Source organism: Baekduia sp. Peel2402 (genome assembly GCF_052567285.1).
In genome coordinates, this window is the sequence record NZ_CP199582.1 from 1,511,595 (window position 1) to 1,625,216 (window position 113,622).

The window sequence follows — 113,622 nt, forward strand, 5'->3', positions numbered from 1 at the left end:
CACCGATCCGGACGACGACTAGCCAGCGGCCACGGCCGCTGCACCGGCGGCGCGTCGGGCGCGACGCCGACGCGCAGGTCGTCGTCTACGTCCAGCAGCCCGAGATCGACCATCCGCGTCAGCTCGCGGGCCAGCTCGCGCGCGTCGTCAGGCTCCAGCTCGGAGGTCAGCTCCTCGATCAGCCGGTCGGCCAGCTCGTCGTCTGCGGGGCGATTCGGGACGGACATCTCGCTGCTCCAGTCAGGTGGCGTCATGTGAGTCGCCCGCTCTCGTCATAGCTTCTAGGGCGAGAACGGTTGATGGACGCTAAAGAGGGCGTCGGACGGAACCACGCAGCGAGGGCGAGGAGCGCGTGCCCGCCGCCGTCTCCGAGCCTTGTCGCCCTCGTCTTCGGACACCATTCGCCTCGCCCATGAGTCGCAGCGGCTTCCCGCTCCGCGCGGTGAAAACGTCATGAGTTCGTTGTGGACAAAGACGAACCTCCTGCAATTTGCGCAGAATTTCGCGGCGTGTGGATAGCGCTGTGGACAAGTCCGCTACCGGATAGGGCTAGGGAGGCCCGGTTGTCCACACCGATCCACAGGCGCGTGGCGCGCGCGACGGCGATCCAGCCGGGCGGATGGCTATTGATAGGGACCGATGGCAACCAGCACCCCACCCCATGCGTCCCTCGTCCGCGCCGCGGCGGCCGAGGAGGAGCGCGTCGACCGCGCGCTGGAGAAGCTCTCGCACCGGCGGGACACGCTCGCGGCGGAGCTGGCTGACCTCGAGTCGCAGATGGGTGAGCTGAACGAGCGCCGGCGGCTGCTGGCGATGCTCGTAGACGGGCCGGTGACGGAGGCGGAGGTCGCCGCGCCACGGACCGGTGTCACCGCGGTGCGCGGTCGCGACCTGCGCCGCGTCGCCGCGCAGCTGCTGTGGCAGACGTCCGGTGACCGTGAGATTCACTACCGCGAGTGGTTCGAACGCCTGCTGGCCGCGGGCTACGCCGTCGGCGGCCGCGACCCGCTGGCGAGCTTCCTCACCAACGTCCGCGACTCGCCCGCCGTCGTCCGCGGCGCCCAGCCCGGCTTCTATCGTCTCGACCCGTCCCGTCGCGCCGCGCTCTCTGCCGCGCTGGAGAAGAACGCCGCGTCGCTGGACGATCTCGAGAGGCTGCTCGCCGAGACCCGCGCGATCGGGGACGACGACCGCGTCGAGTCCCTACGCGCGGACCGCCGCGCGCTCACCGCCGAGCGCAAGCGCCTGGAGTCCCACGCGGAAGAGCTCGCCGTGGTGTTCGGCGAAGACGCGAGCAGCGTCGCCGCCTAGCTGCGCCGTGCAGCGCCGGGTCTCCCGCCGCCGCGCGAGGCGATGACACGTCGCGCCGCCTCTCCCTCTCACCCCAACCGCGCCGCGAGGCCCGAAGCGCGGGTGGCCGGGCGGGCGATCGCCGCTCGCAGCGAGGCCTCGGTGCCGGCGACGATGAGGCGGTCGCGAGCGCGGGTGACGGCGGTGTACAACAACTCGCGGGTGAGGATGCGCGAGGAAGGCGGTGGCAGGATGACCGCCGCAGTCTCGAACTGCGAGCCCTGAGCCTTGTGGACGGTCATCGCGTAGACGGTGTCGACCGCACCAAGTTGGTGAGGTCGGACGGCGCGGTCGGGGAAGGCGGCGACGAGGCGGTCGGAGTCGGAGACGATCACGCCGGTGTCGCCGTTGAAGAGGTTCAAGTCGTAGTCGTTGGCGGTGACTAACAGCGGCCGGCCCGGGTAGTCGCGCAGGCGGCCGCCCGCGGCGTCGATCTCCGGCGCGAGCCAGCTCTCGGTCATCTCGGTCCAGGCGGTCACGCCGTAGGGCCCGCGGCGGTGCGCGCAGAGGAGGCGGAAGGCGCCGAGGCCCTCCAGCGCGGTGGCGACGTCGCCCGCGCGGGCCGCCTCGATGACCGCGCGGCCGGTGGTCGTCGCGGCGGCGCGGATCGGCGCGAGGTCGGCGCCGTCAGCCGCGGCGTCGACCGGCAGCCAGGTCACGTGCTCGCCGCCCTCGCGCAGCGCGTGCACGGCTGCGTCGGCGTCGCCGCGGCGGATCGCGTCGGCCAGCGCGGCGATCGCGCCGCCGAAGCGGTGGACGCGCTCAAGGACGACAACTCGATCGGCCAGCGCCTCCGCGCCTACGACGTCACCCAGCACCGCGCCCGCCTCGATCGAGGAGAGCTGGTGCGGGTCGCCGACGAGCACGAGCCGCGCGTCCGGCCGGACCGCGTCGAGCAACCGCGACATCATGGTCAGCGAGACCATCGACGTCTCGTCAACCACGACAACATCGTGCGGAAGCCGGTTGCCCGCGTCGTGTCGGAAGCGGCTGCGGGTGCCGGGCCGTGCGCCGAGTAGCCGATGCAAGGTGGAGGCGTCGAGCGCGAGCAGCTGCGCGCGGATCGTCTCGTCGACGTCGAGCGCTGTCGCTTCCGCGTGCACCGCCTCGCGCAACCGCACCGCGGCCTTCGCGGTTGGCGCGGCGAGCGCGACGAGCTGCGCCTCGCCAAGCGTCGCCAGCAGCGCGACGACCCGCGCCACCATCGTGGTCTTGCCCGTGCCCGGCCCGCCCGCGATGACCGCCAAGCGCCCGCGTGCGGCCGGCTCGGCGGCGGCCGCGTCAAGGCGGGTCAGCGCGGCAGCGAGGGCGGGCTCGTCGAGCGTCGTCGGCGTCTGGGACGCCCGCGCGCCCAGGGCGGCCGCGACCGCCCGCTCCTCGCGCCAGTAGCGGTCGAGGTAGAGCGCGGTGCCCTCCAGGCGCAGCGGCCGATCGTCGGCGTCGCCGACCAGCGGGCAGGCCGCGACCGCGTCGCGCCAGGTTGCGGCGTCCGGCCACGGAAGCGCGTCGAGGTCGATCGGCTCCTCGGTGTCGACCGCGACCGTCTCACGGATCGTCGCGAGATCCACCAGCACATGCCCGAGCCGCGGCGCGCGAGCGGCCAGCGCGAGCGCGAGCAGGACCGCCTCGTCGCCCTCGCACCCGCCGATCCGCGCGAGCCGCCGCGCGACGTGGACGTCGGCTGACGAGAGCACGCCCGCGTCGTTGAACGCGCGCAGGGAGCCGGGCGCGTCGCGGGCGAGGCGGACGTCGAAGGGATCCCGGTCGCGGAGCGAGGTCATCGCGGAGTGGCGGCTTCGGGGGCGGAAGGGGCGCCGTCGAGGACGTCGCTCAGCGCGGCGAGCAGGCCCGACGGCGGGCGCCAGGCGAAGACGCCGCACGGGGCGCCGTCCTCGCGCGGCGTCTGCGCGCCCACCATGCCGCGCAGGAAGGTGTAGGCGATGGTGATCGTCGGCGTGGTCGAGGGCGCGCGCCAGCGGAGGTAACGATGCAACGCGACCCCGTACAACAACGCCTGGAGCGCGTAGTGGGAGCGGTGCATCTCCTCGGCCAGGAGCGACGGACGGTGGTGGAAGGCGGTCAACGGCTCGCCGGGCGCCGCGAGCTTGTTGGTCTTGTAGTCGACGATGGTGTAGGTGTCGTCGGGCCAGCGGGCGACGAGGTCGATCGTCCCGGTGAGGTAGCCGCGCAGATCGGCCTTCAACATGGGGTCGTCGAGGCGGTCGGCGTAGGCGAAGAGCGGGTCGTCGGCGGCGAGGTGCGCGCGCAGCGTGCTGGCGATGGCCGCGAGCGTGAGCGTGGCGGTGGGCTCATCACCTCCGGCCAGCGGGAGCTCGAAGGTCAGCTCGTCGAGGCGGTCGGCGGGCGCGAGGTCGCGCAGGCGGCGGTCGTCGAGCAACGGGCCGAGGGGCGTGGAGAGCGCGGCGTCGAGGCCGCCAGCCAAGATGATGGGGTCGCCGACGTCCAGCGGCCGGCGGCGGAGCTGCTCGGCGATGGCGAGCGAGAGCTCGCCCGGGAGGTCGGCGGCGCTGAAGTCCACCGCTTCGAGGATCGCGTGGACGAACGTGCCGAAGCGCGTCCCGGCGGGCGCGTCGGCGAGGGGGACCGGCGGGCCGGACGGAGCAGAGGCCTCGATCGGCGCGACGACGTCCGGGTCGTCCGAGCCCGCCGCCTCCTCGGTCTCGCTCGCCACACGCGCCTCGTAGGCGCCCGCCGTGATCGAGCTGTAGGACAACCGCCGCCAGCGCTCGTCGAAGCCCCGTGTGAACGACGCGGCGACCAAGTCCACCGCCTCGGTCCCCGGCCGCGACCAGCGCGCGCCCTTGTCGACCAGCGAGCGCTCCAGGCCGATCGCGCCGCCCGACGCCGCCACCAGCGCCGCCAACCGCTCGCGCGCCTCGGCCGCGGTCTCCTCGGCGCCAGGACCGCGGCCGCGCGACGACGACGGATCGATCGGATCCAGTACCAGCCGGCCGAAGGCCGAGGACCGCGCGTTGAACGACGACGCCCACCACACGACCGCCTGGTGCTTGGCCCGCGTCAGCGCCACGTACGCCAGCCGCAGCTCCTCGCCGCGCTGCTCCTCGCGGTCCTGCGCCAGGTGCGCGGCGAACGCGGCGTCGCGCGGGTCCAGCGACACGTCGATCGTGCGCGCGTCGCCCCGCGCGGCGTCGTGGTAGACCGCCGGCTCCGGCTCATCCGGGATCCAGAACGGGTCCCATAGGAACGGGCAGTAGACGACGCCGAACTCCAGGCCCTTGGAGCGGTGGATCGTCAGCACCTGCACGGCCTCGGCGTCGGACTCCAGGCGCCGCGCGCGGTCCTCGGCGCCCGCGTCGCGCTCGTCGGCCGCCATCCGCCGCCGCAGCCACCCGGCCAGCGCGGTGATCCCCAGGCGCCCGTCGACCGCCGCCGCGTGCAGCAGCTCGCCTACATGTCGCACATCGGTCAGCGACCGCTCGCCGCCCACCACCGACAGCAGGCGCTCGGGCAGGCCCTCGTCCTCGGTGATCGTCTCCACCAACGTGGCGACGCCCGCCCGCCGCAGCACCGCCGCCCACCCGTGGAGCGTCGCCTGCAGCGCCTCCCAGCGATCCTCGGACGCCCCCGCGATCGCCTCGGTCGACCAGCCCACGAACGCCGTCAGCGCTGCCGCGCGCGCCCGCGGCAGCGACTCCGGCCGCTCCAAAGCCTCCAACAACCGCAGCCAGTCGCGCGCCGACTCGGTCGCGAACACGCTGCCCGCGCCGTTGACGACCGCCGGGACGCCCGCCGCCTCCAGCGCCTCCTTGACCTTCCGCGCCTCGGCGTTCTTGCGCACGAGCACCGCGACGTCGCCCGGACCCAGCGCCCGCTCGCCGTCCACGCGCGCGCCGGACGCCAGCAGCCGCGCCACGTCGCCGGCCACGTCGCGCGCCACGTGCTCCCGCGCGCTGACCGCCGAAGACCAACCTGTAGGCGTCTTGCGGACGTCCGGGTCGTGCCGCGCGACGACCCGGATCCGTAGCGGCGTCGCGACCGGCGCGCCGTCCAGCCGCGCCGCCTCGTGCTCGGGCGCCGCGACGACCGTGCTGTAAGCGATCTCGGGATGGCCGAGCGTCTTGCCGCTGAACAGCGTGTCGAGGGCCCGGACCAACCCGCCGTCCGAGCGCCAGTTCACGCCGAGCGTCTCGCTTCGGCCCGCCTCGCGTCGCGCCTCCAGGTAGGCGTACACGTCGGCGCCGCGGAAGGCGTACACCGCCTGCTTGGGATCGCCGATCAACACCAACGTGGTCCCCGACCCTTCGCCGAACGCGACGTGCATGATCGCCCACTGGTCGGGATCGGTGTCCTGGAACTCGTCGACCAGCGCGACGCGGTAGCGCGCCCGCAGCCGCGCCGCCACGGCGTCGCCGCCGGGCCCCTCCAGCGTCTCGCGCAGCCGCGTGACGAGGTCGTCGTAGGTCATCAGCGCCAGCGCGCGCTTGCGGCGGTCCAGCTCGTCGCGCGCGTCGGTCGCCAGCTCGTGCCGGCGCCGCGGCGCCTCGTCGTGCGGCGGTGGCGCCAGCGGCGCGGTCGGGTTGGCGATCGCCGCCGCCGCGACCTGCCGCGCCTCGTCGCGCCCGAACACCGGCGCGCGGTCACGGAACGCGCGCACGTAAAGGTCGTCGACCACATCATCGACGAGGTCGCGCGCGTCGTCGCTGAAGTGGTGGCCGCGATCGACGTCGCCCGCGACGCCCAGGCCGCCGAGGACCTCCTGGCAGAAGCCGTGCGTGGTGGTGATCGTGGCCGCGTCGAAGTCGGCCAGCGCGACGGCGAGGTGGCCGCGGCGCTGGATGACCTCCGCGCGCGTGCCGTCGGCCAACAGCGCCTCGATCCAGTCGACGGGGTCTGGCCCGCCCTCCAGCACCGCGTCCAGCGCCGCGCGCGCCGCGGTCAGGCGCTGCCGAACGCGGTCGCGCAGCTCGCCGGTCGCCAGGCGCGTGAAGGTCACCAACAACAGTTGCTCCAACGGCACGCCATCCGCGACGTACCGCGTGGCCAAGGCCGCGATCGTGTAGGTCTTGCCCGTGCCCGCGCTGGCCTCCAGGACGGTCACGCCGGACGGCAGCGGCCCGCAGACGTCGAAGCTCACCGGTCCCGGACCTCCTCAGCGGCCGCGACCGCGTCCCACAGCCGGTGCGCGTAAACGCCGAAGCGCGTGGCGTCATCGGGAGCCCAGGCGGCCTCGTCGGCGTCGCGCGGGGGCGCCTCCAGCAGCGTGTCGAACGGCGCGTTCGGACCAAGGACAAGCACATGGTCGTCGTCGCGGTCCTCGAACGGCATCCCGCCGAACGGCGTCGTCCACGCCTTGCGCGCCAGCGTCTCCCCCGCGCGCCCGCCGCTCGCGTAGGCCGCCGAGGTCTCGGCGTAGAGCGGCAGCGGCTCGCGCATGCCGCGGTCGTAGAGATCCACTAGCACTTGCAGCAAGGCAATGGCCTGGTCTTGCCGGCCGGGCGCGTCGAGCGGCGGGACCGTCGCCACCGTCACGCTCCGCGTCTTCGGCGCGCCCCGCCGCGGGCGCCCAACCGTCACCGCCCGGAACGCGCGGTCCGGGTAGGTCGCGCTCAGCGCCAGCACCCGCGCCCACGCGCCGAGGCGGTGCTCAGCGGTGACGCGCGAGAACGTCACCAGCGCGACGACGTCGCCGACCACGCCGGACACCGTGCCGCCGAGCGTGCGGCCGTCGGGCAGCGTGACGCGGACGTCGAGGGACTCGGCATCGCCCTCCGGGATCTCCTGCCGGGCCTCTTCGAAGACCCGCCGCGCCCGCGCGTCCAGGCTCGCGAGCACGCCCTCGCCGATCGCGCCCGGCGGCAGGTCGCCGCGGGCGCGCTCAGCGGCCAGCGCATCGCGCCCATCGCGGTGCGCGGCGAGCAGCCGGTCGCCCACGCGCCACTGCTGGAGGAAGTCGAGCTCGACCGGCAACGCGTCGTCGACCTCGTCGGCCCGCGTCCCCGCACCGATCCCCAGGCGCTGGCGCAGGAACGCGCGCACTGGGTGGGCGAGGAACGCGAGCAGGTCCTCCAACTCGATCAGGTCGCCCTCCAGCGGCGGCAGCGCGCCCTCCAGGAACGGCGCGCGCGGCTCGCGCTCCCCCACGAGCGCACGGGCGCCGAGCAAGGTGATGGCGTCGAACGACCACGGCTCCGGTGCCTGGAAGTTGCCGGGGTCAAAGGGCTGCAGCTTGTGGCGCTTGACGACCGCGTCCCGTGAGCCGGTCATGCGCCCGACGACGTCGAGCAGCTCGCCGACCGGCACCGCGGGCGCGCGCTCGGCGTTGGTTCGCTCGTCGTTGCCGGTGTAGGTGATGATCAACCGGTCGGTCGCGGCCATCAGCGCGTCAAGCAGGATCTGGCGGTCCTCGGAGCGGCCGTCGCGGTCGCCGACGTGCGGCGCGGCGAGCAGAAGGTCGTCGCCATCGCGGGGCGCGCGGCGCGGGAAGACCGTGTCGTCGAGGCCGAGCAGCGCGATCACGCGGTGCGGGACCGAGCGCATCGGCTGCAGCGTGCAGACCGTCAGGTGGCCGGTGCGGAAGTTCGCGCGCGTGGGCCGGCCCGCCAGGCGCGTCTCCAGCAGCGCGGCGACGTCGGCGGCGTCCAGCGGCGCGGCGCTGCCGGCGGCCTCGTCGGCGACGTCGGACAGGAGATGCGCGAGCTCCGCGCGCTGCCACTGGTCGCGCGGCGCGGGCACGGTGAGCGCGTCGGCGGCGGCGCCGATCGCGTCAGCCCACTCGGCGGCGCTGCGCGGCGGGCCGGCGAAGTCCTTGAGCACCGCGCCGAGGCGGTCGACGTACTCGGCGAAGCGCCCCGCGAGGTCGATCGCGGCGCTGTCGACGTCGTCCAGCGGCAGGACGCCGTCGATCAGGCGCGGGCCGGTCTCGTCCATGGCGACGCCGGTCAGGAGGCGGTCGAGCGCGGCGTCCCAGGTGCCTTGTGCGACATCTTGGAGCCCGTACGGCGCGCGGTGTGGCGCGTCGAGCCCCCAGCGCGCGCCGGTCGCGCCGACCCACTCCTCCAGCCGCGACATGTCGTCGATGCCGATCCGGAAGCGCCGGCGGACGGGCTCGCGATCGGCAAGATCCAGCACTTCGGAGGCGGTGAGGCGAGCGGTCGTCAGCTCCAGCAGGCGGGCGACCACACCAAGAACGGGGTTGGTCTCGCGCAGTGCGCGGTCGGCGAGGCGGACGCGCAGGCGGTGGCGGTCAGGCTTGCGGTCGCCATCGGCGTCGCGGTCGACCTCGGCCTCCGCGTCGGCTCCCGCGCCGAAGGTCGCCTGGATCAGCGGCGCGAACGTCTCGATGTCGGGGCACATGACGACGACGTCGCGCGGCTCGAGCGTCGGGTCGTCCTGAAGCGCGTGGAGGATCGCGTCGTGGAGGACCTCGACCTGGCGGTTGGCGCCGTGGCAGGCGTGGATCTGGACGGAGGCGTCAGGGGTCGCGCCGGCGCCCGGCAGGCGGTCGGCGCGCACGTCGTCCTGGAGACGCTGGAGCAGCGACGCGGGCGCGCCGTCGTCGCCCTGGCCGTCGTGGTGCTCGTCGCGCGCCGCGTCGGCCACCGTCGCCAGCGCCATTTGCAGCTCGCGCGCGTCGCGCCCCCACGAGGCCAGCAGCGGATGGCGCGGCAGGAACGCCTGCGGCAACGCGGCGCGCGTGCGGGCGGGGCCGGTGCGCTCGATCTCCCCGGCCAGCGCGCGCCAGGCCGCGTCCGAGGGCTGGAGCAAGAGCAGGTGGACGTCGCGCGCCTCGGCTAGCGCGCGCAGGACCTCCAGATGGCGCGCAGGCAGCGACGTCAGCCCGAACAGCGCGATGCGCGCGGGCAGATCGCTCAGCTCCGGATCCGCGAGCAGGCGCGCGCACGCCGCGTCCTGGCGCTCGGCCGGGCCGGGCGCGCCTATCCGCGCGCGCAGGCGCCGCCACAGCTCGGCCTGCCACTGGTCGTGCGACGTCAGCGTGCCGGCCGGATCGCCGCCGTCGTGGTCGATCCCGGCACGCCACGCCTCCAACAGCGCCGGGCGGTAGAGCGCGTAGCGGTCGTAGAGGACCGCGAGGTGCTGGACGGTGCGCAGGCGTCGCGAGCGATCGCCGCGCCGGCCGTCAAGGTGGGCCGCAACGGACGCCATCCACGGCTCGTCCAAGCACGCGTCGACGACCTCCAGCAGCGGCCAAACCATCCGCGCGGGCTGCCACGGGTCGACCTCGGCGTCGAACCCGGACGCGGCGCCAACCGCCTCGTCGACCAGCCGACGCGGCGCAGGGAAGACCACGTTGGCGCAGATGCCGTCGCGACGAGCTTGGCCCTCTCCGGTGGTCCCCAGGCGCGCCGAGAGCTGTTGCGTCAGCCACCGCTCCACCCCGCGCGTCGGCACCGCGACCACCTCCGCGGCGAACGGATCCGGCCCGGGCACCGCGAGAACTCCGGCGAGCGCGCCGATCAGGCGATCTGCGCGGTCGGCGCGATGGAGGTGCAGCACGGCGCTGGGAGCATACGGCCTGGACAGATACCGCTTCGTTCCTGAAAACTACCGCTCTGTGAGCATCGAGGCGATCGTGATCGCGGCCATTCACGGCCAGGCACCGCTGCGGTTCAGCTATGAGGGGGACGAACGGCCCGAGCGCCTCGGGCATCCGCACGCGCTGTTCCTCGACGTCAACGGCGGCGTCGCGTGCGTGGACATCTGGCAGGTCGGCGGTTTCACGCGCTCGGGCACGCTCCCGACGTGGCGCACGTTCTTCCTGGACAAGATCGTCGCGGCGGAGCAGGTCGAGTCGAAGTTCGAGCTCGCGCCCGGCTGGGACCCGCTCGGCGACAAGTACGCCGGCGGGATGGTGGCGATGGTCTAGCTCGTCTTCTTCCCGGCCTTCAGCGTCGCGCTCGCGAGCGGGCCCTTGGCGTTGCCGGGCGTGAGGCCGCGGACGGTGACCTTCACGGCGGCGGTGGCTGCGATGCCCGTGAGGACCGTGGAGTGGCCCTTCGCCGGGATGATCCGCAGGAGCTGCGTGCCGTCGGGCAGCGCGATGTGGACGGCGTGGCGGAAGCCCGCGCGGGGCGCGCGCCAGGCGATCGTGACCTTGGTGGCCTTGCGCGTGAGCTTCAGCGCCTTTGGCTTGGCCGGCGTCACCGCCGACGCCGCCCGGAAGGAGGCGACGGTCAGCGTCGCGCGTGGGCGGCCGTTCTGCTGGACCGACGCCACCACCTTGCGCACGCCGGCCGACCCGCGGGTGGGCGTGAACGTCACGCGCCTGCTGGCGGCCGATGTCGTCTTGATCACGCGCCGCGCGTCCTTGCCGGACTCGACGAACGTGACCTTCTGGCCCGGGATCCGCGTCAGCTTCCACGACAGCACGCGCTTGGTCCCGCGCCGCGTGACCGTCGCGTGGACCTTCGGCTTGGGCAGGCCCTTGGCGTAGCGCACGACGGCCACCGGGACGCTGCCGTCGGAGCGCAGCCGCCACGTGCCGGCCGCGGGCTTGCGGACGGCAACGAGCGTCGTGCCGTCCTCTAGCAGCGCCGCCAGGATCCCGTCGCGCTTGATGTAGGGGTTGGCCTTGTTCACCGTGATGGTCCGGCCGCCGGGCGCGGTCAGCGTGACGCCGGGCGCGATCCCAGGCGCCGCTGCCCCGCGGCCGCGGACCTGCCAGGCCGCCAGCGGCACCCCGGGCGGGATCTCCACCGCGCCGAGCGAAGCCCCACCGCCGCCCGCCTGCGCCCCGCTCGCCGTCGGCTTCTGCGGGCGCCAAGGCGCGAGGTCGCAGCCGGTGAACGCGTCGAAGTCGCCGCTCCAGGTCGCCGCCGCGCCGACGCCGTACCCGTACACCTGGACGCAGCCGGCGATCCCGATGCTCGACACCAAGGCCTTGGCGCCCGCGCACGGATCCGGGAGCCAGTCAACGTGCAGGCAGCCCTCCAGCGAGCCCTCCACGTTGAACGCGCTCAGCCCCGCGACCCAGCCGTTGACGCCGCCCTTCAGCCCAAGCGGCCCGAAGGACCAGTCGACGCCGCCGCCGAACTCGAACAGCCCGAACGACGAGTACTTCAAGTACGCCGAGCCGATCGTCCACTTGCCGCCGAGCTTCGCGTTGCCGTTGACCTCGACCACGAACGGGTCGCCGAGCGCCGCCTTCAGCGTGCCGCCGACGCTGACCGCGACCTTGCCACCGACCGACGGCCCGCCGCTCAGCCCGATCGAGCCCGACAGCGACAGCGCCGGCGTCCGCTGCACGCCGAACCCGAGCGACTGCAGGTAGACGCCGGCGCCGATCGGGGTGTTCAGGTTCCCCACGCTGGCGTTGAGCCGGTCGAAGTCACCGTTCTTGATCCCGAACCCGGCGCCGACCGTCAGCTTCTTGGCGAAGTTCAGCGTGGCCTGAACGCTGCCGTTCCAGTTCCCGTTGTTCTCGTAGTGCAGCTGGACGCTGTCGAGCGTCAGCGCCAGCGCCTGGACCTTGGCGACCTTCAGGTCGAACCCGGCGAAGTCCGTGTTCCCGTTGTTGGAGGCCGTCAGCGTCGCCGACGTCGTGATCGCGCCGAGATAGTTGAAGGGCCAGAAGTCGAGCTTGAACGTCGGCGTGATCTGGGTCTTGGCCTCCTTGGTGAAGACCGTGGTCAGGCCCGTGATCGGCAGCCCGGCGACCGACAGGACCCGCCCGGCCGACGCGCCGATGCCGGTGACCTCGTGCGATCCCGACCCGCCCTTGGAGAAGTCGAAGTCGATCAGCCCGGCGTAGATCTGGATGTCGGGCGTGGCGTCGATCGCGACCGCCCAGGTCGAGTTGGGGCTCTTGATCGTCTTCTTGTCGTCGTCGATGACCAGCGTGCGCTGGCCGTCCAGCGGCGTGAAGACGAGCCCGTTGATCCGCAGGACCTGGTTGGTGATCTCATGCTGGTGCAGGCCCTCGCCGAACTTGTGGAAGCAGCCGTCAGCGCGAGCGTCGACGTACTCGAAGCCCACTTGGTGGTCGCAGTTCTGCTTGATCCGCGTGGAGAACGTGATCGACCGCGCAGCGGGGCCGACGGGCGCGCCGCCGGTGGGCGTCGCCGTGACGGTCGCGGTCGCGTAGTCGGTCGTCGACGCGCCGGCGGGCGCGGTCAGCGTCAGCACCGTGTGCGTGTCGGTGCCGCCGAGCGGGTTGGGCGCAAACGACGCGGTCATCCCCGGCGGCAGGCCGGAGATCGCGAACGTCACGTCGCCGTTGGAGCTGTTCAGGCGCGACAGGTCGAGGCCGACCGGCGTCGAGGTCCCCTCCAGCACCTCGGCGACGCCCGGGTTGCCGCTGATCGCGAAGTCCGCCGGCGCGGGTGCGTCCGGGTAGGTGATCGACAGGTCGTCCATCGCCACGTTGGAGGCGTACTGCGTGTAGAGCACGAACGACGCGATCGCGGCGCCGTGGACCGTCATGGTGGTGGTGAACGGGGCGTTCTCGGTGACCGTCGCGTTGGCGGTGTCGATCAGCGCGCCGCTCGCGTCGTAGGCACGCAGCTCCAGCGGCGCGGTGTTCGCGTTGCCGGTGTCGAGGTAGCCGACTTGAACGCTGACCTGCGTGGCCGACGCGCTCAGCCGCCCGCGCGTGATCGCGGGGCGGAACTCGCCGCAGTCGTCGGTCCCGCCAATGCACGTGTTGAAGTCGGCGACCTGCGTGCCCGAGCTGGCTTTGCCCGGCGCGCTGCGGACGACCGGTGCGATCCCGTTGTCGTCGGGATGCCCGGGCACCTGGCCCGGGAACGTCACGCCCGCCGAGGCCGCGTACTGTCCCTTGACCGTCGTCCCGGCCGCCAGGTCATCAAACGACACCGTCTTGACCGCCGCCCCCGCGCCCGGCGCCGCGATTAGCAGCACCGCGGCCACGAAGGCCCCCACCCACCAGCGTCCGCCCATGCCTCGCACCCCACCAGAGGACCCCGGACCGCTCAATACGTCGAACCCCTACGTTTCTCGGATCCGTGTGCACCCTCGTCTAGGGTCCGCGACCTATGAGGCCCCGTCCGCTCGCCGCCGCACTTGCCGTCCTCGCATTGTTGGCCGGTGCGACCGCCGCGCCGGCGAGCGCCGCCGCGCCACCCAACGACGCACGCGCAGACGCGGCGCAGCTGCCCGCGCCGCCGTCGAGCGTGTCCGGCACGACCGTGGGCGCGAAGGTCGACGCCACGGTCGAGCCGTACGGGAACTGCGGTTCGACGGGTGCATCGGTCTGGTACAAGCTCGACGCCGCGGCCGACGGGCGGCTGATCGTCTCGCTGAAGGCCTCCGGCGACCTCGACGCGATCGTCGACGTCTTCCGCCGCGTCCGCTCGCAGGCGACCGCCGTCGCGTGCGACGCCACCGACAAGTCCGGCGACGCGTCCGCCACGTTCAAGGTCAAGAAGGGCGAGAGCTACCTGGTCCGCGTGGCCGCGCTGCCCAACTCTGCGGCCGGGACGTTCAAGCTCGACCTCGGGACCGCCGTGCCCGAGCCGTCGGCCCCGGGCGCGCAGCTGCCGGCGCGCGGCGTCACGCGGACGCTGGACCGCGTCGGGCACGTCGCCGACGGCTTCTCGGCGCGGCTGCGCAGCGGCGTCGCGTACCGCATCAACTTGGCGTCGCTGTCGGAGGACGGCTGCGTGACGCTGTCGGTCTACGGGCCGGGAACGTCGTCGTTCGACGATGACGACCCGGAGCGGACGCTGACCTGCGGCGGCTACGTCCTGCTCACGCCCGGTCCCGGCGAAGGCGGTCGCTACAGCTTCCTGGCGCGGGCGGCGTCGTCGATCCGCGGCGCGCAGCGCTACCACCTACAGGTCGCGCGGGCGGGCGGCGACGACACCGCGCCCGGCATCTTCATCCACAACTTCGCGCGCGTGCGCGGCGCGGTGAAGGGCGCGGGCGTCGACGTGGTCGATCTGTACCGGTTCGACGTCAAGACGCGCTCGACGCTGTTTGCGTCGCTGGCGACGGGCGGATCGCTCGACTTGGTGTTGTTGCGCGACGACGGCCGTCGCCTGGCCTGCGCGTGCGACGAGGACGGCGGCGCCGAGCTGCACCGCGGGCTGCGGCCCGGCCGCTACTTCCTGGCGGTCCGGGCGCGCGACGGCAGCAACGCGCGCTACACGCTGCGGCGCGCGTCGCGGACGATCACCAAGTCCAAGATCCAGGTCAACGGCAAGCGCGTGGCGCAGGTGTCGCCGGGGACGACCGTGCGCGTCGCGGTCGTGACGTCGCCGAACGTGTCCGGGCCGGTGACGATCACGATCGAGCGCTTCGATCCGTTGAGCGGCTGGCAGTTCGTGCGCCGCGTGCACTCTGGCGGCTCGATCGCGTTCACGCCGCCCGCGGTCGGCAAGTACCGGTTCCGCGGGTCCTTCGACGGGACGCGGGGCGCGGCGCCGTCGAACACCGGCACCGCGCGGCTTACCGTGGCCGGTCCGCTGGTGGAGTGAGCGCGGCGGCGTTGGCGCCGGCGTCGACCTCAGCCATGCGGCGCCCGAGCTGCGCGCGCGAGCTGATCTCCAGCTTGCGATAGACGCGGGCGAGCGTCGCCTCGACCGTGCGTGGGGAGACGAACAGCGTCGCGGCGACCTCGCGGTTGGTGCCGCCTTCGGCGATCAGCGCGGCGATGCGGCGCTCGGAGTCGGTCAGGCCTTCGGATGTCGTGCGGCGCGGGCGGACGCGCTCCAGCTCATCGCGCGCCTGCTGGGCCCAGAGCGGCGCGTGCAGCGCGGTGAACGCCGCCAGCGCGGGCTCCAGCGCCTCGCGGGCCGCGCGGCGCTGCCGACGGCGGCGCCGCAGGCCGCCGAGGACCAGCAGCGTGCGGGCGCGCTCAAGCGGCATCGCGGGCAGGCGCTCGTGGTGGGCGAGCGCTTGGGCGCAGGCGTCCTCCGCAGCGTCGAGGTCGCCCTGGGCGGCGTGCAGGAGCGCGCGGGCGCGAGCCCCGGCGGCCTGGGCCCAAGCGCGGTCCAGCGTCGCGCCGCGCTCCTGGAGCCAGGCGACGATCGGCTCGGCCTCCTCGGCGCGGCCAGTGGCGATCAGCGCCTCGGCGGCGTCGGCGACGAGCAGGACGGCGGCGGGCTCGGCGTTTGGCGTTGCCACGACCATGGCGGCGAGCGCGCCGACGCGGGCGGCGGCGGCCTCGGCGTCGCCGAGCGCCAGGTCAAGCTGGGCGAGCGTCGTGAGCGGCATCAGCGCGCCGAGCATCGAGCCATCCTCGGAGAACGTGGTCAGCGCCTGCTCGGCGGCGGCGCGAGCGGTCGCGGCGTCGCCGGTCCAAGCCGCGACCTGCGCGCGCGTGGAGGCCGCGATCGCGCGGGCGGTGCGGGTGCCGAGCTGCTCGGCGTGGTCGTCGGCCTCGTCGGCGATCGCGCGGGCGCCGTCGGCGTCACCGCGCCATAGGCGCAGCGTGATCGCGTGGATCGCGGTGTAGATCAGCTCGACGTCCTCCCCACGCTCGCGACACCGCGCCCGCACCGCGTCGACCGCGTGCTGTGCCGCGTCCACGTCGCCTACGTAGGTGTACAACAAGGCGGCGAGCAGCGACGGGCGGTGGAACACGAAGCAGCGCCGGTCGGGATCCTCCAGCGCGAGCGCTTGTTGAAGGCCTTGCTCGTCGAGGCCGTGGCCGAGCAGCGTCGCGACCGTGATCTGCACGGTCTTGGCCTGGGCGAGCAGGCCGTCGTCTCCGAGCGCCGCGGCGTCGCGCGCGGCCTGCTCGACCAGCGGCTCGGCCGCGGCGACGAGGCCCTGGTTGGTGAGGACGAAGCTCAGCTCCAGGGCGGTGGTGACGGCGAGCGCGCCGCCGGACGGGGCTTCTTGTAGGGCTTGGGTCAGGACCTGCGCCGCCTCGGCGTAGCTGCCGTCGCGATGGCGGATCGTGCCGAGCAGGCTGCGGGCGGCGGCGGGCGCGTCGAGGTCCGGGATCGCGCTCTCAAGCAGGGCGCGGGCGCGGTCGGTGTCGCCCGCGTCGAAGTGGTGGGTGGCGGCGCGTGCGCGACGCTCGGGTGTATCGGCGCCCAGCGCGCGGGCGAGGTCCAGCAGCTCGGCGGCCGCGGCCGGCGCGCCGCGGGTGGTGGCCAGCGCGGCGGCCTCGTCGAGCGCGGCGATCGTCGCGGCGTCCGGCTGGACGCTCGCGCGGGCGAGATGGCGGGCGCGCTGCTCGGGGTCGGTGACGAGCTCGGCGAGGCGGGCGTGGATTGCGCGCCGCTGGGCGGCCGCGACGTGCTCGGCCGCGCCCGCGGCCAGGAGCGGGTGGGCGAAGGCGACGGCGCCTTGGGTGAAGGTGATGATGTCGGCGGCCTCGGCCTCGGTGAGCGCGGCGACGACGTCGAGGTCCGGCAGCGCGGCGGCGATCAACGCGATCTCTGGCCTTTCCAGCGCGGCCGCGGTGGCGAGGGCGAGGCGGACGTCGGGCGGCAAGCCGTCGAGGCGGTCGGAGACCAGGTCGTTGAGCGTGTCGGGCAGGCGCGTGGCGTCCGGCGCGCGGGCGATCTCCAGCGCGAAAAGCGGGTTGCCGCCGGAGAGCGCCTCCACGCGCTGGGCGGCGGCGGGGCTGAGCGGCGCGCGGAGGCGGCGGCGGATGAGACGGCCGATGCTGACGGACGGGAGCGGGCCGACGGGCAGGCGGTGGGCGTCGAGGCGGTCGGCGGGCGGGTGGCTGGCGGCCAGGAGGCCGACGCGGCCGGTGACGCGGCGCAGCGCGAAGCCCAGCGCGGAGGTGGTCGAGGCGTCCAGCCATTGGAGGTCGTCGACGAGGATCAGGACGGGCGCGGTTGTCGCGAGCGCCTCGATGGTCGTGAGCAGCGCGGCGGCGACAGCGCGGTGGTCCGGCGCGCGGGCGGTGGCGGCGTTCCCGCGCAGGAGCGCAGCGTCCAGGGCGGCGCGCTGGGCGGGCGGGAGCGCGTCGAGCGGCACGTCGCGCAAGAGGTCGGCCAGGCCGGCGTGGGCCATCCGGACCTCGGTCGGCACGGGCCGCGCGGCGAGGATCCGGAAGCGACGGGTGACGGCGAGGTCGCGGGCGGCGTCCAGCAGCGTGGTCTTCCCGATCCCGGGCTCGCCTTCGAGGATCAGCGCCGCGGGCCCCGCGGACGTCGCCTCGAGAAGGCCCTCCACCGCCGCGAGCTCATCGTCGCGGCCGACGATCGCACTCCGCACAAGGCGGAGCCTAGGCGAAGGCTGCTCGATGTGGAAACACCCGATGCGGAAAAGACCACCCATTCCTAGGGTTCGGCGGCGATGCGCACGCGATCGAGGCCGGGTCGCTCGACGACTTCAAGAACATGAAGTTGGACGCCGACCAGAAGACCTCGTCGCCGTTCTACGTGCACGTCGACGTCAAGAACGTCGGCGATGAGGACCTCTCGGACTCCTCGCCCGGGCGTGCGGTGGATCGTGTTTGACGAGAAGAGCGGGAAGTCCAACCTGGACTGGAAGGAGGTCCGGGCCTCAGCTGAGCCCGTCGAGCGCGGCGGCGACGGCGAAGCCCAGGACGGTCACCAGCCCTGCCCAGTCGCCGCCCTTGCGGACGGCCTCGGGGATCATCGTGTCGATCAACATCACCAACAACGCGCCGGCCGCGAAGCCGTCGACCGCAGCGTGGAGGTTGCCGGAGACCGTGTCGGCGATGCCGTAGCCCACAACGGTCGACGCGGCGCAGACGAGCGCGACACCAACCCATAGGCGTTGGATCGCGCCGTTGCGCCGGCCCGCCTGGCGCATGTCGGCCGAGGAGCCGATGGCCTCGGGCAGGTTGGACACGAAGATCGCGACGAGCAAGCCGATCGAGACGCCGCCGCCCGTGGCGATCCCGATGCCGAGCACGAGCTGCTCGGGGATGCCGTCGAGGAACGCGCCGAGCGCGAGCGAGGTGCCGCCGCCGCGGGAGCTCTTCCTGCCGACGACGCGATCGAGCGTGAAGTACGTCAACGCGCCCGCGGCCAGGCCGATGGCGGTGATGCCGTGATCGCCGAGCTTCGCACCCTCCGCCGCGAGGTCGAAGCTGACCGCGCTGATCAGCGCACCCGCGCCGAACGCCAGCACGAGCCCGACCGCACGATCGGGCCAGCGCCGCGCGCCGCCCAGCAGCGCGCCGAGGACCAGCGACGACGCCGCCAGCGCACCCCACCCGATCGCGGTTCCCATGTTCGAATGACGATACGGGAGCCGCGGGCGGGCGGGGCGGGTCGCAGCCGTGCGGTCCTACGCCGCGGGGACCTCGACAACCGCGATGTTGTTGCCGTCGAGGTCGCGCATCATGAACAACTTGGGCGCACCAGGGGCGTCCATCGGGGCGTCGACGTCGATGCCCTCGATCGCGCTGAGGCGCTCGTACTCGGCCTGCAGGTTCGTGGTCTCGACGCCGATCCCGCCGCCGCCGGGCTGGTACGGGCCCATCGGCGGGTTGAGTGCCAGGCGGGCGCCCGAGCCGGGCGGCGCGACCTCCAGCCAGCGGTTCTCACCGTTCTCGCCGAACGTGACGTCGGCGCGGACCTCCCAGCCCAGCTTGTCCGTGTACCAGGCCAGCGCCTGGTCCTGGTCGGCGATGGTGAACATCGCGACGCCGAGGTTCGTGACCGTCGTAGGGGTGTTGGTGGTTTCGCTCATGCCCGGTAAGACTGACGGCCTGCCGGGAACTCATCGGGTCATGAGCGATCTCTCCGACTTCGACGCCCTCATCGGCACCTGGACGACCACGGCGACGCACCCGCAGATGGATGCGACCGTCGCCGGTCGCACGACCTTCGAGTGGCTGGACGGTGGGAAGTTCCTCATCCAGCGCTCGCACAACGAGCACGAGCTCTTCCCCGACGCGATCGCGGTGATCGGGCCGCCCGAGGACGGCGACGGGTTGTTGATGGAGTACTTCGACTCCCGCGGCGTCCGGCGCACCTACGTGATCGCCCTGGAGGACGGCGTCCTGCGCGTGTGGCGCGACCACCCCACGTTCGCTCAGCGCTACAGCGCGACCCTCGCCGACGACGAGTTCCGCGGGCTGTGGCAAGCCGCGGAGACGCCGGGCGATTGGCGCGACGACCTCGCGGTGACGTACCGCCGCGTCCTCGAGACGCCGTCGTAGCTCAGCGCTGCCGGCGCTGCACGAACTCGATGCCGGTGACCTTGTCGAGGTCGACCCGCCCGAGCACCATCGCGGTCGAGAACCCTTCGCTCCCGATCTCGCCACTCCGCGCGCCGGTGACGACCGCCCGCAGCGCCTCGAAGCGCTCGTCGTCGCCGACGGCCTTGCGGCCGGAGTCCAGCACGACCAGGTGCGAGCCCGCGCGCCGATCGGCGAGCTTGGCCAGCGCGGTGCGCAGCTCAGCCGAGAGGTCCCCGGTCTCGATCACCGTCGCCTGCCCTTCGGCCTGACGCTCAGCGACGCGCTTGCCCACCAGCTGCAACGTGACCTCCGTGACCCGCTCCGGCCCCACCTTCTCGGCCACCGCGCGCGCCAGCACGTCGTAAGAGATCAGCGCCGGCCGCGGCAGCATGCGCGCGACGAGCCGATGAACCGTCACCGCATCCGCGCCCGTGAAGACCACCAAGCTGCCCGCCGGAAAGCTCAGCGTGTCGGACGCCGCGACCGGCAGCGCCTTCCCGGGAGGCCGGGGCGGGCGTCCGGGGCCGGAGCTCGCACGCTGCGGACGCTCGGACGACCAACCGGTCCGCTCATCAGCACCGATCTTGACCGACCGCACGCCGCCATCACTTGAAGCCATGCCCAAGACGGTAGTGGCGCGAGGGCCTTGCCCGCTTTGTGGCCGGCCAGGGAGAATTCTGGTCATGCCCGAGATGCTGCCGCTCTCATCCGTCAAGACCCGCCTCTCCGAGCTCGTCGGTCGGGTCGAGGGCGAGCATGACCGCGTCGTCGTCACGCGCAACGGCAGGCCCGCCGCGGTCCTCATCAGTTACGAGGATCTCGAAGGCCTCGAAGAGACGCTCGCCGCGCTCTCCGACCCGAAGCTCATGCAGCAGATCCGCGACAGCGAAGCTGCCGCCACGAGGACGGCGTTGTCTCCCTCGATGACCTTTGCGCGAAGCTGCGCGGCGATACGCCTCCGGCGTGAGCGCGAGCCCTGGCAGATCGTAGTCACCGGATCGTCGCCCGGATCGTCACAGCGCTTGCCGTCGCTCACAGCGCCGACGTGTAACGAGTCCCATGAGCCGAACTGGCAAGATCCGCGCAACAACGCGAACAGTTGAACAAGACGCTGCAATCACGCGTTTCGACGCCGTGAGGCAGCGACACTTCGAAAGGACAGCGAATGGGTGTTGGCGACCAGGCGAGAAAGACCCTCACAGTTGCCCTGGACAAGGGAATATCGGTTCAGCAGCCGACGGTCGAGAAGTACATCGCGCGTGCGAAGCAGCGCAACCCCGCTGCCAACCCGTCGGAGGTGATCGTCTCTCTCGAGAGGCAGTACCTGTCGGCCGTCATCGCGCTCGGAGGGGCATCAGGTGCTTCAGCCGCTGCGCCCGGCGTCGGCACCGGGGTGGGCCTCGTCGTCAACATCTGAGGTCGGAGCCTTCATCGAGGCCAGCGCGTTGTTCAGCATGGCCGTCTCCGAGGTCCACGGAGTCCAGATCAACGATCTTGAGCGACGTCGCACCCTGCTCATGGGTGTACTCATGGGGAACAGCGGGAGCCGGATCGTCGAGAAGGTGGCGGGACGGACAGGAGCCCACTGGGCGAAGACGGTCGTCAAGGCTGTGCCGATGGCGAGGATCGATGCCGTGAACAAGGTCCTCGGACCACGGTTCATCACGAAGTACGGAACCAAGCAGGGGGTCCTCGTCCTTGGACGCGACCTGCCGCTTGGCATCGGCGCAGCAATCGGCGCCGGAGGAAACGCTGCGTTTGGCCGGATGGCTGTTAGCGGAGCTCGACGTGCCTTTGGCCCAGCGCCCGAAGTCTGGCCGTCGAAGCTCGCCTCGCTTGATCCGTGATTTGAACGTCCTGGGAGGCCCGAACTACGCCGGCGGCTAGCTCAGGCCGGACTGAATCCGACTATCTGGGGTCCAAAACGCAGCTGGGCGACGCAAATGCGCCGCCCAGCCGGACGCCCGGGGCTATATTGGCGACCAAGCCAACCCCGAGCGCACTGTGAAGGATACCCTTCTCAGTCTTGTAGCGGAAGGGCGATTGGCGCCGCCGCCCGCCCGCGCTCGCTGCACTAGACCTGCGCGAGGAGGCGGTCCAGCGTGATGGCGGCCTCGCGGTCGCGGTCGACCAGGTCGCGGTCCCAAGTTTCCTGTTGGACGCGGTCGATGTTGGTGTGGCCGAGGTCGAAGCGCCGACGGTGAAGCTGTTCGATGAAGCCGGCGGTGAACGGGACGTCGACGGTCGCGGGCGGGTCGTCGGGGCGGCGCCAGCCGATCGCGTCGAGGACGGCGAAGGCATCGCGGTAGATGACCGAGAGCGCGTGCTGGGCCTCGGGGCCGAATTCGAGGATCTCCTCGAAGTAATAGTGGTTGGCCTCCAAGACCACGAGGGTCCGGAGACGGAGGGTGTCGGCCGTGGACGGGTCGACGGAAACGACGCAAGCGTCGTTACGCTGCGCGGTGCTCATGGAGGTCACTCTCCGGGGCCATGCCCCCGGCCGGTCGCACGGCGCGGGGGCGCTTTTTTAGTGGCGATCGACAGTACTTGTCGACGGGGCCGGAACGACGAAAGCCCCGCAAACGGCGGGGCTTTCGGAACAGAGCGGGCGACGGGGGTCGAACCCGCGACCTTTGGCTTGGGAAGCCAACGCTCTACCAACTGAGCTACACCCGCGCGGGAGAGGGCAGTCTACCGGACCCCGTGCGCTGGGACGGTTCGCATCGAACCCGCGTATATGGCGGGTTGGGTGCGAAGCGTGGTGCGCAGGCGCGGAATACCCTGTTGTGCGTGACCGAGAAGCGTCAGCGGGGTGTTGTGCCGATCGTCGTCGGGGTTCTGGCGCTGGCGCTGGTCGGGTTGCTGGTCTACGGCGTCGTGCACGGCGGCGATGACACGACGCTGGATGATGCGGTGAAGAAGGGCGAGTTGCCGACCGCGCCGGGGCGGGATGTCGCAAGGCCGCTGCTGAACGGCAGCGGGACGGCCAAGATCTCCGACTACAGCGGCAAGGTCGTGGTCCTCAACTTCTGGGCGTCGTGGTGTGAGCCGTGCATCGACGAGGCGCCGGTGCTCGAGAAGGCGCAGAAGGCGCTGACGGCGTCAGGCGCTGGCACCGTCCTTGGCGCGACCTACCAGGACGTCAGCGACAAGTCGGCGGAGTTCGAGAAGGAGCACGGGATCACGTATCCGTCGGTGCGCGATCTCGATACGAAGCTCGCGCAGAAGTACGGGACGTCGAAGCTGCCGGAGACGTTCGTGCTGGATCGCAAGGGACGGGTCGTCGCGATCTCGCGCGGGCAGATCTCCCAGTCGTTCCTGGACGCGGCGATCAAGAAGGCGGAGGCGTCGTGAGGCGCGCGCTGCTGTTGATGATGGCGATGCTCCTGGCGCTCACCGCGGTCGCCGGAGCGGCCACCCCGAAGACCTCCGTCACCGACATCGAGGACGAGGTCATGTGCGTCGCGTGCGGCGTGCCGCTCGATATCGCCGAGTCCCCGCAGGCGACACAGGAGCGCCAGTACATCCGCTCGCTGGTTGCGCAGGGCAAGACCAAGCAGGAGGTCAAGGACCAGCTCGTCGCCGAGTACGGCGACCGCGTCCTGGCGACGCCGAAGGACAGCGGGTTCGGCCTGGCCGCGTACTTGGTGCCGATCGCGATCGTGCTGATCGCCATCATCGCGGGGCTCTTCTTCGTCCCGAAGTGGCGCGCGAAGAAGGGCGGGGACGACCCAAGCGACCAAGGCCCGAGGCTGAGTGACGCAGACTCGCGCCGCCTGGAGGAAGATCTCGCCCGCTACGAGGTCTAGCTACTCACGATGTCCGCCGCCCTGATCGCCCAGTCCCACGTCGACACCACCGTCTTCGCCGCCTTCGCGGTCGGCTTCGTGTCGTTCATCTCCCCCTGCGTCCTGCCGCTCGTGCCGGGCTACCTGTCCGCCATCTCCGGCGTCTCCCTCGAGGAGATCCGCGGCGAGGAGCGCCCGCTGGGCAAGATCCTCGGCCCCGCGCTGATCTTCTGCCTCTCCTTCACCGTCATGTTCGTCGCGCTCGGCATGAGCGCCACCGGCATCGGCTCGACGCTGCACGACCACCAGACCACGCTGAACCGCATCGCCGGCTGGCTGATCGTCGTCCTCGGCGTCTTCTTCGTCCTGACCCTCTTCGTCCCGCGCTTCAACCGCGAGTGGCGCCCCGAGGCGCTCATCACGCGCGCCGGCGCGGGCGGCCCGGTCATCGCCGGCCTCGCGTTCGCCGTGGCCTGGACGCCCTGCGTCGGGCCGACGCTCGCCTCCATCCTCGCCGCGGCAAGCACGAGCGACACCGTCGGCAAGGGCGGCCTGCTGCTCGCCTGCTACTCGCTCGGCCTGGCCATACCCTTCCTCGTCACCGCCGTCGCCTTCGACCGCGCCACCGGCGCCTTCCGCTGGCTGCGCGACCGCCACGTCTGGGTCACCGCCATCTCCGGCGGGATCCTGATCGCGATGGGGCTGCTGATCCTCAGCGGCGAGCTGACGGTGCTGAACTCCAAGGCCCAGGAGTGGCTCTCCAACGTGGGCCTGGACTTTATCTACAACTTGTAGCGACCCCTACATCTCGGTCGGCGCCGAGACGCCGAGGAGATCCAGCGCGCGACCGATCGTCCGCTGCGTGGCGACGCTCAGGGCGATCCGGAAGGACTCCAGCTCGACCGGCTCCACGCCGACGACCTGGCAGTCGCGGTAGAACGCCGAGAAGGCCTGCGACAGCTCCAACGCGTAGGACGCGATGCGGTGCACGGAGCGCCGCTCGGCGGCTTCGGTGGCCTCGGCGGGCCACGCCAACAGCTTGGCGATCAACGCGCGCTCGGACGCGTGCAGCGACAACCCCGTTGCCGGGAAGCCCTCGGCCAAAGCGTCAGCGACCCGCACATCGCCGGCCTTGCGCAGCACCGCCGAGATCCGCGCGTGCGCGTACTGCACGTAGTACACGGGGTTCTCGCTCGTCTCCGACGTCGCGAGCTCCAGGTCGACCTCGATCGTCGTGTCGTGCGAGCGGTTCAGCAGGAACCACCGCGCCGCGTCAACGCCGATCTCCTCGACCAGCTCGTCGAGCGTCACGAACTCGCCGGCGCGCTTGGACATCGAGACCTTCTCGCCCGCCCGGACGAGGTGCACGAACTGCATGATCAACAGGTCGAGCCGGTCGGGCTCCCCGCCGAGCGCCTCGTAGGCGGCGCGCATCCGCGCGATGTAGCCGTGGTGGTCGGCGCCCAACACGTACACCATGCGATCGAAGCCGCGCTCGCGCTTGTTCTGCGCGTAGGCGATGTCCGACGCGAAGTACGTGTGCTCGCCCGTCGACCGCTCGATGACGCGGTCCTTGTCGTCGCCGAAGTCGGTCGTCCGCAGCCACAGCGCGCCGTCGTTCTCGTAGGTGTGGCCCTGCGCGGCGAGGACGTCGAAGCCGTGCCGGACGCCCTCAGGGTGCAGCGACTCCTCGCTAAACCACACGTCGAACTCCACGCCGAACGCGTGCAGAGAATCCCGCGCCCGCGCGACCATCATCGCTACCGCCTCGCGGCCGACCTCGTCCACGGGACGCGTCGCGGCATCGGAGATTTCCAGCGCCAGCGTCGCCACGTAGTCGCCCACGTAGCCGTCCTCCGGGACCTCCTCGCCCCGCGCGCGCGCCTGCACCGACCGCCCGAAGTTCGCCACCTGCGACCCGAAGTCGTTGATGTAGAACTCGCGCGTCACGTCGTGGCCGACGAACGAGAACAGCCGCGCCAGAGCATCGCCGTAGGCGGCGTTGCGCGCGTGGCCGACGTGCAGCGGCCCGGTCGGGTTGGCGGAGACGAACTCGACGTCGACCTTCTCGAAGACCGAGGCGCCCCCGGCGCCGTAGGTGTCGCCGGCGGTCAGCACATGGGCCAACGCGTCGACGTACCAGACGTCGCTCAAGAACAGGTTCAAGAACCCCGGCCCCGCGACCTCGACGCGCTCCAACGAAGCGCCGAGCCGATCCGTCAGCCCCGCGACCAGCTGGTCCGCCACATCCCGCGGCTTGGCCTTCATCACCGGCGCCAGCAGCATCGCCGCGTTCGTCGCGTAGTCCCCGTGGTCGGCCTGGCGCGGGCGCTCCAGCGACGGGCGCGACTTCGGAAACGGCGCGTCGGTCGCCGCCGCGTCGGTCGCGACGGCCTCGACGGCTTCACGGAGCTGGTCGACGGGAGAAGGCATCTCCCTCCATCCTACGACCGGCGGTCAGTAGTGGTAGGGCTCGTTCCCCAGGATCTTGTGCGCGCGGTAGACCTGCTCCAGCAGCATGACCCGCGCGAGCTGGTGGGGCAGCGTCATCGGCCCGAACGACAGCCGGTGGTCGACGTGGTCCAGCTCGACGCCGCCGAACGCGCCGCCGATGACGAACCAGACGTCGCGCCCCTCGTGCCGGCGCTTCTCGATCCAGCGCGAGAACGCGACCGAGTCCATCGCCTCGCCGCCGCTGTCCAGCAGCGACACGAAGGCCCGCTCCGGGATCCGCTTGGCCACCTGCTCGTCGTCGCGGACCTCGATCACCTCGACCCGCGCCTGGCCGCCGAGGAGCTTGCGGTAGTGGGCGACGTCGTCCGCATACGGCGGCTTGATCCGGCCCACGGCCAGCACGACGAGTTTCATCGCCTCGATCCTGCCAGGCCGCTCGATAGCCTGGAAGAGGGTCTGGGCGCCGACGGGCGTCCTTTTCGCATGCGCATCGCTGTCCTCTCCGACATCCACGGAAACATCCACGCCCTCGACGCGGTCTTAGCCGACGTGGAGCGCGAGGACGTGCACGACATCTGGTGCCTAGGCGACGTGGTCGGCTACGGCGCCGATCCCAACGACTGCTGCGAGCGGATCCGCGCCGAGGCGGACGTCGTCCTGTGCGGCAACCACGACATGGCCGTCACCGGCGAGCTGTCGCTGGAGGAGTTCTCGCGCGGCGCCGCGATCGCCGCGCGCTGGACGCAGGAGGTCCTGCACCCGGACAATGCCGCGTGGCTGCGGGCGCGATCCCCGGCCGGTGAGATCCGCGACGTCGGCCTCTTCCACGGCTCGCCGCGCGATCCGGTCTGGGAGTACGTGCTCTCCAGCCTGCTCGCCGAGCTCTGCTTCGACGCGATGAGCCAACGGATCGGGCTCGTCGGCCACTCGCACGTCGCGCTGAGCTTCGTGCGCCCCGAGGGCGAGCCGGCGACCGGCGAGCCGCGCAAGGGCGGCGACGCCGTCGATCTCTCGACCGGCGAGTGGATCCTCAACCCTGGCTCCGTCGGCCAGCCGCGCGACGGCGACCACCGCGCCGCCTGGCTGCTGCTCGACCTCGACCTGATGCGCGCCCAGTGGCGGCGCACCGAGTACGACGTCTCCGCCGCCCAGGCCGCGATCCGGGCCGCCCGCCTGCCCGCCTCGCTGGCCGAGCGCCTGGAGTACGGTCAATGAGCGTGCCTCGCGCGCCCCTCCCCCACCTCGTCGCGCTGATCCTCGGCGTGGCCGCCGCCCTCGCGGTCGGCTGCGGCGACCGCTCGAACCTGATCCCGGCCAGCAAGGCCAACGCGATGGAGCAGCAGCTCGCCGACATTAAGGCGCGCATCGACCAGGGCGACTGCAACGGGATCACGGCCGACGTCCGCAAGTTCCGCCTGGCCGTCACCGACGACCTGAGCGGCAAGGTCGACCGCGAGCTGCGCCAGCGCCTGCGCGAGGGCGCCGACTCGCTGGCCGCGCACGCGGCGACCGACTGCGCCGAGGTCCGCGACGGGCTGACGCAGCCGACCGAGACGACCGACACGCAGACCACCGAGACCGAGACGACGCCGACGGAGACCGAGACCACGGTCACGACGACGACGCAGCCGACCGACACGACGGCCCAGCCGACGACCTCGACGCCCAGCACGACGGAGCCGTCGACCGCGACGCCCGGCGGCGTCACGGGCACGACGCCCGACAACGGCAACGGCGGCGTCGTCCCGCCCGAGGACGACGGGACGGACACCCCGTGAGCGCCAAGGGCACCATCGCCGGCCGCTACGAGTTGGGCGACCGCCTCGGCCTCGGCGGCATGTCCACCGTGTTGGTCGCGTTCGACACGCGGTTGGAGCGCTACGTCGCGATCAAGCTGCTGGCCGAGCACCTCGCCGACGACGCGCAGTTCGTCACGCGCTTCCGCCGCGAGGCGATGGCCGCGGCGCGGCTCGTCCACCCCAACATCGTCCAGGTGTACGACTACGGCCTCGACGAGCCGAGCGGTCGCTACTACATCGTGATGGAGCGGATCGTCGGCCCGTCCGGCGCGCAGGTCCTGCGCGACCGCGGCAAGCTGCCGATCGACGAGGCCGTCGACTGGATCGCCCAGGCCTGCCGCGGGCTGGAGTACGCGCACCGCAACGGGCTGGTCCACCGCGACGTCAAGCCCGGCAACCTGCTGCTCTCCGAGAGCGACGGCACGATCAAGCTCGCGGACTTCGGGATCGCCAAGACCGCGTCTGAGGAGTCCTCGATCACGCAGGTCGGCTCCGTGCTCGGCACCGCGGCGTACCTCGCGCCCGAGCAGGCCGCCGGCGAGGAGGCCGGCCCGGCCGCCGACCTGTACGGGTTGGGCGTCGTCGCCTACCAGCTGCTGGCCGGCCGGCTGCCCTACGAGGCGGCGTCGCTGACCGAGCTCGCGTTGAAGCAGCAGCGCGAGGTCCCGCCGCCGCTGCACCACGTTGACCCATCGATTCCGCCGCAGCTCGCGGTGGCGGTCGAGCGCGCGCTGGCGCTGACGCCCCAGGCGCGTTACGCGTCGGCCGACGAGATGCGCCAGGCGATCATCGACGGCGCGCGCGGGATCGGTCCGGAAGCGGATGCCACGCGGGTGGTCGACGGGGCACGCGGCGACGACCCCACCGCCGCGACCTCGGTCTTCGCGGGCGATGCCGGCGCGCCGGTCGTCCTGCCGCGCGAGCCGCGCCAACCCCGCACCGCCGCGCCGCCCGCGCAGCCGCGCCGCGTCGCCCAAGACGCCCCGCCCCCGCGCGCCGCCGCCACGCGTCGCGACGCGCGCAAGAAGAAGCGCGGCGGCTTCCGGCGCTTCGTCACGTTCCTCTTCCTCCTCGCGCTGCTGGTCGCCGCGGGCGCCGCCGCCTACGTCGCGACCTCGCAGGACAAGGCCTCGGTGCAGCTGCGCCAGGTCGTCGGAGACGACGCGCGGCAGGTCGTCGACGACCTGATGCAGCTCATTCAGGACAACACGCAGTAGCGTCCGGGCCATATGGCCCGCTCGCGAGAGACCTACGACGTACGCGGCAAGGTCGCGCTCATCACCGGTGCCGCCCGTGGCATCGGCCTGGAGACCGCGCGGCGGCTGCACGCCCAGGGCGCTTCGGTCGCGCTCGTCGGCCTGGAGCCCGAGCTGCTGGCCGCCAACGCCAAGGAGCTCGGGGACGACCGCGCCGCGGCGTTCACCGCCGACGTCACGGACCCGGAGCAGCTCTCCGCCGCGGTCGACGGCGCGGTCGCGCGCTTTGGCGGGATCGACGTCGTCGTCGCCAACGCGGGCGTCGCGAACGTCGGGACGATCGGCGGGATGGCCGTCGCCGACTTCGAGCGCGTGATCGAGGTCAACCTGCTCGGCGTCTGGCGCACGGTCCGCGCGACCTACGCCCACGTCGTCGAGCGCAAGGGCTACATTTTGGTCATCTCCTCCATGTCGGCGGTCGTGCACCTGCCGCTGATGGGGCCGTACACGATGTCCAAGGCCGGCGTGGAGGCGTTTGCCGACTCGCTGCGGATGGAGGTCGCGCACACCGGCACGAAGGTCGGCGTCGCCTACTTCAGCTTCATCGACACCGACATGGTCCGCGACTCGTTCGCCCACCCGGCCGCCGCGGCGTCGCGGCGCGGCCAGCCGAAGTTCATGACCCAGCCGATCCCGCTCTCGGCGGCGGGCGACGCGATCGACCGCGCGATCTCCGGGCGTCTGCGGATCGCCTACGCACCGCGCTGGTCAGGCGTGCTGATCAAGCTGCGCGGGATCGTGCAGCCGCTGGTCGAGGCCGGGAACCGGCGACGGCCCAAGGACACCATCAAGGCGATCGAGGCCGCGCAGGCGGCCGAGCGCGGCGAAGGCGGCGGCGACGCGCCGACCGGCACGCACGTCGACGCCAAGTACGCCAAGCCGGAGCCGCCCAAGGGCACGTTGCCCCGCGTCGGCAGCGGCGACTAGCTACGGGGCGAGGCCCCCGCGCAGCGCCGCCGCCTCCTCCGCGAGGCGGCCGTCGATGATCGCCTGGCGTAGGCGGGTCATGGTGCGGCGGACGAATGCGAGGTTGTGGACGACCAGCAGGCGCAGGCCGGTCAGCTCGCGTGCCGCGACGAGGTAGCGCAGGTAGCCGCGGGTGAAGCCGGCCTCGCAGGTCGGGCACGGGCAGCCCTCGTAGATCGGGTCGTCGGAGTCCTTGAAGCGGCCGGCGGTGAGGTCGACGCGCCAGCGCTTGTCGGGGTCCGGAACCAGCGCCACGCCGTGGCGGCCCAAGCGTGTGGGCATCGCGCAGTCGAAGGTATCGATGCCCAGCTCGGTGCCGCGGATCAGGTCGTCGATGTCCCCGATGCCCAGCAGGTGACGCGGCGGCGCCTCCGGCAGGATCGACGTCGCCATCTCGACGACCTCGTACATCTGCGGCTTGTCGGCGCCGAGCGAGCCGCCGATCGCGACGCCGTCGGCGCGGGACTCGGCGATCACGCGCGTGGACTCCTGGCGCAGGTCCTCGTAGACGCCGCCCTGGACGATCCCGTACACCAACTGCCCGTCCGGCCCGTTGGCGTCGTGCCAGTCCAGGCAGCGCTCCAGCCAGCGGTGGGTGCGCTCGGTCGAGCGCGCGGTGTAGTCCTTGGACACGTTGAACGGCGTGCACTCGTCGAAGACCAGCGCGATGTCGGAGCCCAGCGCGGCCTGGATCGCCATCGAGTCCTCAGGCGCCAAGAACTTCTCGCTGCCGTCGATGTGGCTGCGGAACGCGACGCCCTCCTCGGTGATCTTCAGCGTCTTGCCATGGCGCTCGCCGCCGTGCGCGGCGCGGCCCTTGATCTCGTCGGCGACCGTGCCGTGGCCCATAGAGAAGACCTGGAAGCCGCCCGAGTCGGTGATGATCGGATGGTCCCAGCGCATGAACTCGTGGAGGCCGCCGAGCCCCTGGATCCGCTCGTGGCCGGGCGTGAGGAACAGGTGGTAGGTGTTGCCCAAGACCATGTCGAAGCCGAGGTCGCGGACCTCGGCCGGCGTCAGGCCCTTCACGGTGGCCTTGGTCGCCAGCGGGACGAACGCGGGTGTGCGGATCTCGCCGTGGGCGGTGCGCAGGATCCCGGCGCGGGCCAGCGTCTTCGGGTCGCGGGCGAGGATCTCCAAGGGGGAAGCCATCGCGCTGAAACCTAGCGGGCGTCCGCGGTTCGCTAGCGTCGGGCCATGACCCAGCTCGGATCCAGCGGCCTCGACGTCAGCACGCTCTGCCTCGGTACCAACGTCTTCGGCTGGACGGCCGACGAGGCCGCGTCGCACGCGGTGCTCGACGCCTACGTCGCGGGCGGGGGCAACTTCATCGACACGGCCGACGTCTACTCGGCTTGGGTCGACGGCAACAGCGGCGGCGAGTCGGAGGCGATCATCGGCTCGTGGCTGGCCAAGAACCCGGAGAAGCGCGACTCGCTGGTCGTCGCCACGAAGGTCTCGCAGCTCGCGCCGAACAAGGGCCTGGGCCGCGACGCGATCCTCGGCGCGGCCGACGCCTCGCTGAAGCGCCTACAGACCGATCACATCGACCTCTACTGGGCGCACTACGACGACGCCGACACGCCGCTGGAGGAGACGCTCGCGGCGTTCGGCGAGCTCATCGCCGCTGGGAAGGTCCGCGCCATCGGCGCCTCCAACTACTCCGCCTCGCGCCTGGCCGAGGCGCTGGCGCTCTCCGACCGCGAGGGACTGCCGAAGTACGTCGCGCTCCAGCCCGAGTACAACCTGGTCGCACGCGAGGACTACGAGACGCACCTGGCGCCCGTCGTCGCCGAGCACGAGCTGTCGGCGGTCCCCTACTACGGGCTGGCGATGGGCTTTTTGACCGGCAAGTACCGGCCGGGCGGCGACGCCGTGCAGAGCGCCCGCGCCCGTAGCGCCGCGGCCTACCTGGAACAGCCGGGCGCGGTCGCCGCGCTGGAGGCGCTCGACGTGATCGCCGCCGCGCACGACACGACGGTCGCCGCGGTCGCGCTGGCCTGGCTGGCCGCGCAGCCGCACGTCGCCGCGCCGATCGCTTCGGCGCGCACGGTCGAGCAGCTCAACGACCTCCTCCCCGTCAACGAGCTGGTGCTGAGCGCCGACGAGGTCGACCGCCTCACGTCGGCGACGGTCGCATGACGCCGTCGCGCATTGGGGTGGTGGTGCACCCGCATCGCCGCCTCGACCGCGCGCTGAACACGCTGCGCGAGTGGGCCGCCACGCGCGACGGCGAGGTCGTCCAGATCAAGGTCGAAGGCCAGGACCGCGAGGTCGCACCCTACGGCGAGGCGGCGGAGTGCGACCTGGTCGCCGCGTTGGGCGGCGACGGCACCACGCTGGCCGCGCTTCACGCCGCCGCCCCGCACGGCCTGCCGGTGCTCGGCATCGCCTGCGGAAGCCTCGGCGCGCTGACCGCGACCTCCGCGGAGGACCTCTCAGACGCGCTGGACCGCTTCGCCGCCGACGACTGGCAGCGGCGCGCGCTGCCGGCCGTCGCGGTCACGGTCGACGGGCATGGCCCGAAGAACGCGCTCAACGACCTCGTCGTCGTGCGCAAGGGCGCCAACCAGGTCGTCGTCGGCGTCGAGATCGACGGCGAGCCCTACGTGCGCTTCGCGGGCGACGGCGTCGTCATCGCCACGCCGCTGGGCAGCAGCGCCTACACGATGGCCGCGGGCGGGCCCGTGCTGGGCGGCAACGCGCCCGCGATCGTCGTCACGCCGGTCGCCTCCCATGGCGGCTCGACGCCGCCGCTGGTCGTCGGCGCGCAGAGCGCGGTGCGCGTCACGATCGAGGGCGGCTGGGGCGGCGCGCGGATCGAGCTCGACGGCCAGATCCACGACTACGAGCCCCACGAGCTGCTCGTCGCGTGGCAGGCCGACTACGCGACGCTCGTGCGCTTCGCGGGCGCCGAGACGCTGCTGGCCGGGCTGCGACGCCGCCGGATCCTGCAGGACAGCCCGCGGGTGGTGGCCCGCGACGAGCGCGAGGCCGGCGCGGGCGACGCCTGCGACTGACGCGGGGCTGCGCGACTAGCGGATCGACCGCGCGCTCAGCTCCATCGCCTGCTCGGCGTTGGCCTTGGTGACGAAGTTCGGCCCGGTCGGGATCACGTCCCCCTGGGCCGGGAACAGCCCGTAGCGCGCCCGCTCGGCCAGGAACACGACCGGCAGGTAGCCCTGGAGGTAGGCCTGCTGGTCGACCGCGAAGGCGATCGTCCCGGCCTTGACCGCCTTCAGCACGTCGGGCCCGAGGTCGAACGTCCCGAGCGTCACGCCTTTGCCCGCCAGCCCTTTACTCGCGGCCAGGCCCGACGTCGCGTTCATCGCCAGCGCGCCGTCGGCGTTCGCGGCCTTCACCGCGGCGGCGATTTTCTTCGGCGCGTTCGCGTCCTGGTCGTCGATCCGCACAATCTTCGACGTCCCGCCCGCCGCACGCATCGCCCGCGCCAACCCCGCGCAGCGCGCGTCCAGGCCCTGGTTGGCGATCAGCAGGTTCACGCACACCGCACGCTCCACGCCCGCGCGCGCGAGGCGCTGGCCGGCCTTGAAGCCCGCGTCGCCCTCCGGCTGGCCGACGTGCGCGAGCACGCCGAGCTTCTTGTACATGTCGCTGCCCGAGTTGATGCTGACGGTCGGGATGCCCGCCTTGACCGCACGCTCGATCGCGGCGGCGAGACCGGGCTCGGGCAAGGACACCACCAACCCGTCGGGCCGCGACGCGACCGCCTGGTCGATCAAGTTGGTCATGTCGCTCAAGGAGTACACGTCGGGCGCCTTGTAGTCGATGACCACGTCCATCTGACGGCCCGCGGCCTCCACCCCGTTGCGCACGATCGCCCAGAACGCCGACGACGCCTGGCCGTGGGTGACGACCGCGATCCGGATGGCCCGGGCGCCGTCAGGCGTCTCGGGCACGTCAGGGTCGGCGACGGTGCGCGCGCCGGGGTTGCCGGCGCCGGTGCCGCTCTCGGCGACCGTGACCGGGCCCTCGTCGACCGTCGTCGTGTCGCCGCAGCCCGTCGCCAGCAGCGCGAACGCGCCGGCCAAGGCCATCACCATCACAACCAACAGGCGTCTCATCCGCCCTCCTCCGTGATCTCGGCCGCCGGGATCCGCGCCCGCAGGCGCGTGCCCTCGCCCGCCGGGCTGTCGATGTCCAGCACGCCGTCCACCGCGGCGAGCCGGTCCTGCAGGCCGCGCAGGCCGCTGCCCGCGCTGATGTCCACCCCGCCGACGCCGTCGTCGGCGACGTCCACCAGGACCGCGCCGTCCTCGCGCCGGATCCGCACGTCCACGAACGACGCCTTGGCGTACTTCACCACGTTGGTCAGCGCCTCGGCGACGACGAAGTACGCCGCGGCCTCGACCGGCTCCGCGAGCCGCCCTTCCACCGCGACGTCGGCTTCGACCGGCAACGGCGCGCGCGTCGCCAGCGCCTCGATCGCGGGCGCCAGGCCCTGGTCGGTGAGGATCGTCGGGTGGATGCCGCGCGCCAGCTCGCGCAGCTCGGCCAGGGCGCTGGAGAGGCGGTTGCTGAGCGAGTCGACCAGCGGCGTGATCTCCTCCTGCTCGACGACCTTGGCGCGCAGCAGCCGCAGCTCCAGGGCCAAGGCCACCAACTGCTGCTGGGCGCCGTCGTGCAGGTCGCGCTCGATCCGGCGGCGCGCGGCGTCGGTCGCCTCGACGATCCGCAACCGCGACACGCGCAGCTCCTCCAGCCGCGCGCGCAGGTCGGCCTTCAACCGCTCGTTGTCGATCGCCAGCGACGACGCGGAGGCCGCCGCCTGCACCAGCTCATCGGTGGTCTCCAGCGCAGCGTCGTGGACGATCGCCGCGACCGGTCGCCCGTCGCGCTCGACCGTGGTCCACGTCCGGCCCGACGCTGGGTGCGGCAGCTCGACGCGGCGGCCGACGTCGTCCACGAACATCTCGCGGTCCGGCAGCCAGTAGGCGATCGACACGGAGTGGTCGCCCAGTGACTCGGCCAGCAGCTCGCGCACCGGGCCGGTCGTGGTCGCGTGGCGCGGGAGCAGTAGCGCGCGGCAGACGGTGCACATGACGGTCACCAGCGCGTCCAGCGCGGCGAGCGCGAGCACCGCGACCGGCAGCGCGAGGGCCAGCAGGACGAGGCCCGTGCCGAGCCCGAACGACCACGGGCCGAAGTAGTCGACGTCGCCGACGTCCATGACCGCCTCGACGCCGAGCTTCGCCAGCCACGCGAACAGGACCACGGGTGCGATCCCGACGGCGACCTGCGCGGCGGTCAGCACCGGCTTGAGGCCGAGCAGACCGACGGTGCGCCACAACGCGCGGTCCTGCAGCACGGCCAGCGAGCGGCGCCACGGGCTGCCGGTCGACGGCCGCGCCGGGATCGCCAGCGGCGGGATCTGCGCGCCGAGGAAGTGGTTGGCGGCGCGGCGGTCCAGCCGGACCAGGGCGCGGCAGGCGGCGGCGCCGGCCAACAGCACCGGCAGGCCGATCCCCGCGACGCTCAGCGCGGCGCCGACCGCCAGGACGACGACCGCCAGCACGCCGAGCACGGCGATGGGGACGCTGACGGCCAGGTAGGCGGTCGCCTCGGCCGCGCGCGCCACGCGCCGGCGCAGGTTCAGGGCGCTCACGGCGCGCCCATCTCCAGCCGCTCGACGGTGACCGCGCCGGAGCCGGACAGCGCCTGGATCGCGAACGGCGCGCCCGCGTCGGCCGTGACGCCGCTGACCCGCGGGCGCGGGCCGGAGGTCGAGGCGTCGACGCGGTAGCGCGCGGCGGGCACGTGCACGTGGACCGAGCCGGTCGTGGTGCGCAGCGAGAGCTGCGGCGGCGGGCAGGCGGTCGAGGCGTCGATGTCGCCGCCGTCGTCGGCGCGCGCCTGCAGCGCGAAGCCGCAGAAGCCGTCGATGTCGATGCCCCCGGCGCCGGTCGTGATCCGCGCCGATCCGCGGTAGCCGTCGAGGTGCACCGACCCGCCGTCGGTGCGGACCGCCAGCGGCAGGTTGTCGGGGACGGTGACGCGGTAGCGGACCGAGCACCCGTGCAGGACGGTCCGCGGGCAGCGCGACCGCACGCGGAAGACGCCGCCGGCGACGGACCGCTGGGTGGCCGGCGCGTGGCCGAACCCGTAGCGGTCGACGTGCTGAACAGCTACAGACGTCGCGCGGCCGCCGCCGCGGATCTCGACGTCCGCGTCGCCGAGGTCCAGCGAGACGCCGGTCAGCGCGCCCTGGACGCCGTAGGTGACCCGCCGCTCGTGCGACGACGCCAGGCTCCACGCGCCGAGCACGATCGCGACAATGACGACGACCGCGCCGCAGGCCGCCACCAGCCGTCCCCATGGTGAGAGTGCTGCGGCGCCGGGCACGCCGGCAACTCTAAACTGGTGAAGCGGCGGTCAGGGTGCGGCTAACGCCCAGGCGTCAACAGCCGCAGTCGTCGCCCGCGGCGCCCTTGGCGCCGGGCAGCACGCGCTCCCAGATCCCGCCGAGAACGTCCTGCTCCTCGGGCGAGAGGTGATCCAGGAACAGCGAGCGGACGCCGGCCAGGTGCGTCGCGCGGGCCGCGGTCAGCTTCTCGGTGCCGGCGGGCGTCAGCTTGGCGAACGCGCCGCGCGCGTCGCTGGCACACGACTCGCGGACGAGCAGGCCATCGCGCTCCAGCCGGTCGACGAGCCGCGTCAGCCCGCTGCGGCTGAGGATCACCGACTCGGCGAGATCGCACATCCGCATCTTCTTCTGCTCGGCATCCGCGAGGTACAGCAGGACCTCGTAGGAGGTCAGCGGCAGCCCGTGCTCACGCTCGAGCTGCTGGTCAAGGGCCTTCGACAGCGACGCATGAACCCGCAGAAGCCCGCGCCACGCGCGCAGCTCCCGGTCGTCCAGGGCGCCGGTCTCGGCGGAGGAGAAGGTCGTGGTGGTGGACACGAGGCGGCCATGGTTGCACGAACAACCGCTACGGGGAAGGTTCTGCAGGCGTACTGTCAGCCTGAATGCCGCTCGAAGGCCTGCACCACATCACCGCGATCTGCGCCGATGCGCCGCGCAACGTCGAGTTCTACGGGCGGGTGATGGGGTTGCGAATGGTCAAGAAGACGGTCAACTTCGACCAGCCGGACGTGTACCACCTGTACTACGGCGACGAGGCGGGGACGCCCGGGTCGATCCTGACGTTCTTCGAGTTCCCGGGTGCGGCGAAGGGCGTCGCGGGCGTGGGGATGGTGCACGCGATCGTGTGGCGAACTGCCGGGCCGGAGGCGCTGGCGTTCTGGGCGACGCGGCTGGCCGACGAGGGCGCGGCGGTCACGTGGGTCGAGGGCGGCGCGCTGCGGTTCGCGGACCCCGAAGGCCTGGTCCACGAGCTGGTGGCGTCAGACGCGGGCGATCCGCCGCTGAGCGCGGTCGCGCTCGACGTCCCGGCCGAGCACCGGCTGCTCGGCTTCCACGGCGTGCGCGCCTACAGCGCGGCGCCGGAGCGCAGCGCGCCGCTGCTCTGCGCCCTGGGCTTCGAGCAGCGCAACGCGGGCGGCGCGTGGGTCGCCCAAGGTGCGCAGCGCCACGGCGTCATCCACTACGACCGGCCGCCGACCGGCCCCCGCCACGGGATGCCCGGCGCCGGCACGGTCCACCACGTCGCGTGGTCGGCCGCCGACGACGCCGAGCTGACCGCGCTGCGCGACGTCGTGCGCCAGGCAGGAGGCCACCCGACGCCGATCATCGACCGCCAGTACTTCCACTCGGTCTACTTCCGCGAGCCGTCAGGCGTCCTCTTCGAGCTGGCCAGCCGCGACATCGGCTTCGCCGTCGACGAGGACGCCGCCGAGCTCGGCAGCCACCTCAAGCTGCCGCCCCAGTACGAGGACCGCCGCGCGACGATCGAGGCGTCGCTGACGCCGCTCCCGAACCCGCGCTACTGACTAGGACGCGGGTTCGAGGACCACGACCGGGATCGGCCGGTCGGTCTTCTTCTGGTACTCGTCGTAGGCCGGCCACTCGGCGGTCATGATCGGCCACAGCACGGCCTTCTCCTCGTCGGTGGCGTCGCGCGCCTGAACGGCGAGCTTCTTGCCCCAGACCTGGATCGTCGCCGACGGATCGGCCTTCAGGTTGACGTACCAGGCCGGCGGCTCGTCGGCCCCGCCCTTGGAGGCGACGATCAGGTAGTCGCCGTCGTGCTCGCCGTAAATCAGCGGCGCCTTGCGCGGCTCGCCCGACTTGCGGCCCGTCGTGGTGAGGATCAGCGTCTTGGTGCCCTCCCAGTCGTGACCCTCCTCCCCGTCGGTCGCCTCGTAGCGGTCGATGTGCTCCTGTCCGAAAAGCATGAGCGTGTTCTACCCGACGCGCTCGCGCAGTGCGAGGCGCGTCGCCGCCCAGGCGCGTTCGAGCTGCTCGGCGGTCACGCGCAGGTCGTCGCCCGGCGCGTTGGAGCGCCCCAGCTCCTCCAGCTCGTTGGCGAGGTCGTTGAGCCGGCCCGCGCCCACCGCCAGGCAGCCGCCCTTGAGGCGGTGCGCACCCTGGGCGATCTCGGTGTGGTCCTCGCCCTCGGCGGCCAGGACGATCCGCTCGATGATCGGCGGCGTGGAGTCGATGAATGCGTTGACGACCTCGCGGACGACGTCGGGCGTGAAGTCGCGGCCGAGGTCGTTGAAGCGCACGTCGTCGATCGGGTCGGCGTCGGGGTCGGCGGCCGTCGGGACCGGCGCGGCGCCGTTCCCATGCCCGTTGCCGCTGACGCCGACCGGCACCGCCGCCGGCAGCCACCGCGCGAGCATCGTGTCGACCTCCTCAGGCCGCAGCGGCTTGGCGACGTAGTCGTCCATCCCCGCCGCGATGCACTTCTCGCGGTCGCCGGCCATCGCGTGCGCGGTCATCGCCACGATCGGCAGCCGCCGCCCGCCGTTCTCGCGCTCGCGGATCCGCCGCGTCGCCGCGTACCCGTCCAGCTCGGGCATCTGGCAGTCCATGAACACCAGGTCGACCCCGGCTTCAGCCGCCAACCGGACCGCCTCCAGCCCGGTCGCCGCCGCGATCGTCCGGTGCCCGCGCTTGTCGAGCAGCTTCTCCATCAGGATGCGGTTGACGTCGTGATCCTCCGCGATGAGGATCAGCGCGCCGTCCTGCGATGCCGCCATGGTCCCGACCTCCCTGTCGTCATCCGCCGCGCGGATGCTTGCGTGCTGCGCCGCCGGCGCCTGGTACATCGCCGACGCGATCGCGTCGTAAAGCCTTGACTGCCGCACCGGCTTGGTGAGGAACTCGGTCACGCCCGCGTCGCGCGCGGCGGCGTGGCCGGTGCCCGACGAGGTCAGCATGACCATCCGCACCGAGCGCAGCGCGGGCGTGGCGCCGATCCGCCGCGCCAGCTCTACGCCGTCCATCCGCGGCATGTTGAAGTCCAGGATCGCGACGTCGAACGGCTCGCCGCGGTCGGCGGCGCGGTGCAGCTCGTCCAGCGCCGCGTGGCCGTCCGGGCAGCTCGTGACGCGCATGCCCCACGAGCCGAGGTAGGCCTCCAGCACGCGCCGGTTGGTCGCGGTGTCGTCGACCGCGATCACCTTCAGGCCGCGCAGCTCGATCTGCGGACGGACGTCGATCGGCTCGGCCTCGGCAGGCGGGAACCGGACCATGAACCTGAACGTCGAGCCCTGGCCGAGCGTGCTGGAGACCGTCAGGTCGCCGCCCATCATCCGCGCCAGCTCGCGGCTGATCGCCAGGCCGAGGCCGGTCCCGCCGAAGCGGCGGGTGGTCGAGGCGTCGGCCTGCTGGAAGGACTCAAACAGCCGCTCGAGGTCCTTCTCGGCGATCCCGATGCCGGTGTCGCGGACCGCGAAGGTGACCGGCGTGCGGCCGTCCTCGTCGGGTTCGCCCGCCGCCGCGACCGTCACCTCGACCGCCACCTCGCCCTCGGGCGTGAACTTGACGGCGTTGGACAGCAGATTGGTCAGGACCTGCGCGAGCCGGCCGCGGTCGCCGCGCACCGCGCGCGGCACGTCGTCGCTGATCAGCACCGACAGCTCCAGGCCCTTGTGGTGCGCGGTGGCGGCGACCACGTCGGAGGTCGTCTCGACGACCTCGCGCAGGTCGAAGTCGCGCTCCTCCAGCTCCAGGTGGCCGGCCTCGATCTTGGAGATGTCCAAGATGTCGTTGATGACCGCCAGGAGCTGCTCGCCGGAGTTGCGTGCGGTCGTGGCGTACTCGCGCTGCTCGGTGTCCAAGTTGGTGTCCAGCAGCAGGTCCGACATCCCGATCACGCCGTTCAGCGGCGTGCGGATCTCGTGGCTCATGTTGGCCAAGAACGTGGACTTGGTCCGCGACGCCTCCTCGGCCTGGGCGCGGGCGATCGCAGCACGCGCCTCGCGGCGGATCCAACGCACGGTGAACGACCCGAGCGCGACCAGGCCGCCAAGGATCAGCACGAGGCCGATGATCGCGAAGATCGTCGTGCGGTCCGAAGCGGCGTTGGCGTCGTCGGCGGCCTTCTCGGACAGCGCCAGCTCGGCGGTGCGCAGCCCGTCGAAGCGAACCCGGAGGTCGTCGAGCTGGTCCTTGCCGTTGGTGACCTGGCTGATGAGCTCCGCGCGCGGGGTGTCGAGCGGGAGCGTGGCGCCCAGGCTCGCCCAGCCCGTGCGGTAGCCCTCCAGGCGGCGCTTGACGTCCTCAAAGCGCGCCTGCTGCTCGGGATCGGAGAGCAGCGCGTCGAGCTGAGCCTCGGCCGTCGGGATGTCCCGCTGAGCCTCCCGATACGGTCTCAGAAATTCATCGTTGCCTGTAAGCAAGCGTCCGCGGACGCCGGTCTCGAGGTCGACCGCCAGCCGGTTCAGGCGCGATGACAACAGGACCACGCGCTCGGCCCGTCGAGCGCTCTCGGCGTTCGACTTCATGGACGACGATCCGTCGACCAGGAGTGCGAAGACGATCACCACCAGCACTCCGACCGCCACGAATGCGGCGATCGTCGGGCCGATGATGCCTCCGCGATAAGCAGCCCCCTTGCCCATCGGGAGCGAGTGTATTACGACGCAGAATTCCTGAGCGTCAGCCCTAGGACACGAGCGAGACGCCCGTCATGGCCGCCGGCTGAGCAATGCCTAGAAGTTGGAGCAACGTTGGTGCGACATCAGCAAGGATGCCACCGTCTCGAAGCGTCAAACCGTCCACGGTGACGATCACCGGGACCGGATTGAGCGAGTGCGCGGTGTCCGGCGAACCGTCCTCTTCGAGCATCTCGTCCGCGTTTCCGTGGTCGGCGGTGATCAACAGGGCGCCGCCGGACTCCTGTACGGCGGCGACCAGATCGCCCAGGCAGGCGTCGACCGTCTCGACCGCCTTGACCGCCGCGGGGATGACGCCGGTGTGCCCGACCATGTCGGCGTTGGCGAAGTTGATGATCCCGAACTGCGGCTCATCCTCGCGCCACGCGGCGATGAACTTGTCCGCGGCCTCGCGGGCGCTCATCTCGGGCTTCTTGTCGTAGGTCGGGACGTCGCGCGGCGACGGCGCCAGCTCGCGGCGCTCGCCGGGCTCCGGCTCCTCCTCCCCACCGCCGAAGAAGTACGTCACGTGCGGGTACTTCTCGGTCTCGGCGACGTGCAGCTGCTTGTGCCCCGCCTGCGCGATGACCTTGGTCATCGTGATCTCCGGCCGCTGCGGCGGGAAGGCGACCGGCCACGGCCAGCCCTCCTCGTACTCGGTCAGCGTCGTGTAGCGGGCGACCTGCGGGCCGAGGGCCTCGGTGAGCTGGCGCATCCGGTCCGGGCGGAAGTTGAAGGCGATGACCGAGTCCTGCGGGCGGATGCCGGCCTCGGTGCCGATGGTGGTGGCCGCGACGAACTCGTCACCGCGGTCGTCGCGCTCGTAGGAGGCGCGGACGGCGTCGACGGCGGACGAGGCGTGGTGCGGCGAGACGCCGTCGACCAACAGGTCCACGGCGGCCTTGGTCCGCTCCTCGCGCTTGTCGCGGTCCATCGCGAAGTAGCGGCCGATGACCGAGCCCACGCGCACGTTGCCGGCGGCGTCGGCCCACTCCTGAACTTGGGCGAGGTACTTCTCGCCGCCGGTCGGGGACGTGTCACGGCCGTCGGTGAAGGCGTGGATGACGACATCCGGGACGCCCTTCTCCCCCGCCAGCTTGATCAGGGCCTCGATGTGCTTCCAGCCCGAGTGCACGCCGCCGTCGGAGACGAGGCCGATCAGGTGAACGCGCTCGAAGCCGTCCATCGCCGCACCCAGCGCGGCGTTCTCGCCCAGCGTGCCGTCCTCGACCGCTTCGTCGATGCGCGTGAGGTCCTGCTTGACGACCGCGCCCGCCCCGAGGTTGAGGTGGCCGACCTCGCTGTTGCCCATCTGACCTTCGGGCAAGCCGACGGCCTTGCCGCCCGCCGTCAGCTGCGTGTGCGGGTACTTGGCCCAGAGCGCGTCGAAGACCGGCGTGTCGGCGAGCTCGACCGCGTTGCCGGGTCCCGGCGGCGCGAGCCCCCAGCCGTCGAGGACGACGAGGACCGCGCGCGGGACCGGCAACGACGACATCAGCCCTTGGCCGCTTCCACGATCGCGACGAAGTCCTCGATGTCCAGCGACGCGCCGCCGATGAGGCCGCCGTCGCAGTCCGGCAGCGCCAGCAGCTCAGCCGCGTTGCCGGGCTTCATCGAGCCGCCGTAGAGGATCCGCGACTTCTCGGCCTCCTCCTTGGAGCGGTCGGCGACGAGCGCGCGCACGAACGCGAGCGCGTCCTGTGCCTGCTCGGGCGTCGCGACCTGGCCGGTGCCGATCGCCCAGATCGGCTCGTAGGCCAGGACGACCTCGCCGAGGCGCTCGGCGGGCACCTTCTCCAGGCCCTCCTGGACCTGATGGCGCAGGCGGCGCTCGGTGTCGCCGTTCTCGCGCTCGTCCTCGGTCTCGCCGACGCACAGGATCGGGATCAGCCCCGCCTCCAGCGCGGCCGGGACCTTGAGCTGCAGGGCCTTGTCGGTCTCGCCGAAGAACTGGCGGCGCTCGCTGTGGCCGAGGACGACGCCGTGGACGTCGATCTCGGTCAGCATCGGCGCCGACACCTCGCCGGTGAACGCACCCGACGGCTCGTGGTGCATGTTCTGCGCGTAGACGCCGAGCTGCGACCCGCGGGTCGAGTCGACGACCGCCTGCAGTGCGGTGAACGGCACGCAGACGGCGACGTCGGCGTGCTCGACGGTGGCGATCCGGGGCAGCAGGGACGCGACGCGCTCCTCGGCCTCCTCGATCGTCCCGTTCATCTTCCAGTTGCCCGCGATCAGCGGTGTACGGCTCATCGAACGTGCCTCCCGGCCGGTCTACCACTCACGACTGCAACGTTCGACCTCATCCCAAAACCTCCACGCCCGGAAGCGTCTTGCCCTCGATCAGCTCCAGGGAGGCGCCGCCTCCCGTGGACAGGTGCGTCACCTGATCCTCGAGCCCGAACTGACGGAGCGCCGCCGCGCTGTCGCCGCCGCCGACCACCGTGGTGCCCGACGCCTTCGCCACCGCTTCAGCCACGGACCTCGTTCCGGCCGCGAACGGCTCCAGCTCGAAGGCGCCCATGGGACCGTTCCAGAAGATCGTCCCCGCGCTGGCGATGACCTCGGCGTAGGCCGCCGCGGTCTTCGGCCCCACGTCGAGGCCCATCAGGCCCTCGGGGACGTCCACGCCGTCGATCTCGGTGACCGGCGTGGAGGCGTCGAACGCCTCGCCGGCCACGATGTCGACGGGAAGCCTGACCTGGCCGTCCTGCGCCTCGGCCAGCACGCGCTCGGCCGGGGCGATGCCCTCGGCCTCACACAGCGACGCACCAACCTGATGGCCTTGCGCCTTGAAGAACGGGAACTGCATCGCGCCGCCGATCAGGATCGTGTCGGCCTTGCTCAGGAAGGCCTCCAGGACGCCGATCTTGTCGGTGACCTTGGCGCCCCCGACGATCGCGACCAGCGGTCGCTCTGGGTCGGCGAGGATGCCGGTGAGCGTCTCGACCTCGCGCTGCAACAGCAGCCCGGCGGCGCTCGGCAGCAGCTTGGCGATCGCGTGCGTCGAGGCGTGCGCGCGGTGCGCGGCCCCGAAGGCGTCGTTGACGTAGGCGTCGGCGAGCGAGGCGTACTTCTTGGCCAGCTCCTCGTCGTCCTTGGTCTCACCCGGCTCGAAGCGGACGTTCTCCAGCATCACGACGGCGTCGTCGTTGGGGACCTGGTCCAGGTCGGCGGCCAGCGTGACGTCGGTCTTCAGCAGCTCCGTGAGCCGCGCGGCGATTGGCGCCAGCGAGAAGTCCAGGTCCCGGCCCTTCGGCCGCCCGAGGTGGGCGGCCAAGAGGAGCCGCGCGCCGCGGCGGCGCAGCTCCTCCAGGGTCGGCAAGGCGGCCCGGATCCGCGCGTCGTCGCCGATCACGCCGTCCTTCAACGGGACGTTGAAGTCGACGCGGACGAAGACGCGCTTGCCCGTGAGGTCGCCGAGGTCGTCGAGGGTTCTCAAAGGACCTTCTGGATGAGGTCGGCGACGCGGTTGGAGTAGCCGTACTCGTTGTCGTACCAGGCCACCAGCTTGACCAGCGTGCCGTCGATGACCGAGGTCAGGCCGGAGTCGAAGATCGAGCTGTAGGGGTTGGTCACGATGTCGGACGAGACCAGCGGGTCCTCGGTGTACTGGAGGATCCCGGCGAGGTCGCCGGTGTCGGCCTTCTCCTTGAACAGCGCGTTGATCTCCTCGACGGAGGTCTCGCGCTTGGCCTCGAAGGTGAGGTCGACCAGCGAGCCCGTCGGGATCGGCGCGCGCACGGAGAAGCCGTGCAGCAGGCCGTTGAGCTCGGGCAGCACGAGGCCGACGGCCTTGGCGGCGCCGGTGGACGTCGGCACGAGGTTGATCGCGGCGGCGCGAGCGCGGCGCGGGTCCTTGTGCGGCGCGTCCTGCAGGTTCTGGTCCTGCGTGTACGCGTGGATCGTCGTCATCAGGCCGTGCTTGATGCCGATCGCGTCGTTGGCGACCTTCGCGACGGGCGCGAGGCAGTTGGTCGTGCACGACGCGTTGGAGATGACGTCGTGGGCGTCCTTGTCGTACTTGTCGAAGTTGACGCCGAGCACGACCGTGATGTCCTCGTCAGACGCCGGGGCCGAGATGATGACCTTCTTGGCGCCCGCGTCCAGGTGCTTGGCCGCGTCGGCGCGCTTGGTGAAGAAGCCGGTGGACTCGACGACGACGTCGACGCCGAGGTCGCCCCACGGCAGGTTCGCCGGGTCGCGCTCGGCGAGGACCTTCAGCGGCTTGCCGTCCACGACGAGCTCGTCGTCGCCGACCTCGATCGTGCCCGGGTACGGGCCGAGGATCGAGTCGTACTTCAAGAGGTTGCCGAGCGTCTTGGTGTCCGTCAGGTCGTTGACGGCGACCCACTCGATGTCGGCGCCGGAGGCCTGGGCGGCGCGGAAGAGGTTGCGGCCGATGCGGCCGAAGCCGTTGATCCCGACACGTACGGGCATGGTCGTGTTCAGTCCTTCCTGAGGGGAGGCAAAGTTCGATCTGGGAGACGGCGGACCCTATCGGTCCACTACGGGTCGATGTCCGCCCGTTCAGTGCCCGCCCGCCACGACCTCGACGCGCAGGCCGTCGGGGTCGAGCACGTACGCCGCGTAATAGCGCGGGCCGTACTGCGGGCGCAAGCCTGGAGGGCCGTCATCTCGCCCACCCGAGTTAAGCGCAGCCTCGTAGGCGGCGTCCACGGCCACCCGGCCTGCTGCCTGGATCGCGACGTGCCCGTAGCCAGGCGCCGGCGTCCGTCCGCGCTGGACGATCCAGAACCGCGGCTCGTGCTTGCCGTAGGCGACCGCCGCCTCGCCGGTGTGCACGCGGCGGATCCCGAGGCGGGAGAAGAGCGCGTCGTAGAAGCGCGCGGAGGTGGCGAGGTCTGAGACCTCGAAGCCGACGTGGTCCAGCATGGCGAAGCCTCGCCCTAAGGGCTCGTTTCGCGGCGCGAGCTCGCCTGGCGGCTCGTTCGCGCTGTGGTGGACACCTTCACAGTCGGCGGAGCCTACGTCTTGCGGCCGATGTCGCGGTGCTCGATCTCCACGACGACGTCATCGCGGGCGGCGAAGCGGTGACCGAGGTGCTCGGTGATCGCGACCGAGCGGTGGCGGCCGCCGGTGCAGCCGATCGCGACCGACAGGTGCGCCTTGCCCTCCTCCTCGTACTGCGGCACGAGGTAGTCCAGCAGCGGCTCCAGCAGCGAGTAGAAGGCCGTCAGCTTGCCTTCGCGACCGACGTACTCGACGACCTCGGCGTCCAGGCCGGTCTTGGGGCGCAGGTCCGTGATGTAGTGCGGGTTGGGCAGGAAGCGCACGTCGAAGACGAGGTCGGCGTCGCGCGGCGGACCGTGCTTGAAGCCGAAGGACTGGAACGTGAGCGCGAGGCGGCCGCGGCGGTGGCGCGGCAGGAACTCATCAGCGATCCGGCGGCGCAGGTGCGACGCCTTCAGCCCGGAGGAGTCGATCACGAAGTCCGATCGCTGCTTGATCGGCGCGAGCATCACGCGCTCGGCGGCGATGCCGTGGGCGATCGAGCCCTCGGGCGACAGCGGATGGCGGCGCCGCGTCTCCTTGTAACGGTCCATCAGCGCGTTGTCGTCGGCGTCCAGGAACAGGACGCGCGCCGGCAGCTCACGCGCGTGCAGCTCGTCGATGACGCCCTCTAGCGGCGTGAAGAACTCGCCGCCGCGAACATCGGAGACCACCGCCGCGCGCTCGACCTTGGAGCCCTCGTGGGTGAACAGCTCCACCAGCGACCGGATCATCTCCGGCGGCAGGTTGTCCACGCAGAAGTAGCCCGCGTCCTCGAACACGTTCATGGCGGTGGACTTGCCCGCGCCCGAGAACCCGGAGATGACCACGAGGTCCTCCAGGCGCGACTCGGTGGTCGACGGCGCCGCCGGCGTGCTGCTCACGGCCATGCGGACATCATGACGCGCCGCGCGGCGGTCGCGTCAAAGGCCTGTGTCGAATGGCTCGTTTGCGACCTTGTCGGTCTTGGTGAGCTTGAAGCTGGAGAGGCGCACGAGCGTCATCGGGGCGGACTTGGCGTTGAAGTCGACGTGTGCCGGGCCGAGGACGGCGTACATCGTGCCGTCGGCGGCGTCGCGCAGGACGCGGTAGGCGACGCCGCCGCCGACGTTGGTCGTCTGCGAGAGCAGGCCGCCGGCGCCGAACGAGGTCGCGGTGACGGTGCCCTGGGCAGCCTCGCAGAAGAACTGGAGGCTGACGAACAGGACGCCGCCGGGCGTGGCCTGCGGCGCGAGGTTCGAGCGGCCGCCGCAGGCGCCCGAGACGTAGCCGCTGCCGGCCAGCAGCGAACGGCCCGTCGCGGTCGCGACGACGCGCAGCTCCGTGCCGAACCCGACGCCGGTCACCGCGGGCGCGGAGAGGTGCCACGAGTAGGCGACATCGCGAGCGCCGAGGTCCAGCTCGCCGAACTCGCCCATGTAGCGCGGGTTCTTGCAGCCGGTGCGGTACGGGCAGTGGTGCGGGAGCGCGCCGTGCGGCAGCTTCTTGATCCGGTTGTGCTGCATGTCGTAGAGCATGAGCTGCGAGACGTCTGAGTTGCGCGCGCGGCGCTGGAACGCGACGCGGTAGCCCCAGCGCGACGGGACGCTGTCGCTCGCCGAGCCGCGGCCGGGGGTCGGAAGGCCGCTCTCGGCGGCGCCGTCCAGCGTCGCCTGGCGCAGGCGGCAGCCGCGCGCGGTCGCCCACGCCGACATCGCGTGGACGTCGCGCTCGGTCGTGCAGCGCGAGAAGACGATCGCGGGTCGATCGCGCGAGTCCGGCCCGGCGTCGAGGTCGAACGGCACCGTCCGGGGCGCGATCTGGTTCAGCGTCCGCTTGACGCCGTCGTGGTAGGCGACGACGCGGTAGAGGCCGTCGGCGCCCGGCTCGCTCCAGACGACCCAGCCGCCGTAGACGGCGATCGGCGTCTCGCCGACCGCGGTCAGCGGCGTGGCGGTGACGGCCGCCGCCGCGCGGGCGGCGGGGACGACGGCCACCGCGGCGAGCAGCGCGATGGCGAGAAGGACGAAGCGTCGGCGCATGACCGATGCAACGCGCTCCACTGGTGAAAGGTTGCGCTTTCTCGCTAGAACGCGCCGAGCAGCGGCGGCGCGACCTGCTTCTTGCGGCTCATCACGCCCGGCAGCTCCAGCACGCCGTTCTCGGCCTGCGCGTTGAAGGCGCGCTCGGCCGCGGCGATGTCGCCCGCGATCAGCAGCGACGTGTGCTTCTCCAGGATGTCGGTGACCATCAGCGCGCTGAGCACGTGGCCGTTCTTGTCGTGCTGGGCCTGAAGCGCCTCGCGCAGCTCGCCGAGGCGGCCGGCCAGGACCTTGCCGGCGGTCTCGACCTGCGCGATGCACATCGGGCCGTCGGCGGTCTCGTACTCCTTGGAGTCGCGCGCGAGCAGCGACTCGACGGACGCGTCGGCGGCGTCGGAGCCCGACTCGAACATCTCCTTGCCGAACGCCTGGGCGTCAACGTCCAGGAAGCTTGAGAGCGCTTCGACGGCCGCACGGTCGCGGTCGGTCGTCGTCGGCGAGTTGAGGATCACCGTGTCGGACAGGATCGCGCCGAGCAGCACGGTCGCCGTCGGGACCGTCGGCTGCTGGTTGGCCTGCTGGAAGCGCTCGATCACCAGCGTCGACGTCGAGCCGACCGGGTCGAACGTCGCCCGCACCGGCAGGCGCGTCTCGATCGAGCCGATGTGATGGTGGTCGAGGATCTCGACGATGTGCGCCTGCTCGATGCCGATCACCGACTGGCCCTGCTCGGCGTGGTCGACGAGGATCACGTCGCGCGGCGTCGGGTTGACGAGGTCGCTGCGCGTCACGAGGCCGATCGGGTGCCCGCGCCGGTCGACCGCCACGGCCGCCCGGTAGTGCACGTTCTTGATCTCCTCGGTGACGTCCTCGAGCAGGTCGTTGCCGCGAACGGTCAACGGCTCGGCGTCCATCAGCGCGCGGCACGGCGCGGCCAGCGTCGTCATACGACCGCAGACGTAGGAGTCCAGCGGCGAGACGACGACCGCGGTCCCAGCCTCGTTGGCAAGCTTGAGCACCTCGTCAGAGGGCGTGGCGCCGTTGGACACCAACATCAGCGCGACGCCGCGCTCGATCATCCGGCGCTGGGCGTCCTCGCGGTTGCCGATGACGACGACGTCGCCCTCGCCGATCCCGGACTCCGGGAAGTCGACCTCCATCGCGAAGACCCAGACGCGGCCGGCGACCGCGTGGTCGTCGCCGACGACCTGCTCGCCGCTGACGGCGGAGGCGATCGCGCTGATGCGCGTGGGCGTGTCGACCAGCGACGAGGCCTCGCGCGACTCGCGGATGTAGCGGCGGGCCAGCGCGCGCTCGGTCATGACGCCGACGAGCTTGCCGTCGTGGTCGACGATCGGGACGACGTCGAGCTTGTCGGCCGCCATCGTCAGGCCGACCTCGCGCACCGCGTCGTCCACCCCGGCCGCGTAGAAGTCCTGCTGCATCACGTCGCGGACGCGCAGCATGATGTGCGGCAGGAGGTCCGGCTCGGCCGCGCTGGCGCGCTCCAGGACCCAGCGGGTCTGGGCGTTCAGCTCGCCGAGGCGGACGGGAAGGTACGTGGTGTCCGGATCCAGGCGTGACCGCAGCTCGGCGTACCCGATCGCGGCGGCGATCGAGTCGGTGTCCGGGTTGCGATGACCGGTGACGTAGGTAAGCGGCACTCCCTGCATTGTGTCGCGGACAGGGCTCCGCGCGCGGTCTGGTTGCCTGCGCAGCTATTCGTGCGGTTAGCCCTGCGGGGGTGCGAAGCCTTGGGGAACGCCGGAGTCCGCGCCGCCGCTCGGGGTGGCGCCGCTGGTGCCGCCGCCCTGCTGCGTCGTGCCGCTGCCGGTGGTGCCTCCGGCCCCCGAGAACCCGCCAAGGCCGCCGAACGCGCTGACGCCCTTGGCGGTCGCGGTGATCGAGGTCGCGGTGACCGTGCCGTTGTCGTTCTTGGCGCCCTGGATCACGACGCTGTCGCCGGGATGCACGGAGCCGACGGAGGCGTCGGCGTTGCGGGTGACGGTCGAGTTGTCGTCCGTGCGGATCTTCACGGTCGTGCCGTCGGTGCCGGTCACGTAGAGCGTGCTGCCCTTGACGTTGGCAACGGTGCCGACGGTGGCGTTGGAGGCGCCGCTGGCGGCGCCTCCGCCCGTCGTCGCACCGCCACCGCCCGCTGCGGCCTGGCGCCCGGGGAAGCCTCCGGCGCGCGCCGCTGCGCCGCCAGCGCCGTTGCCGTCCTCCTGCCCCTTCTGGACTTGGACGCCCGCGATGAAGCCGCCGGCGAGCAGGACGATCGCGGCCAATCCGCCGCTGACGGGCGTCAGCAGCTTGCGGCGCGGGCGGGCAGGCGCCGTGTCGTCGTCAGCCGGCTCGTCCTCGTACTCGTGGTCCCACTCGAGGTCGGGGTCGTCGTAGGAAGCCGAGGTCTGGGAAGGGTGTTCGCTCATTCAAATCGGAGGGCGTCGATGGGACGCAGGCGCGCAGCGCGGCCCGCCGGGTAGGTGCCGAAGAACAGCCCGGCCAGGACGGCCGCGCCGAAGGACAAGGGGATCGAGTAGAAGGCGATGACGGGGTCGACGCCGGCGATCTCGAACTTCGAGCCGACGACCCCGACGATCACGCCGACGATGCCGCCGAGCATCGAGACCAGGACGGCCTCGGTCAGGAACTGGAGCAGGATGTCGGAGCGGCGGGCGCCGATCGCCTTGCGGATGCCGATCTCGCGCGTGCGCTCGGTGACCGACACCAACATGATGTTCATCACGCCGATGCCGCCGACGAGCAGCGAGATCGCGGCGACCGCGCCGAGCAAGGTGGTGAACACGGAGGTCGTCTCGTCCGACGTTTCGAGGATCGACCCCTGGTTGATGACCTGGAAGCTGCTGCTGCTCGTGCCCGTGGTCGACGACGACGCGCTCGCGTCGATGTCGTGACGCTCGTTGAGGATCGCGGTGACCTCGGCCTGCGCGGCGTTGAGCGACTTCTCGCTCTTGGCCTGCACGACGATCTGGTTGATCGAGCCGTAGCCGCTCAGCGCGTCCTGCACGGCGGTCAGCGGCGCGAAGACGACGTCGTCCTGGTCGGTCGTGCCGTTCGACCCCTTCGCCTTGGTCACGCCGACGACGGTGAAGCTCGACCCGCCCATCTTGACCGTCTGGCCGACGGGGTTGGCGCCGTTGAAGAGGTTGGTGACGACGGTCGGGCCGAGGACGACGACGCGGCTGTGCTTCTTGACGTCGTTGGTGGTGAACATCTCGCCATCGGCGACCTCGTAGTTGCGCGCGGTCGCATAGCTCGGGGTGGTGCCGGTGACCGACGAGCTGTAGGACAACGAGCCGGCGACGAGCGACGTGCTGCTTGCCGTCACGACGGGCGACGCCGACTTCACGTCAGGCACGTTGAACGTGTCCTGCAACGCGGTCGCGTCGTCCTGGGTCAGCGTGATCGACGAGCCGCCACCAAAGAGGCCGGGGCCGCCGCGCGCGCCGCCCGCCTGGACGAGCAGGACGTTGGAGCCCAGGGCGCGGACGCTCGCCTGAACCTGCTCCTTGGAGCCGTTGCCGACGGCGACCAGGACGATCACCGAGGCGACGCCGATCGTCATGCCGAGGATCGTCAGGCCGGAGCGCAGCTTGTTGGCCATGATCCCGCCGAGCGCGATGCGCAGGGTCTCGGCGAGCGTCATGCCGCGGCCTCCGCGCTTCTGCGCACGTCGGACTGCACGCGGCCGTCCGCGAGGCGGATCACGCGCCGCGCGCGCTCGGCGACGTCGTCTTCGTGCGTGATCAGGACGACCGTGCGGCCCTCGTTGTTGAGGTCCTCGAAGATGCGCAGCACGTCGTCGGTGGAGCGCGAGTCGAGGTTGCCCGTCGGCTCGTCGGCGAGGATCAAGGAGGGGTTGGTGACGATCGCGCGAGCAACCGCTACACGTTGCTGCTGGCCGCCGGACAGCTCGGACGGCAGGTGGTCGATCCGCTCAGCCATGCCGACGGCGTCCAGCGCGGCCTTCGCGCGGGCGCGGCGCTGCGCGCGCGAGACGCCCGCGTAGCTGAGCGGCAGCTCGACGTTGGCCAGCGCGCTCGTGCGCGGGACCAAGTTGAAGGCCTGGAAGACGAAGCCGATCTTGCGGTTGCGCAGGTCGGACTGCTCGTCCTCGTCCATGTCCCTGACGTCCACGCCGTCCAGCAGGTAGCGGCCGGAGGTCGGCAAGTCGAGGCAACCGAGCATGTTCATCAACGTGGACTTGCCCGAGCCCGAGGAGCCCATGATCGCCACGAACTCACCGGCGGCGATCGTCAGCGACACGCCGTCGAGCGCGTGGACGGCCAGGTCCTCGGTGACCTGGTAGGTCCGGCGGACGTCCTCGACGACGATGACCGGGCGGCGGCGACGGCCCCGCGGCGGGCTCACCGGCCTCCCCCTCCGGGGAAGCCGCCGCTCGGCGGCCCGCCGCTGAAGCCGCCGCCGCCAAAGCCTCCGGCGCCGGTGCCGGTGCCGCCGAAGCCGCTGCGGCCGGTGCCGTTCTGCGTGGAGTTGGACGTGCCGCCGCTGCGGGAGGCGGCGGCGCCCGCGGCCGCGCTCGACGAGGTGACGACGACCTGGTCGCCGGCGCTGAGGCCGCTGGTGACTTGCGTGGAGCTGTCGCCCGCGACGCCGGTCTGGACGCGCTGGGTCGTGCGCTCGCCGCTCTTGACGACGGTGACGCTGCTGCCCTGGAGCGCCTGGCTCGGGACGACGACGCCCTCGGCCTGCGCGGTGACGATCTCGGCGGTCGCGGACATGCCCGCGCGCAGGCCCTTGGTCGTCTGGGTCAGCGCGATCGTGACGGGATAGGAGACGGCGCTCGACGTGCCGGTGGAGCTGGACGAGCTCGAGAGCACGTCGATGTCCACCACCTTGCCTGCGACCTCCTCGCCGGACGCGGCGTTGACGGTCACCGTCGCCTGCTGGCCGACCTTGACGTCGTTGATGTCGGACTCGCTGAGCGAGACCTCCAAGTGCATGCGGCTGAGCTGGGTGAGGGTGATGAAGGACGAGGAGTCGGTCGATGAGGAGCTGGTCGTCCCGGTCCCGCCACCGCTCGCGCCCGCGCCGCCGCCCGCCGCGACGCTGCTGCTGGACGAGGACGCGGAGGACGAGCCGCCGCTGCTGACCTGGTCGCCGACCGCGCCGTTGACCGCGGCGACGGTCGCCGCACCAGGCGCGCGCAGAGCGGTGGCCGTCAGCGCGTCCTCGGCGTTGTCGACGGCGAGCTGCGCGGACTTCACGGCGGCCGCGGCGGCCGCTTCGGACATGGTCGAGCCGCCGCTCGAGGAGCCGCTCCCGGAGCCGCTGCTTCCGCCGGAGCCTCCGCTGCTCGACCCGCCGCCGCTCGCGCCCGACCCGGAGCCGCCGCTCGGCGCCGAGCCGCTGCCGGTCGTCCCGGTCCCGCTGCCCTTCGTCCCCGAGCCGCTCTGGCTCGGCGTCGTCGTCGTGCTCGGCGTCGTCGTGCTCGGCGTCGTCGTGCTCGAAGGCGTGGTGGTCGACGCGGGCGCGGTCGTGGAGGACGGCGTCGAGGAGGTGGCCTGCGCGGCGGTCGCCTTCACGCTCGCGGTCGTCGCCTTGACGGAGGCGGCAGTCGCGGTGGTCGCGCTCGTGGACGACGACGTGGACGCGGTCGACGCCGTGGTGGTCGTCGTCGTGCCCGACTGGATGTCGTCCAGCGTGTCCTGCGCGCTCTGAAGCGTCGCCTTCGCCTCGGCCAGGTCGACCTCGGCCGACGTCGGGTCGATGCGTGCGAGCAGCTGGCCCTCGGTGACGTGCTCGCCGGCCTTGACGTACACCTTGGTCACTTTGCCCGAGGCGCCGAAGCTCAAGTTCATCGTGTTGGCCGGCGAGAGGTTTCCGCTGCCGGACACCGTCGACTGCACGACACCCTTCGAGACGGTGACGACCCGCTCGCTCGTGGTGGACGAGGCGCTCTCCGGGCCGACCACGACGATCGCGGCGACCACGCCGCCAACGGCGACGGCGCCAAGCGCGACGTTGATCGGGGACAGCAGCTGGCGAGCACGGGACGTCCGGGGCATACGACACTCAGCATCCGTGCGTCCCGTGAGCGGTCTTTAAGCGCAGCGTGAGGAAATGCGAAGAAACGGCGACTTACAGACTTCTTCGCCCTCGCTTGCCCGACGTTTCGATTCGTGCGGCTGACTGCGAGGCCATGTCTCGCCTTGCCACGCCCATTTCCGTGCTCGCCATCGCCGGCGCCTCGATCGCGCTCGTCGCGTGCGGCTCCTCCGGCGACGACTCCTCGGGTGGTTCGGCGTCCACCAACGCCAGCGGCGGCAACGCCACCCAGAACGCCGCCTTCGAGAAGTACCGCCAGTGCCTGAAGGACAACGGCGTCACCTTGCCCGACCGCGGCAACGGCAACGGCGGGCCCGGCGGCCAGGGCGGCTACGGTCCCCCGCCCGGCGCCTCGACCAACGGCACCCCGCCCACGGGCACCAACGGCACCCCGCCCGCCGGCGGCTTTCCGGGCGGCGGCCAGATGGACGCCAAGACCCAGAAGGCCATGCAGGCCTGCGCCAAGCTCCGCCCCCAGGGCAACTTCCGCGGCGGCTACGGCCAGGGCGGCAGCAACGGCGGCCAACGCCCCCAACAGGACATCAAGGCCTTCACGCCCTACCTGACCTGCCTCAAGTCCGCCGGCCTCGACGTCAAGGTCTCCGACGGCTTCAACGCCCTGCGCAACCTCAAGCAGGACGACCCCAAGGTCCAGGCCGCCTTCAAGTCCTGCCAGTCCAAGCTCCCCCAGCGCCCGAGCAGCACCCAGCCGCCGACGACGACGTCCGGCTCGACCACCTGAGCGAGACGCCTAACGCCCCGTCCGCAGCCGGTGCAGGAACGTGTACAGCTCCCGCGCCGTCTTGCCCGGCAGGACCGCCTCAAGCTCTTCGCGCGAGGCCGCTAAGACCGCGTCCGGCGAGCCGAAGTGGTTCAGCAGCTTGCGCTTGCGGGCTTCGCCGATGCCCGGGAGGTCGTCGAGGACCGACACGGTCATCGCGCGGTCGCGGCGGGTGCGATGGTGGGTGATCGCGAAGCGGTGGGCCTCGTCCCGGACGCGCTGGAGGAGCTGGAGGGCGGGCGTGTCGTGGGGCAGGATGATCGGCTCGGCTCGCCCGGGAACGAAGACCTCTTCGATCCTCTTCGCGAGCGAGACCACGGCCACGCCGCGATCTAGGAAGCCGCGCAGCGCCTCGACGCCGGCGGACAGCTGCCCCTTGCCGCCGTCGATGACGATCAGGTTCGGCAGCGTCGCGAAGGACTCGTTGCGGTCCGGGTCGTGCGGTGAGAGGTCCTGCTGCTTCTCCCACTGCGCCAGCCGCCGCGAGAGCACCTCGCTCATCGACGCGAAGTCGTCGGGCACGCCCTCCTCGCCGCCGCGGATGTTGAAGCGGCGGTAGTCGGCCTTCTTCGGCGCGCCGCCTTCGAAGACGACCATCGACGCGACCGTGTGCGTCCCCATCAGGTTGGAGATGTCGAAGCACTCGACCCGCAGCGGCAGCGCGTCGAGCGACAGCTCACGCTGGAGGTCGTCCAGCGCCTCGACCCGCTGCTGCCGCGAGCGCTCGGCCTTCAGTCGCTCCTGGTCCAGCGCCAACCGCGCGTTGCGCTCGGCCAAGTCCAACAACCTGGCCTTGTCGCCGCGCTCCGCCGCGCGCACCTCCACCTTCGCGCCGCGCCGCTCGGTCAGCAGCTCGGCCAAGGGCTCAAGATCCTCAACTTCCCCTTGGACGATGACTTGCGGCGGGATCACGGTCGCCTCGCCGTAGTACTGCAACAAGAACTCCTGGGCGACCTCCCCCACGCCGCCCTCCTGGATGTTGTCCAGGTAGAACGACTGCCGGTCGCTCAGGACGCCGTCACGCAGCTGGAAGACCTGGGCGTTGGCGTCGGTGCCGTCGGCGGCGACCGCGACGACGTCAATCGTCCCGTGCGCCTCGTTGGCCACCCGCTGCTTCTGTAGGAGCGACCGCACCGCGGCCAGCCGGTTGCGCTCCAGCGCGGCCTGCTCGAACTCTTGCTCGGCGGCGGCGGCCTTCATGCGCGCTTCCAGGTCGCGCTCGATGTCGCGGTAGCGGCCGCTCAAGAACGCTCGGACGCCGTCGATCGACTCCATGTACTGCTCGCGGTTGACGCCGTAGTCCACGCATGGCGCGCCGCAGCGCTTGATGTAGAAGTCGAGGCACGGGGAGCCGCTGCGCCGTCCCGGCTCCGCCCCGTTGCACGACCGGTACTGGAAGACCTTGCCGAGCGTCTCGAGCGTCGACCGCGTCCGCTTGGCGCTCGAGTACGGCCCGAAGTACAGCCGCGTCTTGCGGTGCTTCTCGCGCGTGAAGTACACCCGCGGGAACGGCTCGTCCATCGAGATCGCGATGTAGGGATAGGACTTGTCGTCCCGCAACCTGATGTTGAACTGCGGCTGGTACTGCTTGATGAAGTTCTGCTCGACCAGCAGCGCCTCGGTCTCGCTGCCGACGAGGATGAACTCCACGCTGTCGATGACCTCGGTCATCTGCACCGCGCCGCGCGTCACGGGGTTGGCGAAGTGCGAGGCCACCCGCTTCTTGATGGACTTGGCCTTGCCGACGTAGATGACCTTCTGCTTCTCGTCGCGGAACAGGTAGACGCCTGGCCCGTCGGGCAGCTTGCGGCGCTGCGCGGCGAGACGGTCCTTGCGGTCTTGGTCTTGGGGGACAGAGGCCATGCCTCTTCGAGGATAGGGTCGGGTACGGACCAGCCGATGACAGGACTGCCGGACGAGGACGAGATCGAAGCGGCGGCCCGCGAGGAGCTGGGCCACGAGCACCTGCGCCCCGGGCAGTTAGAGGGAATCGAAGCCGCGCTAGAGGGCCGTGACGCGCTCGTCGTGATGGCGACCGGCAGCGGCAAGTCGGCGATCTACCAGCTCGCCGGGTTCTTCCGCGACGGGCCGACGGTCGTGGTCTCGCCGCTGATCGCGCTGCAAAGGGATCAGGTGGCGCAGGCCGAGGGCGGCGCGGCGGCCGAGCTGAACTCGACGCTCTCGCACGCCGCCCGCGAGGCCGTGTTCGCGGGCCTGGAATCGGGCGCGACGGAGTTCGTCCTGCTCGCCCCCGAGCAGCTCGCCAACGCCGCGACGCTGGAGCGGCTGCGCGCCGCCAAGCCGTCGCTGTTCGTGGTCGACGAGGCGCACTGCGTCTCCCAATGGGGCCACGACTTCCGCCCCGAGTACCTGGAGCTCGGCGCGGCCGCAGAGGCGCTCGGGCGTCCGCCGATCCTCGCACTCACCGCGACCGCCGCCGCGCCCGTGCGCGAGGAGATCGTCGCGGTGCTGCGGCTGAAGGACCCCGAGATCGTCGTCAAGGGCTTCGACCGCCCCAACATCTGGCTCGGTGTCGAGCGCTTCCGCGAGGAGGACGCCAAGGAGCGCGCGCTGCTGGAGGCGGTGGCCGCGCAGGAGCGCGGGACGCCCGGGATCGTCTACGTCGCCACCCAGAAGGGCGCCGAGCAGACCGCCGCCGCGCTGGTCCAGCGCGGCGTGCGCGCGACCGCCTACCACGGCGGCATGTCGCCCAAAGCCCGCGACGTCGCGCAGGAGGCGTTCATGGGGCGGGCGGGCCGGTCTCCCGTCGACGTGATGGTCGCCACGATCGCCTTCGGCATGGGCGTCGACAAGCCGAACGTCCGCTTCGTCTTCCACCTCGACGTCAGCGAGTCCCTCGACGCCTACTTCCAAGAGCTCGGCCGCGCCGGACGCGACGGCGCGCCCGCGATCGCCAAGCTCTTCTACCGCCCTGAGGACCTCGGCCGCCGCCGCTTCTTCGCCTCCGGCAAGCTCGACCGCGCGACGCTGGAGCGCGTCGCGCGCGTGGTCGAGGCCGTCGGCGAGCCGATCGACGCGGGCGCGCTGCGCGAGGAGCTCGGCATGGGCCGCTCGCGGCTGGCCACCGTGTTGCATCGGCTCCAGGACGCGCACGTCGTGGACGTCAGCGACGCCGGCGAGGTCACCGCGATCCCCGACGCCAACCTACGTGAGGGCCTCGCGGACGCCGCCGAGGACGAGATCGACCGCGAGCGCTTCGAACGCTCCCGCGTCGAGATGATGCGCGGCTACGCCGAGCACTTCACCTGCCGCCGCGCCTTCTTGTTGGGGTACTTCGGCGAGGCCTTCACCCCACCCTGCGGCAACTGCGACAACTGCAACGCCGGCCACGGCGTCGCCGACGACCTCATCGACGAAGACGCGCCCTACACCACCGGCGAGCGCGTCCACCACCCCGAGTTCGGCGACGGCACGATCCAGTCCATCGAGTCCGGCATCGTCACCGTCGTCTTCGACCGCGTCGGCTACAAGACGCTGTCGGAGGAGATCATTGTGCGTCGCGGCCTGCTCTGAGCGCCATTCCCTGTCACAACTGACGACGAGCAGCCTCTTAGTCGGTGGCCGGCGATTCGGCCTCACCATCGATGAAGAACTTCACGCTTCCGCGAGCACGCACGCTCGTCGCCCTGATCCTGACGGCGTTTCCGGTCGCCGGCACCCTCTCGTACTTCGTACTGTCCGTGCTGCACCAGCACGTGTACGGCTCTCTCGACGTCACGACGGCAGAGGTCGGGATCAATCGGGCCAAGATGATCGACGACACGGTCGCAGGCGTGAGCTTCCTGCTCGTCGCCCTTCCCGCCCTGGTCCTGATCGGCTGGCTCGTGGCCGAGGTGCTGGTTCGTGTGCTCCCGTGGATCGTTCAGCGGGTTCTCCGGTCGATCCCACGATCTGCCAACGGTCGGCTCGCGCGGTGGCTTCGACGCCGCACTACGTCGACGCGACCGTCGCAGCGGTTCATGCTGGCCTGGATATCGGCCTTCGTGGCAGCATCGACGATCCTCGCCCTGGGCGTCCTCTGGACCGCAGCCGGAACCGCGGCGCGATACACCCAAGACGGTTATTCGTACAGCGGGCGACTCTTCTGGGGGTTCCGAGCGCTCGATTTCGAAGGCGTTCCCTTCCGGTTCACCAAGATCCCGCCCGATCACCACTTCGATCGATCCTGCGTGCTGTATCTGGGACGTGCGAATGGTCAGCTCGTCCTTTACGACACCTACGCGGACGCGCCGCTCCGGCTCCAAGAGAGCCGTTACCAAGGAGAGGCGCTCGACCCTGACCAGCACCTCCTTCCGCGGCATTGCCTCAATGACCGGCCAGAGCAGGGGGTCCTGATCACCGCCACCCAGATTGACGACCTGGACAGCGTGCCGGGGACCTTGGTCTGGACGATGCGACCGCACCCCAGCGCCGCGTGGGAGCTGTTGGCGCAGACCGACGTGGGACCGAAGCTCCTCGCGCGCAGCGACCGCCCCATGGAGGCCGATCTCGGCCGTACGCACGGCGGCCGCCTGGTCGTCACTTATCGCTCGTGCCGGCAACGGCGGTGCGCGTCCATGGAACGAGATCTCGTCCGCGGACCCGCGCATCGGCTCCAGGGCCCCGCTCGCCCGGGGTGCGAGGTCGCGCAGATGGTCACCCACCGCGAGATCGTCGCCGCACGTCTCGCCGGCCCTGAGTGCCCGGCCGCGGATCGCGGGGTCTGGGCGCGCGCTCGTCGCGCGAGCTGGCGTCGCGTGACCGCCACGGATGCAGCGATCGTCGACATGGAGGCCTACGGCCGTAGGGTGGCGTGGATCGAGCGGCGCGATCCGTTCATCACGGTCAGAGCCGCCGTCATCGGCCCCAGTCGATCGACGATGCAACGGGAGACGCTGTTCGAGGACACCACCATGCTGCACGGCGGAAGTCCTTTGCTTCGCTCGCTCCACCTGACGCGCGATGGCACCTGGTGGCTTCGTGCCATCGAACACGGTCGCTATCCGGCGATCATCAGCCGCGGCCTCAACAGCGACGATTGCCAGGAGGCGTGGGACCCGCTCGTGGAGGTCGACAACCTCCGAGAGATCAGCATCTCCGGGCGAGCCATGTTTGTCGCTACGGGACACACCATTCGGCGACTGGCCGTCGAGGACGAGCCACTCGGCGGCGACCGCGTTCCGGTGCCGTCCGCCGACGAGATCGCGGGAACGCGCTGCCCAGCGCGCTAGCTCAGGGTCATGCGTCGCGGCCTGCTCTGAAGAACGCGACCAGCTCATCCACGTCGTTGGTCCACGGCCGCTCGGCGCCGGTGAAGCCGACGGCGTTCCAGAACGAGTCGTGGCCGGTGCGCAGGTCGGCGGGCGGGTTCCAGAGCGAGATGTAGGCGTAGGGCTCGGGGTGGTTGGCGTCGCCGGGTGAGAGGCCGTAGGTGGCCTCATCGTGCTCGATGGCGATGTCGAAGTGCTCGGGCCAGAGGATCGGGGTTGAGTCCGGGACGAAGGCGAGCAGGGCCTCCTCCCCGGTCGCCCAGGCCTCGGCGAGGATCTCGGCGGCGCCGGCGTGGATCTCCAAAGGCGCGTCGGTCAACGCGGACGCTGCGGCATCCAACCCCACGAAGCTCGCGGCATCCAACAGCGAGGTGATGCGCGTGATCTCGCGGGCGCCGTCGGCGTCGACGCGGACCAAGTCCGTCCCGTCGGTGCCGACCCAGCCGCCCTCGGGCAGCTCCGGCGTCCCGAACCCGCCCGGGCGCGGGCGCAGCGCGATCTCGTTGCCGGTCGCCTGGACGCGCAGCGGCGCGATCACCTGCTCGGCGAGCGCGTGGAGCGAGCGGCGGGTGGCGACGAGCGTGGGATCGGAAGGCATGACCATCATCTTCTACCGAACAGGCGGGCGAAGAGCCCGCCGCGGGACCGCCGCCGCGCCTGCCGCTGCGTGCGCAGCCACTCCTCGCGCGACGGCAGCCGGCCCTGCTCGCGCGCCCGCGCCACGCAGGCCATGTGCGCGTGGCGGCGGCCGTCGCCGCGGCCGAGCGGCCGGATCAGCACGTGCTCGGAGAACGCCGGCAGCTTGCGCGGGCAGAACGGGCACGTGTAGGTCGCGGGCTTCCCAGACTGCGCCCGCCGGACGTCGTACCACTCCGCTTCGACCAAGCCGCCCACGCCGTGCGAGCGTACGCCAACGACGAAACGCATCTAACCCGCGCATATCGCGGGTTAGATGCGAACCGTGGCGTTTCGGGGCCGAACGGCGCGCGCCGAGCCTGGCGGCTCAGGCCGCCAGGTCGTCCCGCAGCTCGGTCCCGGCGATCATCGCCCGCGACCGGCCTGCGCGCTTGGCGTCGAGCAGCGCCACGTCGGCGGCTTCGAGCAGATCCGCCAGCTCGTCGCCGTGCGTCGGCGCCGCGGCGCAGCCCAGCGAGAGATCGACCTTCGGGCCGCTCCCCGCCTCGAAGACCTCGCCCACCTGGGCCATGATCCGCTGTGCGGCCTGCACGGCCTCTTCCAGATTCCCGGGAACCAGCACGGCGAACTCGTCGCCGCCCAGGCGCCCGGCGTGCCCGTGCACGCTCAGGATCCGGCCGATCTCGGCCAGCACCAGATCGCCGGCGGCCATGCCGTGACGCTCGTTGACCGCCTTGAAGTTGTCCACGTCGCAGATCAGGATCGCGCCGCCGCCGTTCTCGATCAGCGCCATCCGCGTGGTCTGCAGCCAGTGCCGGCGGTTCGCCAGCCCCGTCAGGTCGTCGGTCTGCGACAGCCGCTCCAGCTCGGCGACGCGCTCCGCCAGGCGCCCGCTCTCGCCGCTGCCACCGCGCTGCTCCGGGTTGGCGATCTGCTCGGCAAGCACGTCCAACACGTCACTGGTCAGGTCGAGCCGGTCGAGCGACACCTCCAACAACGCGTGGTCGGCCTCGGTCCCGGACAGCATGCCCGCGACGTTGTCGGCCAGCTGCACCGCCGCGATCTCCGCGTTCGGCGCGCCGACGCCGGTCGGGCCGCCGTGGTGCCAGGCGATGATCGACGCGACCTCGTCCGGCAGGCCCCAGCGCTCGGCCAGCAGCGCGCCGCACTGGGCGTGGTCGATGCCGAAGCGCTCGCGCTCGGCCAGGACGCGCTCGGCGCCGGCCGGGAACTCGCGTGCCAGCGAATCGCACGCCTCTTCCCCGAAGACCTCGGGCAGGACGAGCTTGCCGACGTCGTGCAGCAGGCCCGCGAGGTGGACCGTGTCGCCCGGGACGCGCGCCTCCTCGGCAGCGGCCGCAGCGCCGATCGCGACCGTGATCGCGTGCAGGTGCATCTGGCCGCACGACGCGCGGCCGTTGCCCTTGGAGCGCTCCAGGAAGCGGAAGGTCGCGGCCTCCAGCGCCAGGCGCCGCAAGGCACGCCGGCCCACCAGCATGACCGCCTGGCGGATCGTTTTGGCGCGGATCGGGTGCGCCCGCGCGGCGGAGTTCGAGAACCGGAGCAGGTTCGCGGCGAACGTCGCGTCCTGTTCCAGAGCGTCCACCAGATCGGCGGCCGTCGACTCCTGGTCGTCGCAGAGCGCGATGATCCGGAGCACGGTGGCGTCCAGAACCGGGAACTCCGCGAGTTCGTCAATGGCGCCGGCCACGGCTCGGGCAGCGACTGGGTCGATGCCTTCCCGCCAGGGCGCGCAGTCCGTTGCGTGCTTTGCCTCCATGGCCCTCACAGGCATCGGTCGCCGGTGAGCGGCGTTGAGCTGGGGATGTGGTGGTTGGACGAGTGTCCGATGTCGGAGTACGGTCACCCGATGACCGTCGCCTTCCGCACCTGTCCCCTCTGCGAAGCGACCTGCGGCCTCATGCTCGAGGTCGACGAGGCCGCCCACACGGTCACCAAGGTCCGTGGCGACGCCGACGACGTCCTCAGCCACGGCTTCATCTGCCCGAAGGGCGTCTCGATCAAGGAGCTGCACGAGGACCCGGATCGCGTGCGCACGCCGCTGGTCAAGCAGCCCGACGGCTCGTTCGCGCCCGCGACGTGGGACGAGGCGTTCGCGCTGATCGCCGAGAAGCTCCCGCCGATCGCCGCTGAGCACGGCCGCGACGCGATCGGCGCCTACATCGGCAACCCCGCCGCGCACTCGCTCGCGTTCTTGTTGTACGGGAAGGTCTTGTTGAAGGCGTTGGGGACGAAGCAGATCTTCAGCGCGTCGACCGTCGACCAGTACCCCAAGCAGGCGGCCTCGGCGCTGATGTTCGGCAGCGGCACGACGATTGCGATCCCGGACCTCGATCGCACCGACTACTTGCTCTGCCTCGGCGCCAACCCGCTGGCGTCCAACGGCTCGCTGATGACCGCGCCGGACGTGCGCGGGCGGCTGCGCGCGATCCGCAAGCGCGGCGGCCAGATCGTCGTGGTCGACCCGCGCCGCTCGCGCACCGTCCAGGAGGCCGACGAGCACCTGGCGATCATCCCCGGCACCGACGCGCTGTTGTTGATGGCCTTGCTGAACGTGATCTTCGCCGAGCGCCTCGAGGCGCTGCCGTCGCCGCACGTCTCCGACGAGGACCTCGCGACCGTCCGCGCGCTCGCAGAAGACTTCACGCCCGAGGCCGTCGCGCCCGCCACCGGCCTGGACGCGGAGCGCATCCGCGCCGTCGCCCGCGCCTTCGCGACCGCGCCGTCCGCGGTCGCCTATGGCCGCATCGGCACCACGACCCAGGCGTTCGGCACGACGACGAGCTGGCTGATCGACGTCCTCAACATCGTCACCGGCAACCTCGACACGCCCGGCGGCGCGATGTTCCCGCTGCCTGCATCCGGTCTGCCCAACACCAAGGGCGCGCCCGGCCGCGGGCGCGGCGCGATCTTCGGCCGCTGGGCCTCGCGGGTGCGCGGGCTGCCCGAGGTCTTCGGCGAGCTGCCCGCCGCCGCGCTGGCCGAAGAGGTCGACACGCCCGGCGACGGCCAGATCCGCGCGCTGCTGACGATCGCGGGCAACCCGGTGGTCTCGACGCCGAACTCCACGCGCCTGGCCACGGCGCTCGACGGCCTGGACTTCATGGTCTCGATCGACATCTACGTCAACGAGACCACGCGCCACGCCGACGTCATCCTGCCCGCGCCCTCGCCGCTGGAGAAGTCGCACTTCGACCTGGTGTTCATGGGTTTCGCGGTCCGCAACTACGCCAACTACTCGCCGCCGGTGCTCGCGCGGCCGGAGGGCATGCCGGACGAGTGGGAGACCGTGCTGCGGCTGGTCGGGATCGCCACCGGCCAGGGGCCGGACGCGGACGTCGACGCCATCGACGAGTTCGTCGTGCGCGCCGCGATCGGCAAGGAGGTCGCCGACGAGCACTCGCCGTGGCACGGCCGTGACGTCGAGGACTGCGTCGCCGAGCTCGCACCGCGCACCGGGACCGCGCGGATGATCGACCTGCTGCTGCGCACCGGCCCGTACGACCTGACGCTCGCGGACCTGGAAGCCCAGCCCCACGGCGTCGACCTCGGCGCGCTCGAGCCCCGCCTGCCCGAGGTCCTGCGCACCCAGAGCGGCCAGATCGAGCTGGCGCCCGACGCGCTCGTCGCCGACAGCTCGCGCCTGCACGACCTGCTCCAGGACGCCGCTGACCCCGAGCAGCTCGTGCTGATCGGCCGCCGCCACCTGCGCTCTAACAACTCGTGGATGCACAACCTGCCGCTGCTGGTGCGCGGGCCGGAGCGCTGCACGCTGCACGTCCACCCCGACGACGCCGCGCGCCTGGCGCTGACCGACGGCGCGCCCGCGACCGTGCGCTCACGCGTCGGCGAGCTGCGCGCGACGGTCGAGGTCACCGAGGACATCCGGCCCGGCGTCGTCTCGCTGCCCCACGGCTGGGGCCACGACATGGACGGCGTCGAGATGGACGTCGCGCGCGCCCACGCCGGGATCAACTCCAACGTGCTGACCGACGAGGCCGTGATCGAGCCGTTCACCGGCACCGCGGTGCTCAACGGCATCCCGGTGACGCTGGCGCCGGTGGCTGCACCCGTGGCCGTCACCGGCTAGCCCCACACGGGCGGGTGCGGGCACCCGACCCGAACCTCAGGACTAGGGAACTCCCCCATTTCGCAGGCGCGTGGGGGCCGTCACGGTGGGACCACGATGACCTCCCCCGCTCCTTCCCCTTCCGCGGTCCAGCGCTGGACGCTGGCCGTCGTGTGCATCGCGACCGCGATGCTCATGCTCGACATCGCCGTGGTCAACACGGCGCTCTCGAAGATCGCTGACGACCTCTCGACGGGCCTCTCCGGCCTGCAGTGGGTCGTCGACGCCTACACGCTCGCGCTCGCCTCCGTCGTCCTGACCGCGGGCTCGCTGGCTGATCGCTTCGGCCGCCGCCGCCTGTTCACCGTCGGCCTCGGGCTCTTCACCGTCGCCTCTCTGCTCTGCGGCGTCGCGAACGACATCGCCGTGCTGAACGCCTTCCGCGCCCTGCAAGGCGTCGGCGGAGCGATCATGTTCGCGGTCTCGCTCGCGCTGCTGGCCAACGCGTTCCCGGACGCCAAGGAGCGCGCCGGCGCGCTGGCCGCCTACGGCGCGACGATCGGCGCCTCGTTCGCCGTCGGTCCGCTCGTCGGCGGCGCGCTGACCTCCGGCCTCGGCTGGCGCTGGATCTTCTTCGTGAACATCCCGCTCGGCCTGTTGTGCGTGTGGATCACGCGCCGCTACGTCGCCGAGTCCAAGGACTCCCACGCGCGCCGCGTCGACGTCGGCGGCCTGCTGACGCTCACCGGCGGCCTGTTCCTGCTGATCCTCGCGCTGCTGCGCGGCAACGAGGCCGGCTGGGGCTCGGCGGAGATCGTCGCCCAGTTCTCGGGCGCCGCCGTCCTGCTCGGAGCGTTCCTGGCGATCGAGGCGCGCGTCGCCGAGCCGATGCTGCCGCTGAAGCTGTTCCACAACGGCTCGTTCAGCGGCGCCCAGATCGGCGCGTTCGCGATCTCCGCCACGTGGTTCGCGGTGTTCTTCTACATCACGCTCTACATGCAGCAGATCCTCGGTCTGAGCGCGATCGAGGCCGGCCTGGTCTACCTGCCGTCGACGATCATCATGTTCTTCGTCGCGGGCGCCACGAGCGCCATGCAGGAGAAGCTCTCCAGCAAGTTGATGGTCGTGGCCGGGCTGCTCCTGGTCGCGATCGGGCTCGCGCTGATGACCTTCGCGCAGGTCGACTCGGCGTGGACCGTCGCGCTGCCGGGCTCGATCGTCGCGATGATCGGCACGGGCCTGTTCAACCCGTCGATCACCGCGTTCGCGCTGGGCTCGGTGCCCGAGTCCCAGAGCGGCCTCGCGGCCGGCGTCAACGACACGTTCCGCCAGGCCGGCATCGCAGTTGGCGTCGCGGCGCTCGGCGCGCTGATCCCGGCGGGTGCGGCCTTCGGTGGTGGCGATCCGCAGACCTACGTCAGCGGCATGCACGACGCGCTTTGGGTCTGCGCGGCGGTCTGCCTGGCCGGTGCCATCGCGTGCTTCGTGGTCCTGCGCGATCTCGCGGCACCCGCCGGCGAGGTCGCCGACGTCGCGGCTGAGACGCCCGAAGCGGTCGCCGTCACCGCCTAGATCAGACGTCCGGATCCCCCGTCAGCGGTCTTACCTACCGCGATCGGGGGATCCAGCCCGCCCCCGAGGCTGCCGAATCCTGCGCATGTGGGGACAACCGCCGCCGTCACCCCGTTGGTTCGCCGGATCGAGCTGATCATCGGGCTGCTGGCCGGCGGCTACGTCGTCTCGACGCTTCCCATGGTCCGCGGCGACGCGCGCTACATCGCCTGGCTCGACGCGCCCGCCCCAACCGCGGTCCTGCTGCTCTCGATCGCGCTCGTCCTGCTCCGCGCGGTCCGCGTCCCTGAAGAGCGCGCGTTCTGCCTCGCGCTCGCAGCGGCGATCGGCGCCTGGACGTTCGGTGACATCACCTGGTTCTTCCAGGTCGGGCCGGGTGGCAGCGCGCCGGTCCCGTCGATCTCCGACCTCGGCTTCCTCGGCTTCTACCTCCCGGCCTACCTGGCGATCGGCCTGCTGCTGCGCGTGCGCGGCGCCCGGATCCACGCGTCGATGTGGCTGGACGGGCTCGTCGCCGGCCTGACGGTCGCGGCGATCGCCGCCGCCGTGCTGTTCGACTGGGTCTCGCGCTCGACCGGCGGTGACGTCGCGACCGTCGCGGTCACGCTCGCCTACCCGATCGCCGACCTGCTCGTCCTGGCGCTGATCGCCGGGACGCTCGTGCTGCACGGCGGGCGGCCGATGCGCTCGCTGATCGTGCTCGGCGCCGGGCTGGTCGTGTTCGCGATCGGCGACTCGCTGTTCCTGTTCCTGAACGCCAGCGGCGACTACACGACGGGCACGCCGATCAGCGCGGCGTGGCCGGTCGGCTGCGCGATCATGGCCTTCGCGCCCTGGACCCGCGCGCGCCGCTTCGAGATGGAGTGGGCGGGCAGCGGGATCGTGCTGCTGCCCGCGCTGTGCACGCTGATCGCGCTGGCGATCGTGGTCGCCTCACGGTTCGCGGAGGTCCCGACGCTGGGCTTCGCCCTGGCCTGCGCGGCGATCACGGCCGCGGTCGGCCGCACCGTCCTGACGTTCCGCGAGGTCCGCGAGCTGGCCGACCGGCGGACCGAGGCGCGCACCGACGAGCTGACCGGGCTGGCCAACCGTCGGTCGCTGACCTGGCACCTGGAGCAGGTCGTGCGCAGCGGCGACGACGCGTCGCTGTTGTTGTTGGACTTGGACCACTTCAAGGAGCTCAACGACACGCTCGGGCACGCTGCCGGCGACGAGCTGCTGCGCCGGATCGGGCCGCGGCTGTCGACCGTGCTCGGGCCGGACGACGTGCTCGCCCGCCTGGGCGGCGACGAGTTCGGCGTGATCGTCGCGGCCGACGACGACCAGCCCAACCGCGCGCTGCTCGTCGCGCATCGGCTGCTGGCCGTCCTCGAGGAGCCGTTCGACCTGCGCGGGATCGCGCTGCGCGTCGACGGGTCGATCGGCGTCGCGCACTACCCGCTGCACGCCGACGACGCGTCCGGTCTGCTGCAACGCGCCGACATCGCGATGTACTCGGCCAAGGACCGCCGCAGCGGTGTCGAGGTCTACGACGCGGCCGGCGACCGCCACACGCCCGACCAGTTGGCGTTGGCCGGGCAGCTGCGCGGCGCGATCGCGCGCGGCGAGCTGATCGTCGCCCACCAGCCGAAGGTCGACCTGGCGACCGGCGCGGTCGTCTCGACCGAGGCGCTGGTGCGCTGGCAGCACCCGACCGAGGGCCTGCTGATGCCCTGCGCGTTCCTGCCGCTGGCCGAGCAGACCAACGCGATGGGCCCGCTGGCGCTGGAGGTCCTGGAGCTGGCGCTGCGCGACGTCGCGCGCTGGCGCGCCGAGGGCCGGGTCGTGGAGGTCGCCGTGAACCTCGCGACCGCCAACCTGCTCGATGTCGAGCTGCCCGGGATCGTCAGCGCCGCGCTGGCGCGCCACGGCGTTCCGGCGAGCGCGCTGCGCTTCGAGGTCACCGAGACCTCGGTCCTGGCCGACGCCGCCCGCTGCGTCGCGGTCCTGGAAGGCCTGCGCGCGCTGGGCGTCGGGCTGTCGCTGGACGACTTCGGCACCGGCCACGCGTCGTTGTCGCGTCTGGCCACGCTGCCAGTCGACGAGCTGAAGGTCGACCGCTCGTTCATCACGGACGTCGCGACCAACGCCGCGCACCGCGCGATCGCCCGCACGATCGTCGACCTCGGCCGCTCGCTCGGCCTGCGCGTGGTCGCCGAGGGGATCGAGGACGACGAGTGCCTGACGGTCGTCCGCGCGTTGGGCTGCGACGTCGCGCAGGGCTTCGGGCTCGGGCGCCCGGTCCCCGCGGCCGACGTCGTGTTCGGCACGGGCACGACGCCCTCGCGCGAACCTCGCGTTCACAGCATCTAGGCGCCGTCTCCCGCTTGCCCAGAAGCCGGGCCGGTGCGCTTGCGTGATCGCAAAGCATCTGCTTACGCTCATCGTCGCTCACCTTGAGTCCGGCCACGGAAAGGGCCCCGCGATGACCGCCGTCCGCCTCGCCACGTTCAACGTCGAGAACCTGTTCGCGCGCTGGAAGTTCAAAGACGGCTTGGACCCGCAAGAGGCCGTCAAGGACGGCTGGGCCGTCGACGAGACCAAGTTCGACGAGTACAGCGACGTCGACAAGGAGATCACCGGCGAGGCGATCCGCGAACTGAAGGCCGACGTTCTCGCGCTCCAGGAGGTCGAGAACGTCGACACGCTGAAACACTTCCGCGGCAGCTACCTCGGCGGCCCCAGCAAGTACCCGTACGTGGCGGGCATCGACGGCAACGACCCGCGCCTCATCGACGTCGTGGTGATCAGCAAGCTGCCGATCGTCGCGGTGCGTTCCAACCAGCACCTCAAGACGCCTGGCAACGCGCGCAGCGAGCTGTTCTCCCGCGACTGCCTGGAGGTGACGATCGAGACGCCCGGCGGCGGCCAGCTGCTGCTGTTCGTCCAGCACTTCAAGTCGATGGTCGGCGGGCGCGCGCAGACGCATCAGCGGCGTCTGGTTCAAGCCACGGCGGTGAAGCAGATCGTGACCCAGCGGCTCGGACCGCAGCCCGGCGACCAGCCGTTCGCCGTCCTGGGCGACTTCAACGACTACCTCGACGCCGACGACGACGGCACGACGACCGCGATCGACGACCTCGTCGGGTGGGACCAGGTCGAGAACGTCGTCACGCGCCGCCCTGCCGGCGATCAGTGGACGCACTACTACAACAAGGGCGCCGGCGAGTACCGCCAGCTCGACTACCTGCTGCTGTCGTCTTCGCTGGCGAAGGCCAGCCCCGCGGTGCCCGACATCATGCGCAAGGGCATGCCGCTGCGGGCCGCGAAGTACACGGGCCCGCGCTTCGACAGCATCGGGCAGGACCGGCCCAAGGCCTCCGACCACTGCCCGGTGGTCATGGACGTCGAGATGCCGAAGGGCGGCTAGCCCGCGCGCGCGGCGAAGTGGCCGTCGAGGTGCGGCAGCCCCTTCTTCGCGTCGTGGACCGCGAAGGCGCGGCCGCCCTCGGCCGCCTGGCTGGAGAAGCCGACGGTCGCGGGCAGCAGGACCGGGAGCTTGAAGCGGACCTCGACGCTCAGCGTCGGCGGCAGCTCGGCCTCCAGCTGAGCGAGCGCGCGGGCCTTCAGCCACATGCCGTGGGCGATCGCGCGCGGCATCCCGAAGGCCTTGGCCGACAGGTTGTGCAGGTGGATCGGGTTGCGGTCGCCGGAGACCGCGCCATAGCGGCGGCCGATGTCGCCGGGGATCTTCCAAATGGACTCGGCCACGGGCGGCGCGGACTTCTTGTCGTCCTTCTTCGCGGCGTCGCCGGGGTGGTTGGGATCGGTTCCCCCGCCGCGGCGCAGGTACGTCGAGCGGCCTTCCCAGACGCGCTCGTCGCCGACCGTCGCGATCGAGACCATGTCGAACTGCTTGCCGCGCGGGTGGTCGCGCAGGTCCTCGGCGTGGACGCGGAAGGAGACCTTCTCCCCCGTCGTCACGGGCCGCAGGACGTCGATCCGGTTCTCGACGTGCACGAGGCCGAGCACGCCGAACGGGAACGCGCCGTCGGTCATCAGCCGCATCTGCAACGGGAAGGCGAGGATGTGCAGGTAGGTCGGCGGGAGCGCGTCGCGCAGCGTGAAGCCGCAGACGCGCGCGTAGTCGGCGACGTGGCCGGCATCAAGGGCTACGTCTTGCAGCGCGAACGCGAGGTCGGGCAACCCCTTCACCTTGCCCGGGCCGACCACCGGCACCTTGCGCAGGAACGGCAGCGCGTAGGAGCCGGCGACCGCGCGCGGGTAGAGCGACGCGGCGCCGGGCGGGCCGTCGAGGGTCCGGGTCTTGACGTCGCTCATGCGCCGATCAGCGACTGGCCGCAGACGCGCACGACGTTGCCGTTGACGCCGCCGCTGGCCGGCGAGGCGAACCAGGCGATCGTCTCGGCGACGTCGATCGGCAGGCCGCCCTGGGTCAGCGAGTTCATGCGCCGGCCGCCCTCGCGGACGAACAGCGGCATGGAGGCGGTCATCTGCGTCTCGATGAAGCCCGGCGCGACCGCGTTGATCGTCGCGCCGCGCTGCGCCAGTTCAGGCGCCAGCGTCTCGACGATCCCGATCACGCCGGCCTTCGACGCGCCGTAGTTGGTCTGGCCGCGGTTGCCGGCGATGCCGCCGATCGAGGAGACCGTGACGACGCGACCGCCGTCGCCGATCAGGTCGCCGAGCAGCAGCGCGTCGTTGAGCCGCTCCTGCGCGGAGAGGTTGACCTCCAGGACCGCCTCCCAGCGCTCGGGCTTCATCCGCGCGACCGTGCGGTCGCGGGTGATGCCGGCGTTGTGGACGACGACGTCGACGCCGCCGTGGCGCTCCTGCAGGTAGGCGGCCAGCGCGGCGGGCGCGTCGTCGGCGGTGATGTCGAGCGCGAGCGCGGCGCCGCCGATCGCGTTGGCGACGCGGCTGAGGTCCTCGCCCTGCTGCGGGATGTCGATGACGATGACATGGGCGCCATCGCGCGCGAGCGTGCGGGCGATCGCCTCGCCGATGCCGCGCGACGCGCCGGTGACCGCGGCGATCCGGCCGGCCTGCGGCTTCTCCCAGTCCTTGGGCGAGGACGACTCGCCGGTGCCAACACGGACAACTTGGCCGCTGACATAGGCCGACTTCGAGCTCAGCAGGAAGCGCAGCGTCGACTCGAGGTCGTCCTCGGCGCCGGGCGCCACGTACACCAGGTTGCCCGTTGCGCCGTGGCGCAGCTCCTTGGCGGCGGAGCGGACGAAGCCCTCCAGCGCGCGCTGAGCGACGTGATGGCGGCGGTCGGCGGCGTGCTCGGGCGGCGTGCCGAGAACGATCAGGCGGCCGGAGGCGGCGATCTTGTTGATCGACGGCGAGAAGAAGTCGCGCAGCGCGATCAGGTCCTCGCTGGCCGTGATGCCCGAGGCGTCGAACACGACGGCGCCGAGCTTGCCGGAGCCGGAGCCCTCCGCGGGCAGGTCGCTCAGCGCCGTGGCGCCGGCGCTCTGGAGCACGCGCTCGACCGTGGAGAGGAGGCGACGCTCGGCGAAGCCGCCGATCAGCGCGGGGCTTTCGAGCAGCGATTGACCCGGCTCGTAGCGCCGCAAGGGCGTCGACTCGGGGAGGCCGAGGCGGCTGGAAAGGAAGCGACCCGGCGGCGTGGAGGTCAGGCGTTGATAGCGATCTTCGGTCGGCGACACGGTTCGATGTTACATTCTTCGATGTCACATGGCTGCCAAGACGAAGAACTCCCTCCCCCGCCCGGCCGCGATCCTCGGCGGTAACCGCATCCCGTTCGCACGCTCGAACGGTCCATACGCGCAGGCGTCCAACCAGGACATGCTCACCAGCGCCGTCGACGGGCTCGTCGCTCGCTTCGGCCTGGCGGGCGAGACCGTCGACGAGGTCGTCGCGGGCGCGGTCCTCAAGCACGCGCGCGACTTCAACCTCGTGCGCGAGGTCGTGATGGGCTCCGCCCTGGACGACGCGACCGCCGCGTTCGACATCCAGCAGGCGTGCGACACCGGCATCCAGGCCGCGATCCTCGCCTCCAACAAGATCAAGCTCGGCCAGGCCGAGGTCGCGATCGCCGGTGGCGTCGACACGACCTCCGACGCGCCGCTGGGCCTCAACGACGACCTCCGTCGTCTGCTGGTCAAGGTCAACGCCTCCAAGTCGACGGGCGACAAGGTCAAGCTGCTCGCGCATGTGCGGCCCTCGCACATCGCGCCCGACATCCCGCGCAACGAGGAGCCCCGCACGGGCCTGTCGATGGGCGAGCACGCGGCGGTCACGGCGCGTAAGTGGAACATCTCGCGCGAGGCGCAGGACGAGCTGGCGGCGACGTCGCACCAGCGCCTGGCCGCAGCCTACGACCGTGGGTTCTTCGATGACCTGGTCACGCCCTACCTGGGGCTGTCGCGCGACCAGAACCTGCGTCCGGACTCCACGGTCGAGAAGCTCGCCAAGCTCAAGCCGGTCTTCGGCGTGCGCGACGAGAGCCCGACGATGACGGCGGCGAACTCGACGCCCTTGTCCGACGGCGCGTCTGCGGTCCTGCTGTCGACCGACGAGTGGGCCGAGGAGCGCCGCCTGCCGGTGCTCGCGCACCTGACGCACTCGCAGACGAGCGCCGTGCCCTACGTCCACGGCGAGGAGGGGTTGTTGATGGCCCCGGTCTACGCGGTGCCGAAGATGCTCGAGCGCGCCGGGCTGACGTTCGCCGACTTCGACTTCTTCGAGATCCACGAGGCGTTCGCGTCGCAGGTGCTGGCGACGCTGGCCGCCTGGGAGGACGCGGAGTTCTGCAAGACGCACCTCGGCCTGAAGGGCGCGCTGGGGTCGATCGACCGCGCCAAGTTGAACGTCAACGGCTCCTCGCTGGCGGCGGGCCACCCGTTCGCGGCGACCGGCGGCCGGATCCTGGCGACGTCGGCCAAGCTGCTGGCCGAGAAGGGCTCGGGCCGCGCGCTGATCTCGGTCTGCGCGGCCGGCGGCCAGGGCGTCGTGGCGATCGTCGAGCGCGACTAGCGCTCGGCGGGTTGCGGCCGCAGCGCCGGCATCTCGCCCGTGCGCTGCCGCCGCGCCGCCGGCTCGCGGGCGGCCGCGGGCGCTGCCGCCGCGCGAGCCGTCCGCCCCTTCGTCGTCACGCGCTGCGCCCAGCGGATCGCCGGGCGCTCGACGCACAGCCACGAGAAGGTCGCGAGCGGGATCGTGATCGCCATCACCTTGAGGAGCTCCTGCGTCAGCGAGTCCTCGGGCCAGCGCTCGGTCATGCGCAGGAAGACGATGACCGGGAAGTGGATCAGGTAGACGCCGTAGGAGATCGAGCCCAGCCACTTCGCCGGGCCGCGAGCGAGCAGCCGCGCGGGCCACGGGCCGGCAACCAGGACGGCGATGACCAGCGCGAGGCCGAGGATGCCCGGCACGTCGCCGACCAGCGAGCGCGCGTCCTGCCAGCCGTAGCCGGTCGCGTGCCACCACGAGTTGCCGACGAAGAGCGCGACGCCGACCGCTGCCATCGCGCCGGCCAGCGGCTTGGCCAGCGTGTTTCGGCCGTGGAGGAGGACCGCCACCGTCATGCCCGCGCCGAACTCGGTGAGGTGCGGGAGCAGCGAGGTCGAGAGCGTCTGCGGCCAGTGGTGGGTGTAGGCGAGGATCGTCGAGACGACGCCACCCGCGACGACCAGCAGCGTCAGCGCGGTGAGCGCCGCCCGGCCCCGGCCGCGGACGAGCTTCAGCGCGAGCAGGCCGAAGATCGGCAGCGTCGCGTAGAACGAGGCCTCGATCGCCAGCGTCCACATCGGCGGGTCGAGGTGCTTGATCGTCTCCAGGAAGTGGTTCTGGGCGAAGACGACGAAGATCGGCAGCTCGGCCGGATCGACCTGCATCGGATGGTCGAGGTGGCGCAGCAGCAGGAAGCTCGCGCCGACCGCCAACCAGTAGGCCGGCAGGATCCGCGCCGCGCGACGCACGACGTAGCGCGCCATGCTCGGCCCCTTGCGCGCGCCGTCGAGGATCGCCGCCGCAAACGGACGGAAGATTAAGAACCCCGACAACACGAAGAACAGCTGCACGCCCATCCGCAGCTCGCCAAGCGCGAAGTCCAGGAAGCCCTTCGGCGGTTGGTGGTCGTCGCCGTAGCTGAACATCCACACGTGCAGCACGAGCACGCCGAGCGCCGCGAGCCCGCGCAGCCCGTCGAGCGAGTCGAGCCGACCGCGCCGGGGCGTGCCGCCGCCATCGCCTCCGCCTGAGTTCCCACCACCGGCGTCGCCGCCGCGGGAGCCTCCGGGCGGCGGGGCGTCCCCGCGCCGCTCGGCCTTCTCGCCTGCGTGCGTCCCTTCGCGCGCGAAGCGGCCACGCTTCGCCACCCTCTCCCCTGCGGGGGCGTGGGCGACGGGCGGCGCGGCCGTGGGCGTGTGCGGACGGTCGGTCACAGGGTGTGAGGGCGGCTGAGAACGCTCTGCTGGGGACGCCGAGCGTCGTCTGGCGTTCGCGCCGCTGGTCATTTCCGTACCCAGCGGCGCGCTCCCTACACCCTAGAGGCCTGCCTCAAGGCCCGATCAAGGGCGGCGAAGAGGTCCTGTTCAGCGGAAGGTCCATGTGATCGTGCCGATGTCCTCCACGCCGTCCTTCGCGGTCGCGACCACGACGATCCCCGCGCCGACCGAGCCGCCGGCGCGCACCGCGCTGCGCATCGCCTCCACGGTCGCCGCCGCGGCCTTCACCGTGATCACCGAGCCGTCGCGGATCGCGGTCAGCTTGTAGGACTTGGCGGTGCCACGGCCCAGGACGCCAACGCTCGCCTCCTGCACCGCCAGCGTGCAGGTGCGCGCGCAGGTCGCCTTGATCGTGCCGAGCGTGGTCGCGGGCGCGTCGCTGCGTCGCTCGGTCTTGACCTTCAGGCCGACCGGCTTGGGCGTCTGGCCCTTGGCGGTCGGCGTGCCGGCTGGGGCGCAGCCGGTGGCGGCGCCCGCGTCCGCGAACCGCACGATCCGGTTGTTGCCGCTGTCGGCGACGAGCAGGCCGCCGGCGCAGTCGAGGTCCAGGCCGCGCGGCTCGGCGAGCTGGCCGTCGCCGGTCCCGGGCGCGCCGAGCGTCTCGGCGATCGTGCCGTCGGCGGTGAAGCGCAGGAGGCGGTCGTTGGCCGCGTCGGAGACCCAGGCGCCGCCGCCGGGGATCGCGACGAGGCCGGCGGGGCGCGACGGATGGGCGCCGGCGCTGACTGGGCGCGGGACGGTCCAAGCGCTCAGCCGCTTCCCGGTGTGGTCGTAGCGGATGATCGTGCCGTCCTTGGGCTTGACCTGGTGGGGCGAGGTGCCTTCGGTGACGGCGATCGTGCCATCGGCCAGCGCGGCGATCGCGGCGGTCGAGCGGCCGGTCAGGTTGCGCTCGCCGAGCCACGTCGGCTTGGTGTCCTTGACGATCCGCGCGAACGTGCCGGTCCCTTGGACCGCCCACTGTGCGCCGTCGGGGCCGATGTCGAAGCTCGTCGCCCCCGCCTGGCCGAAGCCCGGGGTGAAGATGCGGTCGACCGCGCCGTCGCGGTACTCACGCACGTCGCCGACGTCCACGACCTGCACCGCGCGATCGCTAGCGAAGTCAATCGCATTGGGTTGGACGACGATCGCGGTCGAGTTCTGGAACGACCGGCTCTGCGCCCAAGCCCCGGCAAAGCGACCGTCGAGCGAGAACCACGAGATGCGCCCGTTGCCGTCGGCGACCGCGACCTCGCCGAGGCCGTTGGCGGCGACGTCGGCGGGCGAGCTGACGTAGGGCTGCTTGCGCCCGTTGATCCCGATCGTGCGCACGTAGCCGCCGGTGGCGGTGAACTGCTGGACGCGGTCGTTGCCCGCGTCGGCGACAACGAGGTTGCCGTTGCCGAGGACCGCGACCGCGCGCGGGTAGACGAACTTGCCGTGGCCGCCGCCCTGCGAGCCCCACGCGCGCTTGCGCTGGAGCTTGCGATCGAGCTGGATGATGCGGTGGTAGCTGTTGTCGGCGACGTACGCGCCGCCGTTGGCGTCGAAGGCGACGTCGTAGGGGAAGCTCATGTCGACGCCCTTGCTGTCGCGCACGTAGCGGCCGGAGGTCGTGAGCTCGACGACGCGGTGGTGGCCGTCGTCGGCGACCAGCAGCCGCGAGCCCTTGACCGCCAGCCCCTGCGGCGTGTCGAGCTTGCCCTTCCCGATGACCTTGGGGTTCTGGCCGGTCAGCGTGAAGCGCTGGACGCGGTTGTTGCCGGTGTCGGCGACGTAGACGGCATCGCCGGAGACCGCGATCCCGCCGCTGGCCGACGACGCCGCGTACCCGCCGCTGCCGGTGCGGAACTGGCCGCGCCCACTGCCGTTGCCGCCGAAGCAGCGCACAGAGGCGCCGTTGGCGTCGAAGACCTGCACAAGCTGCTGGTCGGAGTCCAACACATAGGTGTTGCCCTGGCCGTCGACGGCGAGCCCGCCAATCGCACCCAGCCGCCCACAGCCCTCGCCGCGCAGCCCGAACGAGCCGACGTAGCGGCCGTCGCGGAAGCGCTGGACCCGACCGGAGAAGTGGTCTCCGACGAGCAGGTCACCGCCGGGCGCGACCGCCACGGCCTCCGGCAGCCGCACGACGCCGGGCGCGTCGCCGAAGGAGGTCACACCGCCGGCCTGGGCAGCGTCGGCCTGCGCGTTCGCCTGCGCGGGGATCGCCGCGACACCGCTCGCAAGCACGAGGACGGCCACACCCGCGGTCGTCCCGGCGCGCGCGACGCGGCCGAGCGTGGCCGTGGCGATCAAGGAGGTCAACGCAATTCGCCCGATCATGGCGCGGCACGCTAACCGGGAGCCGGGCGTCCTACATCAGGGGAGTCCCTAAAACGCCCGTGAGCCGCATCGCCGCCGATCCTTGAGCGGCGAGCCAATGACCAGACGGCGTTCACGCCACCAACCGGACGGTGAGGGTCGCGGAGGATGTGGACGGGTCTCCGGCGCCCGACAGAAGCCCGAGGATCGCCGCGACGTACGCCGTCGTCTCCGGAATCGCAGGGATGCAGCCGCACGCGGCGACGGCCTTCGGACCCGCGTTGTAGGCCGCGAGCGCGAGCGGGACCGAGCCGAACTGGGCCAGGAGATCGTGCATGAGATGCGCCTGGGCGAGGATCGCCGCTTCGCCGTCGAAGGGGTTGCTCAAGTTGTAGTCCTTCGCCGTGCCCGGCATGAACTGCGCGATGCCCTGCGCGCCCGCGGAGGAGACGGCGTAGGGGTTGAAGTGCGACTCCTGGTAGAGCTGCGCGGCCAGCAGGGCGGCGCCGACGTTCCACCGCTGTGCCGCGCGCGAGATCGGCTGGGCCCAGCGCTCGGGGACGAACGACGGGACGCCGGAGCGGCCATCGCCGGGGCCGTAGCCGACGCTGCGGGTGCCCGTCGATCGCGTGTAGCCGAAATGCCAGTCCTCCCAGTCGTAGCGCTTCTTAAAGCCAAACCGCGACGCGTTGCGCGCCAGCCAGCCGTAGGCCGACGCAGGCCCGAGGTCGAGCTCGGTGCCGAGGCGGTGCAGCGACGTGCCCGGCCGCGCGACCCATTTGGGATCCGGGTGAGCTGCGAACAGCGCCGCCTGTTCGGCGTCGGTGCGGAACGCGCTCGTGATGACCAGCGCGATCCCGTCGCGGCGTGCCGCCGCTTCCATCCGGTCGAACGCCAGCGCGACGTCGGGGCGCATCCGCTTGCCTTGACGTTCGGCGAACGGCCCGGGGTACTCGCCCGACAGCGACGCGCCCGCCCCTGGCGTCGCGACTACCGCGATCTCGGCGACCGCTCGCGCAGGCCGCTTCACCTCCCGGCCCGCCACCTCCATCGGATCCTCGACCGTCACCGCGATCCGCGTCGGCGCCAGCTGCTCCTCCCCATCCGGGAACGTCACGGCCACCCGCTCCGCCCCGTTGCGCTGCGCCGTCTGGAACGCGATCCGCCGCGCGATCGCGAGGTACTGGGCACGCTCCAGATGCCTCGGGTTCGGGACACCCCGATCCAACTCGACCGGCTCGAACACCCGCGGCTGCGCCGCCACCATCGCCTCCGCCCCGGCCAAAGCCGCGATGTCGGCCACGCCCCGCCGCTCCTGGTGCACCCCAATTCCCATGGCCAGCGCCGCAAGCAATGCCCCGCCAAGCACGAGCGAGAGCAGCAGCGCGAGCAACAGCACCATCGCCTGACCGGACTCGCCATCCCGCCACGTCCGCCGCTCACCCATCGCGATCCCCTCCGAGCGCCGCCGTCGCCGCGGCGCGCAGGCCGGGCGAGAACGGACGGCCGGTGCTCGCCACGAGCGAGCCGAGCGGCGTGTCGGGTAGGTCGATACGAGCCACGCTGCGCCCGAGCGCCGCCGCCTCGTCGAGCGCGAGGTCGCCGAGGCCGGGCGGCGCATCGAGGGCGGTGACGACGACCAGGCGGTCCAGCGTGGCCAGGAGCGGATCCAGCGCGGGCGGGCGCGGACCCGCGACGAGGACAACCAGCGGCGTCTCCTCCACCGCGACGAGGAGGCGCTCAACAGCGGCACGGGCCTCCGCAGGCTCCGCCGCCAGCCCGACCGTCACGAGACGTCCGCGCGCCGCCGCCTGCACACCACGCCGCTCCAAGCGGTCCGCCAACCGCCGCGCCGATATCGACGCCAACCCCGGCCGCGGCGCCGCCTCACGTCCATCCCACCGACAGATCACCGCGCATCGCGCCCGCCGCGCGCCCATCGTTGCCAGGGCGACCGACGCCGCCGCGATCGCGCCCTCGCGCGGCGGGCCGAGCACGCCGACCGTCGCCGGCACGACTCGCTCGGCGACACGCCGCGCAGGTGCGCCGTCCGCCGGAGCCAGGAAGAGATCGCGGAGCCGAACCGACACGTGCGCGGTCATGCGGCGAGCGCCGCTCGGTCGACCGGTGAGGAGGCGCCAGGCTTCGCGGACCCGTTACGCGCGGGCGAAGCGACGAGCGCGCGGTGCCCCGCTCGCACCGCGTGGCGTGGGAGAGCGCGCGATGCGGCGGTCGGCCCCGGTCCCGCGTCTGCCTCGGCGGTCACAACGAGCAGACGAGCGGTGCCCGGCACGAACGTGCGGGGCCGTAGGCGGACGCGGATGTGGCGACCCGTAATCCTCACCGTCAGGCCGTCGCGAGACCAGGACGGCGCGGCGGCGTGAGCGGCGGCGGCCGGATCGCCGGTGTGCTGTAACACGGCTTCAGCAGCGGCTTCAGCAGCGGAGGTCGCCGCGGTATGTGCCGCGCCGGTGGCGAGGAGCTGGGCAAGGCAGAGGGCCACGAGCGCGATCAGCGGCAGAAGGCCGAGCAGCTCCACGGAGGACTGGCCGGCGTCGTCGTCGGCGGCAGCGCGGATCATCGCTGCGGCTCCATGCGCGCGTGGCCGGTCGCGGAGCCAAGACCCACCCCACCGACGACAGCCGGAATCGGCAAGCGGACCGTCGCCACGCCTTCCCGCGTGACGCGTACCCGCACGCCATCGGCAAAGGGCGACGGCAACGCGGCCGAGGCAGCACGAGCAGCCCGGGCCGGGTCACCGTCGATCGCCGCCGCCCGCGCCGCCTCACGCGCCGCGACGGTCGCCAGCCACCACGTCTCCCCCGCTACCAGCGCCTGCCAGGCCAGCGCGATCGCCAGCCCCAGCGCGGGCAGCAGCGCGAGCAGCTCGACTGAGGCTTGACCGGAGTCCGTGCGTGCGATCCGCATGCCCGCAACGTCGCGGGCCAGGCGTCACGGATCTACACGCGAAGGTGACGAAACTCAGTAGCCGTAGGCGCGATGGTGGCGCCAGACGGCGTAGGCGCCGCCAATGGCCCCGGCGAAGAGCAGGATCAGCACGAAGCTGCCTGCGCCGCTGTCGGTCAGCTTGTCCCGGCCCGCGAAGGCGACGACCAGCGCGCCGAGCGACGCGTAGGCGATCGCGCGGTACTTGTCGCCCAGAGAGAAGACCGCCACGCGGTTCTCGCGGTAGAAGCGGATCCCGAGCAGGACGAAGATGACCGAGATCCCGATCGACAGCACCCGCCCGATGAGGCCGGCGGCGTCGCCGCCACCCGGCAGGAACGCGACCACCGCGGCGATCGCGACGAGGATCAGGACGTTGCGGACCGTCTTGCTCACGGTCTCAGAGGATACGCCCTCGCGGAGCAGCGCCCGGCCCGCGTTGCCGCCCGCGCCGTGCGCGAGCGGCTACCGAGCGCGTGACCTAGGAGGTCAGCGCGCGCAGCTCGGCCTCGACGTCGCCGGCGTCCAGCGCCAGCGTCGCCGGCGCGGGACCGTCGGCCGGCTCGGCCGTGGCGGCCTCGAACTCGCGATCGGCGGCCTCAGAGCCGTCGACCGGCTCGGCCGCGAAGCGGTAGCCGACGCCGAAGTGGGTGTGGATGTAGCGCCACTCCGGCGACGCCTTCTCCAGCTTCTGGCGCAGCTTGCGGACGAACACGTCCACCGAGCGATCGCCGCGCGCCATGGCGTAGCCCCACACGCGCTGGTAGATCTCCTCGCGCTCCAGAACGCGCCCCTCGGACCCGGCCAGCAGCTCGATCAGCTCGAACTCGCGGCGCGTCAGGTCCACAGAACGCCCATCCACGAACGCCTGGAAGCGATCCGACCGGATCTCCAGCTCGCCCGCGGCGACCGGGCCCCGCTCGGCGCGCGCATCGGCGCGGCGGCGACGGCGGACGACCGCTTCGACGCGAGCGATCAGCTCCTCCGGGTGGCACGGCTTCGACAGCCAGTCGTCGGCACCGAGACGCAACCCACGGACGCGCTGAGCGACCGTCGACTGCCCCGTGCAGACAACCACCCCGAGGCCCGGCAGCTCCGAGCACAGGCGGTGCAGGTACTCCCAGCCGCTCGGGCCGAGCACGGCCAGGTCCACCACCAGCGCGCTGAGGCGCATGGCGACGATGGTCTCGACGGGCACCGCCGAGGCGAGCGTCCGGTGCTCCCACCCCAAGCGCTCCAAGCGCTTGTCCAGCACCTGCAGGAAGCCCGAGTCGGTGTCGATCACGGCCAAGCGCAAAGGCTGGGCCGACGTGCCACGTTCGGTCGTCATCTCGACCATCAGTCTAAACAGCCGCCCCGCCAACTGGCCCAGAAAACCATGCGAGGATCACAACAAAATCACAACTGAATTTCCGGTCGTAGCGGGCGTTACAAGGCACCACCCGCCTTGACGACCGGATCAGACCAACGGACGCGGCTGGGACGAGTCGGAAAACTCGCGGAACAGCCCCGTGACGATGAACGCCGTCTGCTCGCCGATATCGACCGCGTTGTCGCCAACGCGCTCCAGCGCCCGGGCGACCATCACCATGTGCATGCCCCACTCGCGCGTGTCGGGATCGGTCCCGATGTCGATCGCGAGCTGGAAGATCTCGCGGTTGAGCAGGTTGATCTCACGGTCCTGGCGCACCAGGTCCTCCGCCAGCTCGACGTCGCGCGTCGCGAACGCCACCTTGGACTGCTGAACCTCGGACCGCGCCGCGCGGCCCATGCGCAGGATCCGCTCCAGGACCTCCTCGCGCACCGGCGGCTCGTGGCCGGTCAGCGGGATCGTCTTGGCGATGTTCACGCACTGGTCGCCCATGCGCTCGATGTTCTTCATGATGTGCAGGAGCGCGGCGACGACCCGCAGGTCGGTCGCGACCGGCGCCTGCAGCGCGAACAGCGACAGCAGCTCCTGGTGGACCTCGAGGTAGCGGCCGTCGATGAGGTCGTCGTTGCCGATGACCATCGCGGCCAGCTCGACGTCCTGGTGCTCCAGCGCCTCCAGGACCTTGTCGAGCTGCCCGACCACGAGGTCGAGCCCGCCCAGCCCTTGTGCCTCGACGCGCGCCAGCTCGTCAGCGAAGTGCTGGCGCGTCCCCCCGCCGCCGGCCATCAGCCGAACTTCCCGGTGACGTACTCCTCGGTCCGCGAGTCCGATGGGTTGGTGAAGACCCCGTTGGTCGGCGCGTGCTCGATCAGCTCGCCGGCCAGGAAGAACGCCGTCGTGTCCGCCACGCGCGCGGCCTGCTGCATGTTGTGCGTGACGATGACGATCGTGAAGCGCGTCTTGAGGTCGTCGATGAGCTCCTCGATCTTCAGCGTCGCGATCGGGTCCAGCGCGGAGCACGGCTCGTCCATCAGAATGACCTGCGGCTCAACCGCGATCGTGCGGGCGATGCACAGGCGCTGCTGCTGACCGCCGCTCAAGCCGATGCCCGGCTCACTCAGGCGGTCCTTGACCTCTTCCCACAGCGACGCACCGCGCAGTGACTTCTCGACGCGCTCCTTGAGGTCGATGCCCTTGATCCCGTTGAGCTTGAGCCCCGCCGCCACGTTGTCGAAGATCGACATGGTGGGGAACGGGTTCGGCTTCTGGAAGACCATGCCGATCGCGCGGCGCACAGCCACGACGTCGACCGACGACCCGTAGATGTCGGCGTTGTCGAGCAGGACCTTGCCCTCAGCGCGCGCGCCCGGGATCTCCTCGTGCATGCGGTTCAGACACCGCAACACGGTGGACTTGCCCGAGCCCGACGGCCCGATCATCGCCGTGACCTTGTTGGGGGCGTACTCGATGGACACGTCCTTGATCGCGTGCCCGGAGCCGTAGTAGGCCTGAAGGCCGGTGACCGAGATGCCCGGCGCGGCGTTGGTGACAGGCGCCGTGGGGCCGTCGTGGTGGGCGAGCTCGCCCAGCGAGGCGCCGCGGGAGGGCAGCGACGCGCGCGGCGCCCCTGCGCCGGTCTCGCCAGAGGTGATGTCGTCGGTCATGGTGATGGTCTTGGTGTCCGTCGGGTCGGTCACGAGAGTCGGCTCCTGCGCGACGCGAGCCGCGCGATGAGGGTGGTGAGCAGGATCAGGCAGACCAGCGCGAGCGCCGAGCCCCAGGCGCGCTGCACGAGCTGGTCGTTCGGCGATCCCACGTCGGTGAAGATCTGCACCGGCAGCGAGTTCATGCGGTCGCCGAGGTTGAACGTGGTGCCGTTGACGATCGTCGCCGTGAACAGCAGCGGCGCGGTCTCTCCGGCGGCGCGGGCCACGGCGAGCAAAGACCCCGTGATGAGGCCCGGCAGCGCGGTCGGCAGGACGACCTTCATCGTCACCCGCCAGCGCGGCGTGCCGAGGGCGAGCGCGGCCTCGCGCAGCCCGTCGGGCACGAGCAACAGGACGACCTCCGCCGAGCGCGTGACGACCGGGAGCATCAGCAGCGCCAGCGCGACCGAGCCCTTCCAGCCTGCGAACGACGAGCCGCCCCAACCGCCCAGCACGAGCGTCACGTACACGAACAGGCCGAAGACGATCGACGGCACGCCGGTCATCACGTCCACGAAGTAGCGGACGGTGGCGGCGAAGCGACCCTTGCGGCCGTACTCCACCAGGTAGAGGGCGACGCCCCAGCCGAGCGGGATCGCGATCACCGAGGCCAAGAGCACCATCTCGATCGTGCCGAGCAGCGCGCTCTTCACGCCGCCCTGGTCGCCGAGGAAGTTGCCGGTCGGGTCCTTGGTGAAGAAGTCGATCGACCAGGCGCCGAGGCCCTTACTCAACAGGTAGTAGATGACCAGTACGAGCGGGATCAGCGCGATGACCGTCGCCGCGGCGAGCACGCCGCGCATGACCTTGTCGGTGGTCTTGCGCCGCCCGTTGAGCGGGGCCAGCGCAGAAGACGGGAGCGCGCTCATGCGGCACCCCCGGGAACGGCCTTCACTTTCGTGCCCTTCTGCTCAGCCCGTCGCACCAGCCCGCGTGCGGCGAAGTTGATCAACAACGTCAACACGAACAACACGAGGCCCGCGGCGAACAGCGCGCCCGCGTGGACCTTGTCGTTGGCGGCCTCGCCGAACTCATTGGCGATGACCGCGGCCAAGGTGTAGCCCTGGTCGAAGATCGCCTTGCCGATCGTCGGCGAGTTGCCGATCACCAGCGTCACGGCGATCGTCTCGCCGATCGCACGGCCGAGGCCGAGCATCGCGGCGCCGGTGATGCCCGCGCGCGAGTACGGCAGCACGGCCATCCGGATCATCTCCCAGCGCGTCGCGCCGAGGGCCAGCGAGGCCTCCTTGAGGTCCGGTGGCACCGTCGAGATCACCTCGCGCGAGATCGCGGAGACGATCGGCAGGATCATGATCGCCAGGATCAGGCCGGCGATGAAGTAGTTGGGGCCCGCGACGTTCCCGCCCACGAACGGCAGGAAGCTGAAGCTGTCGCTGAACCACTGCTCGGCGGGCTTCAACTTGGGGATCAACACGAAGATCCCCCACAACCCGTAGACCACCGACGGCACGGCGGCGAGCAGCTCCACCAGGATGACCAGCGGGGAGCGGACGCGGCGCGGCGCGAGCTCGGTGATGAAGAGCGCGGTGGCGACCGCGATCGGCACGCCGATGACCAGCGCGATCGCGGCGGTGACGAGCGTCCCGACGACCAACGGCCAGGCGCCGAAGATCTCCTTCGACGGGTTCCAGTCGTTGGTGAACAGGAACGAGAAGAAGCCCTGGTGGCTAAGCGCCGGCCACGCCTTGTTGATGAGGTAGACGAAGAAGAACGCGATCAGCGCGAGGATCAGCCCCGCGAGGGTCGCGAGGATCGCCTTGAACAGCGGGTCTGCGCGCCGCGCCGACGGCGACCGCTCCAAGATGGAGCGGCCGCCGCGGCGGACGTCAGGGGTGGTGGTGGCCATCAGGCTCCCGATCAGGCGATCTCGCTAGGAGATCGCGGTCCCGTTGCAGGTGAGCGCGTCGACGGCGGCCTGGTCCTTGGTCTTCAGGCTGTCCGGGATCGGCGCGTAGGACAGCTTCTGGATCGTGTCCTGGCCCTCGTTGAGGAGGTAGTTGAAGAAGAACTTCAAGCCCTTGGCCTTGGCCTCGTCGAGACCGGCCTTGCAGGCGTCCTTGTAGGAGATCGCGAACGTCTGGGAGACGATCGGGTAGGCCTGATCGCCGGGCGCGTCGATCGTGGAGACGCCGAGGTCCGCGGGGACCTCGATGCCCTCGGCCGCGGCCGAGGTCGACTCCAGCGTCGGGGCGACGAAGTTACCGGCCTTGTTCTTGACGTCGGCGAACGTGAAGCCGTTCTGCAAGGCGTAGGCCTGCTCGACGTAGCCAATGGCGCCGTCGGTCTGCTTCACCGAAGCAGCGACGCCGTCATTGCCCTTGGCGCCCGTGCCGGTCGGCCACTTGACCTCCTTGTCGACGCCCGGGCCGTCCTTCCACTCCGAGGAGTAGTTGGCCAGGAACTGCGTGAAGCCCTTGGTCGTGCCCGAGGAGTCCGAGCGGTGGACGACCGTGATCTTGGTCGACGGCAGGTCGGCGTCGGGGTTCGCGGCCTTGATCGCGGCGTCGTCCCATGACGTGATCTTGCCGAGGTAGATCTTGGCCAGCGTGTCACCGTCGAGCTTCAAGCCCGACTTGACGCCGCTCAAGTTGTAGGAGGCGGTGATGGCGCCGAGCGCGAACGGGATCTGGACGGCCTCGCCCTTCTTGATGGCGGTGCGGTCCTCATCGGCCAGGGCCGGGTCCGAGCCCGCGAAGTCGACCGTGCCGGCCGCGAACTGCGAGACGCCAGCGCCGGAGCCGACGCCCTGGTAGTTGATCGTCAGGCCCTTGTCCTTCAGGTCCGCGCCGAGCTGCTGGTAGATCGGGGCGGCGAACGTCGAGCCGGCGCCGTTGAGCGTGGCGCTGACCTTCTCGCTGCTGGACGCGCCGGCGGCAGAGCTGCCCGTCGAGGCGGACGAGCTGTCGTCGTCGCTACCGCAGGCGGCGACGCCGGTGGCGAGGGCGAGGGCCGCAAAGGCGGCCGGGACGATACGGGGGTTCACGTGCTGCACTCCTTGTCTTGTTGTCGCGCGGCAGGCTGACGCGGCAACGACCCCATCCTGTTATCGCGATGTGGTCGAGTTGTGAAAGACGTGTGAACCCTCGGGGGAGAAGCGATATCCGAACCCCACGTGGGTGTGAATAAACGCCCACGCGGGGAGCGCGGTCTCGAGCTTCACCCGCAGCTTGTGCACGTACACGTCGATCGAGCGATCGCCATCGCGCAGGTCGCTCCCCCACACCAAGCGGTACAGCTCGGCGCGGGACACGATGCGGCCGGTCCGCTGGACCAGCGCGACCAGAAGTCCGAACTCCCGGACCGAGAGCGTCAGCGCCCGGCCGGCAGCCAGGACCAAGCCGTCGTTGGGCCGGACCTCCAGCTCCCCCGCGTACAGCACGTCGTCCGTCTGCGCAGCCTCCATCACCGCGGGAGCCTCCCGCGCGGCGGCGCTGCTGCCGTGACCGTCCGGTGAACCGGGTGTGAACGACCTGTGAAGGCCGCGGGCCGGGCGGCCAGACGCGGTTAGGGTCGTGGAGGGATGGCCCTGTTCCGATCGACCGACACGGGCGTCCTCGACCTGATCGAGGAGTCCGGACGCAACGTGCAAAAGGCGACGTTGCTGCTCCGCGACCTGTTCGCGGACTACCCCGAGCGGGCCGACCTGGCCCGCGATCTCCTGCTCAGCGAGCAGGAGGGCGACCGGATCACGCACGACATCATCCACCGCCTCAACGGCGGCGGGAACGGCAAGCCGCCGATGGACCCGGCCGACGGGCACCTGCTGGCGACCGCACTGGACGACATCGTCGACTTCGCCGAGCAGGCAGCCGACGAGCTGTCGCTGTACGCGGTCGAGGCGCCGATGGAGCAGGCGACGCTGATCGCCGACGTTTTGGTCGGCGCCGGCGAGCAGGTCGCGCAGGCGCTGCGGTGTCTGCGTTCCGGCGCCGAGATCGCGCCGCACCTGGTGGAGATCCACCGGCTGGAGAACGAGGGCGACCGGCTATCACGCGACGCCGTCGCTTCGTTGTTCGCCAACGGCATCGACCCGATGGTCGTGATCCGCTGGAAGGACATCTTCGAGACGCTCGAGCAAAGCGTCGACGCGTGCGAAAAGGTCGCCCACGTGCTTGAGGGGATCTCGCTCAAGCGCCGAGGCAAGCGGCACTGAGCGCGGCGCGGTGGCCTGGCACTCTCGGGGAGAGGGGGTCATGCTCGTCCAACGGACGAGCATGACCCGGCGAAAGCGAAACGCCTTCTAAGCTCTCCCCCGCTCAGGCGCGGCGGTCGTCGAGAATCACCGCTGCCTGGTGGTCTTCTTGGCCTTCGCCGTCTTCTTGCATCCATCGATCGTCGGCTTGGCCCTCTGGGTCTGCACCAGCCCGTTCTGGCCGGTGATCCGCAGGGCGAACGTCATGTCCCGCTTGCAGGTGGACTTGCCCGAGACCACGAGGATCCCGTGCTTGCCGCCGTTGATCTTCAACTTGAAGCTCTTGATCGGAGCGTCAGGGATCGCGCTGAACGTGGTCACCAGCCGGTCGATTGAGTCGACCTCGGACTTGGCGTTCAGGTCGATCGTCACGCCGTCTCCGGACAGCGGGATCCACAAGTTCGGCAGGGTCGCGACGGTCCTGCCGGTCTTGGTCTTGCGGCGGCCTTCGACGAAGTAGACCGGCCCGCTGAGCTCGTGTGGCAGCACCGACTTCGCCGACGCGGTGCCGACGATCGATGACTTCGGGCAGCTGAACTTGGCCGCCTGCTCAGGCTTGCAAAGCGCCTGGGCGTTCTTGGGCTCGAGGACCAGGGCCAGCGGCAGCTTGGCCTCCACCTTGGCGATGTTCGTGCCACCCGACTTCTGGGTCACCGAGGTCTCGAGGCTGGGCGACGTGCCGTCCTTGGTGGACTTGCTGCCGCGCAACTTGAACTTGAACGTCTCCTTGAGGTCCAAGCCCTTGCACCCGCCGGACCGGAAGGCGACCTTCTGGTCGCTGCTCGCACCACCCAGCGCGCCGAAGCTGCCGAAGATCGACTGCGTCGCGCAACCGGTCGGGTTGAACATGAACTTGTCGCGATCGATCGTCAGGCGAACCTGCCGCAACCGCAGCGGGATGCCCTGGATGATCGTCGGCAACGGATCGGACTTCACCGTGACGTGCGCGTCCTTGCGGTCGACGTAGAGGCCGGCACGAACGGTGACCACGCCGAGGTCGAACGGCCCCGCCTGGCCCGCGGTCGGCACGGCGATCGAGAGCCCGAACGGCGCGTCCTTGTACGGGCCGGTCAGGTAGACGCCGCCCGTGAGGGCCAGCGGCTGCCCGCCGGGACCAGACTGCGCGGCGACCGTGCCGATCCGGCTCGCCGCCGGGCAGGAGCCAGCGTTGGCCGGGGCCGGCGCGCACTGCGAGACCGAGCTGATGTCGGCCAGGAGGCCCTTGGGGAGCGTCGCGTCGATGCGCTGGAGGAACGGCATGCCGTCCGAGCGCGTGAGCGCGAAGACGAAGCGCGTGAACTGCCCAGCCTGGGTGTTCGACGAGCCGGCCGTGAACGACGGCGCGAAGGGCTTTGCGTCGCAGTTTTCATTGATCGTCATTGGCGAGTCGAGCGCGACCGGCGTCGACGATGCCCACGACGTGATCTCGATGTGGGTGTTGTATTTCCCGCACGTGGTTGGCGTCGCCAGCGCCGCCTGCGAGCCGCCCGGGAACTCGATGCGCATGTGCGAGAAGGGCACCTGCGGCGTGTTGTCGAACGTCGCCGTCAACTGGCCGGTGTCCTGGTCTAGGTCGATCTTGCCCGGCAGCTTGACGTAGAAGCCGGGACCCTTGACGGCGAGGTAGAGCGCGACCAGCGAGCGGAACGGGTTGTCGTTCTGGGTGGCGAGGATGATGTCGCCGGTCAACGGGCCCTCGATCGGCGGAGACTCGATGGTGACCTTGCCGAGCTTGGAGGAGTCTGGGCAGGTGGGCGCGTCGTTGGTGCCGAGCCCGATTTGGGCGGGCGAGCACGCGCCGAGGCCGGCGGCCGAGGAGGGTGAGACCGACATTCCTTGCGGAAATTTCATGACTACGTTGCGAACATGAGCCGTGGCGAGACCGTCGGGATCGTCGCCCTGCGGCACATCGACGTCGACGGTCAGGCCCGTGGGTGCATCGGCCACCTTCGACGACGGAAGGACGTCGACCGTCGGCGCGAACGCGAGGCGCTCGCAGCCCTCGAAGGCCAGCGGCGTCCCGTCGATGTCGGTGGTCAACACCCGCGTGTCAAAGACGCCAAGATGCTCCCACGTGTCACCACGTGCGGTAAAGGACACCGGGGTGGTGGAGCAGGAGGTGGGCGAAGACAGGAAGGGGACGCGCGGAGCTTTGGTGGATTCAGGCGGCTGCTCGCTGCGCAGCGCGTCATGGATCGGATCGGCCGGAACGCCCCAGAAGGTGATGTCCGCGCCGAGAACCGCCAGGGCCTGCGACACCGCGAAGCTGCCGGAGGAGATGCCATAGTCGCCGGGCCTGACCCGCGCGTCGATCACGTTGACCACGCCCAGCACGTTGAACCCGAAACGCGCCGGCACGTCAGGCCCATGGGCGATGTTGTAGATGCCCACCGTGTAAGGACCGGTCGTGACGACACGGGCGGTCCCGACCTGTGAGGCGACCGGACAGGCTGCCTTCCCGACCCCCGCGTTGGCTAAAGCGACGGGGTCGCACGTCTCAAGGCCCGTCGGGTTGCCGACCAATCCGGGCGGCAAGTCCAAATCGACCGAGTGGATCGACTCGAGCGGGCCGGCCGGAGCCGGCTCGCCGCCGATGACCGGGCTGGGATCGGACGGCAATTCGATCGAGAACGTGAGATCGGGATGGGCTCCCGCCTGCCGCGAGAACTGCCCATCCGCACCGGTCAGCGAGACGCCGACGCGCTCGAAGTGGAAGTCCGCCTGGGCGGTCGCGGCCAGCGCGAGCACCAGGCCGACCAGCGACACCACCATGGTGATCCTGCGAATCATGGCCATCACCTACTTGCCGAGGGTCCGGGAGAACTTGGCCGACGAAGAGCCCCAATCACCGGTGAGCGTGACCTTCACCGACACCTTGAATCTCCGATGCGCCGCATGCAACTGACGCGCCTTGCGGGTGAGTGGGACCGTCATTGAGTAGATCCCTGCCTTGGCCACGTTGCGCACGCTCTTGACGACACGCGTGCCGCTGACCTGCACTCGCCCGAGCTGAGAAGCACGGAAGCTGATGCGCACGGACCGCGAGCCGACCCTTACCTTCGTCACCTTGATCCCGACGGAGGACTTGGGCGGCTTGGGACCCTCTTCCTGATTTGGGAGCTGAGGTGGCGCGCTTCCCGGCGATGGGCTCTCGACTGGTCCGGTGTTCGGCTCGCGGCAGTCGTTCCGCGCGCACCCGCCCCTCGAAGGCGGCGACTGGTTGAACGAGTTGGCCCGGAGGTCGTACACGTCGATCGACTCGTCGGTGTCCTGCCCGACCAACGGCTGATCGGTCGTGAAGAACACGTCGCTGCCGTCCGGTGTGGCATCGGCGAACCGCGCGGTGAAGCTGCCGTCGCCTGGGCTGATCAGCGACAGCTTGCCGTCCTGGTAGGAGTAGACGTCCCGCGACCCGTTGTGATCGGCCGAGACCAGCCGCGCAGCGGTGTCGAAGAACATCAGCCCGTTGTCATTGACGACCTGCGGTACCCGGTTGCTAACCGTCCTCGTCCCTCCAGGGAGGCCGAAGTCGCGCGCACCAAGACTGCCGTCGGGTGGGCACGAGACGCACACGTCGGTCTGGGTCGCAGCGTCGTAGAGGTGAACGGTCGAATTCTGCGAGTCGACATAGGCCAGATACCGGCCGTTGGGACTTGCGAAACGCTGGACGCCGAAACCGCCGGAGAGGTCCAGTGTCGACGACGTGAACGCGTGCGTTACACCGTCACGCCAGGAGTGCGAGCCACTGCCCGCTGCGTGGAAGAACACTGTCTGGGCGTCATCGCCTCCGACCGCGTAGACGGAGCCTGCGGACAGATCGGAGGGTTGGCCGATGTACACGAGGTCTCCGGTCTGGGTGTCGAGGCGGTACATCCAGAATGGGTCGAACGAAGACGAGTTGTCGGCCGTCAGCCGTGTGGCCGTGCGGAAGACGACATACCGTCCGTTACGACTGACTCCGTCGAGCCTGCCGCTCACCACCGTGTCGGGAGCTACCGCGCCGCCGGCCTTCGCTACAGAAACCGGGGTCGGCGCGCCGCCAAGGACACGGCGGTAGACCGCACCATCGCCGTCGCTCAGGTCGTAGTACATGGTGTTGCCATCGTCAGAGACGAACCGCGACAACAGCTCGTTCCCCGAGTCCGGTCGCTGGACGGAGTCGGCGGGTGAGCTCTGCAGCGTCAAGCCTCCGGCGCGCGACCAGCGGTACATCGCCGTCGGTGGCGCACTCGGCAGGAGGCTCCTCGGTGAGATGATCGTGATCCAGCTGAAGTCCGAAGCCCCGGCGAGGAACATGTTCTCGGTCTGCAGGCCAGCCATCGCCAAATATGCGCTGTGTCCTGGTGCCGAGCCGACCAGGGTGTAGTCCCGGGTGCGTAGATCGACGACGTAGATGTTGGCACCACCGTCGATCGCTCCTGCGGTTAGCGCGCGGTTGCTAACCACCAGAGCATGATTGAAGTCCGGCGAGATGGCCTGCGTGGTCACCTCGATAACGCCGCGCGGCACGTTGAGCGGCGGGTCGGTCGGGGTCCAGCGCAGCCAATCATCGTTGCCCCTGCGGCTCAAGTACCGCGTGAAGATCACCGCGCTCGGCGCGTCGGTCGGCGGCGCCGCCAAGGTGTAGCTCACGGCCGACCCGTCCGCGGCGGCCTGGAAGCCCAACCGGCTGTTGATCACGCCGCCCTTCTTGTCGACCGGGGTCACCTGCTCATAGCCTCGCGCTGGCGGAGGTGTGGCGGCCGTGACGAACGTGCGATCGGGCCCATTGGTTGTCCCGGCCACATTGGTGGCTACCAGCCGGAAGTGATAGGTCGTACCGGGCGCCAGCCCGCTGGTCGGACGGCTGACGACTCGCGGCGTGCGGCTCATCCCTGCCGGAGACTCATCACCAGCAGGGACGCGGCTGCCATAGGCCGTGGTCGGCCCGTACTCGAAGTGGTAGGTGGTCTGCCCGCCGTAGGTGTCGATCGTGCCGGTCAACTCCGCCGAGCTGGTGGTAATCGACGCCGCGGCACCGGTCTGAACGTTCGGCGGCGCGAGCGCGCTGTCAAACGACACCGTCGACGACGTGCTGTCGGTCACCACCCCGTTGGCGTACGTGGAATCGGCCGAAACACGGACCCGCCAGGAGTTGCTGGGCGTCACCGGCAGGTCATCCTCGATGGTCGCCGTGCCGGTGACGCTGTGATCGGCCAGGCGGACCCACGGGTTCCCTGAAGGGTTCGGATCCGAGACGGGATAGTCCCCGCAGGCAGCCGTTGCCGGGCAGTATTCAAAGCGCGCCACGGTCGACTGGCCGGCTCCTGCCACCTCGGCCGCGAGGTGGGCGCTGGTGCCGGTGACGGCGGACACGACGGGCGCGTCGACGCCGGGCTGGTCAGCCGGCACGAAGGTGTCCGCGGCCCCGCCCCCGTTGGTAGCGACATAGATGCGATCACTACCACCGTCCCACGCCAGACCACGGACCTCCTTCAAGGTCGGGAAGCGCGTCATGAACAGCTCCGTCCCTCCGGACGTAAAGCCCTTCAGGTAGGTCTGGTTTTGCCGGTTGATCGCCACCACGACGTCCCCGCTCAGCGGATTGACCGCCACACCCGTCACGTCACTTCCACTCCCAACCGACAACGCTCCTAGCGACGTGCCCCCCGAAGCGAACCGCTCCACCCGAGAACCGTTGTCGACCACATAGATCGTGCCGGTCGGCCCCACCGCCACGGCACCCGGATTCTGGAACACACCACCGGCGCTGTCGGCACCGTCAAACGAAGAGATCAACGAACCATCCGCCGCCGACACCCGCGCAACGCGCACCGTGCCCGCATCGGCCATCAACAGATCGTGTGAGACCGGATCGACCGCCAACCCATTCGGCACCGGAGGAGACAGCAACGACGGCACAAACGCCGGATCGACCGTATAAGCCGGCGTCGGAGCACCATCAGAGACATACTTCTCAAGCGCCGTCCCAAAGAACGAGTTCGCACCGACGTAGAGCGAACCGTTTGCAGGGTCGACCGCCACCTCCTGAGGGAAGTTCTGAGGCGACGTGTGGACCGTGGTGAGGAATGTCCCGCCCGCAGACCCGTCCGGCGCATAGACCGACACCGCTTGGCTTACCTGCTCCGCAAGAAAGATGTTGCCGGTCGACTGCTCTACAGCGACACCCGTGTGCTGGGCGCTGGCGCCTGTGCCCCCCGAGCCGAAAGTCGCCCCAGGCAGATACCCATAGGAGTCAATCGTGATCGCTCCTCTGGCGACCGGCACGACCAAGCACGACACCGACAGCACGACACCCACCACCAACATCAGGCGAGCACGCACCGATACGACCGCGGCACTGCGCATCATTCCGACCCATTTCCTCGTAAAAGCCAACGCCGCGTCACACTATGAGCTAACGCGAGAGAGCGACACTACACGGGAAGAATTTCCAGAGTCAACCCTGTTTCCGTTACGGACCGGTCCAACTTCTCAGATCAATGCACCGGCAATCCATCTTTTAGCGGCCGAAGACTCGATTACCGTTAGGTCCGCGATCACTGTTAGGCCGACGGCCCACCCCCGCAAGGGTGGGCCGTCAGATGGACTAGACCCTCCGAGAACTGCAGTTACGACCCTGCGCGATCAGTGATCACGCAGTGCGAACGATGTTCGGACCGTTGCCTCCGTTCGACGTGAGCGTGAACGTCGTCTCGTTCAGGTGCCCAGTGTCGTTCGGACCGAAGACACAAGCGGGGGAGGGACCGGTGACTCGCAGCGTCGACGTAGTAGTGAGAGTCAACGTGTCCGCACCGGCAGCCCGGTTGTGGTAAATCGCGTGGATCGCACCCGCGATGTGACAGAGCTTCGTCGTCGATGAGGGATGCCCGCCGAGAGTCACGCCGCAAGTCACGTCAGCGTCCCCAGTCGTGATAGTAGTCACGGTCGGCTGAGCGGCTGCAGTCAGGTTGTAGCCGCAGGCGACTGACGTTGCCTGACCGGCGAGGAGGCAGTTAGTAAAGGTGACCGTACCCGTAATACTGTAAATTGCGGTGCCGAACGAACCGGTGGCGTACGTGCCCGTGGCGCTCGTGGCCGGGCACGCCAGGTTGTTGCCAGTCGCAGACAGCGTCCCGGCGGGCGCCGTGGCCGTGAACGATCCGGTCCCCGCAACGTGCCACGTCACCGCGCTAGCCGTCCCAGCCATGGCGCTGACCACTGCCGCCACCGACGCCACGAGGACGACGAGACGAGAAATTCTACTCATGTGAATAATCACCTGATCTTGATATATGAGAGTTGCGGTGCAATTTGACACCGCAGGGCAACGGGCGCGCCGTGACGCTAGGACCCTCGCTACGAGATCAGCCGTTCAGTCTCCACCGTCGACCACTCAGCCTCATCGCTCACACGCCCTTCCGGTCTTGAGATCCGGCGGCTTGCAAGCCGGTGATCATGACACCGCACGCCCCCAGCCCCAGCCAGAGCCAGACGACACGACCTGCCATCCGGCCGTTGAAAGGGCCCGATCTAACGCCGTTCTTCTGCTACTCGGCGTCTAGACATGTAACACCCGTTAGGCATAGGCCACTATGCGCACCATATCTGGATATATCTCCCATTCTGGGCGCTGAACCTGACTTACTGTCTAAGTACGACGTCAGGACCACACGACCGCCCGTTGATCCTGCCGCTTCGGCACTTAAGGGTTCCGCCAGATGACGATCGACGGCCGACCCGCAGCATCAAGGATCGCGGTGTACCTGAACATCGCGTCGACCTGTGCGCCGTCTTCTCACTGCAAGCGTTCGACGCGCTGTCGGGCGCGTAGTTGCCACGAGGCGTGCCTCGGCCGCCGACGAGGTGCGACACTCGATGGCGATGCCCGAGATCGAGCGCAAGCTGCTCGTGGATGTGCCGCCGCCGCTGGATGACGGTACGTGGTCGGCGTCGCGGTTGGAGCAGGGGTATCTGGCGATCACCGATGATGCCGAGGTTCGGGTGCGGCGGACCGATGGTGGTGCGGCGCGGTTGACGGTCAAGTCTGCGCCCGGGCTGACGCGTGTGGAGGAGGAGCTGGAGCTGGATGGTGAGGCGTTCGGGCGGCTGTGGCCGTTGACCGAGGGGCGTCGGGTGGTCAAGACGCGGTGGACGCGGCGTGACGGCGATGTTCTCCTCGAGTTGGACATCTATGAGGGCTCGTTGAGCGGGTTGGCGACGCTCGAAGTCGAGTTCGCGTCCGAGGAGGCCGCGCACGCGTGGGCGCCACCAGCCTGGGCCGGCCGCGACGTCACCGGCCACAAGGCCTACGCCAACCAGTCGCTCGCGCTCTACGGCGCGCCCTAGCGGAGATGCGTGTCGTCTCGTGGTGAATAGATCACCACCAAACGACACGCGTCTCTGGTTCGGCCCTCGAACGCCCGTGCGCGACTAGCCGCGCCGCGGCACCGTCGTTCCGTCGCTCAGCGCTCGCGCTGAGGGTGGTGCCAGGGTCGGAGGTGCCTCGGCGGTCGGTGGTGGCACGACGGCGGCGCCGACGAGAGTCGCTTGGGCCTGGAGCATGAGCGGCTGGCCGCAGCGCCAGCAGTAAGCGGCGCCGCGGGAGTGAGGTGCGCCGCAGGCGCGGCATTGGCCGCCGACGCCTTGGTCGGCGTCGGCGACGAGGCGCTCGACTTCGCCGAGTTCGGCGTCGGCCTCTTGGAGCTCGGCGGCTTTGCGAACCAACACATCCAGGCGGAAGTGGTCGCGGATCGCCATCTCGTAGGTGAGACCGCCGAGGTCCCAGTGCAAGGTCGCGACCTTCTCGGCCAGCTCGTTGAGCCGGCGGTGCAGCTCGTCGGTGATCTCCGGGGTGGTCCTCATCAGCCGATCTCCTCCGTGTCGCTGCCGCCGCCGATGGGCTTGCTCTTGTCGACCGGCGGCGGCTCGCCGCCCGTGCCGAGGGTCTTGGGCAGCTTCTCGGACTTCTTGGTGTAGTCGTCGCCGCTGGCCTTGTCGAGGTCCTTGACCTCCGACGAGGCCTTGCTGTCGCTCTTGGAGGAAGACGATGCCTTCTTCTTGGAGAACTTGGTGGCGGTGTCGTCGTCGGCCGTGTCGGTCGCCGCGGGGGCGGTCGTGCTCGCGGGCGCGGACGTCGTCGCCGCCGCGGGCGCCGCGGCACTACCGCCGACCGTGATGATCTGCGGCGCTGCGTTGTTGCCGGCGCTGGCGTCGTCGCTCCCGAGGCCGCCGATCAGCACGCCGACGCCCAAGGCCAACAACAAGCAGGCGACGCCGGCCACCGCGGCGGCGTTCGTGCTCACGCGCCCAAGCCAGCTCGCGGGACCACTCGACGTCGTGCGCGTCACCGTCGTCTCAGGCGCGGCCGCGGCGGCGGCCGGGACCTGCCGGGCGAGGATCTCCAAGAACGGCAGGCGCGCCTCGGCGCGGCGGGCGCCGCACTGCAGGCAGTAGCGCTGGTCGGCCGCCAAAGGCGCGCCGCACGAGCGGCACGGGGCGTTCGGCTCGCCCAAGAGCGGGCGGTTCGGATCGGTCACTTCGTTGCTCCTGACAACACGGTGGGGGGCGCGACGCACTCCAGGTCGGCGCGCTTGGGGTCCCCGATGAAGAAGACGGTGAACTTGGTGGGCTTCTTGAGGGTCTTGGCCGGGTCGAGCTTCTCGACCACCGCGCGGCCTGCGGCGATCACGCGATCGCCGTCGCGCGCCACGCACGTCACGACCAGGCGCTTCTGCGGTATGTCGGACTCGTTGGCGATCGTGCCCTGCGCGTAGAACCCGTCCTCGTCCTTGTCGTGCATGACGTCGGAGATCGTGATCTTCGGCAGCGCACCGGGCGCTTTGCCCGTCGCCGCGCCAACGACCGCCGCGACCTTGGCGGCCTTGCCCGCGACCAAGATCTGGTTGTTGACCCAGTCGACTTCTTGGCCGGCCTCGATCACGGCCATCGACGTCAGCGACGGATCCAGGCCCGGGATGTCGTTGGCGTACAGCTTCTTGCCCTTGGCGTCGTCGACGGTGATCGCGATCGGCACCGCCGCCTGGACCGACCCGGTGTTCTTGATCCGGACGACCGCCGCGACGCCGTTGGGGTCCTGCACGATCGCCGACGTCTCGACCTTGATCGACGTATTGGGCTTGCCGATCTTCAGCCCTTGCTGCTGCTCCTCGAGCTCCTTGGAGGCCTTCGCCTCCGCCCTGGCGCTCTTCTCCGGCGTCGTCTCGACGCCAAGGCAGCCGGTCAAGCCGAAGACGGCCGCCGACGCGCCCACCGTCAACATGATGATCCTGCGTGCGCGCACCGCGAGCTACCCGAACGCCCCGCGCACGTAGTCGCGCGTGCGCTGCGCCTGCGGCGCGTCGAAGATCTGCTCGGCGTCGCCGTACTCGACCAGGTCGCCCAAGTACATGAACGCGACCTTGTCCCCCACGCGCCGTGCCTGCTGCATGTTGTGGGTGACGATCACGATCGCCAGGTCCTTGCGCAGGTCGCCGATCAGCTGCTCGATGACCTGCGTCGAACGGGGATCGAGCGCGGAGCACGGCTCGTCCATCAACAGCACCTCGGGCCGCGTCGCGATCGCGCGGGCGATGCAGAGCCGCTGCTGCTGGCCGCCGGACAGCCGCAGCGCCGGCGCGTCGAGCTTGTCCTTGACCTCGTCGAACAAGCCGGCGCGCCGCAGCGCGTCCTCGACCAGCGGCTCGACGACACTGCGGCCCGGCCGCTTGCGCGCCTGCTCGCGCAGCGCGTAGGCGACGTTGTCGAAGATCGACATCGGGAACGGGTTGGGCTGCTGGAAGACCATCGAGACGCGGCGGCGCAGCGTCGTGACTTCCAGATCGTCCACGTCGGTGCCGTCGAGCAGGATCGTCCCGCCGCGCGACGCGCCCGGCGTCAACTCGGTCAGGCGGTTCAACGTCCTCAACAACGTCGTCTTGCCGCAGCCCGAAGGGCCGATCAAGGCCAACACCTCGCCGAGGCGGATCGACAACGACACCTGCTTGACGGCCTCGTTGTCGCCGTAGAACACCGACAGCGCCTGCAGCGCCATGCGCTCGGGGCCAGGCTCACCGCGGTCGTGGCGGGCGACGGACGCGGCGGCCGCGTAGGCATGGCCATTGCCGTTCCCGTTGGCGGGCGGCGTGGGCGCCACCGTCGGCGGCGTGTCCACCACGATCTTGCGAATCGGTGGCGGCTGCTCTTCCGTGATCATCGTCCTGCTCCCAGTCGCGTGCCCTCGAGCCCGGTCTTCGCGCCGCGGCGCGCGATCAGGTCGACGGCGAAGTTCAACGCCACCACCAACAGCAGGAGGACGAACGCGGCGGCATAGGCCTTCTCCGGCGCGGCCCCCTCGCCGGCGGGCGAGTTGTTGTACACGTAGCTCGTCAGCGTCGACCCCGTGCCCTTCAGCACGTCCAGCCCTGGCACAGAGCCTTCGGATTCCAGGCGCAGCGTCGCGCCAAGGAGGATCACGACGATCGCCGTGTCCCCCGCAATCCGGCCCATGCCCAACGCGGCGCCGGTCGAGATGTTCGGCCGCACCGCAGGCAGCAGCACGCGCCGGATCGTCGCGATCTTCGTCTTGCCCAGCCCGTAGGACGCCTCGCGCACGTGGCGCGGGACCGACTGGAGTCCCTCGCGCGTCGCGCCGAAGACCATCGGCAACGCGATCAAGGACATCATCGCACCCGCGGTCAGGAACGAGCGGCCGAAGACCGCCCCACCTTCTGCGGTGAACGACATCCAGCCGAACAGCCCGTGCTGAAAGAGCGCTAGGCCGAAAATCGCCAGGACGATGTCAGGCGTGCCGGCGACCACCTCGATCCCGGACTCGACCGCGCGCGCCAGCGGCGCCGGGCGGCCGTACTCGACGACCCAGATCGCGGCGGCGACGGCCAGCGGCGTCGCGATCACGATGCCGACGATCGTCAGGATCATCGTGCCGAGGATCGGATCCAGGAAGCCACCGGACTTGGACTGGTCAACCTCGCCGGACGGGTGCGACCACAGCAGCTCGGGCTTGAGGTACTGCACGCCGCGGTAGGCCATGTAGCCGACGATCGCGAAGGCGATCGCGCACAACATCAGGCCCGCGCCCCAGCACATCACATAGGCAATGCGATCGCCCCAGCGCCAGGTCGACATCGACTCGTGCTGCTTGCGCTTCTTGCCGCCGGCGCCGCCGGCCCCGCGGCCAGAGCCGGCCGAGCCGACCCCGAAGCCGCCATGCGGCAGGTCGTCGAGCGTGCGCGGTTGCGTGACCGCCATCTAGATCCGCACTCCGTACTTCTTCATCGGCTGCTTGGCCAGGAACCCGGCCAGCGAGAGGAACAGGCTGCTGAAGAGCAACAACAACGCAAAGGCGTACACCATGGAACGGATCGCGGGCGTCTGGAGCGCCTCGGAGTCCTCCACGATCGTCGACGCCAGCGGGCGCAGCGGCTCCAGCAGGAACAGGCGCGGACCGTCGAACGGATTCGGCGCGAATCCGACCGACCCCGACACCATCGACAACATGATTGCCTCGCCGAGCGCGCGGGCGCAGGCGAGGACCGCGGCGGCGATGATCGCCGGGCGCGCCGCGCGGACCGACACGGTCCACATCGCGCGCCAGCGGTTGACGCCGAGGGCGACCGCGCCCTCCTTCCAGCCGCGCGGAACGGCGTAGAGCGCGTCGACGATGATCGCGATCATGATCGGCACGATCATCACGGTGAGGATCACCACGGCGACGAGGAGGCTCGCGCCCGTGAGCTGGACGATGAACTGCACCGACTGCTTGTCGCCCTGGTTGATGATGTGGTTGCCCACGAAGGGCACCAGGACGAGGATCCCGATCAGGCCGTAGATCACCGACGGCACCGCGGCCAGGAGCCGCACGACTGGGACGATGATGTTACGCAGACGATCCGGCGCGAACTCCACGATGAAGATCGCGGCCAGGATCGAGAAGACCAGGCCGAAGACGACCGCCATGCCGGTCGTCAGGATCGTGCCCCAGACCAGCGGCCAGGCACGGACGTAGTAGTCCTCGGCGGGCGCGTTGGCCCCCGAGTTGACCATCGTGTTGATCTGCTCGTCGACGTTGCCGCCGGGACCAAGCCAGCTCAAGCCGTTGTGCTTGAACGTGGGCCAGGCCTCGTTGGCGACGAACACGACCATGAGGACAATGACGAGCAGCACGGCACACGCCAGCGCGCCGAGCGTGAGCTCGGCGCGCCGGTCGGACCACGGCTCTCGAAGCCGTGTCAGCATTACTTCAGGGGAACCCAGTGCTTGCCCGCGATCTTCTGGGCGGCAGCGGAGTTCTGCACCCAGGAGATGAAGTTGGCGACGACGCCGGTGGCGCGGCCACGGGTGACCATCCAGAAGTTGCGCACGCCGCCGTACTCGCCGGACTTGGCGTTGCGCAGGTTGCACGCGACGCCGTTGTAGCCGGAGATGTTCGTGCCGCTGACGAAGTCCAGCGAGACGTAGCCGATGGCGTTCGGGTCAGACTGGACAGCCTGCTGCACGAGGCCGTTGGAGGCCTTGGCCGCGATCGACGTGGTCACCGTCTTGGAGCCCATGAAGATCTTCTGGAACGCGTCCTGCGTACCGGAAGCGGCCGTACGACCGACGAGGTCGATCGTGCCCGTCGCGGTGGCGCCGGGGACCTGGCTCCAGTCGCGGATGCTGCCGGAGAAGATGCCCTGGATCGTGGCCTGCGAGAGGTTGGCCAGGGTGTTCTTGGGGTTGGTGACCAGGCAGATCGCGTCGCGGGCGATCTTGTTGAAGAAGATGCCGTTCGGGTCACCGGCCTTGGGGTCACGCGACGAGTTGCCGATCGTGACGCGCCCTGCGGCGACGTCGGCGATGCCCACGTCGGAGCCGCCCTGGGCGAGCTTGAACTTCACCTTGCCGGGGTGGGACTTCACGTAGGCCTTGGCCAGCAGCGTGGCGAGCGGGGCGACGGACGTCGAGCCACTCATCGTGATCACGGGCGTGGCCTGGGCCGCGCCCGGGACGACGGCGGCGCTGACGCCGACCGCTGCCGCGCACACGCCGAGACGGCGGAGGCGGGTCGTCATGTTCGGGAACTCCTTTGGAAGGGGTGAGACTTGCGGGACTGCGGACGGCAGACTGAAGGGCACGAGGAGGAGCCTTGTGAAGCGCTGGTGCCTTTCCCGTGAACGAGCTGTGAACGCCCGTTTCACACGATCACCAGGCGTTCACATCGCCCCGCGCGAGCGTCACGAGACTGCGCGAGTCGATGCCTTGCCGCACCTGTGGATCGCCCCTGGCCGCCGACCAGCGCTACTGCCTGGAATGCGGCGACCGCAACGGACCGACGCGCCTAGACTGGCGCGCGCGGGTCCTCGCGCAGCCTGCCGTTGTTGAAGCGGTCGAGCAGGATGATGGGGTTGGTCCGGGTCTGCCGTCACCGCGCGTCGCGGCCGGGCTGGTGCTCGGCGTGCTGGCCTTCGGCGTGGCGATGGGCAACGCCGCCACGCCGGACCGCGCGGACGCCGGCGGGCGCCCGCCGTGGACGCTCGTGGCGCAGGCGGCCGCGGCGGCGGCAGCGCCGGCCGCGGCCGCTCCGGTGGTGGCGGAGGACACGACGCCCGCGGAACCGGACACGAGCGGTGACGTGGCGGACCTCGATGACACCGCGTCGACCGACGACGGGTCGAGTGCCGACGTGGCGGCCGGCGACGACGCGACGACGACGACCGACGAATCCGCGACGAGCGACGACTCCACGTCGACCGACACCACCGACTCGACCGGCGAGGACGACTCCACCGACAACCCCTCGACCGACACGGCCGCCGCCACCCACCCCGCGGTCAAGCACGTCTGGGTCGTCGCGCTCACCGGCCACTCGTTCCCCGATACCTTCGGCGAGGCGTCGCCCGCGCCCTACCTCGCGCAGGAGCTCCGCGCCAAGGGCACGCTGTTGCCCTGGTACCACGCGGCCGGCCACGACCCGGCGGCCTCCGGCGTCGCGCTGCTCGGCGGGCAGAAGGACAAGACCGGGCCGTTCGACGACCAGACGCCGACGCTCGCCGACCAGCTCTCCTCGCTGGGCCAGAGCTGGCGCGCCTACGTCGAGGGCGGGACGACCGGCGTCGCGCCCGGCGACAACCCGTGCGCGGTCGACCCCACCACACAACCGCGCAACCCGTTCCTGCGGTTCGGGACGATCACGGCCGGCCGCGATTGCCAGCTCGTCGAGCCGACGCAGCTGACGCAGGACGTCGAGGACGCCGCATCCGCGCCCGCGTTCTCCTACATCCTGCCCGCCGCCGCCCACGACGGCTCCGCCTCGCTGGCCGACGCCGACGCGTGGCTGAAGACGGTCGTCCCCACCATCTTGAAGTCCAAGGCCTATGGCGACGGCGGCCTGGTCGTGATCACCTTCGACCAGGGCGCGGCCGACGACGCCGAGGCCGGTGGCGGCCGGGTCGGCGCGCTGCTGCTGTCGCCGTTCGTGACCGCGGGCGGCACCGTCAACGCGCCCTACGACCCGTTCTCGCTGCTGAACTCGATCCAAGACCTGTTCGGCCTCTCGCCGCGCCTCGGCTTCGGCGCCGACACCAAGTTGAAGCCCTTCGGACCCAAGGTGTACGCCGAGTGGTCGGCGAGCTCCGACGGCGCCGAAAACGGCGATTCCTAATCGTCGTTCACCAACCATTCACGCCCGGGCAACCTCGCGGTCACACCGCGGACACCCCTCCCGCGGAGGATGCGAGCACAAGCGGGCGCCCTGTTTCCGGCGCGCCGCCCTATCCCCTGCACACGGAGGTCTCGAAGTTGTACGTCCCCGCCGTCACGCGCCTGCGGTCGCGTCTGGGCATCGCGCTGGCGGTGCTGATCGCCGCCATCGCCGCCGCGGTCTTGCTGAACCACTCGGCGCCGCAGTCGATCGCCGACAGCAACCCCAACAACACGATCTGCAAGGGCCACATCACCAAGGGCGCAGCCGATCCGGACGATCCTGACAGCGGCGTGATCGAGTACACGTTCGCCTGCTCGCAGCCGATCACCGGCTTCTCGGTCCTGCCGGACAAGCCGTCCACGAGCTTCGACACCGAGGTCTTCGGCACTGACCCGACGACCAAGGACGTCCTCGCGACCGACGCCTTCTCCTGCAACGGCGAGCAGCCGGGCTGGGGCGTCAACTGCACCGGCGCCAACGTCGGCAACTGGCACCCGATCACGTCGAAGTTCACGATCGACGGCGACGTCTGCGCCGAGCCGCGCGTCGACCCGCTCTTGGTCGTGACCTACGCCTCGGTCGCCTCTGGCAAGGCCACGCAGTACATCGCCGGCCCGTTCGACCTCGGCCGCCCGCGCGGCTGCAAGGCCTCCAAGAACTCCGGCAAGACGCGGATCCCCAAGGACACCGACGAGTCGACCACCGGCCTCGTCGCGCCGATCCAGTAGCGATCGCCTGACAGGAGCACTTCCGCGGGCCCCGGGCGAACGACTCGCCCGGGGCCCGCGGTCGGTTAAAGCAGCGCCGCCGGGGCGAGGTCGTCGTAGGTGACGGCCGCGCGGTGGCGGGCCGCCTTGAGGACCTTCTCGACGGCGCCGACGCAGCGCGTGTGGTCGAGATCGGCCGGGTGCAGGTCCAGGCGCAGCAGGTCGCCGGAGAGGCGTGCGCCCAGGCGGACGACCGAGGGTGACGTCCAGCGCTTGAAGGCGGTCGAGGTGCCAAGCGTCAGCGCGGGCGCGCGCGTGGAGGTGCGGTCGGCGCGGTGGAGACGGCCGAGGCCGGCCCACCAGTCGAAGGTCGTCGCCAGCGTCGCGCGCAGCGCCGGGGTGTAGGCGTAGGCGGGCGCGACGAAGCCGCGCGGCTGGACGCCGGCGAGCTTCAACAGCCGCCGTCCCGCGAGAACCGCGCGGCGGGTCTCGTCGACGTCAAGGCCAACGAACTCCGCGGCGGTGCCGCCCTGCACGCGCGCGACGAGCTGGCGCGGCGGGGCGGCGCGGCGGACCTGGCGGTGCTGGAAGCCGTGCTGGGCGATGGCGTCGCCGCCGCGCGCGCACTCCTCCAGCCACTCGGCCAGCTCCGGGCGGCGGTCGTGGAACGGGTGCAGGTCCAGCGCCGGGATCACGAGCAGCGTGACGCGGTCGACGCCGAGGTCGGCGAGCCAGTCGCGGATCAGCGCGCAGCGCTCGTAGGTCGCCGGCTCAACGTCGTGCAGCGCGACGGCGAGCAGGCCCATGGTTCAGACCACCAACTCGCGCAGCGCGGCGGTCTCGTCGCGGAAGACGCGGTCCCAGCGGTGACGCCAGGCGATCAGCGCGGCCTCGCGCGGGTCCTGCTCGGCGGCACGGGCGTTGCCGATCGCGCGGTCGAGGTCGTCCGCATCGCCGGGGACGAAGCCATGGCCAAGGCCGCCGATGGCGTGCACCGCGGGCGCGGTCCAGCAGGCGGCAACCGGCGTGCCGCACGCGGCCGCCTCCAGCGCGACGAGGCCGAACGTCTCGTGCTCACCGGGCATGACGACACAGCGGGCGCTCGCATAGCGGTGCGCGAGCCGGACGCGGTCGCGGGCGTGCGGGCGGAAGGAGATGCGGTGCTCCAGGCCGAGCTTGCGGGCACGGCTGCGCAGCGTCTCCTCCAGCGGGCCGCTGCCGACGATCCGCAGCGGCCACGGGTCGGCGCTGCGCGCGGCGGCGTCGAGCAGCTCCAGGACGCCCTTCTCCCGGGAGAGCCTGCCGACATACAGCACATGGTCCCCACGCTTGACGTCCGGGCGCGGGCGGAACGACTCGTGGACTCCGAGGCGCAGCGGCATCGTCGCGGTGCGGCCGAAGTCGGCCATCGTGTCGACGTTGGACATCACCGCATCGACGTGACGGCCGGAGCGCCGCAGCCAGCGACGCAGCAGCGGCGCGTAGACACGCGACGGGCCGGGCAGCGCCGCGGCCTCGAGGTTCGACGTGCCGTGGTGGACGGCGACCGTCGCGGCGCCGATCTCCTTGGCGCACGCGACCACGTCGACCGGCCACCAGAAGGGGTCGTGGAGGAGCACCACGTCAGGCCGTAGCTCGCGCAGCGTCTCTTTCAGCGCGCCGGCGCCGAGCGGGACGCGGTAGCCGTTGGCGGCCACGACGCGCAGCGACGGCAGCTCGTGCCGGCCGCTGGCGTGGCGCTCCTTGGCGCCGGGGATCAAGATGTGGTGGTCGATGTCGCGCGTGCGGATCGCGTGCTCGGCCTTGGCGTCGAGGTAGGTGCGGATGCCGCCGCTGCGCTCGCCGTAGAAGAGCGCGACGTCGGCGACGCGTAGGGGCCGCGTGGGCGTAGCGTCGACGGCGTGCAGCCGGCGGACGCGCGCGGCGCCGCCCTCGAGGACCGCCAGCTCAGGCGACACGGCGGGCCTCCGTCTCGGCGGCGGCAGTCGCGACGCCTTCGCCCAGCGCGCGGCGATAGCCGTCGGCGAGCCGTTCCAGCGCGCGATCCCACGTTCGCTCGGCGACCGCGGCACGGGCGTTGGCCGCCAGCCGTGCACGCTCGTCCGGCGCCGCGGCGAGCGCGACGACCGCGTCGGCCAGCGCGGTGACGTCGGGGGCGCGCAGGAGGCCGGTCTCGCCGTCAGCGACGATCGAGCACGGGCCGCCCTCGGCAACCGCGACGACCGGCAGGCCGCTGGCCTGGGCCTCCAGCAGGACCTGCCCGAAGGTGTCGGTGCGCGAGGCGAACAGGAAGAGGTCGGCGTTGGCGTAGGCGTCGGCCAGCGCGTCGCCTTCCAACCACCCCAAGAACGTCGCCTGCGCGCCGACGCGCTCACGCAGCGCCTCCTCCTCGGGCCCGCCGCCGGCCAACACGAGGTGCAGGCGCGGGTCGCGCGCGTGCGCCGCCAGGAAGGCGTCGGCCAGGAGGTCGGCGCCCTTCTCGCGGGTCAATCGTCCGGCGTAGAGGACGTCGATGCGGCCGTCGCCGTCGCCGCCGTCCCTGTCGCGCACCCGCCGCGCCGGATCAAAACGCGTGAGGTCCACCCCGCGGTCCCAGCGGCCGACGCGCTCGGACTCGATCCCAAGGCCATTGAGAACGTCGTCGCTGGCCTCGCTCGGCGACAGTACCACCTCGCACTGCGAGTAGAACATCGCCATGGCGCCCTGCGCGAAGGCCTCCAACATGGGGTCGGCGCTGCGCAGGCCCGCGTAGGCCCCCAACTCGGTGTGGTAGCTGCCGAGCACCGGCAGGTCCATGACGCGCGCGGTCATTAGCGCGGCGACGCCGGCTGGGCCGGGCGAGCAGAGGTGGACGAGGTCGTAGCGGCCCTCGGCCAGCGCCTCGACGATCGCCGGCAGCGACGGCACCCCGACGTTCAGCCCCGCGTAGAACGGGATCTCGACCTCGGCGACCGCGCTCATGCGGCGGTCGGCGATCAAGTCGGTGGAGACGATCTCGACCTCGAAGCCCGGGACGCCGCGGTGGCGCAACTCCTGGAGCGTGTGCGTGACGCCGTGCATGCCGCCGACGCCGTCGGCGACCAGCGCGACGCGGCGCGGCTCGTCCTCGCGCGCCGGCGCGACCTTGCCCTTCTCCTTGCCCAGGAAGGCGGCGGCCGGGACGTAGGGGATCGCCGGGACCAAGGCATCGAACAACTGCGCGGCGACCGGCGCGAGGCCCTTGGCGCCGTGGCGGCCGAGGCCGTCGACGACGTCCTCGACGCACTGGGCGAGCTTGCGCTCGTGGGTGCGGCGCGCGCGGCGGAAGAGGTCGCGGTGGCGGAACTCCGGGTCCTGCATCGCGGCGAGCAGATCGGCGCTGCTCAAGTGCCCCAGGTTGACCGCGTCCAGCCAGGCGCGCAGCAGCGCCCGCGCGTCGGCGGGCTCCAGGTCGGCGCCCATCGCGCCGCGCCGAGCCTCGCCCTCGCGCATGATGCGGTCGACGATCGTGAAGACCGCGGCCGGGTCCGGCGCCTCGTGGGCGTGCGCGTCAGAGTCGTGGTCCAGCGAGCGGACGGCCAGCGCCATCGCGGCGTGCGCCCACTTGGCGGCGCTGCCCTGGTCGCCGCCGGCCTTCGCGCGGCCGGCGCGCAGGTGCGCGAGGAACTCGGCCGGCGTGTCGGCTCTCGGGGTCTCGGTCCACGTGCGGCCGATGTCGACGCCCGCGTGGTCGTCGCTGCCGCCGATGCCGGTGCCGCCGTGCGTCTCGACGTAGACGAAGGCCGGGAGGTTCAGCTCCTTGGCGCGCGAGCCGTTGCGGACCTCCCAGACCGGGAAGAGCTGCGCGAGGCGGCGGCGGTGACGCGGGGTCAGCGGCGCCTCGACCGCGTAGAACGGATGCGCGAGCGCGCAGGCGATCTCGTGCTCGTGCAGGTACTCGGCGACCGACTCCACGCAGTTGCTGACGGCCTGTAGGTCGGCGAACTGGTCCGGTGTGATGCCGTAGATGAGGACGTGCACCGCCTGGGGCTCCTCGCGGAACCAGCAGGTCAGCTCGACCGAGACGAAGACGCGCGGGTCGTGGGCGATCTCCAGGACCCCGGCGATCGTGTCGTGGTCGGTGATCGTGACGAAGTCCATCCCGCGGGCGAGCGCGAGCTCCAGGACTTCCTGCGGTGGCGTCGCGCACTCAGGAAGGCCGAGTGCTCGCTGCACGCCCAGCTTGGAGAGCTGCGATGCGGTCGAGTGGCAGTGCAGATCGGCGCGCATAGGTGGAATTTCCCCTGCTTGCGCTCGGTTTCTGTGAAGACCCGACCAACATGATGTGATCGAGACGTGAACGCCCCGGTCAGGCGCCGGACTGCACGTCCATTGCCATACCGGCAACCAGCCAACGCAGTCCGGCCTCGAACCGCTCGTCGGTGTTCTGCGTCCAATCGTTGCCGACGAACGCGGCCAAGGCGGGGAACTCGCTGGCGCGCTCGGCGAGCAACCCCTCCACGTAGGGGCGCAACTCCTCCATGAACTGGCGCTCGTCCATCCCGGCGCGCTCGTACGCGCTGCGCGCGGCGGCCTCACGGGAGACGAAGCCGATCACGTAGTCGTCGGCGACCCCGAGCATCATCATCGCCTGGTCCTGCGGGATCCCCTTCATGATTTGCAGCGACTGCTCGATGTGGGCGAACGCGCGCGGGCCGAACTGCGGGCGCTCCCACGCGCCGGAGACCATCCACGAGTGGCGTGTGTAGACCTCGCGGGTGCGGCGGCTGATCTGCTTGAGTGCCTCCTGCCAGTCGTCGGCCAGCTCGTCGGCGCCGAGGACGAGCTCGCCCATCACCTGGTCGTGCATGAGATCGAGCAGGTCGTCCTTGGTCGGGACGTGGTGGTAGAGCGACATCGTGCCGACGCCGAGCTCCTTGGCGATCCGGCGCATCGACACCGCCTCGGGGCCTTCGGCCTCAGCGATCCGCAGCGCGACGGCGACGATCTCAGCCCGGTTGAGCCCGGAGCCGCGGCCGCGGCCGCGCAGGCCGGGGCGGGCGCCGCTGCGGGCGCCGTCGTCCTCGCGCTCCCAGAGCAGGCCGAAGGGGCTGGCGCCGTGGTGGACGTCGCGATGGGCGGCGAGCGCAGCCTCCATCGCCTCTTCCTTGATGCTCTCGGCGGCCTCCTTGGCCTTCTGGCGCGCGACCTTGCTGGCTTCGCGCCCAGCCTCGCGCGCCAGCTCCCGCTCCTCGCGGCTCGGACGGCGTCGGCGATCGTCGCTTGACATTCGTACAGCGTACTGCTTTCGTACGCCGTACGGTGAACGTACACCGTACGAACAACCCGAAGGACCCTCTCCCCATGACCCCACTCCCCACCTCCCCCGGCGTCACGGCGCGGGGCCTGGGCAAGCGCTTCGGCGATGCCTGGGTCCTGCGCGACGTCGACCTCGACGTGCCCGCGGGCACCGTCCTCGGCCTGCTCGGCCCCAACGGCGCAGGCAAGACCACCACCGTCAAGCTCCTGACGACGTTGCTCACGCCGTCTGAGGGCAGCGCGACCGTCGCGGGCGTCGACCTCGCCAACGACCCGCAGGGCATCCGCGAGCGGATCGGCCTGGCCGGGCAGCACGCCACGGTCGACGAGCTGCTGACTGGCCGCCACAACCTCGAGATGATCGGGCGGTTGAACCATCTCGGACGCGCGCGGGCACGTGCGCGCGCTCAGGAGCTGCTGGAGCAGTTCTCGCTGATGGACGCCGCCGGACGGCTCGTCCGGACCTACTCCGGCGGCATGCGGCGGCGGCTGGACCTCGCCGCGTCGCTGGTTACCGCGCCGCCGGTCCTGTTCCTGGACGAGCCGACGACCGGGCTGGACCCGCGCTCCCGCAACGACCTCTGGGACCTCCTGCGCGGCCTGGTCGCCGACGGCACCACGCTCGTGTTGACCACGCAGTACCTCGAGGAGGCCGACCAGCTCTGCGACGACATCGTCGTGCTCGACCACGGCCGCGTCATCGCGCGCGGCACGCCGAGCGAATTGAAGGCCATGGTCGGCGAGGGCGCGACGCTCGACGACGTCTTCCTGCACCTGACGGAGGTGGCGGCATGACCACCAACAAGGTGAAGTGGGCGCTGGCCGACGGCTGGGTCGTCGCGCAGCGCAACCTCACGCACATCCGCCACGTGCCCGAGAAGCTGCTGGACGTCACGCTCCAGCCGTTGATGTTCGTGTTGCTGTTCGCCTACGTCTTCGGCGGCGCGATCCACGTCGCGGGCGGCGGCGACTACAAGGAGTTCCTGATGGCCGGGATCTTCGTGCAGACCATGGCCTTCACGTTCATGGGCGCGGGGATGTCGATGGCCGAGGACCTCCAGCAGGGCGTCGTCGATCGCTTCCGGGCGCTACCGATGGCACGCAGCGCGGTGCTGTCCGGTCGCGTGATCGCCGACTTCGCGGCGGCTTTGATCGGCCTCTGCGTGCTCGTCGGCTCCGGCCTTCTCATCGGCTGGGGCATCCACACCGACGTCCTGCACGCGGCCGCCGCGTTCGGGATCCTGCTGTTGTTCACGTTCGCGATCCTGTGGGCGGGGACGCTCGTCGGCATGCTCGTCCGCACACCCGACGCGGTCCAGGGCCTCGCGTTCGTGGTCCTGTTCCCGCTGACGTTCCTGGCCAACACCTTCGTGCCGACCGAGGGCATGGACAAGGCCGTCCGGACGCTCGCCGACTACAACCCGGTCAGCGCGGTCGTCGCCGCGCTGCGCGACCTGTTCGGCAACCCCACCGCGATCGCCGACAACGCGCCGTGGGTCCTCCAGCACCCGGCGATCACCGCGATCGCCTGGTCGCTCGGCATCCTCGCCGTGACCGTGCCGCTGGCGATCCGTCGCTACCAGCGCGTCACGACCGGCTGACCGCGCGCTCGTACTGGTCGCGCAGGATCGCGATCACGTCGGCGACATCCGCGTCATCCTCGATCCGCCGCGCCCCCGGGCCGCGGCGGTCGGGGAAGACCGGGTGAAACGTGATCCGGCCCTGGGCAAAGTACGTGTCGAAGACGTCCTTGGGGAAGCCGAAGTGGGCGGCGTGGTCACCGTGCAGGTGGCCGATCTCCCGCCGGCCGACCTTGAAGGCCCACTCGCCCCGCGAGCCATGACCGGCGGTGACGCCGGGCCAGGAGGTGACCTCTTGGGTGATGCGGGCGCTGGCGCCGAGGTGCTGCTGGGTGGTCTTGGTCTGCATGCCACGCAGGGTGAGGGTTCAAGCGTGGTTGAGGTCAAGCGTTCGTGGCGCTCAGCTCGGGCGCCTGTGGTGGTGCGGGGCGTGGTCCGGGGGCGGCGAAGGAGTGAAGGCGGCTGGAGTGGCGACCGCCTCGTGTCGTCCGCAGGCTTTGCGCCGGGCTCCAGGGGGCGACCCATCGACGACCGGTGAGCGAAATGGTTCACACGTAACCCGCGATATACGCGGGTTAGATGCGAACCGTTCGCGATTCGGACCCGAACGACCCTCTCCCCCGGCGCTCGAGGACGACGCCAAGCGGTGGCCACGCCATACGCCTTCACTCCCTCGCCGCCCTCGGACCACGCCGCGCGGTGCCGCGAGCGTCCGCGCTGAACGCCTAAGCCGGCGCGCCCGCCGCCACCGACGCCACCGCGCGCACCCGCGCCGCGAAGACCGGCAAGACATCAAGCGTGATCGCCTGAGGGCCGTCGCAGCGGGCGTTCTTGGGGTCCGGGTGGCACTCGACGATGAGGCCGTCGGAGCCGCAGGCGGCAGCCGCGAGCGCCAGTGGCTCGACCAACGCACGCCGTCCCGCGGCGTGCGATGGGTCGACGATGACCGGCAGGTGCGTGTGCTCCTTGAGCACGGTGACCGCGGCGAGGTCGAGGCAGGAGCGTGCGGGCGTCGCCTTGGCGTGGATGCCGCGCTCGCAGAGGACGACGTTCTGGTTGCCCTCAGTGAGGATGTACTCGGCGGCCAGGAGGAAATCGTCGATCGAGGCGCCCATGCCGCGCTTGAGCAGGACCGGGAGGCCGGCGCGGCCGATCTCCGTCAGCAGCGGGAAGTGCTGCATGTTGCGCGCGCCGACCTGGATGCAGTCGGCGTACTCGACGACGGTCTCGACGTCGCGCAGGTCGGTCAGCTCGGTCACGATCGGCAGGCCGGTCTCGGCGCGCGCCTCGGCGAGGATCTCCAGGCCGGGCTTCCCGAGGCCCTGGAAGGCGTAGGGGCTGGTGCGCGGCTTGAAGGCGCCGCCGCGCAGGAGATCGGCGCCAGCGTCGGCGCACGCGCGGGCGGCGGTCAGCGTCTGGTCGCGCGACTCGACCGCGCACGGGCCGAGGATCAGCCGGAACTCGGGGCTCGGGCCGCCGAAGGAGACGCCGGCGATGTCGACCGCGTGCGGCTGATCGCCGTGGCGGTGCTTGTGGGCGAGCTTGTAAGGCGAGGAGACCGGGACGACGCGGTCGACGCCGGGATCGGCGTCCAGCTCCAGCGAGGTGATGTGGTCGCGGTCGGCGTCGATGACGCCGATGACGGTCTGCTCGGCCCCGACGACGCGCTGCGCGCCGGCTCCGGTGGCGAGGATCCGCTGGGTGACGGCCTCGATCTCCTCGGGCGTCGCGTCGGGGTGAAAGATGACGAGCATGGGTGCCGCCACAGTGCCACATCCGCGGTGTCGGTGGCGGCGTCGTACCCTGACAACATGACGACCAAGGCCTCGTTCAATGCCGAGGAGTGGGCGGTGGTCACCACGGCCCCCGCCCTCGCCGGGCTGTTCGTCGCTGCCTCCGAGCCGGGCGGCCAGCTGCGCGAGTCGGTCGCGCTGTCACGCGCGTACGCCGAGGCGCGCGCCAAGGAGCCGGGTGAGCTGATGGAGGCGATCCTCACGACCGCCCCCACGCTGAGCCCCCAGGAGACCCCGACGCCCGACGCGATCCGCGACCGCGCCCTCAACGACCTGCGCCGCGCCGTGCGCCTGCTCGACCGCCTCGCCCAGGACGACGAGTTAGTGGCCTACAAGCGGTTCGTGTACGCCTTGGCCGAGGAGGTCGCGCACGCGCACCGCGAGGGCGGCTTCCTGGGGATCGGCGGCAAGCCGGTCAGCGAGAAGGAGCAGGGAGCGCTGGACGCGATCGCGGCGATCTTCGACGAGCCGATCCCGGCGGTCGAGGAGCCCGACGCGGACGAGGACGTCCGGACCTACTAGGGCCTACGCCGCGGCGGCAACCGCCGCGCGGCGCCGCAGCAGGCCGGCGGTGCCGACCGCGAGCGTCTGCGGCGCGGCGTTGTGGGAGCGCTCGACGTCCAGCATCAGCGGCGCCGTGTGTGCGGCGAGCAGCGGGCCGAGGCGGTCCCACGGCAGGCAGCCCGCGCCGGGCGGCAGGTGGAGGTCGAGGCGAAGCGGGTCGACCCCGGGCGCGCCGAGGTCGTGGCGCCGAGCGCCAAGGTTGTCGTGGACGTGGAAGAGGACGACGTCGTCCAGCGCGGCGCGGACGGCGCGCTCGGCGCTCTCGCCGCGCAGCGAGGCGACGAGGTGCGCATGGCCGACGTCGAGCAACAAGCCGGCGGCAGGAGAGCCCAGGCGGCGGACGAGGTCGCGGACGGCGAGCAGGTCGTGGCAGACCTGGGGCAGCGCCGGCTTTATCGGGTACGTGGGCGCGAGGTTCTCCAGCGCCAGCGTCAGGCCGAGCGCCTCGGCGCGCTGCGCGCAGCGCCGTAGCGAGCGCTCCTCGGCGTCCAGCCGCTCGCGCAGACGCGCCCCCGCGGCGTTCCCGTCGGCGACCGGAAAGTTCATGGCATGGATGACGACGAGCTCCGCACCCGCCTCTGCCGCATAGTCCATCAACCCGTCGAAGGCCCGGTCGTGCTCGATGGTCCCGGCGCTGAGGTCGTCGGGACCGTGGAGGAGGAGCCGCAGGCCGTGAGGAGCGAGAGCAGCGCGAAGGGCACGCGCGTGGTTACGACCACGCTCTCGGTCGGCCAGCATGGGGCGCGGCGGTGTGTGGACCTGCACCCACGCGAACCCCGCCGACTCATAGGAGTGCAGCAGAGCAGCCGTGGGCCACTGGTCACGA

General features: G+C 71.1%; 99 protein-coding genes, 1 tRNA gene and 1 pseudogene (3 of these 101 only partly in view). 33 read left to right on the forward strand and 68 right to left on the reverse strand.

The genetic code is table 11. The annotated features are described in order from the left end of the window. Nucleotides 1-22 carry the end of a hypothetical protein gene (locus tag ACT01A_RS07445; protein WP_445151608.1) on the forward strand. It extends 152 nt beyond the left edge of the window, so 22 of the gene's 174 nt are visible here — the last part of the coding sequence; the start codon falls outside the window, past its left edge; it ends in the stop codon at nt 20-22. Here the strand turns inward: ACT01A_RS07445 and ACT01A_RS07450 are convergent. Then, nucleotides 1-227, reverse strand: partial view of a hypothetical protein gene (locus ACT01A_RS07450; RefSeq protein ID WP_445151609.1) — the 5' portion only. 37 nt of this gene lie to the left of the window's left edge; 227 of the gene's 264 nt are visible here — the first part of the coding sequence; it begins with the start codon at nt 225-227; its stop codon lies beyond the left edge, outside the window. The two genes, ACT01A_RS07445 and ACT01A_RS07450, sit on opposite strands and share 59 nt — an antisense overlap. Nucleotides 228-639: 412 nt before the next feature. On the opposite strand from ACT01A_RS07450, the gene ACT01A_RS07455 reads away from it, so the two are divergent. Beyond that, entirely contained in the window at nt 640-1,311 is a 672-nt protein-coding gene (locus tag ACT01A_RS07455) for a hypothetical protein (RefSeq protein ID WP_445151610.1), read from the forward strand. A 68-nt stretch (nt 1,312-1,379) separates the two neighbouring features. Here ACT01A_RS07455 and recD read toward each other — a convergent pair whose 3' ends face one another. Genes recD through recC form a run of 3 tightly spaced genes read right to left on the reverse strand, consistent with a single transcriptional unit; the run spans nt 1,380 to nt 9,846 of the window. Then, nucleotides 1,380-3,131, reverse strand: a complete 1,752-nt coding sequence (gene recD / locus ACT01A_RS07460; RefSeq protein WP_445151611.1) for an exodeoxyribonuclease V subunit alpha — start codon at nt 3,129-3,131, stop codon at nt 1,380-1,382. Next, nucleotides 3,128-6,466 carry a UvrD-helicase domain-containing protein gene (locus ACT01A_RS07465; RefSeq protein WP_445151612.1) on the reverse strand — a complete coding sequence of 1,113 codons (3,339 nt, stop codon included), beginning with the start codon at nt 6,464-6,466 and terminating at the stop codon, nt 3,128-3,130. The genes recD and ACT01A_RS07465 overlap by 4 nt, the downstream gene beginning before the upstream one ends. Next, nucleotides 6,463-9,846, reverse strand: a complete 3,384-nt coding sequence (gene recC / locus ACT01A_RS07470; RefSeq protein WP_445151613.1) for an exodeoxyribonuclease V subunit gamma — start codon at nt 9,844-9,846, stop codon at nt 6,463-6,465. Before recC ends, ACT01A_RS07465 begins: the two co-directional genes overlap by 4 nt. A 58-nt stretch (nt 9,847-9,904) precedes the next feature. Here recC and ACT01A_RS07475 point away from each other — a divergent pair, with 58 nt between their 5' ends. After that, nucleotides 9,905-10,216 carry a hypothetical protein gene (locus tag ACT01A_RS07475; RefSeq protein ID WP_445151614.1) on the forward strand — a complete coding sequence of 104 codons (312 nt, stop codon included), beginning with the start codon at nt 9,905-9,907 and terminating at the stop codon, nt 10,214-10,216. Here ACT01A_RS07475 and ACT01A_RS07480 read toward each other — a convergent pair. Then, nucleotides 10,213-13,248 (reverse strand): hypothetical protein, encoded by a 3,036-nt coding sequence (locus tag ACT01A_RS07480; RefSeq protein ID WP_445151615.1) that lies wholly within the window; start codon nt 13,246-13,248, stop codon nt 10,213-10,215. The two genes, ACT01A_RS07475 and ACT01A_RS07480, sit on opposite strands and share 4 nt — an antisense overlap. A gap of 95 nt (nt 13,249-13,343) precedes the next feature. On the opposite strand from ACT01A_RS07480, the gene ACT01A_RS07485 reads away from it, so the two are divergent. Then, nucleotides 13,344-14,786: a hypothetical protein gene (locus tag ACT01A_RS07485; protein WP_445151616.1), complete on the forward strand. Its 1,443-nt coding sequence runs from the start codon at nt 13,344-13,346 to the stop codon at nt 14,784-14,786. Here the strand turns inward: ACT01A_RS07485 and ACT01A_RS07490 are convergent. From ACT01A_RS07490 to ACT01A_RS07500, 3 genes are all read right to left on the reverse strand, one after another. Next, nucleotides 14,758-17,490: an AAA family ATPase gene (locus ACT01A_RS07490; RefSeq protein WP_445151617.1), complete on the reverse strand. Its 2,733-nt coding sequence runs from the start codon at nt 17,488-17,490 to the stop codon at nt 14,758-14,760. The two genes, ACT01A_RS07485 and ACT01A_RS07490, sit on opposite strands and share 29 nt — an antisense overlap. 291 nt (nt 17,491-17,781) lie before the next feature. Beyond that, complete coding sequence (locus ACT01A_RS07495; RefSeq protein ID WP_445151618.1) at nt 17,782-18,477, reverse strand: ZIP family metal transporter; 696 nt, start codon at nt 18,475-18,477, stop codon at nt 17,782-17,784. A gap of 57 nt (nt 18,478-18,534) precedes the next feature. Further along, nucleotides 18,535-18,939 carry a VOC family protein gene (locus tag ACT01A_RS07500; protein ID WP_445151619.1) on the reverse strand — a complete coding sequence of 135 codons (405 nt, stop codon included), beginning with the start codon at nt 18,937-18,939 and terminating at the stop codon, nt 18,535-18,537. A gap of 40 nt (nt 18,940-18,979) precedes the next feature. On the opposite strand from ACT01A_RS07500, the gene ACT01A_RS07505 reads away from it, so the two are divergent. Beyond that, nucleotides 18,980-19,411, forward strand: coding sequence for a hypothetical protein (locus ACT01A_RS07505; protein ID WP_445151620.1), 432 nt, complete (start codon nt 18,980-18,982; stop codon nt 19,409-19,411). Nucleotide 19,412: 1 nt separating this feature from the next. Here ACT01A_RS07505 and ACT01A_RS07510 read toward each other — a convergent pair whose 3' ends face one another. Beyond that, a complete protein-coding gene (locus ACT01A_RS07510; protein WP_445151621.1) occupies nt 19,413-20,051 on the reverse strand; it encodes a hypothetical protein in 639 nt (212 codons plus the stop codon). A 64-nt stretch (nt 20,052-20,115) separates the two neighbouring features. Between ACT01A_RS07510 and ACT01A_RS07515 the strand changes: the two genes are divergently transcribed. The 3 genes from ACT01A_RS07515 (at nt 20,116) to ACT01A_RS07525 (ending at nt 21,279) form a co-directional block, all read left to right on the forward strand. Then, complete coding sequence (locus ACT01A_RS07515) at nt 20,116-20,535, forward strand: type II toxin-antitoxin system Phd/YefM family antitoxin (RefSeq protein ID WP_445151622.1); 420 nt, start codon at nt 20,116-20,118, stop codon at nt 20,533-20,535. Nucleotides 20,536-20,597: 62 nt separating this feature from the next. Beyond that, on the forward strand, nt 20,598-20,849 hold the full coding sequence (locus tag ACT01A_RS07520) for a hypothetical protein (protein WP_445151623.1): 252 nt from the start codon (nt 20,598-20,600) through the stop codon (nt 20,847-20,849). Nucleotides 20,850-20,886: 37 nt separating this feature from the next. Further along, nucleotides 20,887-21,279 carry a hypothetical protein gene (locus ACT01A_RS07525; protein ID WP_445151624.1) on the forward strand — a complete coding sequence of 131 codons (393 nt, stop codon included), beginning with the start codon at nt 20,887-20,889 and terminating at the stop codon, nt 21,277-21,279. 227 nt (nt 21,280-21,506) lie between these two features. Here ACT01A_RS07525 and ACT01A_RS07530 read toward each other — a convergent pair whose 3' ends face one another. Together ACT01A_RS07530 and ACT01A_RS07535 are read right to left on the reverse strand one after the other, a co-directional pair. Then, nucleotides 21,507-21,902, reverse strand: coding sequence for a hypothetical protein (locus ACT01A_RS07530; RefSeq protein WP_445151625.1), 396 nt, complete (start codon nt 21,900-21,902; stop codon nt 21,507-21,509). Nucleotides 21,903-22,035: 133 nt separating this feature from the next. Further along, nucleotides 22,036-22,108 (reverse strand) — tRNA-Gly (locus tag ACT01A_RS07535). A 114-nt stretch (nt 22,109-22,222) separates the two neighbouring features. Between ACT01A_RS07535 and ACT01A_RS07540 the strand changes: the two genes are divergently transcribed. Genes ACT01A_RS07540 through ACT01A_RS07550 form a run of 3 tightly spaced genes read left to right on the forward strand, consistent with a single transcriptional unit; the run spans nt 22,223 to nt 24,015 of the window. Further along, on the forward strand, nt 22,223-22,786 hold the full coding sequence (locus tag ACT01A_RS07540; RefSeq protein ID WP_445151626.1) for a TlpA family protein disulfide reductase: 564 nt from the start codon (nt 22,223-22,225) through the stop codon (nt 22,784-22,786). Next, the gene (locus ACT01A_RS07545; protein WP_445151627.1) at nt 22,783-23,241 is read left to right on the forward strand and encodes a cytochrome c-type biogenesis protein; all 459 of its coding nucleotides are present in this window, start codon (nt 22,783-22,785) and stop codon (nt 23,239-23,241) included. Before ACT01A_RS07540 ends, ACT01A_RS07545 begins: the two co-directional genes overlap by 4 nt. Before the next feature lie 9 nt (nt 23,242-23,250). Beyond that, the gene (locus ACT01A_RS07550; RefSeq protein WP_445151628.1) at nt 23,251-24,015 is read left to right on the forward strand and encodes a cytochrome c biogenesis CcdA family protein; all 765 of its coding nucleotides are present in this window, start codon (nt 23,251-23,253) and stop codon (nt 24,013-24,015) included. 6 nt (nt 24,016-24,021) lie between these two features. Here ACT01A_RS07550 and argS read toward each other — a convergent pair whose 3' ends face one another. Then, a complete protein-coding gene (gene argS, locus ACT01A_RS07555; protein ID WP_445151629.1) occupies nt 24,022-25,653 on the reverse strand; it encodes an arginine--tRNA ligase in 1,632 nt (543 codons plus the stop codon). A gap of 24 nt (nt 25,654-25,677) precedes the next feature. Next, nucleotides 25,678-26,088, reverse strand: a complete 411-nt coding sequence (locus tag ACT01A_RS07560) for a 23S rRNA (pseudouridine(1915)-N(3))-methyltransferase RlmH (protein WP_445151630.1) — start codon at nt 26,086-26,088, stop codon at nt 25,678-25,680. Between the two features lie 69 nt (nt 26,089-26,157). Here ACT01A_RS07560 and ACT01A_RS07565 point away from each other — a divergent pair, with 69 nt between their 5' ends. Genes ACT01A_RS07565 through ACT01A_RS07580 form a run of 4 tightly spaced genes read left to right on the forward strand, consistent with a single transcriptional unit; the run spans nt 26,158 to nt 29,656 of the window. Beyond that, the gene (locus ACT01A_RS07565) at nt 26,158-26,889 is read left to right on the forward strand and encodes a metallophosphoesterase family protein (protein ID WP_445151631.1); all 732 of its coding nucleotides are present in this window, start codon (nt 26,158-26,160) and stop codon (nt 26,887-26,889) included. A gap of 2 nt (nt 26,890-26,891) precedes the next feature. Continuing rightward, on the forward strand, nt 26,892-27,452 hold the full coding sequence (locus ACT01A_RS07570) for a hypothetical protein (protein ID WP_445151632.1): 561 nt from the start codon (nt 26,892-26,894) through the stop codon (nt 27,450-27,452). Next, nucleotides 27,449-28,690: a protein kinase domain-containing protein gene (locus ACT01A_RS07575; RefSeq protein ID WP_445151633.1), complete on the forward strand. Its 1,242-nt coding sequence runs from the start codon at nt 27,449-27,451 to the stop codon at nt 28,688-28,690. Before ACT01A_RS07570 ends, ACT01A_RS07575 begins: the two co-directional genes overlap by 4 nt. A 12-nt stretch (nt 28,691-28,702) precedes the next feature. Continuing rightward, complete coding sequence (locus ACT01A_RS07580) at nt 28,703-29,656, forward strand: SDR family oxidoreductase (protein WP_445151634.1); 954 nt, start codon at nt 28,703-28,705, stop codon at nt 29,654-29,656. On the opposite strand, the gene tgt is transcribed toward ACT01A_RS07580, so the two are convergent. Beyond that, nucleotides 29,657-30,847, reverse strand: a complete 1,191-nt coding sequence (tgt, locus tag ACT01A_RS07585) for a tRNA guanosine(34) transglycosylase Tgt (protein WP_445151635.1) — start codon at nt 30,845-30,847, stop codon at nt 29,657-29,659. Between the two features lie 45 nt (nt 30,848-30,892). On the opposite strand from tgt, the gene ACT01A_RS07590 reads away from it, so the two are divergent. Beyond that, entirely contained in the window at nt 30,893-31,837 is a 945-nt protein-coding gene (locus ACT01A_RS07590) for an aldo/keto reductase (RefSeq protein WP_445151636.1), read from the forward strand. Continuing rightward, nucleotides 31,834-32,715, forward strand: coding sequence for an NAD(+)/NADH kinase (locus tag ACT01A_RS07595; RefSeq protein WP_445151637.1), 882 nt, complete (start codon nt 31,834-31,836; stop codon nt 32,713-32,715). Before ACT01A_RS07590 ends, ACT01A_RS07595 begins: the two co-directional genes overlap by 4 nt. A 15-nt stretch (nt 32,716-32,730) precedes the next feature. Here ACT01A_RS07595 and ACT01A_RS07600 read toward each other — a convergent pair whose 3' ends face one another. The 4 genes from ACT01A_RS07600 to ACT01A_RS07615 are packed head-to-tail and all read right to left on the reverse strand — an operon-like array spanning nt 32,731 to nt 36,617. Beyond that, on the reverse strand, nt 32,731-33,780 hold the full coding sequence (locus tag ACT01A_RS07600) for a substrate-binding domain-containing protein (protein WP_445151638.1): 1,050 nt from the start codon (nt 33,778-33,780) through the stop codon (nt 32,731-32,733). After that, nucleotides 33,777-35,321: a sensor domain-containing protein gene (locus ACT01A_RS07605; protein ID WP_445151639.1), complete on the reverse strand. Its 1,545-nt coding sequence runs from the start codon at nt 35,319-35,321 to the stop codon at nt 33,777-33,779. The genes ACT01A_RS07600 and ACT01A_RS07605 overlap by 4 nt, the downstream gene beginning before the upstream one ends. Then, nucleotides 35,318-36,058 (reverse strand): hypothetical protein, encoded by a 741-nt coding sequence (locus ACT01A_RS07610; protein ID WP_445151640.1) that lies wholly within the window; start codon nt 36,056-36,058, stop codon nt 35,318-35,320. The genes ACT01A_RS07605 and ACT01A_RS07610 overlap by 4 nt, the downstream gene beginning before the upstream one ends. A 55-nt stretch (nt 36,059-36,113) precedes the next feature. Beyond that, nucleotides 36,114-36,617, reverse strand: a complete 504-nt coding sequence (locus tag ACT01A_RS07615; protein ID WP_445151641.1) for a MarR family winged helix-turn-helix transcriptional regulator — start codon at nt 36,615-36,617, stop codon at nt 36,114-36,116. A 65-nt stretch (nt 36,618-36,682) separates the two neighbouring features. Between ACT01A_RS07615 and ACT01A_RS07620 the strand changes: the two genes are divergently transcribed. Beyond that, the gene (locus ACT01A_RS07620) at nt 36,683-37,606 is read left to right on the forward strand and encodes a VOC family protein (protein ID WP_445151642.1); all 924 of its coding nucleotides are present in this window, start codon (nt 36,683-36,685) and stop codon (nt 37,604-37,606) included. On the opposite strand, the gene ACT01A_RS07625 is transcribed toward ACT01A_RS07620, so the two are convergent. The 14 genes from ACT01A_RS07625 to ACT01A_RS07690 all read right to left on the reverse strand — a co-directional run bounded on the left by ACT01A_RS07625 (nt 37,607) and on the right by ACT01A_RS07690 (nt 53,807). Continuing rightward, nucleotides 37,607-38,011, reverse strand: a complete 405-nt coding sequence (locus ACT01A_RS07625) for a nitroreductase family deazaflavin-dependent oxidoreductase (RefSeq protein ID WP_445151643.1) — start codon at nt 38,009-38,011, stop codon at nt 37,607-37,609. Between the two features lie 9 nt (nt 38,012-38,020). Continuing rightward, the gene (locus ACT01A_RS07630; protein WP_445151644.1) at nt 38,021-40,687 is read right to left on the reverse strand and encodes a response regulator; all 2,667 of its coding nucleotides are present in this window, start codon (nt 40,685-40,687) and stop codon (nt 38,021-38,023) included. 43 nt (nt 40,688-40,730) lie between these two features. Then, complete coding sequence (gene gpmI / locus ACT01A_RS07635) at nt 40,731-42,215, reverse strand: 2,3-bisphosphoglycerate-independent phosphoglycerate mutase (RefSeq protein ID WP_445151645.1); 1,485 nt, start codon at nt 42,213-42,215, stop codon at nt 40,731-40,733. After that, nucleotides 42,215-42,973, reverse strand: a complete 759-nt coding sequence (gene tpiA / locus ACT01A_RS07640; RefSeq protein ID WP_445151646.1) for a triose-phosphate isomerase — start codon at nt 42,971-42,973, stop codon at nt 42,215-42,217. Before tpiA ends, gpmI begins: the two co-directional genes overlap by 1 nt. Nucleotides 42,974-43,022: 49 nt before the next feature. Then, nucleotides 43,023-44,162, reverse strand: coding sequence for a phosphoglycerate kinase (locus ACT01A_RS07645; protein ID WP_445151647.1), 1,140 nt, complete (start codon nt 44,160-44,162; stop codon nt 43,023-43,025). Continuing rightward, nucleotides 44,159-45,160: a type I glyceraldehyde-3-phosphate dehydrogenase gene (gene gap, locus ACT01A_RS07650; protein ID WP_445151648.1), complete on the reverse strand. Its 1,002-nt coding sequence runs from the start codon at nt 45,158-45,160 to the stop codon at nt 44,159-44,161. The genes ACT01A_RS07645 and gap overlap by 4 nt, the downstream gene beginning before the upstream one ends. A 90-nt stretch (nt 45,161-45,250) precedes the next feature. Then, the gene (locus ACT01A_RS07655) at nt 45,251-45,616 is read right to left on the reverse strand and encodes a VOC family protein (protein ID WP_445151649.1); all 366 of its coding nucleotides are present in this window, start codon (nt 45,614-45,616) and stop codon (nt 45,251-45,253) included. 92 nt (nt 45,617-45,708) lie between these two features. Further along, complete coding sequence (gene rapZ / locus ACT01A_RS07660) at nt 45,709-46,617, reverse strand: RNase adapter RapZ (RefSeq protein WP_445151650.1); 909 nt, start codon at nt 46,615-46,617, stop codon at nt 45,709-45,711. 39 nt (nt 46,618-46,656) lie between these two features. After that, a complete protein-coding gene (locus tag ACT01A_RS07665; RefSeq protein ID WP_445151651.1) occupies nt 46,657-47,754 on the reverse strand; it encodes a hypothetical protein in 1,098 nt (365 codons plus the stop codon). 44 nt (nt 47,755-47,798) lie between these two features. Then, nucleotides 47,799-49,418, reverse strand: coding sequence for a putative manganese-dependent inorganic diphosphatase (locus ACT01A_RS07670; RefSeq protein ID WP_445151652.1), 1,620 nt, complete (start codon nt 49,416-49,418; stop codon nt 47,799-47,801). 66 nt (nt 49,419-49,484) lie between these two features. Beyond that, nucleotides 49,485-50,186, reverse strand: coding sequence for a hypothetical protein (locus ACT01A_RS07675; protein WP_445151653.1), 702 nt, complete (start codon nt 50,184-50,186; stop codon nt 49,485-49,487). After that, complete coding sequence (locus ACT01A_RS07680) at nt 50,183-51,424, reverse strand: ABC transporter permease (protein WP_445151654.1); 1,242 nt, start codon at nt 51,422-51,424, stop codon at nt 50,183-50,185. The genes ACT01A_RS07675 and ACT01A_RS07680 overlap by 4 nt, the downstream gene beginning before the upstream one ends. Next, complete coding sequence (locus tag ACT01A_RS07685) at nt 51,421-52,149, reverse strand: ABC transporter ATP-binding protein (protein WP_445151655.1); 729 nt, start codon at nt 52,147-52,149, stop codon at nt 51,421-51,423. Before ACT01A_RS07685 ends, ACT01A_RS07680 begins: the two co-directional genes overlap by 4 nt. Then, entirely contained in the window at nt 52,146-53,807 is a 1,662-nt protein-coding gene (locus ACT01A_RS07690; protein WP_445151656.1) for an efflux RND transporter periplasmic adaptor subunit, read from the reverse strand. The genes ACT01A_RS07685 and ACT01A_RS07690 overlap by 4 nt, the downstream gene beginning before the upstream one ends. Before the next feature lie 161 nt (nt 53,808-53,968). Here ACT01A_RS07690 and ACT01A_RS07695 point away from each other — a divergent pair, with 161 nt between their 5' ends. Continuing rightward, complete coding sequence (locus ACT01A_RS07695) at nt 53,969-54,589, forward strand: hypothetical protein (RefSeq protein WP_445151657.1); 621 nt, start codon at nt 53,969-53,971, stop codon at nt 54,587-54,589. A gap of 9 nt (nt 54,590-54,598) precedes the next feature. On the opposite strand, the gene uvrC is transcribed toward ACT01A_RS07695, so the two are convergent. Beyond that, complete coding sequence (gene uvrC, locus ACT01A_RS07700; RefSeq protein WP_445151658.1) at nt 54,599-56,491, reverse strand: excinuclease ABC subunit UvrC; 1,893 nt, start codon at nt 56,489-56,491, stop codon at nt 54,599-54,601. A 36-nt stretch (nt 56,492-56,527) separates the two neighbouring features. Here uvrC and ACT01A_RS07705 point away from each other — a divergent pair, with 36 nt between their 5' ends. Next, complete coding sequence (locus ACT01A_RS07705) at nt 56,528-58,162, forward strand: RecQ family ATP-dependent DNA helicase (RefSeq protein ID WP_445151659.1); 1,635 nt, start codon at nt 56,528-56,530, stop codon at nt 58,160-58,162. A gap of 44 nt (nt 58,163-58,206) precedes the next feature. After that, nucleotides 58,207-59,859, forward strand: a complete 1,653-nt coding sequence (locus ACT01A_RS07710; protein ID WP_445151660.1) for a hypothetical protein — start codon at nt 58,207-58,209, stop codon at nt 59,857-59,859. 7 nt (nt 59,860-59,866) lie between these two features. Here the strand turns inward: ACT01A_RS07710 and ACT01A_RS07715 are convergent, their stop codons facing one another. The 3 genes from ACT01A_RS07715 to ACT01A_RS07725 form a co-directional block, all read right to left on the reverse strand. Beyond that, the gene (locus ACT01A_RS07715) at nt 59,867-60,496 is read right to left on the reverse strand and encodes a hypothetical protein (RefSeq protein WP_445151661.1); all 630 of its coding nucleotides are present in this window, start codon (nt 60,494-60,496) and stop codon (nt 59,867-59,869) included. Between the two features lie 5 nt (nt 60,497-60,501). Beyond that, complete coding sequence (locus tag ACT01A_RS07720; RefSeq protein WP_445151662.1) at nt 60,502-60,792, reverse strand: hypothetical protein; 291 nt, start codon at nt 60,790-60,792, stop codon at nt 60,502-60,504. A gap of 109 nt (nt 60,793-60,901) precedes the next feature. Continuing rightward, entirely contained in the window at nt 60,902-62,245 is a 1,344-nt protein-coding gene (locus tag ACT01A_RS07725) for an HDOD domain-containing protein (protein WP_445151663.1), read from the reverse strand. 159 nt (nt 62,246-62,404) lie between these two features. Here ACT01A_RS07725 and ACT01A_RS07730 point away from each other — a divergent pair, with 159 nt between their 5' ends. From ACT01A_RS07730 to ACT01A_RS07745, 4 genes are all read left to right on the forward strand, one after another. Then, nucleotides 62,405-64,645, forward strand: coding sequence for a molybdopterin oxidoreductase family protein (locus ACT01A_RS07730; protein ID WP_445151664.1), 2,241 nt, complete (start codon nt 62,405-62,407; stop codon nt 64,643-64,645). Between the two features lie 96 nt (nt 64,646-64,741). Then, complete coding sequence (locus ACT01A_RS07735; RefSeq protein WP_445151665.1) at nt 64,742-66,196, forward strand: MFS transporter; 1,455 nt, start codon at nt 64,742-64,744, stop codon at nt 66,194-66,196. Nucleotides 66,197-66,283: 87 nt separating this feature from the next. Next, nucleotides 66,284-68,548 (forward strand): putative bifunctional diguanylate cyclase/phosphodiesterase, encoded by a 2,265-nt coding sequence (locus ACT01A_RS07740; RefSeq protein ID WP_445151666.1) that lies wholly within the window; start codon nt 66,284-66,286, stop codon nt 68,546-68,548. Nucleotides 68,549-68,660: 112 nt separating this feature from the next. Then, complete coding sequence (locus tag ACT01A_RS07745) at nt 68,661-69,605, forward strand: endonuclease/exonuclease/phosphatase family protein (protein ID WP_445151667.1); 945 nt, start codon at nt 68,661-68,663, stop codon at nt 69,603-69,605. Here the strand turns inward: ACT01A_RS07745 and ACT01A_RS07750 are convergent. Further along, nucleotides 69,602-70,516, reverse strand: a complete 915-nt coding sequence (locus ACT01A_RS07750; protein WP_445151668.1) for a MaoC/PaaZ C-terminal domain-containing protein — start codon at nt 70,514-70,516, stop codon at nt 69,602-69,604. The two genes, ACT01A_RS07745 and ACT01A_RS07750, sit on opposite strands and share 4 nt — an antisense overlap. Beyond that, nucleotides 70,513-71,871 (reverse strand): 3-oxoacyl-ACP reductase, encoded by a 1,359-nt coding sequence (locus ACT01A_RS07755; protein ID WP_445151669.1) that lies wholly within the window; start codon nt 71,869-71,871, stop codon nt 70,513-70,515. Before ACT01A_RS07755 ends, ACT01A_RS07750 begins: the two co-directional genes overlap by 4 nt. A 28-nt stretch (nt 71,872-71,899) precedes the next feature. Here ACT01A_RS07755 and ACT01A_RS07760 point away from each other — a divergent pair, with 28 nt between their 5' ends. Further along, nucleotides 71,900-73,201 (forward strand): acetyl-CoA C-acetyltransferase, encoded by a 1,302-nt coding sequence (locus ACT01A_RS07760; RefSeq protein WP_445151670.1) that lies wholly within the window; start codon nt 71,900-71,902, stop codon nt 73,199-73,201. On the opposite strand, the gene ACT01A_RS07765 is transcribed toward ACT01A_RS07760, so the two are convergent. From ACT01A_RS07765 to ACT01A_RS07830, 14 genes are all read right to left on the reverse strand, one after another. Further along, nucleotides 73,198-74,610 carry an acyltransferase family protein gene (locus tag ACT01A_RS07765; protein ID WP_445151671.1) on the reverse strand — a complete coding sequence of 471 codons (1,413 nt, stop codon included), beginning with the start codon at nt 74,608-74,610 and terminating at the stop codon, nt 73,198-73,200. The genes ACT01A_RS07760 and ACT01A_RS07765 overlap by 4 nt on opposite strands. A gap of 150 nt (nt 74,611-74,760) precedes the next feature. Next, nucleotides 74,761-76,977 carry an NHL repeat-containing protein gene (locus ACT01A_RS07770; protein ID WP_445151672.1) on the reverse strand — a complete coding sequence of 739 codons (2,217 nt, stop codon included), beginning with the start codon at nt 76,975-76,977 and terminating at the stop codon, nt 74,761-74,763. Between the two features lie 112 nt (nt 76,978-77,089). Then, entirely contained in the window at nt 77,090-78,358 is a 1,269-nt protein-coding gene (locus tag ACT01A_RS07775; RefSeq protein WP_445151673.1) for a lytic transglycosylase domain-containing protein, read from the reverse strand. 37 nt (nt 78,359-78,395) lie between these two features. Next, entirely contained in the window at nt 78,396-79,046 is a 651-nt protein-coding gene (locus ACT01A_RS07780; RefSeq protein ID WP_445151674.1) for a hypothetical protein, read from the reverse strand. Nucleotides 79,047-79,054: 8 nt separating this feature from the next. Then, a complete protein-coding gene (locus tag ACT01A_RS07785; RefSeq protein ID WP_445151675.1) occupies nt 79,055-79,537 on the reverse strand; it encodes a hypothetical protein in 483 nt (160 codons plus the stop codon). Continuing rightward, a complete protein-coding gene (locus tag ACT01A_RS07790) occupies nt 79,534-79,884 on the reverse strand; it encodes a pilus assembly protein (protein WP_445151676.1) in 351 nt (116 codons plus the stop codon). The genes ACT01A_RS07785 and ACT01A_RS07790 overlap by 4 nt, the downstream gene beginning before the upstream one ends. A 54-nt stretch (nt 79,885-79,938) precedes the next feature. Further along, a complete protein-coding gene (locus tag ACT01A_RS07795) occupies nt 79,939-80,298 on the reverse strand; it encodes a hypothetical protein (RefSeq protein ID WP_445151677.1) in 360 nt (119 codons plus the stop codon). 85 nt (nt 80,299-80,383) lie between these two features. Continuing rightward, nucleotides 80,384-81,232, reverse strand: coding sequence for a response regulator transcription factor (locus ACT01A_RS07800; RefSeq protein WP_445151678.1), 849 nt, complete (start codon nt 81,230-81,232; stop codon nt 80,384-80,386). Nucleotides 81,233-81,361: 129 nt separating this feature from the next. Next, nucleotides 81,362-82,060, reverse strand: coding sequence for a phosphate signaling complex protein PhoU (phoU, locus tag ACT01A_RS07805; RefSeq protein ID WP_445151679.1), 699 nt, complete (start codon nt 82,058-82,060; stop codon nt 81,362-81,364). Beyond that, nucleotides 82,060-82,971: a phosphate ABC transporter ATP-binding protein PstB gene (gene pstB, locus ACT01A_RS07810; protein ID WP_445151680.1), complete on the reverse strand. Its 912-nt coding sequence runs from the start codon at nt 82,969-82,971 to the stop codon at nt 82,060-82,062. Before pstB (ACT01A_RS07810) ends, phoU begins: the two co-directional genes overlap by 1 nt. After that, on the reverse strand, nt 82,968-83,849 hold the full coding sequence (gene pstA, locus ACT01A_RS07815; RefSeq protein WP_445151681.1) for a phosphate ABC transporter permease PstA: 882 nt from the start codon (nt 83,847-83,849) through the stop codon (nt 82,968-82,970). The genes pstB (ACT01A_RS07810) and pstA overlap by 4 nt, the downstream gene beginning before the upstream one ends. Continuing rightward, nucleotides 83,846-84,847, reverse strand: coding sequence for a phosphate ABC transporter permease subunit PstC (pstC, locus tag ACT01A_RS07820; protein ID WP_445151682.1), 1,002 nt, complete (start codon nt 84,845-84,847; stop codon nt 83,846-83,848). Before pstC (ACT01A_RS07820) ends, pstA begins: the two co-directional genes overlap by 4 nt. 24 nt (nt 84,848-84,871) lie before the next feature. Next, nucleotides 84,872-85,984, reverse strand: a complete 1,113-nt coding sequence (gene pstS, locus ACT01A_RS07825; RefSeq protein WP_445151683.1) for a phosphate ABC transporter substrate-binding protein PstS — start codon at nt 85,982-85,984, stop codon at nt 84,872-84,874. Between the two features lie 60 nt (nt 85,985-86,044). After that, entirely contained in the window at nt 86,045-86,404 is a 360-nt protein-coding gene (locus ACT01A_RS07830; RefSeq protein ID WP_445151684.1) for a winged helix-turn-helix domain-containing protein, read from the reverse strand. 117 nt (nt 86,405-86,521) lie between these two features. Here ACT01A_RS07830 and ACT01A_RS07835 point away from each other — a divergent pair, with 117 nt between their 5' ends. Beyond that, a complete protein-coding gene (locus ACT01A_RS07835; RefSeq protein ID WP_445151685.1) occupies nt 86,522-87,154 on the forward strand; it encodes a DUF47 domain-containing protein in 633 nt (210 codons plus the stop codon). A gap of 126 nt (nt 87,155-87,280) precedes the next feature. Here the strand turns inward: ACT01A_RS07835 and ACT01A_RS07840 are convergent, their stop codons facing one another. Both ACT01A_RS07840 and ACT01A_RS07845 read right to left on the reverse strand, forming a co-directional pair. After that, complete coding sequence (locus ACT01A_RS07840; protein WP_445151686.1) at nt 87,281-89,983, reverse strand: hypothetical protein; 2,703 nt, start codon at nt 89,981-89,983, stop codon at nt 87,281-87,283. A gap of 9 nt (nt 89,984-89,992) precedes the next feature. Then, nucleotides 89,993-93,544, reverse strand: a complete 3,552-nt coding sequence (locus tag ACT01A_RS07845; RefSeq protein WP_445151687.1) for a hypothetical protein — start codon at nt 93,542-93,544, stop codon at nt 89,993-89,995. A gap of 1,512 nt (nt 93,545-95,056) precedes the next feature. Here ACT01A_RS07845 and ACT01A_RS07850 point away from each other — a divergent pair. Continuing rightward, nucleotides 95,057-95,521, forward strand: a complete 465-nt coding sequence (locus tag ACT01A_RS07850; protein ID WP_445151688.1) for a CYTH domain-containing protein — start codon at nt 95,057-95,059, stop codon at nt 95,519-95,521. Nucleotides 95,522-95,605: 84 nt separating this feature from the next. Here the strand turns inward: ACT01A_RS07850 and ACT01A_RS07855 are convergent, their stop codons facing one another. Genes ACT01A_RS07855 through ACT01A_RS07885 form a run of 7 tightly spaced genes read right to left on the reverse strand, consistent with a single transcriptional unit; the run spans nt 95,606 to nt 101,244 of the window. Next, nucleotides 95,606-96,037 (reverse strand): hypothetical protein, encoded by a 432-nt coding sequence (locus tag ACT01A_RS07855; protein WP_445151689.1) that lies wholly within the window; start codon nt 96,035-96,037, stop codon nt 95,606-95,608. After that, nucleotides 96,037-96,711 (reverse strand): hypothetical protein, encoded by a 675-nt coding sequence (locus tag ACT01A_RS07860; protein WP_445151690.1) that lies wholly within the window; start codon nt 96,709-96,711, stop codon nt 96,037-96,039. Before ACT01A_RS07860 ends, ACT01A_RS07855 begins: the two co-directional genes overlap by 1 nt. Then, entirely contained in the window at nt 96,708-97,475 is a 768-nt protein-coding gene (locus tag ACT01A_RS07865) for a hypothetical protein (RefSeq protein WP_445151691.1), read from the reverse strand. Before ACT01A_RS07865 ends, ACT01A_RS07860 begins: the two co-directional genes overlap by 4 nt. Nucleotides 97,476-97,481: 6 nt before the next feature. Continuing rightward, a complete protein-coding gene (pstB, locus tag ACT01A_RS07870) occupies nt 97,482-98,387 on the reverse strand; it encodes a phosphate ABC transporter ATP-binding protein PstB (protein ID WP_445151692.1) in 906 nt (301 codons plus the stop codon). Next, nucleotides 98,384-99,442, reverse strand: a complete 1,059-nt coding sequence (locus ACT01A_RS07875; RefSeq protein WP_445151693.1) for an ABC transporter permease subunit — start codon at nt 99,440-99,442, stop codon at nt 98,384-98,386. The genes pstB (ACT01A_RS07870) and ACT01A_RS07875 overlap by 4 nt, the downstream gene beginning before the upstream one ends. Further along, a complete protein-coding gene (pstC, locus tag ACT01A_RS07880) occupies nt 99,443-100,429 on the reverse strand; it encodes a phosphate ABC transporter permease subunit PstC (RefSeq protein ID WP_445151694.1) in 987 nt (328 codons plus the stop codon). It abuts the gene before it with no gap. Continuing rightward, the gene (locus ACT01A_RS07885; RefSeq protein ID WP_445151695.1) at nt 100,429-101,244 is read right to left on the reverse strand and encodes a phosphate ABC transporter substrate-binding protein; all 816 of its coding nucleotides are present in this window, start codon (nt 101,242-101,244) and stop codon (nt 100,429-100,431) included. The genes pstC (ACT01A_RS07880) and ACT01A_RS07885 overlap by 1 nt, the downstream gene beginning before the upstream one ends. 182 nt (nt 101,245-101,426) lie before the next feature. Between ACT01A_RS07885 and ACT01A_RS07890 the strand changes: the two genes are divergently transcribed. Both ACT01A_RS07890 and ACT01A_RS07895 read left to right on the forward strand, forming a co-directional pair. Further along, nucleotides 101,427-102,833, forward strand: coding sequence for an alkaline phosphatase family protein (locus tag ACT01A_RS07890; protein WP_445151696.1), 1,407 nt, complete (start codon nt 101,427-101,429; stop codon nt 102,831-102,833). Nucleotides 102,834-102,970: 137 nt separating this feature from the next. Beyond that, complete coding sequence (locus ACT01A_RS07895; protein WP_445151697.1) at nt 102,971-103,603, forward strand: hypothetical protein; 633 nt, start codon at nt 102,971-102,973, stop codon at nt 103,601-103,603. Nucleotides 103,604-103,668: 65 nt separating this feature from the next. On the opposite strand, the gene ACT01A_RS07900 is transcribed toward ACT01A_RS07895, so the two are convergent. From ACT01A_RS07900 to ACT01A_RS07915, 4 genes are all read right to left on the reverse strand, one after another. Further along, nucleotides 103,669-104,388 (reverse strand): DUF2334 domain-containing protein, encoded by a 720-nt coding sequence (locus tag ACT01A_RS07900; protein WP_445151698.1) that lies wholly within the window; start codon nt 104,386-104,388, stop codon nt 103,669-103,671. 3 nt (nt 104,389-104,391) lie between these two features. Beyond that, nucleotides 104,392-105,540: a glycosyltransferase gene (locus ACT01A_RS07905; protein ID WP_445151699.1), complete on the reverse strand. Its 1,149-nt coding sequence runs from the start codon at nt 105,538-105,540 to the stop codon at nt 104,392-104,394. After that, on the reverse strand, nt 105,530-107,830 hold the full coding sequence (locus ACT01A_RS07910) for a glycosyltransferase (protein ID WP_445151700.1): 2,301 nt from the start codon (nt 107,828-107,830) through the stop codon (nt 105,530-105,532). The genes ACT01A_RS07905 and ACT01A_RS07910 overlap by 11 nt, the downstream gene beginning before the upstream one ends. Nucleotides 107,831-107,909: 79 nt before the next feature. Continuing rightward, nucleotides 107,910-108,830, reverse strand: coding sequence for a TetR/AcrR family transcriptional regulator (locus ACT01A_RS07915; protein ID WP_445151701.1), 921 nt, complete (start codon nt 108,828-108,830; stop codon nt 107,910-107,912). Nucleotides 108,831-108,904: 74 nt separating this feature from the next. Here ACT01A_RS07915 and ACT01A_RS07920 point away from each other — a divergent pair. Together ACT01A_RS07920 and ACT01A_RS07925 are read left to right on the forward strand one after the other, a co-directional pair. Then, a pseudogene (locus ACT01A_RS07920) lies at nt 108,905-109,600 on the forward strand (ATP-binding cassette domain-containing protein); the annotation flags it as partial. Nucleotides 109,601-109,650: 50 nt separating this feature from the next. Then, nucleotides 109,651-110,460, forward strand: coding sequence for an ABC transporter permease (locus ACT01A_RS07925; protein WP_445151702.1), 810 nt, complete (start codon nt 109,651-109,653; stop codon nt 110,458-110,460). Here the strand turns inward: ACT01A_RS07925 and ACT01A_RS07930 are convergent. Together ACT01A_RS07930 and aroF are read right to left on the reverse strand one after the other, a co-directional pair. Then, nucleotides 110,447-110,788 carry a luciferase domain-containing protein gene (locus ACT01A_RS07930; protein ID WP_445151703.1) on the reverse strand — a complete coding sequence of 114 codons (342 nt, stop codon included), beginning with the start codon at nt 110,786-110,788 and terminating at the stop codon, nt 110,447-110,449. The genes ACT01A_RS07925 and ACT01A_RS07930 overlap by 14 nt on opposite strands. A gap of 376 nt (nt 110,789-111,164) precedes the next feature. Beyond that, entirely contained in the window at nt 111,165-112,193 is a 1,029-nt protein-coding gene (gene aroF, locus ACT01A_RS07935; RefSeq protein ID WP_445151704.1) for a 3-deoxy-7-phosphoheptulonate synthase, read from the reverse strand. A gap of 57 nt (nt 112,194-112,250) precedes the next feature. Here aroF and ACT01A_RS07940 point away from each other — a divergent pair, with 57 nt between their 5' ends. Further along, the gene (locus ACT01A_RS07940) at nt 112,251-112,754 is read left to right on the forward strand and encodes a hypothetical protein (RefSeq protein WP_445151705.1); all 504 of its coding nucleotides are present in this window, start codon (nt 112,251-112,253) and stop codon (nt 112,752-112,754) included. A gap of 3 nt (nt 112,755-112,757) precedes the next feature. On the opposite strand, the gene ACT01A_RS07945 is transcribed toward ACT01A_RS07940, so the two are convergent. Beyond that, a protein-coding gene (locus ACT01A_RS07945; RefSeq protein WP_445151706.1) for a sugar phosphate isomerase/epimerase family protein crosses the window boundary here: on the reverse strand, nt 112,758-113,622 show its 3' portion. It continues 62 nt past the right edge of the window; only the last 865 of its 927 coding nucleotides appear in the window; its start codon lies off the right edge, out of view; it ends in the stop codon at nt 112,758-112,760.

What these genes read in the sequence shown, in the direction of transcription:
- tpiA (WP_445151646.1), bottom strand. Translation starts at nt 42,973, where the DNA reads ATGAGCCGTACACCGCTGATCGCGGGCAACTGGAAGATGAACGGGACG.
- ACT01A_RS07495 (WP_445151618.1), bottom strand. Translation starts at nt 18,477, where the DNA reads ATGGGAACCGCGATCGGGTGGGGTGCGCTGGCGGCGTCGTCGCTGGTC.
- ACT01A_RS07630 (WP_445151644.1), bottom strand. Translation starts at nt 40,687, where the DNA reads ATGGGCAAGGGGGCTGCTTATCGCGGAGGCATCATCGGCCCGACGATC.
- ACT01A_RS07625 (WP_445151643.1), bottom strand. Translation starts at nt 38,011, where the DNA reads ATGCTTTTCGGACAGGAGCACATCGACCGCTACGAGGCGACCGACGGG.
- gpmI (WP_445151645.1), bottom strand. Translation starts at nt 42,215, where the DNA reads ATGTCGTCGTTGCCGGTCCCGCGCGCGGTCCTCGTCGTCCTCGACGGC.
- ACT01A_RS07565 (WP_445151631.1), top strand. Translation starts at nt 26,158, where the DNA reads ATGCGCATCGCTGTCCTCTCCGACATCCACGGAAACATCCACGCCCTC.
- ACT01A_RS07550 (WP_445151628.1), top strand. Translation starts at nt 23,251, where the DNA reads ATGTCCGCCGCCCTGATCGCCCAGTCCCACGTCGACACCACCGTCTTC.
- ACT01A_RS07595 (WP_445151637.1), top strand. Translation starts at nt 31,834, where the DNA reads ATGACGCCGTCGCGCATTGGGGTGGTGGTGCACCCGCATCGCCGCCTC.
- ACT01A_RS07735 (WP_445151665.1), top strand. Translation starts at nt 64,742, where the DNA reads ATGACCTCCCCCGCTCCTTCCCCTTCCGCGGTCCAGCGCTGGACGCTG.
- ACT01A_RS07530 (WP_445151625.1), bottom strand. Translation starts at nt 21,902, where the DNA reads ATGAGCACCGCGCAGCGTAACGACGCTTGCGTCGTTTCCGTCGACCCG.
- ACT01A_RS07515 (WP_445151622.1), top strand. Translation starts at nt 20,116, where the DNA reads ATGCCCGAGATGCTGCCGCTCTCATCCGTCAAGACCCGCCTCTCCGAG.
- tgt (WP_445151635.1), bottom strand. Translation starts at nt 30,847, where the DNA reads ATGGCTTCCCCCTTGGAGATCCTCGCCCGCGACCCGAAGACGCTGGCC.
- ACT01A_RS07790 (WP_445151676.1), bottom strand. Translation starts at nt 79,884, where the DNA reads ATGCGGATCGCACGCACGGACTCCGGTCAAGCCTCAGTCGAGCTGCTC.
- ACT01A_RS07730 (WP_445151664.1), top strand. Translation starts at nt 62,405, where the DNA reads ATGACCGTCGCCTTCCGCACCTGTCCCCTCTGCGAAGCGACCTGCGGC.
- ACT01A_RS07590 (WP_445151636.1), top strand. Translation starts at nt 30,893, where the DNA reads ATGACCCAGCTCGGATCCAGCGGCCTCGACGTCAGCACGCTCTGCCTC.
- ACT01A_RS07775 (WP_445151673.1), bottom strand. Translation starts at nt 78,358, where the DNA reads ATGGTGCTGTTGCTCGCGCTGCTGCTCTCGCTCGTGCTTGGCGGGGCA.
- ACT01A_RS07900 (WP_445151698.1), bottom strand. Translation starts at nt 104,388, where the DNA reads ATGGGCCTGCTCGCCGTCGCGCTGCACGACGTTGAGCCGGCGACCTAC.
- pstC (WP_445151682.1), bottom strand. Translation starts at nt 84,847, where the DNA reads ATGGCCACCACCACCCCTGACGTCCGCCGCGGCGGCCGCTCCATCTTG.
- ACT01A_RS07930 (WP_445151703.1), bottom strand. Translation starts at nt 110,788, where the DNA reads ATGCAGACCAAGACCACCCAGCAGCACCTCGGCGCCAGCGCCCGCATC.
- aroF (WP_445151704.1), bottom strand. Translation starts at nt 112,193, where the DNA reads ATGCTCGTCATCTTTCACCCCGACGCGACGCCCGAGGAGATCGAGGCC.
- ACT01A_RS07560 (WP_445151630.1), bottom strand. Translation starts at nt 26,088, where the DNA reads ATGAAACTCGTCGTGCTGGCCGTGGGCCGGATCAAGCCGCCGTATGCG.
- ACT01A_RS07510 (WP_445151621.1), bottom strand. Translation starts at nt 20,051, where the DNA reads ATGGCTTCAAGTGATGGCGGCGTGCGGTCGGTCAAGATCGGTGCTGAT.
- ACT01A_RS07525 (WP_445151624.1), top strand. Translation starts at nt 20,887, where the DNA reads ATGGCCGTCTCCGAGGTCCACGGAGTCCAGATCAACGATCTTGAGCGA.
- ACT01A_RS07455 (WP_445151610.1), top strand. Translation starts at nt 640, where the DNA reads ATGGCAACCAGCACCCCACCCCATGCGTCCCTCGTCCGCGCCGCGGCG.
- ACT01A_RS07830 (WP_445151684.1), bottom strand. Translation starts at nt 86,404, where the DNA reads ATGGAGGCTGCGCAGACGGACGACGTGCTGTACGCGGGGGAGCTGGAG.
- ACT01A_RS07620 (WP_445151642.1), top strand. Translation starts at nt 36,683, where the DNA reads ATGCCGCTCGAAGGCCTGCACCACATCACCGCGATCTGCGCCGATGCG.
- phoU (WP_445151679.1), bottom strand. Translation starts at nt 82,060, where the DNA reads ATGGCCGGCGGCGGGGGGACGCGCCAGCACTTCGCTGACGAGCTGGCG.
- pstB (WP_445151692.1), bottom strand. Translation starts at nt 98,387, where the DNA reads ATGATCACGGAAGAGCAGCCGCCACCGATTCGCAAGATCGTGGTGGAC.
- ACT01A_RS07500 (WP_445151619.1), bottom strand. Translation starts at nt 18,939, where the DNA reads ATGAGCGAAACCACCAACACCCCTACGACGGTCACGAACCTCGGCGTC.
- ACT01A_RS07800 (WP_445151678.1), bottom strand. Translation starts at nt 81,232, where the DNA reads ATGACGACCGAACGTGGCACGTCGGCCCAGCCTTTGCGCTTGGCCGTG.
- ACT01A_RS07845 (WP_445151687.1), bottom strand. Translation starts at nt 93,544, where the DNA reads ATGATGCGCAGTGCCGCGGTCGTATCGGTGCGTGCTCGCCTGATGTTG.
- ACT01A_RS07505 (WP_445151620.1), top strand. Translation starts at nt 18,980, where the DNA reads ATGAGCGATCTCTCCGACTTCGACGCCCTCATCGGCACCTGGACGACC.
- ACT01A_RS07855 (WP_445151689.1), bottom strand. Translation starts at nt 96,037, where the DNA reads ATGAGGACCACCCCGGAGATCACCGACGAGCTGCACCGCCGGCTCAAC.
- ACT01A_RS07770 (WP_445151672.1), bottom strand. Translation starts at nt 76,977, where the DNA reads ATGATCGGGCGAATTGCGTTGACCTCCTTGATCGCCACGGCCACGCTC.
- ACT01A_RS07750 (WP_445151668.1), bottom strand. Translation starts at nt 70,516, where the DNA reads ATGAGCGACGTCAAGACCCGGACCCTCGACGGCCCGCCCGGCGCCGCG.
- recD (WP_445151611.1), bottom strand. Translation starts at nt 3,131, where the DNA reads ATGACCTCGCTCCGCGACCGGGATCCCTTCGACGTCCGCCTCGCCCGC.
- ACT01A_RS07850 (WP_445151688.1), top strand. Translation starts at nt 95,057, where the DNA reads ATGCCCGAGATCGAGCGCAAGCTGCTCGTGGATGTGCCGCCGCCGCTG.
- pstA (WP_445151681.1), bottom strand. Translation starts at nt 83,849, where the DNA reads ATGAGCGCGCTCCCGTCTTCTGCGCTGGCCCCGCTCAACGGGCGGCGC.
- ACT01A_RS07680 (WP_445151654.1), bottom strand. Translation starts at nt 51,424, where the DNA reads ATGACGCTCGCCGAGACCCTGCGCATCGCGCTCGGCGGGATCATGGCC.
- ACT01A_RS07925 (WP_445151702.1), top strand. Translation starts at nt 109,651, where the DNA reads ATGACCACCAACAAGGTGAAGTGGGCGCTGGCCGACGGCTGGGTCGTC.
- ACT01A_RS07785 (WP_445151675.1), bottom strand. Translation starts at nt 79,537, where the DNA reads ATGATCCGCGCTGCCGCCGACGACGACGCCGGCCAGTCCTCCGTGGAG.
- ACT01A_RS07485 (WP_445151616.1), top strand. Translation starts at nt 13,344, where the DNA reads ATGAGGCCCCGTCCGCTCGCCGCCGCACTTGCCGTCCTCGCATTGTTG.
- ACT01A_RS07580 (WP_445151634.1), top strand. Translation starts at nt 28,703, where the DNA reads ATGGCCCGCTCGCGAGAGACCTACGACGTACGCGGCAAGGTCGCGCTC.
- uvrC (WP_445151658.1), bottom strand. Translation starts at nt 56,491, where the DNA reads ATGGCCTCTGTCCCCCAAGACCAAGACCGCAAGGACCGTCTCGCCGCG.
- ACT01A_RS07665 (WP_445151651.1), bottom strand. Translation starts at nt 47,754, where the DNA reads ATGCGCCGACGCTTCGTCCTTCTCGCCATCGCGCTGCTCGCCGCGGTG.
- ACT01A_RS07690 (WP_445151656.1), bottom strand. Translation starts at nt 53,807, where the DNA reads ATGCCCCGGACGTCCCGTGCTCGCCAGCTGCTGTCCCCGATCAACGTC.
- pstC (WP_445151694.1), bottom strand. Translation starts at nt 100,429, where the DNA reads ATGCTGACACGGCTTCGAGAGCCGTGGTCCGACCGGCGCGCCGAGCTC.
- argS (WP_445151629.1), bottom strand. Translation starts at nt 25,653, where the DNA reads ATGCCTTCTCCCGTCGACCAGCTCCGTGAAGCCGTCGAGGCCGTCGCG.
- ACT01A_RS07600 (WP_445151638.1), bottom strand. Translation starts at nt 33,780, where the DNA reads ATGAGACGCCTGTTGGTTGTGATGGTGATGGCCTTGGCCGGCGCGTTC.
- ACT01A_RS07745 (WP_445151667.1), top strand. Translation starts at nt 68,661, where the DNA reads ATGACCGCCGTCCGCCTCGCCACGTTCAACGTCGAGAACCTGTTCGCG.
- ACT01A_RS07890 (WP_445151696.1), top strand. Translation starts at nt 101,427, where the DNA reads ATGCCTTGCCGCACCTGTGGATCGCCCCTGGCCGCCGACCAGCGCTAC.
- ACT01A_RS07675 (WP_445151653.1), bottom strand. Translation starts at nt 50,186, where the DNA reads ATGAGCGAACACCCTTCCCAGACCTCGGCTTCCTACGACGACCCCGAC.
- ACT01A_RS07705 (WP_445151659.1), top strand. Translation starts at nt 56,528, where the DNA reads ATGACAGGACTGCCGGACGAGGACGAGATCGAAGCGGCGGCCCGCGAG.
- ACT01A_RS07875 (WP_445151693.1), bottom strand. Translation starts at nt 99,442, where the DNA reads ATGGCGGTCACGCAACCGCGCACGCTCGACGACCTGCCGCATGGCGGC.
- ACT01A_RS07840 (WP_445151686.1), bottom strand. Translation starts at nt 89,983, where the DNA reads ATGATTCGCAGGATCACCATGGTGGTGTCGCTGGTCGGCCTGGTGCTC.
- ACT01A_RS07655 (WP_445151649.1), bottom strand. Translation starts at nt 45,616, where the DNA reads ATGCTGGACCACGTCGGCTTCGAGGTCTCAGACCTCGCCACCTCCGCG.
- ACT01A_RS07885 (WP_445151695.1), bottom strand. Translation starts at nt 101,244, where the DNA reads ATGACGACCCGCCTCCGCCGTCTCGGCGTGTGCGCGGCAGCGGTCGGC.
- ACT01A_RS07915 (WP_445151701.1), bottom strand. Translation starts at nt 108,830, where the DNA reads ATGTCAAGCGACGATCGCCGACGCCGTCCGAGCCGCGAGGAGCGGGAG.
- gap (WP_445151648.1), bottom strand. Translation starts at nt 45,160, where the DNA reads ATGCCCGTACGTGTCGGGATCAACGGCTTCGGCCGCATCGGCCGCAAC.
- ACT01A_RS07910 (WP_445151700.1), bottom strand. Translation starts at nt 107,830, where the DNA reads ATGCGCGCCGATCTGCACTGCCACTCGACCGCATCGCAGCTCTCCAAG.
- ACT01A_RS07760 (WP_445151670.1), top strand. Translation starts at nt 71,900, where the DNA reads ATGGCTGCCAAGACGAAGAACTCCCTCCCCCGCCCGGCCGCGATCCTC.
- ACT01A_RS07520 (WP_445151623.1), top strand. Translation starts at nt 20,598, where the DNA reads ATGGGTGTTGGCGACCAGGCGAGAAAGACCCTCACAGTTGCCCTGGAC.
- ACT01A_RS07835 (WP_445151685.1), top strand. Translation starts at nt 86,522, where the DNA reads ATGGCCCTGTTCCGATCGACCGACACGGGCGTCCTCGACCTGATCGAG.
- ACT01A_RS07715 (WP_445151661.1), bottom strand. Translation starts at nt 60,496, where the DNA reads ATGCCTTCCGATCCCACGCTCGTCGCCACCCGCCGCTCGCTCCACGCG.
- ACT01A_RS07940 (WP_445151705.1), top strand. Translation starts at nt 112,251, where the DNA reads ATGACGACCAAGGCCTCGTTCAATGCCGAGGAGTGGGCGGTGGTCACC.
- ACT01A_RS07480 (WP_445151615.1), bottom strand. Translation starts at nt 13,248, where the DNA reads ATGGGCGGACGCTGGTGGGTGGGGGCCTTCGTGGCCGCGGTGCTGCTA.